Annotated in this window: 109 protein-coding genes and 1 pseudogene (2 of these 110 cut by a window edge); 41 read left to right on the top strand and 69 right to left on the bottom strand. The window is 73.8% G+C overall.

Features of this window, described 5'->3' with window-relative positions:
• From arfA to BLT72_RS05885, 5 genes are all read left to right on the top strand, one after another.
• Window positions 1-1457 carry the 3' portion of an arabinosylfuranosidase ArfA gene (arfA, locus tag BLT72_RS05905; protein WP_091411042.1) on the top strand. It extends 73 nt beyond the left edge of the window, so 1457 of the gene's 1530 nt are visible here — the last part of the coding sequence; its start codon lies off the left edge, out of view; the stop codon is at window positions 1455-1457.
• Window positions 1458-1644: 187 nt separating this feature from the next.
• Window positions 1645-3018, top strand: a complete 1374-nt coding sequence (locus BLT72_RS05900; protein ID WP_091411040.1) for an ABC transporter substrate-binding protein — start codon at window positions 1645-1647, stop codon at window positions 3016-3018.
• A complete protein-coding gene (locus BLT72_RS05895; RefSeq protein WP_091411038.1) occupies window positions 3018-3980 on the top strand; it encodes a carbohydrate ABC transporter permease in 963 nt (320 codons plus the stop codon). Before BLT72_RS05900 ends, BLT72_RS05895 begins: the two co-directional genes overlap by 1 nt.
• Window positions 3977-4882 (top strand): carbohydrate ABC transporter permease, encoded by a 906-nt coding sequence (locus BLT72_RS05890; protein ID WP_091411036.1) that lies wholly within the window; start codon window positions 3977-3979, stop codon window positions 4880-4882. Before BLT72_RS05895 ends, BLT72_RS05890 begins: the two co-directional genes overlap by 4 nt.
• A gap of 160 nt (window positions 4883-5042) precedes the next feature.
• On the top strand, window positions 5043-5987 hold the full coding sequence (locus tag BLT72_RS05885) for a glycoside hydrolase family 43 protein (RefSeq protein ID WP_091411033.1): 945 nt from the start codon (window positions 5043-5045) through the stop codon (window positions 5985-5987).
• A gap of 13 nt (window positions 5988-6000) precedes the next feature.
• On the opposite strand, the gene BLT72_RS05880 is transcribed toward BLT72_RS05885, so the two are convergent.
• Window positions 6001-6756, bottom strand: coding sequence for a metallophosphoesterase family protein (locus BLT72_RS05880; protein ID WP_091411031.1), 756 nt, complete (start codon window positions 6754-6756; stop codon window positions 6001-6003).
• 119 nt (window positions 6757-6875) lie between these two features.
• Here BLT72_RS05880 and BLT72_RS05875 point away from each other — a divergent pair, with 119 nt between their 5' ends.
• Entirely contained in the window at window positions 6876-7907 is a 1032-nt protein-coding gene (locus BLT72_RS05875) for a peptidoglycan DD-metalloendopeptidase family protein (protein WP_091411029.1), read from the top strand.
• Window positions 7908-7929: 22 nt separating this feature from the next.
• On the opposite strand, the gene BLT72_RS05870 is transcribed toward BLT72_RS05875, so the two are convergent.
• The gene (locus BLT72_RS05870; protein ID WP_091411027.1) at window positions 7930-8940 is read right to left on the bottom strand and encodes a tyrosine recombinase XerC; all 1011 of its coding nucleotides are present in this window, start codon (window positions 8938-8940) and stop codon (window positions 7930-7932) included.
• 105 nt (window positions 8941-9045) lie between these two features.
• Between BLT72_RS05870 and BLT72_RS05865 the strand changes: the two genes are divergently transcribed.
• Complete coding sequence (locus tag BLT72_RS05865; RefSeq protein ID WP_091411025.1) at window positions 9046-10098, top strand: lactonase family protein; 1053 nt, start codon at window positions 9046-9048, stop codon at window positions 10096-10098.
• 9 nt (window positions 10099-10107) lie between these two features.
• Window positions 10108-10710, top strand: a complete 603-nt coding sequence (gene def, locus BLT72_RS05860; RefSeq protein WP_091411022.1) for a peptide deformylase — start codon at window positions 10108-10110, stop codon at window positions 10708-10710.
• Here the strand turns inward: def and BLT72_RS05855 are convergent.
• Both BLT72_RS05855 and BLT72_RS05850 read right to left on the bottom strand, forming a co-directional pair.
• Entirely contained in the window at window positions 10647-11525 is an 879-nt protein-coding gene (locus BLT72_RS05855) for a TrmH family RNA methyltransferase (RefSeq protein ID WP_091411019.1), read from the bottom strand. The genes def and BLT72_RS05855 overlap by 64 nt on opposite strands.
• Window position 11526: 1 nt before the next feature.
• Complete coding sequence (locus BLT72_RS05850; protein WP_172826029.1) at window positions 11527-12012, bottom strand: precorrin-2 dehydrogenase/sirohydrochlorin ferrochelatase family protein; 486 nt, start codon at window positions 12010-12012, stop codon at window positions 11527-11529.
• A gap of 99 nt (window positions 12013-12111) precedes the next feature.
• Between BLT72_RS05850 and BLT72_RS05845 the strand changes: the two genes are divergently transcribed.
• From BLT72_RS05845 to BLT72_RS05835, 3 genes are read left to right on the top strand one after another with little or no spacing between them, the layout of a single operon-like run.
• Window positions 12112-12714, top strand: a complete 603-nt coding sequence (locus tag BLT72_RS05845) for a SatD family protein (protein WP_091411017.1) — start codon at window positions 12112-12114, stop codon at window positions 12712-12714.
• A complete protein-coding gene (locus BLT72_RS05840; protein ID WP_157720309.1) occupies window positions 12711-13268 on the top strand; it encodes a hypothetical protein in 558 nt (185 codons plus the stop codon). The genes BLT72_RS05845 and BLT72_RS05840 overlap by 4 nt, the downstream gene beginning before the upstream one ends.
• Window positions 13269-13294: 26 nt before the next feature.
• Window positions 13295-13840 carry a YbaK/EbsC family protein gene (locus tag BLT72_RS05835; RefSeq protein ID WP_091411015.1) on the top strand — a complete coding sequence of 182 codons (546 nt, stop codon included), beginning with the start codon at window positions 13295-13297 and terminating at the stop codon, window positions 13838-13840.
• On the opposite strand, the gene BLT72_RS05830 is transcribed toward BLT72_RS05835, so the two are convergent.
• The 4 genes from BLT72_RS05830 to BLT72_RS05815 all read right to left on the bottom strand — a co-directional run bounded on the left by BLT72_RS05830 (window position 13824) and on the right by BLT72_RS05815 (window position 17190).
• Window positions 13824-14588 carry a sulfite exporter TauE/SafE family protein gene (locus tag BLT72_RS05830; protein ID WP_091411013.1) on the bottom strand — a complete coding sequence of 255 codons (765 nt, stop codon included), beginning with the start codon at window positions 14586-14588 and terminating at the stop codon, window positions 13824-13826. The genes BLT72_RS05835 and BLT72_RS05830 overlap by 17 nt on opposite strands.
• Window positions 14589-15770, bottom strand: a complete 1182-nt coding sequence (locus tag BLT72_RS05825; RefSeq protein WP_425349225.1) for an SPFH domain-containing protein — start codon at window positions 15768-15770, stop codon at window positions 14589-14591.
• Window positions 15771-15825: 55 nt separating this feature from the next.
• The gene (locus BLT72_RS05820; protein ID WP_342587400.1) at window positions 15826-16296 is read right to left on the bottom strand and encodes an NfeD family protein; all 471 of its coding nucleotides are present in this window, start codon (window positions 16294-16296) and stop codon (window positions 15826-15828) included.
• A 111-nt stretch (window positions 16297-16407) separates the two neighbouring features.
• The gene (locus BLT72_RS05815) at window positions 16408-17190 is read right to left on the bottom strand and encodes an ABC transporter ATP-binding protein (RefSeq protein ID WP_091411009.1); all 783 of its coding nucleotides are present in this window, start codon (window positions 17188-17190) and stop codon (window positions 16408-16410) included.
• Between the two features lie 97 nt (window positions 17191-17287).
• On the opposite strand from BLT72_RS05815, the gene BLT72_RS05810 reads away from it, so the two are divergent.
• The gene (locus tag BLT72_RS05810) at window positions 17288-17998 is read left to right on the top strand and encodes a hypothetical protein (RefSeq protein WP_091411006.1); all 711 of its coding nucleotides are present in this window, start codon (window positions 17288-17290) and stop codon (window positions 17996-17998) included.
• Between the two features lie 65 nt (window positions 17999-18063).
• Complete coding sequence (locus BLT72_RS05805) at window positions 18064-19026, top strand: cyanophycinase (RefSeq protein WP_091411004.1); 963 nt, start codon at window positions 18064-18066, stop codon at window positions 19024-19026.
• Here the strand turns inward: BLT72_RS05805 and BLT72_RS05800 are convergent.
• Both BLT72_RS05800 and BLT72_RS05795 read right to left on the bottom strand, forming a co-directional pair.
• Entirely contained in the window at window positions 19014-19943 is a 930-nt protein-coding gene (locus BLT72_RS05800) for an SRPBCC domain-containing protein (protein ID WP_091411001.1), read from the bottom strand. The two genes, BLT72_RS05805 and BLT72_RS05800, sit on opposite strands and share 13 nt — an antisense overlap.
• Window positions 19943-20311, bottom strand: coding sequence for an ArsR/SmtB family transcription factor (locus BLT72_RS05795; protein WP_091410998.1), 369 nt, complete (start codon window positions 20309-20311; stop codon window positions 19943-19945). The genes BLT72_RS05800 and BLT72_RS05795 overlap by 1 nt, the downstream gene beginning before the upstream one ends.
• A gap of 119 nt (window positions 20312-20430) precedes the next feature.
• Between BLT72_RS05795 and cphA the strand changes: the two genes are divergently transcribed.
• Window positions 20431-23268: a cyanophycin synthetase gene (gene cphA, locus BLT72_RS05790; protein ID WP_091410996.1), complete on the top strand. Its 2838-nt coding sequence runs from the start codon at window positions 20431-20433 to the stop codon at window positions 23266-23268.
• Window positions 23269-23502: 234 nt separating this feature from the next.
• Here the strand turns inward: cphA and BLT72_RS05785 are convergent, their stop codons facing one another.
• From BLT72_RS05785 to BLT72_RS05770, 4 genes are read right to left on the bottom strand one after another with little or no spacing between them, the layout of a single operon-like run.
• A complete protein-coding gene (locus tag BLT72_RS05785; RefSeq protein ID WP_091410994.1) occupies window positions 23503-23778 on the bottom strand; it encodes a DUF4235 domain-containing protein in 276 nt (91 codons plus the stop codon).
• A gap of 31 nt (window positions 23779-23809) precedes the next feature.
• Window positions 23810-24136 carry a DUF3618 domain-containing protein gene (locus BLT72_RS05780; protein ID WP_091410992.1) on the bottom strand — a complete coding sequence of 109 codons (327 nt, stop codon included), beginning with the start codon at window positions 24134-24136 and terminating at the stop codon, window positions 23810-23812.
• A complete protein-coding gene (locus tag BLT72_RS05775; RefSeq protein ID WP_091410991.1) occupies window positions 24133-24597 on the bottom strand; it encodes a phage holin family protein in 465 nt (154 codons plus the stop codon). The genes BLT72_RS05780 and BLT72_RS05775 overlap by 4 nt, the downstream gene beginning before the upstream one ends.
• A gap of 32 nt (window positions 24598-24629) precedes the next feature.
• Entirely contained in the window at window positions 24630-25625 is a 996-nt protein-coding gene (locus tag BLT72_RS05770; RefSeq protein ID WP_091410989.1) for a YihY/virulence factor BrkB family protein, read from the bottom strand.
• Between the two features lie 205 nt (window positions 25626-25830).
• On the opposite strand from BLT72_RS05770, the gene BLT72_RS05765 reads away from it, so the two are divergent.
• Window positions 25831-26052: a hypothetical protein gene (locus BLT72_RS05765; protein WP_091410986.1), complete on the top strand. Its 222-nt coding sequence runs from the start codon at window positions 25831-25833 to the stop codon at window positions 26050-26052.
• A gap of 50 nt (window positions 26053-26102) precedes the next feature.
• Here the strand turns inward: BLT72_RS05765 and BLT72_RS05760 are convergent, their stop codons facing one another.
• The 3 genes from BLT72_RS05760 to fabG all read right to left on the bottom strand — a co-directional run bounded on the left by BLT72_RS05760 (window position 26103) and on the right by fabG (window position 29442).
• Complete coding sequence (locus BLT72_RS05760; protein WP_231930368.1) at window positions 26103-27851, bottom strand: Mur ligase family protein; 1749 nt, start codon at window positions 27849-27851, stop codon at window positions 26103-26105.
• Between the two features lie 7 nt (window positions 27852-27858).
• Window positions 27859-28629: an enoyl-ACP reductase FabI gene (fabI, locus tag BLT72_RS05755; RefSeq protein WP_091410984.1), complete on the bottom strand. Its 771-nt coding sequence runs from the start codon at window positions 28627-28629 to the stop codon at window positions 27859-27861.
• A 72-nt stretch (window positions 28630-28701) separates the two neighbouring features.
• Window positions 28702-29442, bottom strand: a complete 741-nt coding sequence (gene fabG, locus BLT72_RS05750) for a 3-oxoacyl-ACP reductase FabG (RefSeq protein WP_172826028.1) — start codon at window positions 29440-29442, stop codon at window positions 28702-28704.
• Window positions 29443-29497: 55 nt separating this feature from the next.
• Here fabG and BLT72_RS05745 point away from each other — a divergent pair, with 55 nt between their 5' ends.
• Window positions 29498-29944 (top strand): DUF3099 domain-containing protein, encoded by a 447-nt coding sequence (locus BLT72_RS05745; RefSeq protein WP_197677210.1) that lies wholly within the window; start codon window positions 29498-29500, stop codon window positions 29942-29944.
• Window positions 29937-30200, top strand: a complete 264-nt coding sequence (locus BLT72_RS05740; protein ID WP_342587390.1) for an acetone carboxylase — start codon at window positions 29937-29939, stop codon at window positions 30198-30200. The genes BLT72_RS05745 and BLT72_RS05740 overlap by 8 nt, the downstream gene beginning before the upstream one ends.
• Window positions 30201-30212: 12 nt before the next feature.
• On the opposite strand, the gene moaA is transcribed toward BLT72_RS05740, so the two are convergent.
• Window positions 30213-31265, bottom strand: coding sequence for a GTP 3',8-cyclase MoaA (gene moaA / locus BLT72_RS05735; RefSeq protein WP_091416816.1), 1053 nt, complete (start codon window positions 31263-31265; stop codon window positions 30213-30215).
• 369 nt (window positions 31266-31634) lie between these two features.
• Here moaA and BLT72_RS05730 point away from each other — a divergent pair, with 369 nt between their 5' ends.
• The gene (locus tag BLT72_RS05730) at window positions 31635-34214 is read left to right on the top strand and encodes a right-handed parallel beta-helix repeat-containing protein (protein WP_091410982.1); all 2580 of its coding nucleotides are present in this window, start codon (window positions 31635-31637) and stop codon (window positions 34212-34214) included.
• 212 nt (window positions 34215-34426) lie between these two features.
• On the opposite strand, the gene BLT72_RS22075 is transcribed toward BLT72_RS05730, so the two are convergent.
• Entirely contained in the window at window positions 34427-34660 is a 234-nt protein-coding gene (locus BLT72_RS22075) for a hypothetical protein (RefSeq protein ID WP_157720308.1), read from the bottom strand.
• A 50-nt stretch (window positions 34661-34710) separates the two neighbouring features.
• On the opposite strand from BLT72_RS22075, the gene BLT72_RS05725 reads away from it, so the two are divergent.
• On the top strand, window positions 34711-35403 hold the full coding sequence (locus tag BLT72_RS05725) for a response regulator (RefSeq protein WP_425349223.1): 693 nt from the start codon (window positions 34711-34713) through the stop codon (window positions 35401-35403).
• A 90-nt stretch (window positions 35404-35493) separates the two neighbouring features.
• Here the strand turns inward: BLT72_RS05725 and BLT72_RS05720 are convergent, their stop codons facing one another.
• Together BLT72_RS05720 and fdhD are read right to left on the bottom strand one after the other, a co-directional pair.
• Complete coding sequence (locus BLT72_RS05720) at window positions 35494-36045, bottom strand: DoxX family protein (protein WP_091410977.1); 552 nt, start codon at window positions 36043-36045, stop codon at window positions 35494-35496.
• Between the two features lie 52 nt (window positions 36046-36097).
• A complete protein-coding gene (gene fdhD, locus BLT72_RS05715) occupies window positions 36098-36934 on the bottom strand; it encodes a formate dehydrogenase accessory sulfurtransferase FdhD (protein ID WP_091410975.1) in 837 nt (278 codons plus the stop codon).
• 93 nt (window positions 36935-37027) lie between these two features.
• On the opposite strand from fdhD, the gene BLT72_RS05710 reads away from it, so the two are divergent.
• From BLT72_RS05710 to BLT72_RS05695, 4 genes are all read left to right on the top strand, one after another.
• The gene (locus BLT72_RS05710) at window positions 37028-37285 is read left to right on the top strand and encodes a DUF6457 domain-containing protein (protein WP_091410972.1); all 258 of its coding nucleotides are present in this window, start codon (window positions 37028-37030) and stop codon (window positions 37283-37285) included.
• A gap of 40 nt (window positions 37286-37325) precedes the next feature.
• Window positions 37326-38090, top strand: coding sequence for an SURF1 family cytochrome oxidase biogenesis protein (locus BLT72_RS05705; protein WP_091410970.1), 765 nt, complete (start codon window positions 37326-37328; stop codon window positions 38088-38090).
• A gap of 185 nt (window positions 38091-38275) precedes the next feature.
• A complete protein-coding gene (locus BLT72_RS05700) occupies window positions 38276-39055 on the top strand; it encodes an SDR family oxidoreductase (RefSeq protein ID WP_091410967.1) in 780 nt (259 codons plus the stop codon).
• Window positions 39052-39912: a putative RNA methyltransferase gene (locus BLT72_RS05695; protein WP_091410965.1), complete on the top strand. Its 861-nt coding sequence runs from the start codon at window positions 39052-39054 to the stop codon at window positions 39910-39912. The genes BLT72_RS05700 and BLT72_RS05695 overlap by 4 nt, the downstream gene beginning before the upstream one ends.
• Here the strand turns inward: BLT72_RS05695 and BLT72_RS05690 are convergent.
• From BLT72_RS05690 to BLT72_RS05625, 13 genes and pseudogenes are all read right to left on the bottom strand, one after another.
• Window positions 39896-40645 (bottom strand): enoyl-CoA hydratase/isomerase family protein, encoded by a 750-nt coding sequence (locus BLT72_RS05690; RefSeq protein WP_231930366.1) that lies wholly within the window; start codon window positions 40643-40645, stop codon window positions 39896-39898. The genes BLT72_RS05695 and BLT72_RS05690 overlap by 17 nt on opposite strands.
• 59 nt (window positions 40646-40704) lie before the next feature.
• Window positions 40705-41376 (bottom strand): helix-turn-helix domain-containing protein, encoded by a 672-nt coding sequence (locus tag BLT72_RS23005; RefSeq protein ID WP_231930365.1) that lies wholly within the window; start codon window positions 41374-41376, stop codon window positions 40705-40707.
• Between the two features lie 121 nt (window positions 41377-41497).
• Window positions 41498-43096, bottom strand: a complete 1599-nt coding sequence (locus tag BLT72_RS05675; protein ID WP_091410960.1) for an ABC-F family ATP-binding cassette domain-containing protein — start codon at window positions 43094-43096, stop codon at window positions 41498-41500.
• A 618-nt stretch (window positions 43097-43714) separates the two neighbouring features.
• On the bottom strand, window positions 43715-44149 hold the full coding sequence (locus tag BLT72_RS05670) for a metal-sulfur cluster assembly factor (protein ID WP_091410958.1): 435 nt from the start codon (window positions 44147-44149) through the stop codon (window positions 43715-43717).
• Window positions 44146-44634, bottom strand: coding sequence for a Fe-S cluster assembly sulfur transfer protein SufU (gene sufU / locus BLT72_RS05665; protein WP_091410955.1), 489 nt, complete (start codon window positions 44632-44634; stop codon window positions 44146-44148). Before sufU ends, BLT72_RS05670 begins: the two co-directional genes overlap by 4 nt.
• A complete protein-coding gene (locus tag BLT72_RS05660; protein WP_172826193.1) occupies window positions 44631-45896 on the bottom strand; it encodes a SufS family cysteine desulfurase in 1266 nt (421 codons plus the stop codon). Before BLT72_RS05660 ends, sufU begins: the two co-directional genes overlap by 4 nt.
• A gap of 118 nt (window positions 45897-46014) precedes the next feature.
• Window positions 46015-46803 (bottom strand): Fe-S cluster assembly ATPase SufC, encoded by a 789-nt coding sequence (gene sufC / locus BLT72_RS05655; protein WP_091410950.1) that lies wholly within the window; start codon window positions 46801-46803, stop codon window positions 46015-46017.
• A gap of 30 nt (window positions 46804-46833) precedes the next feature.
• The gene (locus tag BLT72_RS05650) at window positions 46834-47154 is read right to left on the bottom strand and encodes a non-heme iron oxygenase ferredoxin subunit (RefSeq protein WP_091410948.1); all 321 of its coding nucleotides are present in this window, start codon (window positions 47152-47154) and stop codon (window positions 46834-46836) included.
• Window positions 47151-48395 carry a Fe-S cluster assembly protein SufD gene (gene sufD, locus BLT72_RS05645; RefSeq protein WP_091410945.1) on the bottom strand — a complete coding sequence of 415 codons (1245 nt, stop codon included), beginning with the start codon at window positions 48393-48395 and terminating at the stop codon, window positions 47151-47153. Before sufD ends, BLT72_RS05650 begins: the two co-directional genes overlap by 4 nt.
• An 88-nt stretch (window positions 48396-48483) precedes the next feature.
• Window positions 48484-49945, bottom strand: a pseudogene (sufB, locus tag BLT72_RS05640) (Fe-S cluster assembly protein SufB).
• Window positions 49942-50697, bottom strand: coding sequence for a helix-turn-helix transcriptional regulator (locus BLT72_RS05635; protein ID WP_197677328.1), 756 nt, complete (start codon window positions 50695-50697; stop codon window positions 49942-49944). The pseudogene sufB and the gene BLT72_RS05635 overlap by 4 nt, the downstream one beginning before the upstream one ends.
• Before the next feature lie 157 nt (window positions 50698-50854).
• The gene (locus tag BLT72_RS05630) at window positions 50855-51928 is read right to left on the bottom strand and encodes an ATP-dependent DNA ligase (RefSeq protein WP_091410943.1); all 1074 of its coding nucleotides are present in this window, start codon (window positions 51926-51928) and stop codon (window positions 50855-50857) included.
• A gap of 155 nt (window positions 51929-52083) precedes the next feature.
• Window positions 52084-53592, bottom strand: a complete 1509-nt coding sequence (locus BLT72_RS05625; protein ID WP_231930364.1) for a DEAD/DEAH box helicase — start codon at window positions 53590-53592, stop codon at window positions 52084-52086.
• A 284-nt stretch (window positions 53593-53876) separates the two neighbouring features.
• Between BLT72_RS05625 and BLT72_RS05620 the strand changes: the two genes are divergently transcribed.
• The 4 genes from BLT72_RS05620 to BLT72_RS05605 are packed head-to-tail and all read left to right on the top strand — an operon-like array spanning window position 53877 to window position 56647.
• Window positions 53877-54614: an ABC transporter ATP-binding protein gene (locus BLT72_RS05620; protein ID WP_425349236.1), complete on the top strand. Its 738-nt coding sequence runs from the start codon at window positions 53877-53879 to the stop codon at window positions 54612-54614.
• On the top strand, window positions 54611-55372 hold the full coding sequence (locus BLT72_RS05615; RefSeq protein ID WP_091410941.1) for an ABC transporter permease: 762 nt from the start codon (window positions 54611-54613) through the stop codon (window positions 55370-55372). Before BLT72_RS05620 ends, BLT72_RS05615 begins: the two co-directional genes overlap by 4 nt.
• A complete protein-coding gene (locus tag BLT72_RS05610; RefSeq protein WP_425349222.1) occupies window positions 55369-56319 on the top strand; it encodes a COX15/CtaA family protein in 951 nt (316 codons plus the stop codon). Before BLT72_RS05615 ends, BLT72_RS05610 begins: the two co-directional genes overlap by 4 nt.
• A gap of 4 nt (window positions 56320-56323) precedes the next feature.
• A complete protein-coding gene (locus BLT72_RS05605; RefSeq protein WP_231930362.1) occupies window positions 56324-56647 on the top strand; it encodes a peptide methionine sulfoxide reductase in 324 nt (107 codons plus the stop codon).
• On the opposite strand, the gene BLT72_RS05600 is transcribed toward BLT72_RS05605, so the two are convergent.
• Window positions 56601-57953: a serine hydrolase domain-containing protein gene (locus BLT72_RS05600; RefSeq protein ID WP_091410936.1), complete on the bottom strand. Its 1353-nt coding sequence runs from the start codon at window positions 57951-57953 to the stop codon at window positions 56601-56603. The two genes, BLT72_RS05605 and BLT72_RS05600, sit on opposite strands and share 47 nt — an antisense overlap.
• 92 nt (window positions 57954-58045) lie before the next feature.
• Between BLT72_RS05600 and BLT72_RS05595 the strand changes: the two genes are divergently transcribed.
• Window positions 58046-58612: a histidine phosphatase family protein gene (locus tag BLT72_RS05595; RefSeq protein ID WP_197677209.1), complete on the top strand. Its 567-nt coding sequence runs from the start codon at window positions 58046-58048 to the stop codon at window positions 58610-58612.
• A gap of 33 nt (window positions 58613-58645) precedes the next feature.
• Here BLT72_RS05595 and BLT72_RS05590 read toward each other — a convergent pair whose 3' ends face one another.
• Window positions 58646-59737 carry a fatty acid desaturase family protein gene (locus BLT72_RS05590; protein ID WP_091410933.1) on the bottom strand — a complete coding sequence of 364 codons (1092 nt, stop codon included), beginning with the start codon at window positions 59735-59737 and terminating at the stop codon, window positions 58646-58648.
• Between the two features lie 520 nt (window positions 59738-60257).
• Here BLT72_RS05590 and BLT72_RS05585 point away from each other — a divergent pair.
• The gene (locus BLT72_RS05585) at window positions 60258-60773 is read left to right on the top strand and encodes a hypothetical protein (RefSeq protein ID WP_091410931.1); all 516 of its coding nucleotides are present in this window, start codon (window positions 60258-60260) and stop codon (window positions 60771-60773) included.
• A gap of 117 nt (window positions 60774-60890) precedes the next feature.
• Window positions 60891-62261 (top strand): flotillin family protein, encoded by a 1371-nt coding sequence (locus BLT72_RS05580; RefSeq protein WP_091410929.1) that lies wholly within the window; start codon window positions 60891-60893, stop codon window positions 62259-62261.
• A gap of 18 nt (window positions 62262-62279) precedes the next feature.
• Here the strand turns inward: BLT72_RS05580 and BLT72_RS05575 are convergent, their stop codons facing one another.
• Window positions 62280-63110, bottom strand: a complete 831-nt coding sequence (locus tag BLT72_RS05575) for an alpha/beta fold hydrolase (RefSeq protein WP_091410926.1) — start codon at window positions 63108-63110, stop codon at window positions 62280-62282.
• Window positions 63111-63266: 156 nt separating this feature from the next.
• Between BLT72_RS05575 and BLT72_RS05570 the strand changes: the two genes are divergently transcribed.
• Window positions 63267-63590: a DMT family transporter gene (locus BLT72_RS05570; RefSeq protein ID WP_091416797.1), complete on the top strand. Its 324-nt coding sequence runs from the start codon at window positions 63267-63269 to the stop codon at window positions 63588-63590.
• Between the two features lie 10 nt (window positions 63591-63600).
• Here the strand turns inward: BLT72_RS05570 and BLT72_RS05565 are convergent, their stop codons facing one another.
• The gene (locus BLT72_RS05565; protein ID WP_157720307.1) at window positions 63601-64941 is read right to left on the bottom strand and encodes a reverse transcriptase family protein; all 1341 of its coding nucleotides are present in this window, start codon (window positions 64939-64941) and stop codon (window positions 63601-63603) included.
• 311 nt (window positions 64942-65252) lie between these two features.
• Between BLT72_RS05565 and BLT72_RS05560 the strand changes: the two genes are divergently transcribed.
• The gene (locus tag BLT72_RS05560; protein WP_157720306.1) at window positions 65253-66545 is read left to right on the top strand and encodes a serpin family protein; all 1293 of its coding nucleotides are present in this window, start codon (window positions 65253-65255) and stop codon (window positions 66543-66545) included.
• On the top strand, window positions 66542-67546 hold the full coding sequence (locus BLT72_RS05555; RefSeq protein ID WP_091410919.1) for an epimerase: 1005 nt from the start codon (window positions 66542-66544) through the stop codon (window positions 67544-67546). Before BLT72_RS05560 ends, BLT72_RS05555 begins: the two co-directional genes overlap by 4 nt.
• Here the strand turns inward: BLT72_RS05555 and araA are convergent.
• From araA to BLT72_RS05530, 5 genes are all read right to left on the bottom strand, one after another.
• Window positions 67522-69021 (bottom strand): L-arabinose isomerase, encoded by a 1500-nt coding sequence (araA, locus tag BLT72_RS05550; RefSeq protein WP_091410917.1) that lies wholly within the window; start codon window positions 69019-69021, stop codon window positions 67522-67524. The genes BLT72_RS05555 and araA overlap by 25 nt on opposite strands.
• Before the next feature lie 49 nt (window positions 69022-69070).
• Entirely contained in the window at window positions 69071-69721 is a 651-nt protein-coding gene (locus BLT72_RS05545; RefSeq protein ID WP_197677325.1) for an L-ribulose-5-phosphate 4-epimerase, read from the bottom strand.
• 138 nt (window positions 69722-69859) lie between these two features.
• Window positions 69860-70915 (bottom strand): LacI family DNA-binding transcriptional regulator, encoded by a 1056-nt coding sequence (locus tag BLT72_RS05540; protein ID WP_091410911.1) that lies wholly within the window; start codon window positions 70913-70915, stop codon window positions 69860-69862.
• 41 nt (window positions 70916-70956) lie between these two features.
• Window positions 70957-71481, bottom strand: a complete 525-nt coding sequence (locus BLT72_RS05535; protein ID WP_091410908.1) for a 2'-5' RNA ligase family protein — start codon at window positions 71479-71481, stop codon at window positions 70957-70959.
• A gap of 22 nt (window positions 71482-71503) precedes the next feature.
• Window positions 71504-72487 (bottom strand): heme o synthase, encoded by a 984-nt coding sequence (locus BLT72_RS05530; RefSeq protein WP_231930361.1) that lies wholly within the window; start codon window positions 72485-72487, stop codon window positions 71504-71506.
• A gap of 259 nt (window positions 72488-72746) precedes the next feature.
• Here BLT72_RS05530 and tkt point away from each other — a divergent pair, with 259 nt between their 5' ends.
• The 3 genes from tkt to pgl all read left to right on the top strand — a co-directional run bounded on the left by tkt (window position 72747) and on the right by pgl (window position 76987).
• Window positions 72747-74945: a transketolase gene (tkt, locus tag BLT72_RS05525; protein WP_091410906.1), complete on the top strand. Its 2199-nt coding sequence runs from the start codon at window positions 72747-72749 to the stop codon at window positions 74943-74945.
• A gap of 47 nt (window positions 74946-74992) precedes the next feature.
• Window positions 74993-76156: a transaldolase gene (tal, locus tag BLT72_RS05520; RefSeq protein WP_091410904.1), complete on the top strand. Its 1164-nt coding sequence runs from the start codon at window positions 74993-74995 to the stop codon at window positions 76154-76156.
• A gap of 75 nt (window positions 76157-76231) precedes the next feature.
• Window positions 76232-76987: a 6-phosphogluconolactonase gene (gene pgl / locus BLT72_RS05515; protein WP_091410902.1), complete on the top strand. Its 756-nt coding sequence runs from the start codon at window positions 76232-76234 to the stop codon at window positions 76985-76987.
• Between the two features lie 90 nt (window positions 76988-77077).
• Here pgl and BLT72_RS05510 read toward each other — a convergent pair whose 3' ends face one another.
• The 11 genes from BLT72_RS05510 to uvrA form a co-directional block, all read right to left on the bottom strand.
• The gene (locus BLT72_RS05510) at window positions 77078-77437 is read right to left on the bottom strand and encodes an RNA polymerase-binding protein RbpA (protein WP_091410900.1); all 360 of its coding nucleotides are present in this window, start codon (window positions 77435-77437) and stop codon (window positions 77078-77080) included.
• 109 nt (window positions 77438-77546) lie between these two features.
• The gene (secG, locus tag BLT72_RS05505; RefSeq protein WP_197677324.1) at window positions 77547-77792 is read right to left on the bottom strand and encodes a preprotein translocase subunit SecG; all 246 of its coding nucleotides are present in this window, start codon (window positions 77790-77792) and stop codon (window positions 77547-77549) included.
• A 91-nt stretch (window positions 77793-77883) separates the two neighbouring features.
• Window positions 77884-78672, bottom strand: coding sequence for a triose-phosphate isomerase (tpiA, locus tag BLT72_RS05500; RefSeq protein ID WP_091416789.1), 789 nt, complete (start codon window positions 78670-78672; stop codon window positions 77884-77886).
• Between the two features lie 5 nt (window positions 78673-78677).
• On the bottom strand, window positions 78678-79886 hold the full coding sequence (locus tag BLT72_RS05495) for a phosphoglycerate kinase (RefSeq protein ID WP_091410897.1): 1209 nt from the start codon (window positions 79884-79886) through the stop codon (window positions 78678-78680).
• A gap of 103 nt (window positions 79887-79989) precedes the next feature.
• Window positions 79990-80994 carry a type I glyceraldehyde-3-phosphate dehydrogenase gene (gap, locus tag BLT72_RS05490; RefSeq protein WP_091410890.1) on the bottom strand — a complete coding sequence of 335 codons (1005 nt, stop codon included), beginning with the start codon at window positions 80992-80994 and terminating at the stop codon, window positions 79990-79992.
• A gap of 154 nt (window positions 80995-81148) precedes the next feature.
• A complete protein-coding gene (whiA, locus tag BLT72_RS05485; protein ID WP_091410887.1) occupies window positions 81149-82135 on the bottom strand; it encodes a DNA-binding protein WhiA in 987 nt (328 codons plus the stop codon).
• 72 nt (window positions 82136-82207) lie between these two features.
• Window positions 82208-83194: a gluconeogenesis factor YvcK family protein gene (locus BLT72_RS05480; RefSeq protein ID WP_091410885.1), complete on the bottom strand. Its 987-nt coding sequence runs from the start codon at window positions 83192-83194 to the stop codon at window positions 82208-82210.
• Window positions 83191-84057, bottom strand: a complete 867-nt coding sequence (gene rapZ, locus BLT72_RS05475) for an RNase adapter RapZ (protein WP_197677323.1) — start codon at window positions 84055-84057, stop codon at window positions 83191-83193. The genes BLT72_RS05480 and rapZ overlap by 4 nt, the downstream gene beginning before the upstream one ends.
• A 106-nt stretch (window positions 84058-84163) precedes the next feature.
• On the bottom strand, window positions 84164-86278 hold the full coding sequence (gene uvrC / locus BLT72_RS05470) for an excinuclease ABC subunit UvrC (protein WP_091410880.1): 2115 nt from the start codon (window positions 86276-86278) through the stop codon (window positions 84164-84166).
• 96 nt (window positions 86279-86374) lie between these two features.
• Window positions 86375-86905 carry a Rieske (2Fe-2S) protein gene (locus BLT72_RS05465; RefSeq protein ID WP_091410876.1) on the bottom strand — a complete coding sequence of 177 codons (531 nt, stop codon included), beginning with the start codon at window positions 86903-86905 and terminating at the stop codon, window positions 86375-86377.
• Between the two features lie 139 nt (window positions 86906-87044).
• Window positions 87045-90095 (bottom strand): excinuclease ABC subunit UvrA, encoded by a 3051-nt coding sequence (gene uvrA, locus BLT72_RS05460; protein ID WP_197677322.1) that lies wholly within the window; start codon window positions 90093-90095, stop codon window positions 87045-87047.
• 96 nt (window positions 90096-90191) lie between these two features.
• On the opposite strand from uvrA, the gene BLT72_RS05455 reads away from it, so the two are divergent.
• Window positions 90192-90932, top strand: a complete 741-nt coding sequence (locus BLT72_RS05455) for a maleylpyruvate isomerase family mycothiol-dependent enzyme (protein ID WP_091410871.1) — start codon at window positions 90192-90194, stop codon at window positions 90930-90932.
• A 51-nt stretch (window positions 90933-90983) separates the two neighbouring features.
• The gene (locus BLT72_RS05450; RefSeq protein ID WP_091410868.1) at window positions 90984-91643 is read left to right on the top strand and encodes an MBL fold metallo-hydrolase; all 660 of its coding nucleotides are present in this window, start codon (window positions 90984-90986) and stop codon (window positions 91641-91643) included.
• Window positions 91644-91721: 78 nt separating this feature from the next.
• Here the strand turns inward: BLT72_RS05450 and BLT72_RS05445 are convergent, their stop codons facing one another.
• Window positions 91722-92204: a winged helix-turn-helix transcriptional regulator gene (locus BLT72_RS05445; RefSeq protein ID WP_091410865.1), complete on the bottom strand. Its 483-nt coding sequence runs from the start codon at window positions 92202-92204 to the stop codon at window positions 91722-91724.
• A 111-nt stretch (window positions 92205-92315) separates the two neighbouring features.
• Here BLT72_RS05445 and BLT72_RS05440 point away from each other — a divergent pair, with 111 nt between their 5' ends.
• Window positions 92316-93500: an MFS transporter gene (locus tag BLT72_RS05440; protein WP_091410862.1), complete on the top strand. Its 1185-nt coding sequence runs from the start codon at window positions 92316-92318 to the stop codon at window positions 93498-93500.
• Window positions 93501-93509: 9 nt separating this feature from the next.
• Here the strand turns inward: BLT72_RS05440 and BLT72_RS05435 are convergent, their stop codons facing one another.
• From BLT72_RS05435 to BLT72_RS05405, 7 genes are all read right to left on the bottom strand, one after another.
• The gene (locus tag BLT72_RS05435; protein WP_091410860.1) at window positions 93510-94283 is read right to left on the bottom strand and encodes a helix-turn-helix transcriptional regulator; all 774 of its coding nucleotides are present in this window, start codon (window positions 94281-94283) and stop codon (window positions 93510-93512) included.
• A gap of 187 nt (window positions 94284-94470) precedes the next feature.
• A complete protein-coding gene (locus BLT72_RS05430; protein ID WP_091410858.1) occupies window positions 94471-95079 on the bottom strand; it encodes a response regulator transcription factor in 609 nt (202 codons plus the stop codon).
• Window positions 95076-96275, bottom strand: coding sequence for a sensor histidine kinase (locus BLT72_RS05425; RefSeq protein ID WP_091410856.1), 1200 nt, complete (start codon window positions 96273-96275; stop codon window positions 95076-95078). Before BLT72_RS05425 ends, BLT72_RS05430 begins: the two co-directional genes overlap by 4 nt.
• Window positions 96276-96327: 52 nt before the next feature.
• Entirely contained in the window at window positions 96328-97188 is an 861-nt protein-coding gene (locus BLT72_RS05420; RefSeq protein ID WP_091410854.1) for an ABC transporter permease, read from the bottom strand.
• A complete protein-coding gene (locus BLT72_RS05415) occupies window positions 97185-98207 on the bottom strand; it encodes an ABC transporter ATP-binding protein (protein WP_091410851.1) in 1023 nt (340 codons plus the stop codon). Before BLT72_RS05415 ends, BLT72_RS05420 begins: the two co-directional genes overlap by 4 nt.
• A gap of 146 nt (window positions 98208-98353) precedes the next feature.
• A complete protein-coding gene (locus tag BLT72_RS05410; protein WP_091410848.1) occupies window positions 98354-98719 on the bottom strand; it encodes a VOC family protein in 366 nt (121 codons plus the stop codon).
• A gap of 48 nt (window positions 98720-98767) precedes the next feature.
• Window positions 98768-99559: a helix-turn-helix domain-containing protein gene (locus BLT72_RS05405; protein WP_157720305.1), complete on the bottom strand. Its 792-nt coding sequence runs from the start codon at window positions 99557-99559 to the stop codon at window positions 98768-98770.
• Window positions 99560-99800: 241 nt separating this feature from the next.
• Between BLT72_RS05405 and lon the strand changes: the two genes are divergently transcribed.
• Window positions 99801-102155, top strand: coding sequence for an endopeptidase La (lon, locus tag BLT72_RS05400; protein WP_091410844.1), 2355 nt, complete (start codon window positions 99801-99803; stop codon window positions 102153-102155).
• Window positions 102156-102231: 76 nt separating this feature from the next.
• Here the strand turns inward: lon and BLT72_RS05395 are convergent, their stop codons facing one another.
• From BLT72_RS05395 to rpsA, 6 genes are all read right to left on the bottom strand, one after another.
• Window positions 102232-103281, bottom strand: a complete 1050-nt coding sequence (locus BLT72_RS05395; protein WP_091410841.1) for a TerC family protein — start codon at window positions 103279-103281, stop codon at window positions 102232-102234.
• Between the two features lie 206 nt (window positions 103282-103487).
• A complete protein-coding gene (uvrB, locus tag BLT72_RS05390) occupies window positions 103488-105584 on the bottom strand; it encodes an excinuclease ABC subunit UvrB (RefSeq protein WP_091410838.1) in 2097 nt (698 codons plus the stop codon).
• A 113-nt stretch (window positions 105585-105697) separates the two neighbouring features.
• On the bottom strand, window positions 105698-106708 hold the full coding sequence (locus BLT72_RS05385; protein WP_091410836.1) for a hypothetical protein: 1011 nt from the start codon (window positions 106706-106708) through the stop codon (window positions 105698-105700).
• Window positions 106705-108009 (bottom strand): zinc ribbon domain-containing protein, encoded by a 1305-nt coding sequence (locus BLT72_RS05380; RefSeq protein ID WP_091410834.1) that lies wholly within the window; start codon window positions 108007-108009, stop codon window positions 106705-106707. Before BLT72_RS05380 ends, BLT72_RS05385 begins: the two co-directional genes overlap by 4 nt.
• A gap of 99 nt (window positions 108010-108108) precedes the next feature.
• Window positions 108109-108708, bottom strand: a complete 600-nt coding sequence (coaE, locus tag BLT72_RS05375; protein ID WP_091410832.1) for a dephospho-CoA kinase — start codon at window positions 108706-108708, stop codon at window positions 108109-108111.
• 134 nt (window positions 108709-108842) lie between these two features.
• The gene (gene rpsA, locus BLT72_RS05370) at window positions 108843-110330 is read right to left on the bottom strand and encodes a 30S ribosomal protein S1 (protein WP_091410830.1); all 1488 of its coding nucleotides are present in this window, start codon (window positions 110328-110330) and stop codon (window positions 108843-108845) included.
• A 337-nt stretch (window positions 110331-110667) separates the two neighbouring features.
• Here rpsA and BLT72_RS05365 point away from each other — a divergent pair, with 337 nt between their 5' ends.
• On the top strand, window positions 110668-110988 hold the full coding sequence (locus BLT72_RS05365) for a hypothetical protein (protein WP_091410828.1): 321 nt from the start codon (window positions 110668-110670) through the stop codon (window positions 110986-110988).
• Window positions 110989-111000: 12 nt separating this feature from the next.
• Here BLT72_RS05365 and polA read toward each other — a convergent pair whose 3' ends face one another.
• On the bottom strand, window positions 111001-112260 hold the 3' portion of the coding sequence (gene polA / locus BLT72_RS05360) for a DNA polymerase I (protein ID WP_091410825.1). Its footprint extends 1503 nt past the window's final position; 1260 of the gene's 2763 nt are visible here — the last part of the coding sequence; its start codon lies off the right edge, out of view — the gene reads right to left on this strand; its stop codon occupies window positions 111001-111003.

Below are 112260 nucleotides of genomic sequence, written 5' to 3'. Positions count from 1 at the left end.
TCGTCGAGCACATGGGCCGGTGCGTCTACACCGGGATCTACGAGCCCGGCCACCCCTCCGCCGACGACCAGGGCCTCCGGACCGACGTCCTCGAGCTCACCCGGGAGATCGGCCCCACCGTCGTCCGCTACCCGGGCGGCAACTTCGTCTCCAACTACCGCTGGGAGGACGGGGTCGGGCCTCAGCAGGACCGCCCCCGCCGCCTCGACCTGGCCTGGCACTCGGTCGAGACCAACCAGTTCGGCCTGCACGAGTTCGACGACTGGGCCAAGAAGGCCGGCACCGAGGTGATGATGGCGGTCAACCTCGGCACCCGCGGGCTGCAGGAGGCCTGCGACCTGCTGGAGTACACCAACCACCCCGGCGGCACCTACTGGTCCGACCGTCGGATCGCCAACGGCGCGGCCGAGCCGTTCAACTACAAGCTCTGGTGCCTCGGCAACGAGATGGACGGGCCCTGGCAGGTCGGCCACAAGACGCCCGTCGAGTACGGCCGGCTGGCCAACGAGACCGGCAAGGCCATGCGGCTCATCGACTCCGAGATCGAGCTCGTCGCCTGCGGCTCCTCGAACTCGCGGATGCCGACCTTCGGTGCCTGGGAGGACACGGTCCTCGAGCTCTGCTACGACACCGTCGACTACGTCTCGTGCCACGCGTACTACGAGGAGCGCGACGACGACCCGCTCAGCTTCCTCGCCTCCGCGGTGAACATGGACTACTTCATCGACAGCGTCGTCGCGACGGCGGACGCCGTGAAGGCGCGCGGGCGGCACCAGAAGACGCTCAACCTCTCCTTCGACGAGTGGAACGTCTGGTACCAGAGCCGCTTCAACGGCGACGGCCCGAAGCCCCGCACCGCCGAGTGGCGGGCCAACCCGCGGCTGATCGAGGACGAGTACACCGTCACCGACGCCGTCGTGGTGGGCACGCTGCTCAACTCGCTGCTGCGGCACGGCGACCGGGTCACCATCGCCAACCAGGCCCAGCTGGTCAACGTGATCGGCCTGCTCCGCTCGGAGGAGGGCGGCGAGGCCTGGAAGCAGACCATCGCCCACCCCTTCGAGCAGGTCCGACGCCTGGCCACCGGTCAGATCATCCAGGTGGTGGCCACCAGCGACCGCTACGACTCCCCCGCCTACACCGACGTCCCCCTGGTGGACGCGGCGGCGACCTATGACGCGGAGTCGGGGCGCGCCGCGCTCTTCGTCGCCAACCGCAGCCTCACCGAGAACGCCGCGCTCGAGGTCGACCTGCGCGGGCTCGGCTCCACCCGGGTGCTGACCGCCACCACCCTGCACGCCGGGGCCGGCCAGGACCGGAACACCACCAACCTGGAGGACCACCAGGCGATCAACCCGGTGTCCTTCGACGACCACGTCGTCGACTCCGGGCAGCTGAAGGCGAACCTGCCGGCGCTGTCCTGGACCGTCTTCGAGCTCGACGCCCAGCGCGGCTGAGTCGTGACCATCGATCGTCCGCGTCCCACCCACCTGAGCGGGAGCCGCGTGTGATCATCCTCACAGCGGCCGATCCCGCCTCCCGCCCCACCACCGACCAGCACCACGGCCTACCGGTCCGCTCGACCCTCGACCAGGGCGAGCTCGGTCAGGCGAACACCCACCACCACCTCGAGAGGACCACGCAATGACAAAGACGTTCAGCGCTGCAGGAACCGGAGCGACCTCGTTCGCGGCGAGCGCGATCTCCCGCCGCGGCCTGCTCGGCGGTGCTCTCGGCACCGCGGCCGCCATCGGCCTCGCCGGCTGCAGCCCCGGCTCGGGCGCCGTGCCCGGCCAGCAGCAGTCCGTCGCGGGTGGCGGTGGCGCCGAGAAGTACGAGGGCCCCAACGTCGAGCTCGCCTACTGGAACGGCCTCACCGGAGGTGACGGCCCGATCATGCAGAAGCTGGTCGACGCCTTCAACAAGGAGCACCCGAACATCCAGGTCAAGCAGACCCGCATCATCTGGGCGGAGTACTTCCAGAAGCTCCCGGCCGCGGTGAGCAACGGCAAGGCGCCCGACGTCGGCATCATGCACAACGACGACCTGGCCACGAACGCCGCGCGCCAGGTGATCCAGCCCCTCGACGACGTGGCGACCGCCCTGAAGCTGTCCGAGGCGGACTTCGCCCCGATCGCCTGGACCGGCGGCCTGTACCAGGACAAGCGGTACGGCATCCCGCTCGACATCCACCCGGCCGGTTTCTTCTACAACAAGACCGTCATGGAGAAGGGCGGCCTCGACCCCGAGAAGCCGCCGACGACCGGTGACGAGCTGATGACCATGCTCGACGCCCTCAAGTCCAAGGGTATCGAGGGGATGTGGACCTCGGCGGTCAACGCCAACGACCTCCCCGGCCAGACGCTGCTCTACCAGTTCGGCGGCAAGATGGTGAACGACGACGGCGCGACCGTCGGCTGGGACGGCGAGGCCGGGGTCAAGGCGATCACCTGGCTGAAGGCGCTGATCGAGAACGGGCACAGCCCCAAGAACGCGGCGAACGACGGACCCAGCATCGGGTTCCAGGCCGACAAGGCCGCCTTCATGATCAACGGCCCGTGGATGACCACCCCGCTGACCGAGAACAAGAAGCTCAAGTGGGGGGCCGCCCCGGTCCCCAAGATCGGCGACGAGCTGGCCACCTGGGCGGGTTCGCACCAGTTCGTGCTGCCCCGTCAGATCAAGCCCGACAACAACAAGGCGATCGCCAGCCGGGTCTTCGTCAACTGGATCTCCCAGCAGTCGCTGGGTTGGGCCGACGCCGGCATGGTCCCGGCCCGCAACGAGGTGCGCGACTCCGCGGAGTTCAAGGCCAAGGGTGCGGTGAACGAGTTCGCCAAGGAGCTCGACTACATCAAGTTCCCGCCCCCGATCCCGGGCGTCGCCGACCAGCGCGTGGAGTGGAACACCGCCGTCAGCAAGGCCATCCTCGGCCAGCAGGACGTCGCGACCGCGCTGGCCGAGGGGGGTCAGAAGGCCAACAAGATCCTCGCGGCCAACCTCAAGAAGTACAGCTAATGAGCACGGCGACCGAGGTCAGCGCGGGCACCGCCCCGTCCGCGCTGGCCGGACCGTCCTCGGGGAACCGGAAGCTGCGGCTCTACCACCCCCTGACGCCGTACCTGCTGCTGCTGCCCTACGCGGTGCTGCTGCTGGCCTTCGTCCTCGGTCCGGCGGTGTTCGGCATCTGGATCAGCCTGCACGACTGGGACTTTATGCTGCCGTCCAAGCCGTTCATCGGGCTGCAGAACTACAAGGACCTGTTCGACTCGCAGTCGGTGATCTTCGAGCAGTTCTGGCACGGCATGCGGGCGACGGCCATCTTCGTCGTCGCCAGCGTGCCGTTCCTGGTGGTCATCCCGCTGCTGGTCGCCATGCTGCTCAACCGGAAGTTCCGCTTCCGCGGGCTCTTCCGGGCCATGATCTTCGCCCCGTTCGTGCTGGGCATCGCCGTGGTGGGCGTGCTGTTCAACTTCCTCCTCGACACCCAGTACGGCTTGATCAACTACATCATCGGCTTCGTCGGCATCGACCCGGTCGGGTGGACGGCGACCCAGCCGGCGGCCTGGATCGGCCTGGTGGGCATGACCGTCTGGTGGACGATGGGCTTCAACACCATCATCTACCTGGCGGGGCTGCAGGACATCCCGGCGGAGCAGTACGAGGCGGCCGAGCTCGACGGGGCCGGCAAGTTCGGGGCCTTCCGGAACATCACCCTGCCGGGGCTGCGGAACGTGCTCGTGTTCGTCGTCACCACCACGGTGCTGGCGAGCGCCAACATGTTCGGGCAGTCCTACCTGGTGACGAACGGTGGCCCGGGTGACAGCACCCGGACGGCCATCATGGTGATGACGCAGGAGGGTCTGCGGTCCTTCAAGATGGGGACGGCGTCCGCGATGAGCTACATGCTGGCCATCTTCTTGGGGATCATCTCCTTCATCATCTTCTATCTCATGCGGGAGAGGACGCCGAAGGCATGACCACCACGGAGATCCCGAGCGGCACCGCCACCGCCGGCACCACGACCACGGCCAACAAGCCGCGGAGCAAGACCTACCACCGCGACCGGAACGGCCCGGTGTTCTGGGTCGGGATGGTGATCCTGGCCCTGATCTTCATCGTGCCCATCCTGTGGATGTACCTGACCGCGTTCCGCACCCAGGCGGACACCCGGCAGGTGCCGCTGCAGCTCGTCCCCGAGGAGCTGACCCTCCAGGCCTTCCGGGTCATCTTCAGCGACGCCACCAACCCGGTGCTGCTGTGGGCGATCAACTCCTTCGTGTCGGCCCTCCTGCACTCCGTCATCGTGCTCGTGGTGGCGTCCATGGCGGCCTACGCGCTGGCGCGGATGCCGTTCCGGGGGCGGGGGGCGGTCTTCGCCACCATCATCGCCACCCTGTTCGTGCCGGGCTTCATCTTCCTCATGCCCAACTACCTGCTGATGAACAGCCTCGGCTGGCTCGACACGGTGCTCGCCCTGGCGGTACCGACGGCGGCGGGTGCGTTCAGCGTGTTCTTCCTGCGGCAATTCTTCCTCGCGCTCCCGAAGGAGCTGGAGGAGAGCGCGCTGATCGACGGCGCCAACACCCTGCAGATCCTGGTCAGGATCATCCTGCCGGTGTCGAAGTCGGCGCTGATCACCTTGGGGATGCTGTCGTTCCTCACCAACTGGAACGAGTTCGTCTGGCCCGTGTTCGTGCTGTTCTCCCCGGAGCGGCTGACCCTGCCGGCCGGGTTGTCGAGCTTGAACAGCGCGTTCGACACCAACTACCCGATCGTGATGGCGGGGGCCACCATCGCGTCGGTGCCGGTGCTGATCCTCTACATCTTCGTGCAGCGCTACATCATCGAAGGTGTCGCGAGCAGCGGCATCAAGGGCTGACCACCCCGCACTGGACCGCCGGCTCCCCCTGGGGACCGGCGGTCCTGTGCTTCCCGGGTGCCGGCCGACGGCGACCCGGCCATCATCCCGACGACGACGGAGACCCTGACATGCGCGCTCCCGGACCCCACCCCACCACCGTCGACGGCCGGTCGCCCCGGTGAGCAGGCGGCGGACCTACACCAACCCGGTCTGGCCGGAGTACTTCGCCGACCCCTTCGTCGTCCGGTGGGAGGACCGCTACGTCGCCTACGGCACCGGGCCGTGGGTCGACGGCCGGGCCTTCCGGGTGCTGACCTCGACCGACCTCGTCAGCTGGGCGTCGGTGGGCGGGGCCCTCACGCCGCTGCCGCCGGAGCAGGGCAGCGACTACTGGGCGCCGGAGGTCGTCGCGGCCGAGGGACGCTGGTGGATGTACTACTCGGTGGGCTTCGAGGACCGCGGCCACTCGCTGCGGGTGGCCACGGCCGGCTCGCCGCTCGGCCCGTTCGTCGACTGCGGCGTCGACCTCACCCCGGACGAGCTGTTCGCCATCGACCCGCACCCGTTCCGCGACGCCGACGGCCGCTGGTACCTGTACTACGCGCGCGACGTGCTCGACGCCGACCGGGTCGGCACCCACCTGGCCGTCGCGGAGATGACCGGCATGACCGCGCTGGCCGGCCCCGGCCGTTCCGTGCTGGCACCGACGGCCGACTGGCAGATCTTCGAGCGGCAGCGGTCGCTGCACGGCCAGGTCAGCGACTGGCACACGCTCGAGGGTCCGGTCGTCCGGCAGCACGGCGACCGGTACCACCTGCTCTACTCCGGGGGGTCCTACCTCGGCGAGGGGTACGGCGTCGCCTGGGCCTGGGCGGAGCACCCGCTGGGGCCCTGGACCGAGCCCGTGGGCGCCGCGCGGCTGCTGGCCACGGTGCCGGGGCACGTCCGCGGCCCCGGTCACAACAGCGTGGTCACCACCCCGGCCGGCACCGACGTGCTGGTCTACCACGCCTGGGACGAGGCGATGACGCGCCGCAGCCTGTGCATCGACCTGCTGCTCTGGGACGACGACGGCCCGCGCACCCCCGGACCGACCTGGACCGAGCAGCCCCGACCTCTCTGAGCAGCGGGGCGGCTCAGCCGGCCGGCCGGCCGTCGCGCGGGCCGAACGCCCGCAGCGCGTCCGCGTCGCTCGCCGTCGCGCGCAGGTACTCCGCCGCCCAGGCCGCCCGGTCGGGGTAGCCGGAGCCGGCCACGACGGCGGCCACGGCCGCCTCCACGTCGACCTCGGTGTGCCGCAGGGCGACCTGCCCGTCGCGCAGCAGCGCCCAGGCGCCGCCGGCGCGGCCGTAGGGCATGCCGATGCTGCCCGGGTTCACCACCAGCCGCCGGTCGACCAGCCGGACGAAGGGCATGTGGGTGTGCCCGCAGACGACGGTCCGCTCCTCCGGGGCCAGCCCGGCGAAGGCCTCCTCCCACCGCGCCAGCCGGGTGTCGACGAGGACGACCTCCTCGTCGTCGCGGGGTGTGCCGTGGCAGAACACGACCGGGCCGAAGCCGTCGACGTCCACCCGCGCTGGGTGCGGCAGCCCGGCGAGCAGGGCGACCTGGTCGGGGCGCAGCTGCCGGGCGGCCCAGACCGACTCGGGATGGGGCGACGTGCCCCCACGGGCGAGGTCGACCAGCTCGCGGTCGGCGTTCCCGCGGACCAGCAGCACGCGGGCGCCGAGCCCGGTCAGCCGGTCGAGGACCTCCACCGGCATCGGTCCGGCCGCGTGGTCGCCCGTGACCACCACGAGATCCGCGCCGCGCACGTCCGGCTCGGCGAGCACCGCGTCGAGGACCGGCAGCACGCCGTGCACGTCGGACAGGACCGCGACGCTCCCGGGCATGGTCCCGACCCTACGACCGTCCACAGGCCGGGCGCGCGGCCGGCCGCCGTCCACCGCCGCGGTCCTGCCCCGCACGGGACGGGTCGCGGTGCCGAGAGTGCCGTCATGGGAGAGACGTCATGAGGCCCACCGGGACCAGCCGCGCCGCCCGCGCCGCCCCGGCCCTGGTGGCGACCGCGCTGCTGGTCCTGGCGGCGCTGCTGGTCCGCGCCCAGCCGGCGACCGGCGCGCCGCGGGAGCCGGCCGTCCCCGGCGGCGGCTGGCCGCTGGCCGGGGTCCCCCGGGTCGTCCGTCCGTTCGTGGCCCCGGCCCACCGCTACGGCCCCGGCCACCGCGGGGTCGACCTGGCCGGCCGGGTGGGCACGCCGGTGCTCGCCGCGCTGCCCGGCCGGGTGGCCTTCGCCGGGCTCGTGGCGGGCCGGGGGGTGGTCAGCGTGGACACGGGCGGGCTGCGCACCACCTACGAGCCGGTCGCGGCGCAGGTGAGGGCCGGCGCCGTCGTCGGCGTCGGAGACCCGCTCGGCGTCCTGACGGCGGGCTCGCACTGCCGGGAGCCCTGCCTGCACTGGGGGCTGCGCAGCGGTCCGGACTACCTGGACCCGCTCCGCACGCTGCGCTCCGCCGACAGCGTCGCCCTCGTGCCGGCGGACCGGCGCGACCGCGTGGCCGCGGACGCGGCGGAGCGCGCCCGGCTGGCGGAGGCGGCGACGGCCGGGCTGGGCGCCGGCTGGGTGGCCGCCCCCGGTGGCCGGCACGGCTTCGCGCGGCCGGCGGGGGGCCCGGTCACCTCACCGTTCGGGCTGCGGCTGCACCCGGTGCTGCACGTGTGGAAGCTGCACGACGGCACCGACCTCGGCGCCGCCTGCGGGGCACCGGTCCGCGCGCCCGCCGACGGGCGGGTCGTCGCGGTCGGGCCGGCGGGCGGCTACGGCAACCGGCTGCTGCTGGAGCACGGCCGGGTCGACGGCGTCGTGGTGCGGACGGGGTACGCCCACGCCGCGGGCTACGTCGTGCGGCCGGGGCAGCAGGTGGTCCGCGGTCAGCTCCTCGGCCGCGTCGGCAGCACCGGCTACGCCACCGGGTGCCACCTCCACCTGCAGGTCTGGCTGGACGGACGGCTCGCCGACCCGAGCCGCTGGTTCACGCTGTGACCGTCGGCGTCGGGCGCCCCGGTCAGGCCCGGGGGTGGGCCCGGGCGAAGGCTTCGCGCAGCCTCTCGTCGGTGACGTGGGTGTAGATCTGGGTGGTGGCCAACGAGGCGTGGCCCAGCATCTCCTGGACGCTGCGGAGGTCGGCACCGCCCTCCAGCAGATGGGTGGCCATGGCGTGCCGCAAGCCGTGCGGCCCGAGGTCGGGGGCGCCCTCGACGCGCCCGAGGGCCGCGTGCACCACGCGGCGCACCACCCGGGGGTCCATCCGCCGGCCCCGCTCCCCCAGGAACACCGCCGGACCCGAGGTCGGGACGGCCAGGGCCGGTCGGCCGTCGGCCAGGTAGCGCTCGACGGCGCGGAGCGCGGGGAGCCCGACCGGCACGGAGCGCTCCTTGTCCCCCTTGCCGATGACCCGGACCAGCCGCCGCTCGGTGTCGACGTCGTCGAGGTCCAGCCCGCAGAGCTCGGCCACCCGGACGCCGGTGGCGTAGAGCACCTCGAGCAGGGCGAGGTCGCGCAGGACGACGGCGGGGTCGTGCGGGGTGGCGGGGCGGTCCGCGGCACCCGGGCCGGAGGCCCGCGGGTCGGGCTCCGGGTCGGGGCCGGGCCGCGCCGCGTCCAGCATCGCGGCCGCCTCGGTCTGGCCGAGGTGCGGGGGCAGGGAGCGCTCCTTGCGCGGGGACCGCAGGCCGGCCGCCGGGTTGGTCGCGACCCGGCCGGAGGTCTGCGCCCACGTGAAGAAGACCCGGACGGCCGCCGAGCGGCGCTGCAGGGTCGAGCGCGCCTGGCCGCGGGTCTGCTCGCGGGCCAGCCAGCTGCGCAGCGCCCGGATCGTGACGGCGTCCAGGGAGGTCAGGCCCAGCCGTTGCAGGTGGCGCAGCAGGCCGGTGACGTCGCCGGTGTAGGCGCGCACGGTGTGCACGGACAGCTCGCGCTGCAGGCGCAGGTGCCGGGCGTAGTCCTCCACCAGCGTCGCGAACTCCGCCGACAGCGGCTCCGCCGTCGCCGTCGCGGAGGAGCCGGCGGTGGTCATGCCCCAGCGTCACCCGACGCGGAGGCCCGGGCAAGCCGCCACTCCGCCCGACGGCTGCCGCCCCGGCCGCGGGCTCCCACCGCGGCGTTGTGGTATCCAGGGCGGATGCAGCCCGAGGTGGGGACCCCGCTCCCCGGTCAGGTCGTCATCGGCGGGTACACCGCGGACGGCGACGAGGACGCGGTCGGCCTGACGTCGTGGCGGCCCCGGCCCGACGGCGCCGGCCTGGCCGAGGTCGGGCGGCTGGCGCTGGCCGACCCCACCTACCTGGTCGCCCACCCCACCCGACCGTGGCTGTTCGTGGCCGGTGAGTCCGACCCGGGCCAGGTCAGCAGCGTCGCCCTGGGCGCCGACGGCAGCCTCACCCTGCTGTCCACCGTGCCGACCGGGGGCAGCGGGAGCTGCCACCTCGCCCTCGCCGCCGACGGTCGGCACGTCGTGGTGGCCGACTACGGCTCCGGCACGGTGTGCAGCGTCCCGGTCGGGGCGGACGGCCGGCTCGGCGAGCGGACCGGGTTCTGGCGCTTCGCGGGCTCCGGGCCCGACCCCGGACGGCAGGAGGCCCCGCACGCCCACCAGGTCGTCGTGGTCGGGGACGAGCTGCTGGTGGCCGACCTCGGCACCGACCGGGTGCACCGGTTGCGGCTGAGCGCGGACGGCGACCTGGCCGAGGCGGGTCCGGCCGTGCCCCTGCCCGCCGGGTCCGGCCCGCGCCACCTCGTCGTGGTCGAGGACCACCTGGTGGTCGCCGCCGAGCTGAGCGGCGAGCTCTGGCTCGGCCGCCGGGCGTCCGACGGCGGCTGGACGGAGCTGGACCGGGTGCCCTGCACGGCCCACCCCGCGGGCGGTGAGCTGTACCCGTCCGCGCTGCGGGCCGACGGCGACACCGTCGTCGTCGCGAACCGCGGGCCGGGCACCGTCGCGACCTTCGCGCTCGACCGGGTCGCCGGCACGCTCCGGCTGGTCGACGAGCGGTCCGGCGGGGGCCGCTGGCCCCGCGACCTCGTGGTCGGCGACGCCCTGCTCTGGGTCGCGAACCAGACCGACGACGTCGTCACCGTGCTGGCCCGGGACGCCGACCCCGGCGCCGAGCCGGTGCTGACCGTCCGCAGCCAGGCGCCCGCGTGCGTCGTGCTGGTGCCGGCGGCCGGGCGCTAGCCTGGGCGGGTGACCACTACCGACGTGACGACCGGCGGCACCGTGCTGCCGATCGCCCGGTGGGGTGAGCCCGTCATGCACGCGCGCACCCGGCCGGTGACCGAGTTCGACGACCGCCTCCAGGCCCTCGTGGCCGACATGTTCGCCACGATGTACGCCGCCGAAGGCGTCGGGCTGGCCGCCACCCAGGTCGGGGTGGACCTGGCGGTGTTCGTGTTCGACTGCCCCGACGACGACCACGTCCGGCACTCCGGCGTCATCTGCAACCCCGTGGTGGAGCTGCCCGAGGGCAAGGACCGCGTCCTGGAGGCGGCGGACGAGGGCTGCCTCTCCCTGCCGGGCGCCTACATCGAGCTGGCCCGCCCGGACCGCGCCGTCTGCCGCGGCCAGGACGCCGCCGGCAACCCGGTCGAGGTCACGGGCACCGGGCTGCTGTCCCGCTGCCTGCAGCACGAGACCGACCACCTGAACGGGACCGTGTTCGGGGACCGGCTCTCGGGTCGGCTGCGGAAGAAGCTGTACCGGCTGCACGAGGACCGCGCCGAGGACTACCCCGACGACTGGCCCGTGTCCCCGCGGGTCCGCGACGAGGACGAGGACGAGGACGACTGACGGGGCCCCTGCCCCAGCACGTAGCAGGCGATGGCCGCGGCCGCGGCGACGTTGAGCGAGTCGATGCCCGCGGCCATCGGGATGGTGACGCGCGTCGTGGACTGGCCGCTCCAGCGCTCGGACAGCCCGGCCCCTTCCGTGCCCAGCAGCACGGCCACCTTCCGCGGCGCCCGGGCCAGGTCGGCGGCCACGGTGGCCAGGTCGACCGCGTCGTCGGCCAGCGTCAGGGCCAGCGTGGTGAACCCCGCCCCGGCCAGCTGCGCCGGCGCCGCGTGCCAGTCGGGCAGCCGGGCCCACGGCAGCGAGAACACCGCCCCCATGCTCACCTTGATCGACCGCCGGTAGAGCGGGTCGGCCGCCCGGGGAGAGAGCAGGACGCCGTCCCAGCCCAGCCCGGCGGCGTTGCGGAGCAGGGCGCCGACGTTGGTGTGGTCGACGACGTCCTCGCAGACCACGAGCCGTTCGGCCCGCAGCAGGTCCGCGACGTCGTGACGCTGCTCGCGGTGCAGGGAGGCCAGCGCCCCGCGGTGCACGTGGAAGCCCGTCACCTCCTCCGCCAGCTGCTCGCTGACCACGTGCACCGGGACCTCCGGCCACCGGTCCAGCACGTCCTGCAGGCCCTCCAGCCAGCGTGGCGCCAGCAGGAACGACCGCGGCCGGTAGCCCGCCTCGACCGCGCGCCGGATGACCTTCTCCCCCTCGGCGATGAACAGGCCCTGCTCGGACTCCAGGGAGCGCCGCAGCGAGGTCTCGCGCAGCCGGACGTAGTCGGCCAGCCGGTCGTCGGCGGCGTGCTCGACCTGGACGAGGGGCACCTCAGGCCGCCCGGCGGCGCAGCCGGGCCAGCACCCCGACGAGGAGGTCGCGCACCCGGGCGGCCTCGCGGGGCCGGCGACCGGCGAGCACCGCGACCTGCACGCCGTCGACCTCGCCGGTGGCCGGGGTCCAGGCGGTGGCCTCGTCGGCCCGGTCGGCCCGGACGCAGAACACCCTGCGGTCCTCCGCCTCGGCCGACACCGCCCGGTTCGTCGGGGGGTCGTCGGTCGCCGCGAGCACGTACCAGGCGCCCTCCAGGTCGCCGGGGCGGAAGGCCCGCTGCTGCCACACCAGCTCGTCAGCGGCCGCCGCGCGGGCGATCCACGGGCTCACCCCGGGCGCCACCACGCACACGCGGGCGCCCGCCTCGATCAGCCGCGGCACCCGCCGGGTGGCGACGTGGCCGCCGCCGACGACGACGACGCGCCGACCGGTCAACCGCAGACCGGTCAGGTAGGGGGCCGCGGGGCCGCCGGCACTGTCCACAGACCCATGATGACCCACCGGCCCTGACGCCCGCGGCCGGTCCACCCGAGCAAGACCTCAGCCTTTCGCTTGGCGTGGGCAAGGCTCTAGACTTGATCCATGTTCGTGCTGACCGTCGACCAGATCGACTCGCGCCGGCACCGCGACCTCGTCGAGCCGACCCTCGCCCGGCTGGCCGCGCTCCCCGCGCGGCTGCCGTTCACCCGGACGGTCGGCGACGAGTTCCAGGGCGTGCTGGCGGACGGCAGGTCGGTGGTCGATGCCATCCTCATGCTCATGCGCACCAGGACCTGGCACGTCGGCCTCGGGATCGGGGCGGTCGAGGAACCGCTGCCGGGCGACCCGCGCTCGGCGCGCGGCCCCGCCTTCCTCGCCGCCCGCTCGGCGGTGGAGCAGGCCAAGCGCGAGCCGGGGCACGTGCACGTCGCCGCGCCGGCCGCGCCGGACGAGGGCGAGGACGTGGCCGTCGTGCTGCAGCTGCTCGCGGCCCTGCGCGAGCGCCGGACGGCGTCGGGGTGGGAGGCGGTGGACCTGATGGGCGTCGTCGGTCAGCAGGCCGACGTCGCCGACCAGCTCGGGGTGACCCGGCAGGCGGTGGGTCAGCGGCTGCAGGCGGCGGGCTGGAGCCTCGAGCAGCGGACGCTGCCGACGCTGGCCCGGCTGCTGGACCGGGCCGACTCCGCGGCGGGCGGGCGGTCGTGACCCTGCTGCCGGGCCTGGCCTGCCTGCTCTGGGTCCTGCTCACCGCCGCGAGCGTGCTCGCCTGGCCGGCGCCGCACGGCCGTCGTCCGCGGCTCGTCCGGACCCGCGCGCTGGTCGTGGTGCTGGGGGTCGAGGTGCTCGGCGCCGGGCTGGTCGCCCTGCTGGGCGCCTCCGGTTCCCCGCTCAGCACCCCGTGGTCGTGGTTCGCCGTCGTGCTCGGCTCCGCCGCGTCGCTGCTCGGCGGCGGGGTGGTGACCCGCTGCGTGCTGGCGCTGGCCGACGCGTCCTCCCGCCCGGAGGGACCGCGCGTCCAGCGGACGGTCCTGCGGGGCGGGACCTGGATCGGCGCCCTGGAGCGGCTGGCCGTGACGGCGACCCTGGTCGCCGGCTGGCCGGAGGGGCTCGCGGCGGTCGTCGCGGTCAAGGCCTTCGCGCGCTACCCCGAGCTGAGGGCGAGCCCGACCACCGGGGCCGTCGAGCGCTTCATCATCGGCACCTTCACGAGCCTCGGCTGGGCCGCCGTCTGCGCCGGCACGGTGCTGGTCCTCACCTAGGTCGCGGTGGTGCCTAGGCTGAGCCGGTGGACAGCCCCGCCCTCGGCACCCTCGACTGGCAGCCGGCCCTCGACCGGCCCGACCTCCTGGCGGCCCCGGTGACCGCCGCCCTCGCCGGGAGCGGGACCGGCTGGTTCGCGGCCCCCATCGACCCCGCCCTCGCCGACACCGCCGCGTTCTGCGCCACCTACGGCGTCCCCCTCGAGGCGTCGGCGAACTGCGTGGTGGTCGCCGGCCGGCGCGGCGAGACGACGACCCTGGCGGCCTGCCTGGTGCTGGCCACCGACCGGGCCGACGTGAACAAGACGGTGCGCCGGCACCTCGACGTGCGCAAGATCTCGTTCGCGCCGATGACGGAGGCGGTGTCGCGGACCGGGATGGAGCACGGCGGCATCACCCCCGTCGGCCTGCCGTCCGACTGGCCGGTGCTGGTGGACCGGGGCGTCGTCGACGCCGGCTGGGTCGTGGTGGGCAGCGGCACCCGGGGCGGCAAGCTGGCCGTGCGGGGGGCGGACCTCGCTCGGCTGCCGGGGGCCGCGGTGCTGTCCCTCGCCGTCAGCGCAGCAGGTTGACGATCGCCGCCAGGCCCACGACGACGATGACGACGCGGTAGACCTTCGGCGGCAGCCGCCGCCCCACCCGGGCCCCGACCTGGGCGCCGAGGACGGAGCCGACAGCCAGCAGCGCGACGACCACCCAGTCGACCTCGGAGATGAGCACGAAGACGACCCCGGCGACGCCGTTGGCGATCCCGGTCAGGACGTTCTTGAGCGCGTTGACCCGGGCCAGCGTCTCGGTCAGCGCCACCCCCATCACGGCGATCACCAGCACTCCCTGGGCGGCGCCGAAGTAGCCGCCGTAGGCCCCGGTGACCACGATCGCGGGCCACAGCCAGGCCGGGCCGGACGTGTCAGCCTGCTGGCCGTGCCGCTCGCGGTAGGCGGCCACCCGGCGAGACAGCGCGGGCCCGACGATGACCAGCAGGACTCCGAGACCGATCAGCACGGGCACGATCGCGTCGAACGCTGCCGAGGGCAGGCGGAGCAGCAGGAGGGCGCCCACCACCGCCCCGAGGAGGGAGGCCGCCCCGTAGCGGAGGATGCGCGCCCGCTGGCCCGCCAGCTCGGCCCGCCCGGCCAGGGCGCCCGCGAACGACCCGGGGGCCAGGCCGATGCAGTTCGAGACGTTGGCCAGCACCGGTGGGATGCCGAGGGCCAGCAACGTCGGGAACGTGATCAGGGTGCCGCTGCCCACGACGGTGTTGATGAGCCCGGCCGCCGCCCCGGCCAGGGCGATCAGCAGCAGCTGCCACCACTCCACCTAGCGGGACTCGGGCTCCGGGGTCGCCTGCGTGCTGCCGTTGCTCACCGGCGGCTCGAAGCCGGACGCCGCCGCCTCGAGGGCGGCGGGTGAGGTCGACAGCGCGGGCTTGGACAGCACCGACCCCCGTTCCAGCTGCTGGGCGGCGGCGATCGCCTCCTGCATGGTCCGCTCGGAGGCCTCGGCCTCGGCCGCGTTCTGCTTGGTGATCTCGTCCTGGACGTCGATCTTCGGCGGCGCCGTGAAGTCGCCCTTGGCGCTGGCGGGGATGCCGGAGGTGATCTCGCCGACGGCGCTGCCCAGCCCCTTGAGGGCGTCGTTCAGCTCGCTCGGGACGATCCAGACCTTGTTCGCGTCGCCCTTGGCCAGGTTCGGCAGCATCTGCATGTACTGGTAGGCGAGCAGGGCCTGGTCCGGCTGGCCGGCGTGGATGGCCCCGAAGACGGTGCTGATGGCCTGCGCCTCGCCCTCGGCCCGGAGCATCTGGGCCTGCCGGTCGGCCTGGGCCCGCAGCACCAGGGCCTCCCGGTCACCCTGCGCCCGCAGGATCGCGGACTCCTTCTCACCGCCGGCGGCGAGGATCTGCGACTGCCGCTGACCCTCGGCGATGAGGATCGAGGCCCGCTTGTCGCGCTCGGCGCGGGCGCCCTTCTCCATGGCGTCGCGGATGGTGGCGGGCGGCTCGATCGCCCGGAGCTCGACGCGGTTGACCTTGATCCCCCACTTGCCGGTGGCCTCGTCGAGGACGAGCCGCAGCTTCTGGTTGATCTCCTCGCGGCTGGTCAGGGTCTGCTCGAGGTCCAGGCCGCCGATGATGTTGCGCAGCGTCGTCATGGTGAGCTGCTCGATCGCCTTGATGTAGTCCTGCGCCTCGTAGGCCGCCCGGACCGGGTCGATGACCTGGAAGTAGATGACGGAGTCGATGCTCACCATGAGGTTGTCCTCGGTGATCACGCCCTGCGGCGGGAACGGCACGACGGTCTCGCGCATGTCGAGGTTGATCCGCACCTTGTCCAGCACCGGCACCAGCAGGTGCGGGCCCGGTTCCAGCGTCCGCTTGAACTTCCCCAGCCGCTCGACGACGCCCACCCGCTGCTGGCGGATGACCTTGATCGAGCTCGCGAGGATGAAGATCGCCGCCAGCGCGAAGACGAGGCTGACGATCAGGGTCGTGGGGTCCACGGGTCGATCCTCCTAGCCCACCCGCGGTCGGGTGGGGCTCCAGTCTGCCCCGCGGTCAGGGCAGGGCGTCGTGCTTGGGGTAGACGACGGCGATGGCCCCGTCGATCTCGTAGACCTCCACCTCCGAGCCCGCGTCGATCACGAGGTCCGAGGCGTACGGCCGGGCCGACCAGCTCTGGCCGTCCACCTTGATCTCCCCGCCGGAGCGGTCGATCTGGGAGACGGCGACGCCGGTGCTGCCCACCATCTTGGCGGTCGAGGAGCGGTAGCCCGGCATGCTGCGGACCCGCTCGATCAGCGTCGGCCGCAGCAGGGCGAGCATCCCGACGCTCACGCCGGTGGCCACCAGGACCTGCAACCACCACAGGTCCGGGACCGCCAGGGCGACGCCGGCGCCGGCCAGCGCGCCCACGGCCAGCATGATCAGCACGAGGTCGAGCGAGACGACCTCGGCCACGGCCAGCAGGAACGCGAGGCTCAGCCAGATCGCCCAGGCGTGGTCACCCAGCCAGTCGGTCAAGTTCACCTCCACGGCGAGCCCCCCGCGGCCAGGACGACCGGGGGTGGAGGGCCTGCTCCCATGGTGCCAGACGGCCGGAGGGCGGGCGGGGAGGCGAGGTCGGCCGCGCAGGGCGTCTCAGACCGCACGGGCGGCCCAGCGTCCGTCGGTCTCGGTGAGGGCGAGCGGGAGGTCGAAGGTCGCCGTCAGGTTCTCGGCGGTGAGGGTCTCGCGCAGGGGCCCGGCGGCGACGACGCGGCCACCCTTGAGCAGCAGCGCGTGGGTGATCCCGGCGGGGATCTCCTCGACGTGGTGGGTGACCAGCACCGAGGCCGGCGCGTGCGGGTCCAGCGCCAGGTCGCCCAGCGTGCGGACCAGCGACTCGCGACCCGTCAGGTCCAGGCCGGCGGCCGGCTCGTCGAGCAGGAGCAGCTCGGGGTCGGTCATCAGGGCGCGGGCGATCTGGACCCGCTTCCGCTCACCCTCGCTGAGGGTGCCGAAGGTGCGGTCGGCCAGCTGGTCGATGTGCAGGGAGGCGAGCAGCTCGTCGGCCCGCTCGTGGTCGAGGGCGTCGTACGCCTCCCGCCACCGGCCGACGACGGCGTAGGAGGCCGACACGACGACGTCGTGCACCCGCTCACCGCGTGGCAGGCGCTCGGCCAGCGCGGCCGAGGTCAGCCCGATCCGCGGCCGCAGCTCGAAGACGTCGACGGTGCCCAGCACCTCGCCGAGCAGCCCGGCGACCCCCGTGGAGGGGTGGATCTGGGCCGCCAGCACCTGGAGCAACGTCGTCTTGCCCGCCCCGTTGGGCCCGATGACCACCCAGCGGTCGCTCTCGTCCACGGTCCAGTCGACGTCGTCGAGCAGTGTCGCGCCCCCGCGGACGATGCTGACGCCGGCGAGGTCCACGACTGCTGACATGCGCACCAACCTAGCGGGCGCGGCGGCGGCGACCGCCCGGACGTCCGTCCCCGGCGGCAGGGACGCGGGTGGGAGGGCCCGCACGTACGGTGGTGCGGTGCAGTCGCTCCCCTCGCTGCGGCTGACGGCCCACCTGAACGCCGTCCTCCGCTTCCAGGTCGGCGTCGCCGAGGCGGCGGCGGCCGTCGTGGCCGGTGACGTCGCCCACCACGTCGTCGACCCCGAGGACCTGCTGGGGCTCGACCCGCTGGCCGCCACACCCCTGGCCGCCGCCCTGGGCGTCATCGCGACCCGCGAGCCCGAGATGTGGCTGCTGGCCCTGCCCGAGCCCGGGGCGCTCACGCCGCTGCGGGGGCCGACGCCGTTGAACCTGGCGGCCGTCGAGGTCGGCGAGGCCGTGGTCGCCGCCGGCGGCGGGCTGGCCCTGGTGCCCCACGCGGTCGGCCGCGGGGTGCAGTGGCGGGCGCACCGCGCCGAGCGGCCGTTCGCCCCACCCAGCTCCTACGACGCGGAGCGGGCCCTCGGCGAGACCGTGCTCAGCGCGGCCGCGACCCTCACCCGGCTCGGTGTCGCCGCGGGCAGCCGGCCGAAGGACGGGGGCGCGGTGCTGGCACCGGGCTACAGCCCCCGGCAGCGGGTCGCGGCCGACCGCGCGGCCCGGTTGCTGGTGGCCTGCGACACCGCCCTGGTCGACGACGGCGCGGCGATCAGCGCGCACGAGGCGGAGGTCCGGGCCCGGGAGCTGCGGCGGCTGCGCCGGGCCGCCGCCGACGCCCTCTGCGCCGCGGCCAGCTGGATGCAGCGGTGACGCGGCCGCGCTGACGCCCGCGGGCCGCGGCGGCGGCGCCGTCGACCCCTCGTAACCTGTGAGGCATGCCGGACCCCTCCTCCCCTCCCCTCGGCACCCTGTTCGCGATCGGCGGTGCCGAGGCCAAGCTGCGGCGCCGGGAGGTGCTGCGCGCCTTCGTCGAGGCCGCCGGCGGCGCCGGGGCCCGGATCGCCGTCGTGCCCACCGCCTCCTCGCTCGGACCCGAGGTGGTGGAGGTCTACCGGGCCGTGTTCGCCACCCTGGGCGCCGCCGAGGTGGTCGCCCTCCGGCCCGAGAGCCGGGCCGAGGCGCAGGACCCGGCGCTGGCGGCCCGGCTCGCCGACATGACGGCGGTCTTCATGACCGGCGGCAACCAGCTCAAGCTCAGCGCGTTCATCACCGGCACGGCGTTCGGCGACGCGGTCGTCGCCACCCACCGGCGGGGCGCCGTGGTCGGCGGCACGTCGGCCGGTGCCAGCATCCTCGCCGAGCACATGATCGCCTTCGGCGGCTCCGGCTCCACCCCGCGGCAGCGGATGAGCCAGCTCTCGGTCGGCCTCGGGCTCCTCGCCGGCACGGTCATCGACCAGCACTTCGCGCAGCGCAACCGCTACGGGCGCCTGCTGAGCCTGGTCGCGCAGTCGCCGTCGCTGCTGGGCATGGGCGTCGACGAGGACACCGCCGCGGTGGTCAGCGGCGGCACCCGGCTGGAGGTGGTGGGCCGGGGGGCGGTCACCCTGGTCGACGGCCGGCACCTGGTCTCCAACGCCTGGACCGCCCAGCCGACCGCCCCGCTGCTGGTGTCCGGTGCCGCGCTGCACGTGCTCCCGGCGGGCAGCAGCTTCGACCTCGCCACCCGCACCCTGATCGGCCACCACACGGCCGTGGCCGACGTCGAGGTGCAGGAGACCCGCGCCGCCGAGGACGACCTGCGCCGGCTGGCCTCGGAGATCGCGGCCGAGGGCATCTCCCCGACGAGCTACGCGCGCCACCTGCGCCGGGGGCGACGCGGCGCTCAGTCGGGGTAGCCGGCGAAGTCGGCCAGCACGATCTCGCGGTCCTCGGGGTCGGCGACGGGCACCGCGGTGGCCGCCGCCCAGGCGGCTGCCGCCTCGTCCGGACGGCGGAGGGCGACCAGCGCCCGCGCGCACGCCTCGTGCGCGTAGGCCAGGTCGAAGTCGTCGAGCCCGTGGCGCTCGCAGACCGCCAGCGCGCGGCGCGCTGAGGCGAGGGCCGCCGTCGGGCGGGCAGCGGCCAGCAGCGCCTTCGCGACCAGGTAGCAGGCCCGGGCCTCGTTCGCGGGCTCGGCTCCCCGCGCCCGCTGCCAGTGGTAGGCGGCGGCGTAGGCTCGGCGGAGCACCTCCTCCTGCTCGTCGGGCGTGAGCGCACCCCGCTCGAGGAGCTCCCAGGCGTCGTTGTTCGCCTCCACCGCCTGAGCCCGGTGCCAGTCCCCGTCAGCGGGGACGTCGGGCGCCGGGGGCCTGGCCGCGGCCCGCGGCAGCGGCCGTCCGGTCTCGAGCACCGACTTGAGCGAGGCGAGCACCCACACCCAGCCGTCCCGGGTCTCGGCCCAGGTGCGGGGGCTGCGGGCCAGGTCGCCGTGCCGCACCCGCACCAGGGTCAGCCCGGGGCCGGCCGCCTCGACGGTCCACTCGACGCGGCTGGGCGGCTCCGCACCGAGCGCCGCGTCGTAGAGGACGCGCCAGGTCTGCACCAGCCGGCCCGGCGTGCCGTCGCCCGGCGGCACCAGCTCCTCGACCATGCCCTCGACGGCCGGGCTGCCGTCGGGCAGCACCGTCCGGTAGCCCCGGCCGGCGGCGGGCGGGGAGACGAATGCCGTGCCGTGGAACCAGCGACGGGTCCAGTCGGAGTCGACGAGGGCCGTCCACACCTGCGAGGCGTCGGCGGCGATGTAGATCTGGTGCAGGTGGGCGGTGATGGCCATCAGGACTCCGGCGGGTGAGCGGGACGGGGGTCGGCGACGTGGGTGACCTGCTGCTCGAGCTCGACCAGCGCCGAGGCGTAGGGCGTGGCGTACTTGTCGATCCAGCGGTGGGCGATCCGGGCGATCGGGACCGGGTTGAGGAAGTGCCGACGCGTCCGCCCGACCCGCACGCTGGTGACCAGCCCCGCCCCCTCGAGGACGCCGAGGTGCTTGCTCACCCCGAACCGGGTCATCTCGGGGAACAGCGCGCACAGCGCGGTCCCCGACTGGCCGTCGTCGGCGAAGAGGGCGTCCAGCAGCCCGCGGCGGGTCGGGTCGGCGAGGGCGCGGAACACGTCGCCGTCGTCGGTCGCGCGCCCCTCGTCCATGCCCCGACGATAGGTGACCTGACGGTCACCTGTCCAGGACGGGAGGGCGGGTCGACGTCGCGACCGGGCTCCGGCGGGTGCGAGGATCAGCGCAGCCGACCCTCGTGAGGAGCTGACCCGTGACGTCTGAGCCCGGAACCACCGGCCCGTCCCCGCGTCCGGACCTGCGCATCCTGTCCAGCCGCGTCTACCGCGGTCCCAACGTCTGGCACTACGAGCCGGCGATCCAGCTGGTGGTGGACCTCGGCGTGCTGGAGGACCTGCCCACCAACCTGCTGCCCGGGTTCGCCGACGGGCTGGTGGAGCGGCTCCCGGGTCTCGCGTCGCACAGCTGCAGCCGCGGACGGCGCGGCGGGTTCGTCGAGCGGCTGCACGAGGGCACCTGGGTCGGCCACGTCGCCGAGCACGTCGCGCTCCAGCTGCAGCAGGCCGTCGGGCACGACATGCGGCGCGGCAAGACCCGGCAGGTGCGGGGGGAGCGCGGCCGCTACAACGTCATCTACGCCTACGCCGACGAGAACGTCGGCGTGGCGGCGGGTGAGCTCGCGGTCCAGCTGGTCAACGACCTGGTGCAGCACGACCCGGAGTTCGACTTCGAGGCCGAGCTCGAGCGCTTCATCGTCCGCGGCGAGCGCACCGCGTTCGGCCCGTCGACCCAGGCCATCGTCGACGAGGCGGTCAGCCGGGACATCCCGTGGCTGCGGCTGAACACCTCCTCGCTGGTGCAGCTGGGCCAGGGCGTCCACCAGCAGCGGATCCGCGCCACCATGACGTCGAAGACCTCCTCGATCGCGGTCGACATCGCGGGCAACAAGGAGCTGACGCTCACGCTGCTGGGCTCGGCGGGGCTGCCCGTGCCCCGCTCGGAGTCGGTGCGCACCGTCGAGGAGGCCGTCCGGCTGGCCGAGCGGACCGGCTACCCGGTCGTGCTCAAGCCACTCGACGGCAACCACGGCCGTGGCGTGATGCTGGACCTGCAGGACGCCGACGACGTGCGGCGGGCGTTCGGCACGGCCAAGGAGGAGTCGCGCGGCGGCTGGGTGATCGTCGAGAGCTTCATCACCGGACGGGACTACCGGTGCCTGGTGATCGGCGGGAAGATCGCGGCCATCGCCGAGCGGGTGCCAGCCCACGTCGTCGGGGACGGCTCGGCGACGGTCGCCGAGCTGGTCGAGCGGACGAACGCCGACCCGCGGCGCGGCGTCGGCCACGAGAAGGTGCTGACCCGGATCAAGGTCGACCAGGCGGCGGTGGAGCTGGTGGCGGAGCAGGGGTTCGCCCTGGACGACGTCCCGCCGGAGGGCACCGCGGTCAAGCTCACCCTGACCGGCAACATGTCGACGGGCGGCATCTCCATCGACCGGACCTTCGAGGCGCACCCGGAGAACATCGAGATCGCGGAGGAGGCGGCGCGCGTCGTCGGCCTCGACCTCGCCGGCATCGACTTCATCGCGCCCGACATCACCCAGCCGGTGCGCGAGACCGGCGGGGCGATCTGCGAGGTCAACGCGGCGCCGGGGTTCCGGATGCACACCCATCCCACGGTCGGCGACCCCCAGTACGTGGCCAAGCCCGTCGTGGACATGCTCTTCCCGCCGGGCACGCCCAGCCGGATCCCGATCGTCGCCGTCACCGGCACGAACGGCAAGACGACGACCTCGCGGATGATCGCCCACATCTTCAAGGGGATCGGCAAGAAGGTCGGGATGACCTCGACCGACGGGGTCGTGGTGGACGAGCGGCTGATCATCCGCGCCGACGCCTCGGGGCCGCGCTCCGCCAAGATGGTGCTGCAGAACCCGCGCGTCGACTTCGCGGTGTTCGAGGTGGCCCGGGGCGGCATCCTCCGCGAGGGCCTGGGCTACGAGCGCAACGACGTCGGCGTGGTGCTGAACGTGCAGCCCGACCACCTGGGCCTGCGCGGCATCGACACGGTCGAGCAGCTCGCCGACGTCAAGGCCGTCGTCGTCGAGGCCGTCCCCCGCAGCGGCTTCGCCGTGCTGAACGCCGACGACCCGCTGGTCCGGGCCATGCGCCGGCGCTGCTCGGGCCGCGTCGTCTGGTTCACCATGGCCGAACCCGGCAGCGAGATCCGGGAGTCGGTCGACGACCACTGCCGCCGCGGCGGCCGGGCCGTGGTGCTGGAGCACAGCGACCTCGGGGACATGATCGTGGTCAAGGAGGGCCGGCGTGCCATGCAGCTGGCCTGGACCCACCTGCTGCCCTCGACCTTCGGGGGCCGCGCCACGATGAACGTGCAGAACGCCATGGCCGCCGCTGCGGCGGCGTTCGCCGCCGGCGCCTCGCTGCACGACATCCGCCAGGGCCTGCGCTCGTTCTCGACCAACTACTACCTCTCCCCGGGCCGGCTGAACGAGGTGCCGGTCGAGGGCCGCACGGTGATCGTCGACTACTGCCACAACGCCCCCGGCATGACGATGCTCGGGGACTTCGTGGACAAGACCGGCGACCAGCTGGCCAGCACCAGCGACCTGGGCAACGTCCAGCGGATCGGGGTGATCTCCACCGCCGGCGACCGCCGCGACGAGGACATGCGCGAGCTCGGCGCGATCGCCGCCCGGCACTTCGACGTCGTCGTCGTCCGGGAGGACGCGCAGCTGCGCGGCCGGGTCCGCGGCGAGGTGGCCGGGCTGGTGGCCGAGGGCGTCCGGCGGGAGATGGAGGCCGGCGCCCGCTGCCGTCAGCTGGAGACGGTGCTGGACGAGATCGAGGCGACCCGGCACGCCATCGCCCGCTCCAACCCCGGCGACCTCATCGTCATCTGCGTCGACCAGCACGCGGTGGTGATGGCCGAGCTGGAGTCCTACGGCCGCCAGGCCCAGCCCGGCGCCCGCAGCGACGGCGAGCCCGCCTCCGGCGTCGCCCGCGTCGGCGACCCGGACTTCTCCCCCGCCGCCGCCCCCACCGAGCCGGAGGGCGGGCCCAGCCGGCCCTGAGGACGGCGCTGCACGGGGACGGCGCGGCCGGGAGGATGGGCACCGGGGCAGACCCCGGTCCCCCACTTCACACCCCGTCGGTGCACAACACACCCCGTGCAGCGGGTGTGAAGCCCGTGCACGGGGTGTGAAGTGGGGGACCTACCGGGGCCGCGGCAGGACGACGAAGCCGGCGGGCCGGAGCGCGAGCCGCGCGCGAGCGGAGCGAGCGCAGACAGCTCAACTCAGCTCAGCTCAGCTGCCGGGCCAGGACCCCGTCACCTTCTCGAAGCCCAGGGCACCGCCGCGGTCGATGGCGGCCTTGACGACGGCGAAGATGGCGCCCTGGATCGCGGCGGCGAGCAGCACCTTGCCGAAGGTGTACTCCGACTGCAGGGCGTCGGGCGCGTCGTCCTCGTGCGCGACCCGCTTCCAGATCTGCTTGAAGATCGCGCTGGCGACGGAGCCCGCGGCGAGGCTGGCGAGCAGGCCCACCGGGCGGTAGGCGAGCTTGGCGGTCTTGTTGGCCATCAGGTGGTCCTCCGATGCTCGGGCAGGGTGGTCAGGAACGGATCTTACGGATGACCAGGACGACCATCAGCACGACCGGTGCCACCGCGATGGCGATCTGGGCCGGCCGCGGCAGGCCCTGGTAGCGGTCCGTCACCTGGCGGGAGCCGGCGACCAGCTTCTCCCGGCCCTCCTCGGCGCGCGCCTGGGCGGCGACCTTGACGTCCTCGACCTTGTCCTGCGCGCGGGCCTTGACGTCGACCTTGTCGGCCAGGGCGTCGACGTTGCCGGCGAGCCGGGCGCGGGTCGCGGCGATGTCGGCCTCGATCTCCTCGGGGGTGGCGTCGGGGCCGGGGCCGGCTGGGGTGGTCTCGCTCATCGCTTCACGCTCTCCTTGATCTCCTGCACGTCGGCCTTGACGCTCTCGACGGCGCGGGTGGGCACCGGCGGAGCGGCCTCCTGGACCTTCTTCTTGCCGACCAGGGCGGCGACGGCCGCGACGACCAGGACGACGACGCCGACGACCAGGGCGGCGAGCCAGCCCGGCAGCGCGGTGGCCAGCCCGAGGACGGCGGCGGCCAGCAGGACGCCGACCGCGTACAGGGCCAGCACGCCGGCGGCGCCGAAGGCTCCGACGCCGATGCCGGCCTTCTTGGCCTTGGTGGTGACCTCGGCCTGGGCCAGCCGCATCTCGTCGCGGACCAGCCGGCTGAGGTCGGCGGACAGCGAGCTCACGAGCTCGCCGACGGACTGCTGGTCCGGGGCGGACCCGGGCGGCGGGCCACCGACGGCGGTGGCCCCGGCGCCGGTGGGGGTCGGGTCAGGGGATGGCGTGGACATGGGTGTGCTCCTCGTACGGGGGTGGTGGGCGGTCAGCGGGACTTGCCCGCGCCCGCCTGGTCGGCGTCGCCGGGCACGCTGTCGGCCTTGACGGCGTCGCGCTGCCCCATCGGCTGGGCCGGACCCTTGGTCGTGTCGGCCGCGGTCTGCTGCTCGGACTCGGCGTTGATCTCGGCCCCGAGCAGGATCGCGTAGGACGTGATGAACAGCCACAGCAGCAGGATCACGATGCCGGCCAGGGCGCCGTAGGTCTTGGCGTAGCTGGAGAAGTTGGAGACGTAGAGCGAGAAGCCGACCGAGGCCAGCAGCCAGAGCACCGTGGCGATGCCCGCGCCCACCGACACCCACCGCAGCTTGGGGGCGTCACGGTCGGGAGCCACGCGGTACAGCACGGCGAGCGCCGCGGTGATGACGACGACGATGAGGAGCCAGCGGACCACCTGGATGCCGAGGGTGGCGAGGGTGCTGGTGCCCAGGAAGTTCAGCACGGCGGGCAGCACGGCGACGAGGGCGACCACGATCAGCAGGAAGACGATCGCGCCCAGCGTGAGGGCGAGGGCGATCGCGCGCTTCTTGACGAAGCCGCGGGTCTCCTCCTCGTCGTAGGCCGTGTTGATGGCCGTCATCATGTTGCCGACACCGCCCGAGGCGCTGAACAGCGCCAGCGCTATCGCGATGACCGCACCCCAGCCGGCGCCGCTGCCCGCAGCCAGCGTGATCTGGTCGGTGATGGTCTTGCGGATGTCCTCCGGCAGGGCTGCACCGAGGTTGTTGACCTGCTCGGCGATGGTGGCCGGGTCGGCGAACAGCCCGTACAGCAGGACGGCGGCGATCAGCGCCGGGAAGATCGCGAGGAAGGCGTAGTAGGCCATGCCGGCCGCGAGCAGTGGGACGTTGTCGGCCTTGGCCTCGGCCCAGCCGCGCTTGGCGATCTGGACCCAGCCCTTGGCGGGCACCTGGCTGGGCTTCTCGGCCGTCCCGCCGGGTACCCCTCGGGCTTCGGCAGAGGTCTGGGGGGGTGGTGTCATCGTCAGCTTCCTGGGGGTGGAGGGGAGATCGCGGCCCGCGCCGGGCGCAGAGTCGTGTACAGCGTAAACCACCGGGCCTGAGGTGAATCCGACCTGCACGCGCCAGCGGAATCGTGCTCGTCAGGGCCAGGTATCCGCGCCAGGCCCTGGTCAAACCCCGGCCCCCGCCCCCGGCCCGCTCCGCGGGTCACGAGAGGATCAACGCATGGACATCTTCGAGCGCATCCGATTCGCCCGCGACGAGGCCCTCAAGGCCGAGCGCACCGAGCGCCAGCGGCTGGCCGAGGCCGACAACGCCGACCTGCAGCGGGCCGCGTCGGTCCGGCTCGCCACCCGGCAGGCCGTCCGCGAGGCCCTCGACGACGTGCTGGACGAGAAGTCGGACCCCGAGGCCGAGCTCGACGGCCCCGCCGCCGGGGCCCAGTAGGCGGCAGCACACCGCGGAACCCGCACACCCGCAGCGCCCCCGGGACCGGCTCAGGCCGGGTCCGGGGGCGTCGGCGTCTCCGCGGCCGCCCGCACCTTGGCCCGCAGGGTGGCCGGGTCGTCCCGGCTCGCGCCCTGCTCCACCAGCCACCGGTCGACGGCCTCCCGGTCCTGGTGGGTCATCAGGGCCACCACGTCGCCGTCGCCGGCCTGGTGAGTCAGCGAGACCAGGCACGTCAGCTCGTCGGCGTGCTCGCGCAGGGCTGCGACGCCGGCGTGCGCGGCCCCCTCGGCGATGAGCCGGCCCATCTCCTCCGGCGGCCGTCCGCGGTAGTACTCGCTCTTGCGCGCCACCTCCACCACGTCGGCTCCGAGGGCGGCGATCTCGCCCAGCCGGACCAGCACGTCGTCGCCCCGGTCGCCGGCCGTCCCGACGCCGAGTAGCAGCCGCGCCCCGGGCCGCCGCACCCCGGCCATGATCTCCAGCAGCGCCTCCAGCCCGGCCTCGTTGTGGGCGAGGTCCACGACCACGGTGACCGACCCGCCGTCGGCGCGGGGCACCGTCCACAGGTTCATCCGGCCCGGGTTGTCCTCGCCGGGCCGGAACGAGGTGAGCCCGTCGGCCACCTGCTCGGGGCTGAAGCCCAGCGCGAGCGTGGCGGAGGCGACCGCGAGGGCGTTCTCGACGTTGACCCGGCTGAGGCCCGCCAGGGTCATCGGCACGTCGGCCACCTGGACGACGGCCAGCGGGTCCGCGCCGGCCCGCAGGACCGCGACCCAGCCGTCGAGCACGGTGCTGACCCGGCCGCCGGCGTCCAGCACCGCCCGCCCGGACGGGGAGTCGGGGTCGCGGGTGAAGGCCCAGATGCCGGCGCGGGTGCCCGACCGCATGGCGAAGGTCCGGGGGTCGTCCGCGTTCAGCACGCACCAGCCGCCGGGCCGGGTGATCTTGGTGATCACCGCCTTCACCTCGGCCAGCTGGTCCAGGGTGTCGATCCCGTCGACCCCGAGGTGGTCGCTGCTGATGTTGGTGACCACCGAGACGTCGTTCCAGGCCACCCCCACCCCCCGCCTGAGGATCCCTCCGCGCGCGGTCTCGGTGACCGCGAGCTGGACGCCCGGGTGGCGGAGCACCTGACCGGCCCCGCTGGGGCCCGAGAAGTCGCCGGCCTCCACCAGCACACCGTCGAGGTAGACGCCGTCCGTGCTCGACCAGCCCACCGACCAGCCGGCGCGCTGGGCGACGTGCCCGATCATCCGCGACGTGGTGGTCTTGCCGTTGGTCCCGGTGACCGCGACGACCGGCACCTGCGGCTTCAGCAGCGAGGGTCCACGTCCGCGCGGGGCGCTCCGCACCCGAGCACCGGCCTCGACCAGGACCGGCTCGAGCGCACCGGCCGGGGTCCCGGCAGCGAGGGCGTCCAGCACCGCGGCCACCGCCGTCCCGAGCGCCTCCGCCCGGCCCGAGCTGCGCCACGGGTACGCGACGACCAGCTGCTCGGTGACCGTGCCCGGCCGCGAGCGGACGGCGAGGCGGGCGACGCCGGCCTCGGCGGCCAGCCGGCGGACCAGCCGGGCCGCCCAGCGGGCGACGGCGCGCTGCCGGAAGGCCGAGGCGGCCGGTCCCGGCCGGGCCCCCGGCAGCCCGAGGGCCGCCGCCACGTCCCGGGCCTGCTCCTCCGGCAGACCCAGCAGGTGGCTGACGTCGAGGGTCAGCTTGGCGGCCGGGCGGGGGAAGTAGAGGTTCGGGCCGACCAGCAGCCGGACCTCGACCAGGGCGGACGACGGCTCGGGCGGCACGGGCGGGTCAGGCGCCGGTGGAGTGCAGGCCGCCGTCGACGTGCACCATCTCGCCCGTCGTCTTCGGGAACCAGTCACTCAGCAGGGCGACGACCGCGCGGGCCGTCGGCTCCATGTCCTTGGGGTCCCAGCCGAGGGGCGCGCGCTGGCCCCAGACCTCGTTGAAGGTGTCGGCGCCACCGATCGCCCGCTTGGCCAGCGTCTCCAGCGGGCCGGCCGCCACGAGGTTCACCCGCACGCCCTCGGGGCCGAGGTAGCGGGCGAGGTAGCGGCTGGTGCTCTCCAGCGCCGACTTGGAGACGCCCATCCAGTCGTAGACGGGCCAGGAGACCTGTGCGTCGAACGTCATCCCGACCACAGACGCGGACGGCGCGAGCAGCGGCTTGCAGGCCATGGTCAGCGAGGCGAGCGAGTAGGCCGAGACCTGCAGGGCGGTGGCGACGTCGGACCAGGGGGTGGAGAGGAACTTCCCGCCGAGCGCGGTCGCGGGGTTGGCGAACGCCAGCGAGTGGACGAGACCGTCGAGGGAGCCCACGTGCTCGCCCAGCTTCTCGGCCAGACCGGCCAGGTGCTCCTCGTCCGTCACGTCGACCTCGAGCAGCGGCGGCACCGGGTCGAGCTTCTTGATCACCCGGCCGGTCAGGCTCATCGCCCGCCCGAAGTTGGAGACGACCACCGTGGCGCCCTCCGCCTGCGCGATCCGCGCGACGTGGAAGCCGATCGAGGTGTCGAGGGTGACGCCGGCCACCAGGATGTTCTTGCCTTCGAGGATTCCCACGTGCTGCTGCTCCTGCTTCTGGTGTCTGACGGTCCGGGGTCGGGTCGGGTCGGGTCGGGTCCGGGCGGTCCGTCAGTGTCCCATGCCGAGGCCGCCGTCGACCGGGAGGAGCGCGCCGGTGACGTAGCCGGCGGCGTCCGAGGCCAGGAACTCAACGGCCGCGGCCACGTCGTCGACCGCGCCCAGCCGGCCGAGCGGGATCTGCGCCGTGTACTTCTCGACGGCCGCCTCCCCCAGCTCGGCCGTCATGTCGGTCTCGACGAAGCCCGGGGCCAGCACGTTCGCCGTCACGCCGCGCGAACCCAGCTCGCGGGCCAGGGACCGCGCCATCCCGACCAGGCCGGCCTTGGAGGCGGCGTAGTTCACCTGGCCGGCCGACCCCAGCTGGCCGACGACGGAGGAGATGAACACCATCCGGCCGAAGCGGGCGCGGATCATCGGGCGGGCGGCGCGCCGGGCCACCCGGAAGGCTCCGGTCAGGTTGGTGGCCAGCACGGCGTCCCAGTCCTCGTCGCTCATCCGCATCAGCAGGGTGTCGCGGGTGATGCCGGCGTTGGCGACCAGCACCTCGACGGAGCCCAGCGCGGACTCGACCTCGGCGAACGCCGCCTCCACCTGCTCGGGGACCGTGACGTCGGCCCGCACCCCGAGCACGCCGGCCGGGACGTCGCCGCTGCGGTAGGTGGCCGCCACCCGGTGGCCCGAGGCCAGCATGCGCTCCGCGATGCCGCGGCCGATGCCCTTGCTGCCGCCGGTGACGAGCACGGTGCGGGGGGTGGCGGCGGGCACGGCAGCGGCGGCGGTGGAGGTCACGGCCACACGGTAGCGAGCCGGCGACGGCCGTGGTGACCAGGCGTACGCTGACGCGGTGGCCGACCCCGCGCAGGACGCCGACCCGGGCCGCCGTCCCCCGGGCCGCCCGGTCCACCCCGCCGGTGCCGCCCCGCGCGGCCGGCCGGCGGCCGCCACCCTGATCACCGACGCACGGACGCCGTCGAGCCAGGAGATGTCGCGGCGGGTGCGGCGCTACGCGATCACCATGGGCTTCCGGACGGCGTGCTTCCTCAGCATGCTCGTCGTCCACGGCTGGCCGCGGTGGGTGCTGCTGGGCTGTGCCGTCTTCCTGCCCTACGTCGCCGTCGTGCTCGCGAACCAGTCCGACCAGCGCACGCGGACGGGCCGCGTGGAGCGCGGTGCACCCGCCGACGCCCCGCAGCTGACGACCGGGGAGCACCCCGAGGTGGTCGCGGGGGACGTGGTGGAGGGGTCGGTCGAGGACGACGACCTGGACGAGCGGGAGGGGCGCGTTGCCTGAGCAGGGAGCTGAGCCGGGAGCGGTGCTGCGCGGGGTGGACCCGCTGCCGACCGGGCCGGACGGGCTGGTCTGCTCGGCCAAGGGCTGCCGGGCCCCGGCCGGGTTCGACCTGCAGTGGAACAACCCGAAGATCCACACGCCGGACCGGCGGAAGCACTGGTTGGCCTGCGCGGACCACCGCGACCAGCTGCGCAGCTTCCTGGCCAGCCGGGGATTCCTGCGCGACGTCCAGCCCCTGGAGGTCGACGGCGCCTGAGGCGTCGCCCGGTCAGCCGCCGATGGCCGACATCGGACGGTCCGGCTGCAGGAACGTCGGGTCGTCGATGCCGTGCCCGGCCTGCTTGCCCTGCACCGCGACCAGCCAGCGGTCGGCGATCTCGGCGTCCGTGGCCCCGCCCCGCAGGGCACCCCGGAGGTCGGACTCGGTGCGCGAGAACAGGCACGTCCGGATCTGGCCGTCGGCGGTCAGCCGCACGCGGTCGCAGCTGCCGCAGAACGGCTTGGAGACGGCCGCGATGATCCCCACCGCGTGCTCGGTGCCCTCGACGCGGAACAGCTCCGCGGGGGCGCTGCCCCGGGCGAGAGCGTCGGCCGGGTCCTCGACCAGGGGCAGGTGCGGCTGGATCCGGGCCCGGATCTCGGCCGCGGTGATCATGGTCGACCGCTCCCACGCGTGCTGCGCGTCCAGGGGCATCTGCTCGATGAAGCGGAGCTGCACCCCCTCGGCCATCGCCCACCGCAGCAGCGGGACGGCCTCGTGGTCGTTGACGCCGCGCATCAGCACGGTGTTGATCTTGACGGGGTCGAGCCCGGCCTCGCGGGCGGCGCGGATCCCGGCCAGCACGTCGTCGAGCCGGCGACGCCGGGTGAGGCTGGCGAAGGTGTCGGACTGCAGGGTGTCGAGGGAGACGTTGATCCGGTTGAGGCCGGCCGCCGCCAGCGCGCCCGCCCGTCGGGCCAGCCCGATGCCGTTGGTGGTGAGCGCGACCACCGGCCGCGGGTCCAGCGCGGCGAGCTCGGCCACCAGGTGCTCGAGGTCCTTGCGGAGCAGCGGTTCACCGCCGGTCAGCCGGAGCGTCGTGATCCCCAGCCGCTCGACGCCGATCCGCGCCAGCCGGACCACCTCGTCGTCGTCGAGGACCTCGTCGTGCGGCATCCAGTCCAGGCCCTCGGCGGGCATGCAGTAGGTGCAGCGCAGGTTGCAGCGGTCGGTGAGGGAGATCCGCAGGTCGGTGGACACCCGGCCGTAGCGGTCCCGCAGCGCTCCGGCGCCGGGACCGGGGGTCGGCGAGGCGCCGGTCGCGGACCGCACGCGGGGCATCGCCAGGTCGGTGGTCACGGTCCCGAGTCTAGGCCCGTGGCGCCGGTGGTGGGCCGGGCACTTCTGCCGGGGCCCCGTCCCCGGCCGCGGCCGGGTCCCGACCGGCCCGGGACGGAGGTCCCTCCGGTCCCGACGGCCCGGGCCCGAGGACCCGGACCGCTCGGGACCTCAGGGCCGTCGGGGTGCGTGCTTTCTCCTCTGCACCGCGACGGCCCCGCTGGACAGGATGGACTCATCAGCTTCTGCCGCGGGGGGCAGGAGCGGTCCCTCCCCCTGGCGCCCCTGGCGCTTCTCCCGCCCCACCCGCCGACGACGGCCCTCCTCATCCCGCGTGCTGCCTGCGCCCTCATCCCCCCTGGAGCCTGCGCCATGAGCTCGACCACCTCCCGTCCCACCCCCGAGCGGCCGACGGCCGCCGGCTCGACCACCGCGTTCCGCCGGACGGCCAAGATCATCCTGTCCGCCGCGCTGGCCCTCGCCGCCGGCGCGACGCCGCTGCTGCTCCCCGGCACCGCCGCCGCCGACACCCCGCTGGTCGTCGACGGCTTCGACCGCTCCGTGAGCTCCGGCTGGGGCCGGGCCGACACGGGCGGCAGCTGGGCCGACCTGGTCGGCGGCAGCTCCACCTCCGTCACCGGCAGCGAGGGCAGGGTCACCAACATCCTGGGCGGCCGGAGCTTCCGGGCCTACCAGAAGGCCGTGGCGGCCGAGGACGCCGAGGTGCGCGCCGACTTCACCGTGCCGGCCGCGAAGGACTTCATCTACACGATCGAGGCGCGCAAGCAGGCCGACCTGTCCGCCTACCTCGCCCGCGGCCGCATCGACTCCGCGGGCAAGCTGCACATGGACGTCATGCGCTCCCAGGGCAGCACCTTGACCATGCTCAAGGAGATGACGCTGGAGACCCCCGTCGTGGTGGGGCAGAAGCTCACGCTGAAGCTGTCCACCACCGGCGAGGCGCCCGTCATCGTCAAGGGCAAGGTCTTCGTCGCCGGCCAGAACGAGCCGGGCTGGCAGGTGACCTTCCTCGACTCCGCCGCCGCCGCGCTGAAGACGCCGGGGTACGCCGGCCTCCAGGCCTACAACGGCGGGTCCAACGCGGCGATCAACCTGGCGACCCAGACGTTCGCCGTCACCGACACCACGCCCGCGCCGGTCGAGGAGCCCAGCAACCCGACCTCGCCGACGCCGGGTGACCCCAGCGCGAGCCCGACCCCGGGCGCCCCGACCATCGCCCCGCCCCCGGCGCCGCCGGCCAAGCTGGCCACCAAGCACGGCGCCGACCCGGTCGGCAGCGCCCAGTACCCGGTGCCCACCAACGCGCTCTTCGTCTCGGCCGCAGCCGGCAACGACGCCAACGCCGGCACCCAGGACAAGCCGTTCAAGACGCTCAACAAGGCCCTCACCAAGAACTGGTCCGGCCAGACGATCGTGCTGCGCGCCGGCACCTACCACGAGTCCGTGCTCGTCGCCCCCGGCCACGCCGCCACCATCCAGCCCTACCCCGGCGAGAAGGTGTGGTTCGACGGCACCCGAGCCGTCACGGGCTTCACCCGCAGCACCACGGGCTACGTCGCCGGCGGCTGGACGACCGAGCTCGACTCCAGCCCCACCTACACCAAGGGCGAGCCCGACGGCACGGCCACCGGCTGGCAGTGGATCGACCCGCAGTACCCGATGGCCGCGCACCCCGACATGGTGTGGGTCGGCGACGTCGAGCAGACCCAGGTGGGCAGCCGGGACGCCCTGGTGCCCGGCACCTTCTTCGTCGACGGCGCCACCGACCAGCTCTACCTGGGTGCCGACCCCGGGACCGAGGAGGTGCGGGCCTCTGACCTGCAGGTGGCGTTCTCCCTGCGGGCGCCCGGCACCGTCCTGCGCGGGTTCGGCGTCCAGCGCTACGCCGACTCGGTCTGGCAGCAGGGCGTGATCAGCAGCTACTGGGAGCGGATGACCCTGGACAACATGACCGTCCTCGACAGCGCCACCGGTGGCGTCGGGTTCTTCAAGCCGGGCTCGGTGATCAAGAACACCACGATCGACGGCTCCGGCCAGATCGCCCTGCACGCCAACCAGGCCGACAACCTGGTGCTGGAGAACCTGTCGGTCACCGACAGCAACGACGAGCGGTTCAACCCGGCGCCGAGCTCGGGCGGCATCAAGATCACGCAGACCCGGGGCGTCAAGCTGCGCGGCAGCGAGCTGCTGCGGACCTACGGCAGCCAGTTCTGGACCGACCAGTCCACCTACGACATCACCGTCGCGGGCAACGAGATCCTCGACGGCTCCCGGTACGGCGTCGTCCTCGAGATCTCCTCGACGGCGACCGTGGCCGACAACATCATCGCCGGCAACGCCTTCGACGGGGTCCTCGTCGCCAACACCGACAAGGTGCACATCTGGAACAACACCCTCGTGGGCAACCGGAAGGCGATCGCCTTCGCTCAGGACTCGCGGCGGATCGAGCAGCTGAAGGTCTCGGGGCACGACCCCCGCCGCCCGCAGCCCGACCTGAGCATGCCCTGGGTGATCGGGAACAGCACGATCGGCAACAACGTGATGGCCGCCGGCAGGAACGCCAGCGCCGTGATCTCCGTGGACGTCTACGAGCTGATCAGCAACGCCAGCGACCTGAACATCGCCACCAACGGCAACGTCTACTCCCAGACCGCCCTGGGCGTCCCGAACTCCCTGGCCACCTGGGCCCGGAAGGGCAGCCAGCCCTACCAGTTCATCATGCTGGACGACTTCCGCGACAACACCGGCCAGGAGCGCTCCAGCGCGAGCCTGGTGCTGCCGACGCCCGTCGACTCGGCCTACCGCCCCCTGCCCGCGGTGGCCGCCAAGCTGAGCGCGGTGGCCCAGCCGCTCCCGTCGGAGGTCGCCGACCGGATCGGGCGCACCACCGGCGACAAGGCCCTGGGAGCCTGGAGCCGCCCGACGGCCTGACCCCTCGCGAGCACCCACCCGCAGCTCCGGCGCCGACTCCCCTCGGCGCCGGAGCTCGTGCGCGCTGCGGGGGCGGCGTCGCCGCGAGGTGACGATCGCGCAGCGGTTGCCCGGGGCCGTTGGCGCAGCCCGGGACGGGGGCATATCGTGACCTCAGGATGAGCTCCCCCGATTTCTCTCGAGAGGTCGGCCTGCTCGCTGGCGGGGGACAGTCAGCTGCGCCGCTCCTGCCGGCCACCACCGTGGTCGAGCAGCGGGTGCGGCGCGCCACCAGGGTGGCCCCGCACGACGGTCACCGCTCGTCCCACCCCACCACAGCCGGCCCGGAGCCCGGCTCCTCCCACCCGTCGGTCCACGCCCACCCGGGCGTGGACCCGCAGAGCACCACCCGGCTCGGTGGTCAGGACGTCGTCCGCCGCTGCGCCGTGCACCTCGGGGGACGTCACGACCACAACCCAACCGAAGGTGGCCTCCGACCGCTATGACCCACTCCACTGTGACCACGAGCCCGCCCGCCGACGCCGGCACCAAGACCATCCGGGTGTTCCTGATGGACGACCACGAGCTGGTCCGACGTGGCCTGGTCGACCTGCTGAAGTCCGAGCCGGACATCACCGTCGTCGGCGAGGCCGGGACGGCGGCGGACGCGCTGCGGCGCATCCCCGGCGCCCGGCCCGACGTCGCGCTGCTCGACGGCCGCCTGCCCGACGGCAGCGGCATCGACGTCTGCCGCGAGGTGCGGTCCAGCAACCCCGACATCCGCTGCGTCATCCTGACGTCGTTCGACGACGACGAGGCGTTGTTCTCCGCGATCATGGCCGGGGCGTCGGGCTACCTGCTCAAGGAGGTCGGCGGCTCCAACCTCGTGGCCGGCATCCGCCAGGTCGCGGCGGGCCACTCGCTGATCGACCCCGCCGTGACGCAGAAGCTGCTGGACCGGCTGCGCAACCCGGTCAAGGAGTCGTCCAAGCTCGACCAGCTGACGCCCCGGGAGCGCGAGATCCTGGACCTGATCACCGACGGCTTCACCAACCGGCAGATCGGCGACACCCTGTTCCTGGCCGAGAAGACGGTCAAGAACTACGTCTCCATCCTGCTGACCAAGCTGGGCATGCAACGACGCACCCAGGCCGCCGTCTACGGGTCCCAGCTGCGCAACGGCCGCGGGCCGGCCGTCTCGGGCAGCTGAGCCCCCACCGGACCTGAGCCGTGCCCGCCCCTGAGCCCTTGCCCGCCCCCTGAGCCCGTCGAAGGGCGGGCCCGGGGAGCGGCGCGGGACTCAGGCGTCGGTGGCGTGCGGGTCGCCGGTGTCCTCGGCGTCGGTGTCGTCGCCGCGGGCCGCGAGGACCTTGGCACGCTCGCTGATGAGGTAGGCGGCCGACGCCGCCGCGGCCACGAGCGCGAACGCCCGCATCCACGGCTTGTTGAGGGCGTCGCCGGTGAGCGCGTCGAGCGAGTAGCGGCCGGGACCGCCGGCGGCGACGGCCGCCCCGACGAGACCGAGGGTGGCGGGCAGCTCGTAGCCCCCACCCGTGTTGAAGAACCCGGTGTGGGTCGTGCTGGCCACCGTCATGTTGCCGGCGACCGCGGCACCGGCCGGACCACTGGCCAGGCCGAGCGCGAGCAGCGCGCCGCCGCCCGCCTCGGCCAGGCCCGCCGCGATGGCGTTCCGCTCCCCCGGCACGAAGCCGACGGACTCGAACCAGCCGCCCGTGCCCTTGATGCCGTAGCCCCCGAAGGAGCCGAACAGCTTCTGGGCGCCGTGCGCGACGCAGACCGCACCCACCCCGACCCTGACCAGTAGCAGACCGAAGTCGCTTCCCTTGCTCATCTGTTCACCTTCCGCCGGAGGAACTCGTGGTCCGACGTTACCGGTTGCGTCTTCAACCAACGGGTGCGGGGGTGAGCACGCGCTCCGGGTGGGAGTAGACGTTCATCCGCTCCCCTCGGACGAAGCCGACCAGGGTGAGGCCCGACTCCGTGGCGAGCTCGGCGGCGAGCGAGCTGGGCGCCGACACCGCGATCATCATGGGGAGGCCGGCGAGCACGGCCTTCTGGGTCAGCTCGAAGGACGCGCGACCGGAGACCACCAGCACGAGGTCCGACAGGGGCAGCCGGCCCTGCCGCAGCGCCCAGCCCACCACCTTGTCGACGGCGTTGTGCCGCCCGACGTCCTCGCGCGCGCAGACGATGGTGCCCTCGGTCGTCATCAACCCGGCGGCGTGCAGGCCGCCCGTCTTGTCGAACGCCTTCTGGTGCTCGCGCAGCCGGTCGGGGGCCGCCGAGATGAGCGCGGTCGGCAACCGGAACCCCTCGCCGAGCGGGTGACCGGTCTGCTTCACCACCTGGTCGATGCTGGTGGTGCCGCACACCCCGCAGGCACTGGTGGTGGTCACCCGCCGCCGCTGCTCGGGGGCAGGCGGCCGCGCGGTCGACGCCAGCGCCACGTCGAGGACGTTGTAGGTGTTCGCGCCGTCGGGGCCGACGCCGTCGCAGTAGCGGGCGCCGAGGAGGTCGGCGGCGGAGGCGATGACGCCCTCGCTGTGCAGCAGCCCGTGGACCAGGTCGACGTCGTCGCCCGGGGTGCGCATGGTGACCTGGAAGGCCTCGCCGTCGAGCCGGATCTCCAGCGGCTCCTCGACGGCGAGCGTGTCGGTGCGGCGCACGGCCGTGTCGGGTCCGAGCTTGAGCACCGGGTGCAGGCGGGTGACGCGTCCCATGCCATCATCCTGGCACCGGGTACCTGACGGTCGCGACCGCCGGGCCCGCCGGACGTCGCCGAGGACGTCGCGCGGCGGCGGAGGAGGTCGGCCATGGAGCTGACGGAGTGGCTGGAGGCGGTCGCCCAGCGACTGGACCTGCCCGGTGGGGCGTTGACGGAGACGGAGGTCTCGGTGCTGCTGGACCTGGCCCGGGACGCCGCGCACGAGGTCGAGCGGGTGGCGGCCCCGCTGACCACGTTCCTCGCCGGCGTGGCCGTCGGCCGGGGCCTCCCGCTGGAGGACGCGGCCCGAACGCTGACCAACCTGCTGGCCGAACCCGGCCCGCAGGCCCAGGACAGCCCGGGCTGAGCCAGGGCAGTCGCGCCCGGGCGGCGCGTACCCTGGCGCCGTGCGTCGTCTGTGGGTCCGCTGGACCCTGCTCGTGGTGTTCGTGGCCGTGCTGGGCTCGGTCTTCGTCAACCTCGGGGAGTGGCAGCTGGACCGGCTGGACCAGCGCCAGCAGCGCAACCGCGACACCCTGGCCAACGAGGCCGACCCGGTCGTGCCCTTCGCGCAGGTGTTCACCCGTCCGATCGCCGAGCCCGACCAGTGGCAGCGCGTCGAGGCCCGCGGCACCTTCGACGCCGACCACCAGTACGTGCTGCGCTACCGCAGCAACGGCGGCGCCAACGGCTACGAGGTGGTCACGCCGTTGCGCACCCCGGCCGGGACGGTGCTGGTGGACCGCGGCTTCGTCCGGCTCGCGAAGGGCGAGCCGATCCCGACGGCCGCTCCGGTCCCGCCCGCCGGCGAGGTCACCGTGGTGGGCCACGTCCGCCGCGACGAGCGGGGCCGGGGCGCGGCCACCCGTCCCGTCGACGGCCAGATGCGGCTGATCAGCTCAACCGCGATCGCCAAGACGCTGCCCTACCCCGTCGTCAACGGCTACATCGGGCTGCTCACCGTCGACCCGCCCCAGACCGGCGACTTCGAGCCCGTCCTGCTGCCGGAGATCTCCGACGGCCCGCACTTCTGGTACGCCGTGCAGTGGTTCATGTTCACCGCCATCGGCCTGGCCGGCGTGGTCGTCTTCATCCGCGGCGACCTCCGCGCCCGTCGCGAGGAGCGGCGTGTCGTGGGTCCTCGCTCCGCTCGGACGCGGATCGGGCTGTAACCCCTGTCGCCCGATCCGTGTGCCCGGACGGGTGGACTGCCCTCCGACCGAGACGGCGGCATGGCCTGCCGGCGTCGACCCGACCAGCACCCGCTCGGCGCGCCGCGGACGACGGCGTCCGGGGATCGCAGCGCAGTTCGGGTCCGAGCGGACCGAGGACAAGACGATGCGCCTACGCTCATCCCATGGACCTCGGCCTGACCGGACGCACCTTCGTCGTCACCGCCGCGAGCAGCGGCCTGGGTCGGGCCAGCGCCGCCGCGCTCGTCGCGGAGGGCGCCCGGGTGGTCGTCGTCGCCCGCCGCGGCGAGGTGCTCGCCGAGGTGGTGGCCGCGCTGGACGCGACCCGGTCCGGGGACGGACCTGCGGCCGTCGCGCTCACTGCCGACGTCGCCGACCCCGCGACCGGCCCGCGCGCCGCCGCTGTGGCCCTGGAGACCTTCGGCCGGCTCGACGGGGCCCTGGTCAGCGTCGGGGGGCCGGCCGCCGGCAGCGTCCGCAGCACCACCGCCGAGCAGTGGCGGGAGGCGTTCGGCAGCGTCTTCCTGGCCGCGCTCGGCGTCACCGAGGCGGTGCTGCAGGCCGGCACGGCTCCCGACCTCGCCGTCGGCTGGGTCCTCTCCACGTCGGTGAAGTCGCCGGTCGGCGGCCTCGCCGCGTCGAACGGGCTGCGTCCCGGCCTCGGCATGCTGGTCAAGCAGCTGGCCGACGAGGTGGGGCCGGACGGCACCCGCGTCGTCGGCCTGATGCCGGGCCGGGTGGACACCGAGCGGGTGCAGCACCTCGACGGCCTCGCCGAGGACCCGGCGGCTGCCCGGCGGGCGGCCGAGGCGGGGATCCCGCTGCGGCGCTACGGGCAGCCGGAGGAGTTCGGCCGGGTCGCCGCCTTCGTCCTCTCCCCCGCCGCCTCCTACCTCACCGGCTGCGTCATCCCCGTCGAGGGCGGGGCCCTGCGCACGCTGTGAGCGTCGCCGAGGTCCTCGACCTGCTCCGCTGCCCGGTCTGCCGGCAGCCCTTCACCCTCGACGGCGGCGGGGTGCGCTGTGCCGCAGGCCACCGGTTCGACCTGGCCCGGCAGGGCTACCTCAACCTGCTGGGGGCTCGGCCCCCGCAGCACGCGGACAGCCCCGCCATGGTCGCGGCCCGCGAGCGCTTCCTGGGCGGCGGCGCCTACGCCCCGGTGGCGGCAGCGCTCGTCGACGCCGCGGCCTCGGCGCTGACGTCCGTCCGGGCCCAGCGGCCGGGCGCCCCCACCCTGCTCGAGGTCGGCGCCGGCACCGGCTACTACACGGACGCGCTGCTCACGGGGCTGGGCGGCCGTGCCGTCGCGGTGGACATCTCCGCCGCCGCGGCGCGCCGGGCGGCGCGGACCCACCCGCAGCTGGGCGTGGTCGTGGCCGACGCCTGGGCCGACCTGCCGCTCGCCGACAGCGCGCTGGACGTGGTGACCAGCGTCTTCGCCCCCCGCAACGCGGCGGAGTTCGCGCGGGTGCTGCGCCCCGACGGTGTTCTGGTGGTGGTGACCCCGCGGCCTGACCACCTGCAGGAGGTCCGGCAGGCGCTGGGGCTGCTGGAGGTGGCACCGGCGAAGCAGGCGCGGCTGGCGGCCAGGCTGGCGGACCACTTCACGGCCGCCGTCGAGGTCGACGTCCGGTTCGAGGCGGCCTGGGAGCGGCCGGTCGTGCTGGACCTGGTGGCGATGGGACCGAACGCCTTCCACGTCGACGCCGGCGAGCTGGCGTCCCGCGTCGAGGACCTCCCCGACCCGGTGCGCACCACGGTGGCGGTCGCCGTCTCGACCTGGGTCAGGCGCCCCGGCTGACCCGGCCGGCGGCCGCCCGCAGCAGGGGGACCTGTGCGGCCCGCTCGGCGACCCGCTGCTCCGCCGCCGTCCGCTCGACCGCTCCGGCCACCAGCCGCTTGGTGGCCCTCAGGACGGGAGCGGGCAGGGCCAGCAGCCCGGCGGCCAGCGCGTCGACGGCCACGTCCAGGCCCTCCGCGCCGGCGACCCGGCTGACCAGCCCCCAGGCCAGGGCCTCGGCGGCGGCCACGGGCCGGCCGAGCAGGCAGAGCTCGAGGGTGCGGCTGTAGCCGACCAGCTCGACCAGCGCCGCGGTGCCGCCGAGGTCGGGGACCAGGCCCAGCCGCGACTCCGCCACGACCAGCTGGGCGTCCGCGGCGACCACCCGGAGGTCGGCCGCCAGCGCCAGCTGGAGGCCGGCGCCCAGGGCCCGACCCTGCACGACCGCGACGACGACGGCCGGCAGGTCCCGCCACGGGGTGAACGCCTGCTGGAAGGTCGCGATGGCGTCCGCGAGCTCGGCGTCCGAGCCGGGCAGCAGAGCGTCCACCGATCCCTCGGCGATGCCGCCCGGCCGGAGCTGGCGCAGGTCGAGTCCCGCGCTGAAGTCGGGACCGGTCGACCGCAGCAGCACCACCCGCACCTCGGCGGGCAGCAGCCCGGGCACGCGGGCCAGGGACGCCCAGGTGGCGAAGGTCTGCGCGTTGCGCACCTCGGGCCGGTCGAGCCAGACGGAGGCGACCGGACCGTCCACGACCAGCGTGACGCCACCGGGCAGCGGGCGGCCGCCGTCGGCGTCGGGCCCCGACCCGCTCAGCGCTTGCCCCCGCCCTTCCCGCCGCCCTTCCTGTCCTTGCCCGTGCCGTCCTTGCCCTTGCCCTTGCCGTTCTTGCCCTTGCCGTCCCGGGCGCTGCTCTTGTCGTCCTTGCCCTGGCCGCCCTTGCCCTTGCTGTCCTTGCCCTTGCTGTCCTTGCCCTTGCTGTCCTTGCCCTTGCTGTCCTTGCCCTTGCTGTCCTTGCCCTTGCTGTCCTTGCCCTTGCTGTCCTTGCCCTTGCTGTCCTTGCTCGGGCCGTCCTTGCTCGGGCCGTCCTTGCTCGGGCCGTCCTTGCTCGGGCCGTCCTTGCTCGGGGACTTGGCGTCCTCCGCCCTCGTCCGTGCTGCGCTCTTCCCGCCGCCGGCCGGCTGGTCGGCGGCGGTCGCGACCGCGGCGGGGACCGGCGCCGCGACAGCACGCTCCCGAGCGGGCTCCTGGGCCGGGGTCGGGGACCCCCCGCGCGCCGCCGGACCGCGGGTGGCGCCCCCGCGACCTCGGAGGTCGACGCCGGACTCCTTCACCAGGCCGTGCACGAAGCCGAACGACCGGCCCGCGTCCTCCGCGATCGCTCGGATGCTCTCCCCCGCCGCGTAGCGCCGGCCCAGCCGGGCGGCGAGCTCGGCCCGCTGCGTCCCGGTGATCCGCGATCCTCGTGCCAGTGCCTCGCCCACGATGCCTCCTGTGCTGAGGTCGCGGTCGCGCGACGTCGGCACCATGATCGTCGGCTGGTGATCATGGGGCAAGCACCGGGCCCGTCGGGTGATCATGAGCGCCCGCCGCGGCGGACCATGATCAGGCCAGCGACACCAGTTCCGCGTACTGGGGGTTCCACAGGTCCTCGACGCCGTCGGGCAGCAGCAGCACCCGGTCGGGGTCGAGCGCGTCGACGGCGCCCTCGTCGTGGGTCACGAGGACGACGGCACCGGCGTAGCTCTTGATCGCCGCCAGCACCTCGGCCCGGGACGCCGGGTCGAGGTTGTTCGTGGGCTCGTCGAGCAGCAGGACGTTGGCGCTGGAGACGACCAGCGCCGCGAGGGCGAGCCGGGTCTTCTCCCCGCCGGAGAGCACTGACGCCGGCTTGTCCACGTCGTCGCCGCTGAACAGGAACGAGCCCAGCACCTTGCGGACGTCGGTGTCGTTCAGCTCCGGGGCGGCGTTCTTCATGTTCTCCAGCACCGAGCGCGAGGTGTCGAGCGTCTCGTGCTCCTGCGCGTAGTAGCCCAGCCGCAGACCGTGGCCCGCCTTCACCGCCCCGGTGTCGGAGGACTCCACGCCGGCCAGGATGCGCAGCAGGGTCGTCTTGCCGGCCCCGTTGAGGCCCAGGATGACGACCTGGCTGCCCTTGTCGATGGCGAGGTCGACGCCGGTGAAGATCTCCAGCGACCCGTAGCTCTTCGACAGGCTCTCCGCCGTCAGCGGGGTCTTGCCGCAGGAGGCCGGCTCCGGGAAGCGGATCTTGGCGACCTTGTCCTGCGCCCGGACGGCGTCGAGCCCGGCCATCAGCTTCTCGGCCCGCTTCGCCATGTTCTGGGCGGCGACGGCCTTGGTGGCCTTGGCCCGCATCTTGTCGGCCTGCGCCATCAGGTGGCCGGCCTGCTTCTCCGCGTTCTGCCGCTCGCGGCGTCGACGCTTCTCGTCGGTCTCGCGCTGCTGCAGGTACCGCTTCCAGTTCATCGCGTAGATGTCCAGCTCGGAGCGGTTCGCGTCGAGGTGGAAGACCTTGTTGACCGTCTGCTCCAGCAGCCCCACGTCGTGGCTGATCACCAGGAGCCCGCCCGAGTGGCCCTGCAGGAACGTCCGCAGCCACAGGATCGAGTCGGCGTCGAGGTGGTTGGTGGGCTCGTCGAGCAGCATCGTCTCGGCCCCGGAGAACAGGATCCGGGCCAGCTCGACCCGGCGGCGCTGCCCACCGGAGAGCGTGTGCAGCGGCTGGTGCAGGACGCGGTCGGGCAGTCCGAGGTTGCTGGCGATGCGGGCGGCCTCGGCCTCGGCCGCGTAGCCGCCGGCCGCGGCCAGCTCGGCCTCGGCCCGGGCGTAGGCCGCCATCGCCTTGTCCCGGACCTCGTCGGAGTCGTCACCCATGGCCAGCCCCGCGCGGTCCAGCCGCGCGAGCACGGCGTCGAGCCCCCGCGCGGCGAGGATCCGGTCCTTCGCCAGCACGTCGAGGTCACCGGTCCGGGGGTCCTGCGGCAGGTAGCCGACCTGGCCGCCGAGGGAGACCGAGCCGGCGGCCGGGGCCGCCTCACCGGACAGGATCTTGGTCAGCGTCGTCTTGCCGGCGCCGTTGCGCCCGACGAGGCCGATCTTGTCGCCGGGCGCGACCTGGAAGCTGACACCCTCCAGCAGCAGGCGCGCTCCCGCGCGCACCTCAAGATCCTTCGCGACCAACATGGTGTTCCCGTGACTCTCTTCGTGCTTCGGCTTGGCTCTAGGTGGCTGGGTCCGGCGGCGCCGTGCGGTTCGAGGGGCCGGCTAGGACAACCTGCCCCTCGGCCGAGGCCGACCGCGCAACACCAGCGGTGCTCGGGACTCAAGCATCTTAGGTTGTCTACGCCGGCCCCTCGAACCTCACGACCCCGCCTCGCAGCACCTCAACGCGCTGCCGGGCCGAGAAAGTCCGTCCCCACCCTGCTGGCCACGAACGCTGCTCGATGACCCGGGCTTGCCCAGGTCCCGCATTCCCTGCCCCGACCGCCTGTTCTCGGGCTCACCCGGAGTGCCACCCGGGCACGGACGCCACCACGAAGACCGCGACCAAGGGAGGATCAGCGACCCGTCCGCCCAGCCGGGACCGGGCGCAACGCTGAGGGCGCTGAGGCCGCGGCCGGAGCAGGGAGCTCGGGTCGGCGGGGCCTGGTGAGGGCTGGTCGAACCTGAGATGCGTGAAGCCCGATCAGGGCCGGGCTGAGCGGGCGCAGGAAGACGAGGGGCAGGTTTCGCCCAGCCCTCACCAGGCCCCGCCCGACCCCAGCGGAACCAAGCCCGACAAACCCGCGGCAGAAAGCCCGACTAGACGTTGAAGCCCAGGGCCCGCAGCTGCTCGCGGCCGTCGTCGCTGATCTTCTCCAGCCCCCACGGGGGCATCCAGACCCAGTTGATGACGAAGCCGTTGACCAGGCCCTCGAGCGCCGAGGCCGTCTGGTCCTCGATCACGTCAGTCAGCGGGCAGGCCGCCGAGGTGAGGGTCATGTCGATGGTCAGGTTGCCGTCGTCCTCGAGGGTGAGGCCGTAGATCAGCCCCAGGTCGACGACGTTGATGCCGAGCTCGGGGTCGACGACGTCCTTGAGGGCCTCCTCGAGGTCCTCCACACTGGGTCGCGCGCTCCAGGCGGCGTCGGCGGCGGGCAGCTGGTCGGTCACCAGGTCCGACGGCCGCGGGGCGACCTCGGTCGTGCCGGTCTCGGTGCTCGTCGGGGTGTCGGTCCCCAGGTGCGTGTCGGTCATCGTGCGGCTCCCTGATCGTCGGTGGTGCGGCTGTGACCCTCGAAGGCGTGGTCGGCCTGCGCGCGCAGGGCGGCGTCCTTGAACGCCGACCAGCCCAGCAGCGCGCACTTCACGCGCGCCGGGAACTTCGAGACGCCGGCGAAGGCGATCCCGTCCTCCAGCCGGTCCTCGTCGGGCTCCAGCGCGCCCTTGCTCTGCATGAGCGTGAGGAACTCCTCGTGCAGCTCCAACCCGTGGCTCACGGGCTTGCCGATGACGAGATCGCTCATCACCGACGTCGAGGCCTGGGAGATCGAGCAGCCCAGCCCCTCGTACGAGACGTCGCCGACGGTGTCCCCGTCGAGGTGGACGCGGAGCGTCACCTCGTCCCCGCAGCTGGGGTTGACGTGGTGCACCTCGGCCTCGTACGGGTCGCGCAGTCCGCTGTGGTGCTTGGCCCGGTAGTGGTCGAGGATGATCTCCTGGTACAGGTCGTCGACCTTCACCGTGCACGTCCTGGTCCTGGGGCGGCCGAGCCGCGGGCGAAGAACTTCACGGTGTAGTCCAACCCGTCGACCAGCGCGTCTATTTCCGCGCGGGTCGTGTACAGGTAGAACGAGGCGCGGGTCGAGGACTGGACCCCGAAGCGCTCGTGCAGCGGTCGGGCGCAGTGGTGGCCGCCGCGGACGGCGATGCCCCGGGAGTCCAGCAGCTGGCTGACGTCGTGCGGGTGGATGTCGCCCAGCGTGAAGGAGATCGCCCCGCCCCGGTCGACGGGCTCGGCGGGACCGACGACCCGGAGACCCGGCACTCCGGCCAGGCCCTGCAGTGCGTAGGCGGTGATGTCCTGCTCGTGGGCGGCGATCTGGTCCAGGCCGAGGTCGCTGAGGTAGCTGGCCGCCGTGGCCAGGCCGACCGCCTGGGCGATCGGCGGCGTGCCGGCCTCGAAGCGGTGCGGCGGCGGGGCGAACGTCGAGCCGCTCATCTTGACGACCTCGATCATCTCCCCGCCACCGAGGAACGGCGGCAGCTCGGCGAGCAGGTCGTAGCGGCCCCAGAGGACGCCGATGCCGGTCGGACCGACCATCTTGTGGCCGGTGAACACCAGCAGGTCGGCGCCCAGCGCCTGGACGTCCACGGGCATCTGCGGGACCGACTGCGACGCGTCGACGACCACGACCGCCCCGACGGCGTGCGCCGCGGCGGCGATCTGCGCGACCGGGTTGACGGTGCCCAGCACGTTGGAGACGTGCACGACCGACACGATCTTGGTCCGCTCGTTGAGCAGCCCGTCCCGCACCGCACCCTCGAGGTCGAGGCGGCCGTCCTCGGTCACGTCGTACCAGCGCAGCACGGCGCCGGTCCGCTCGGCGAGCAGCTGCCACGGCACGATGTTGGAGTGGTGCTCCATCACCGAGATCACGATCTCGTCGCCGGGCCGCAAACGCGCCCCGAGCGTGTGCGCGCAGAGGTTCAGCGCCTCCGACGCGTTCTTGGTGAAGACGATCTCCTCGGAGCGCGCCGCGCCGACGAAGTTCGCCAGCGTCGCGCGGGCCCCCTCGAACGCCTCCGTCGCCTCGCCGCCGAGCAGGTGCATGGCCCGGGCGACGTTGGCGTTGTGGTTGAGGTAGTGGTCCTCGATCGCCTCGACGACCACCCGCGGCTTCTGCGAGGTGTTGGCGCTGTCCAGGTAGACCAGCGGCCAGTCCCCGGCCGTCCGCTCGAGGATGGGGAAGTCGGCGCGGATGGCCTCCACGGCGAACGGGATCGGCTCGTCGCCCAGCGCCCCCAGCGGCGCCTCGTCGACGGGCACCGTCGGTGCGTACTCGGGCAGCCGGTCGGCTGCCTCGACCTCGGTGGTCATGAGGCCTCGCCCCGGGCGCGGGTCACGCGGACTGCTCCGCTCCGGCCGTCGCCGCCGCGGCAGCCTTGACGTAGCGGTCGTAGCCCTCGACCTCGAGCCGCTCGGCCAGCTCCTGGCCGCCCTGCTCGGCCACCCGGCCCGCGACGAAGACGTGCACGAAGTCGGGCTTGATGTAGCGGAGGATCCGCGTGTAGTGGGTGATCAGCAGCACGCCGCGGTCACCCTGGGAGGAGAAGCGGTTGACGCCCTCCGAGACGATGCGCAGCGCGTCGATGTCGAGGCCGGAGTCGGTCTCGTCGAGGATCGCGAACTTCGGGTTGAGCAGCTCCAGCTGGACGATCTCGTGGCGCTTCTTCTCCCCGCCCGAGAAGCCCTCGTTGACGCTGCGGTTGGCGAACTCGCGGTCCATCTGGACCTTGTCCATCGCGGTGCCGACCTCCTTGACCCAGGTGCGCAGCTTCGGCGCCTGGCCGTCGACCGCGGTCTTGGCGGTGCGGAGGAAGTTGGACACCGAGACGCCCGGCACCTCGACGGGGTACTGCATGGCCAGGAACAGCCCGGCCCGCGCCCGCTCGTCGACGCTCATCTCCAGCAGGTTCTCCCCGTCGAGGGTGACGCTACCGGAGCTGATCGTGTACTTCGGGTGCCCGGCGATCGAGTAGGCGAGGGTGGACTTGCCGGAGCCGTTCGGCCCCATGATCGCGTGCGTCTCACCGGACCGGATGGTGAGGTCGACCCCCTTGAGGATCTCCTTCACCCCGGACTCGGTGTCGACGGTGACGTGCAGGTCGCGGATCTCGAGCGTGGCCATGTCAGTGTCTCCTGGAGTGCTGTTCTGAGTTCAGTTCGTGGGGCTGGTGACGTCCACCAGCAGGTCGTCGCCCTCGACCCGGACGGGGTAGACGGCGACCTTCTCGGTGGCCGGCAGCCCGGTCGGCTTGCCGGTGCGGAGGTCGAAGCGGGACCCGTGCAGGTAGCACTCGATCTCGCCGTCCTCGACGTCGCCCTCGCTGAGCGGGACGGCGGCGTGGCTGCACAGGTCGGCGATGGCGTAGTACTCGTCACCGCTGCGGACGAGCGCCACGTCCTCGCCGTCGACCTCGACGGCCAGGGCGCGGTCGGCCTTGATCTCGGCCAGGGCGCAGGCGCGGACGAAGCTCATGCCGCACCGCCGGTGCTGCCGGTGCCCAGCGGGATCCCGACGTTGACGGCCAGCTCGGCCTCGACGGCCGCGAGCAGCTGCGCCTCGACCTCGGGCACCCCGACCTTGCGGATGATGTCGGCGAAGAAGCCGTGCACCACCAGCCGACGGGCCTCGGCCTCGTCGATGCCCCGGCTGCGCAGGTAGAACAGCTGCTCGTCGTCGAAGCGGCCGGTCGTCGACGCGTGCCCGGCGCCGGCGATCTCGCCGGTCTCGATCTCGAGGTTGGGCACCGAGTCGGCCCGGCAGCCGTCGGTGAGGACGAGGTTGCGGTTCGACTCGTACGTCTCGATGCCCTCGGCGACCTTGCGGATCAGCACGTCACCGATCCACACGGTGTGCGCGCCGCGGCCCTGCAGCGCACCGCGGTAGTCGACGTCGGACCGGGTGCGGGGGGCGTTGTGGTCGACGAAGAGCCGGTGCTCGAGGTGCTGGCCGGCGTCGGCGAAGTAGAGGCCGAACATCTCCGACTGGGCGCCGGGGCCGGCGTAGGAGACGTTGCTGTGCAGTCGGACGAGGTCACCGCCGAAGCTCACGACGACGTGCTTGTAGCTGGCGTCGCGGCCCACGCTCGCCTCGTGCTGGCCGGCGTGGACGGCGTCGTCGGCCCAGTCCTGGATGCTGACGACGGTGAGCTGGGCGCCGTCGCCGACGACCACCTCGACGTTGCCGGTGTGCACGCCCGAGCCCGCGTGCCGCAGCACGACGGTCGCCTTGCTGAAGGCGCCCGCCTCGATGACGGTGTGGGCGTTGGAGCGGCGCCCGGCGCCCTGGCCGGTCATCGTGACCGTCAGCGGCGCCGTCGCCTCGTGCTCGGCGGGGATCCGCAGGTGCAGCCCGTCCGGCGTGCCGGCCGACGCGGTGGCCGCGGGGCCGTCGGTCGGGGTGAGCACGCTCCCCCGCACACCCTCGCCCGGGGCCAGCGTGCCGGCCTCGACGCCCTCGGGCACCGACACGGCGACGTCGAGCGCCCCGTCCTCGGTGGGCAGGGCCTCGAACAGGCTCTGCACCCGCTTGAGCGGGGTGAACCGCCACACCTCCTCGCGCCCGGTGGGGCGGGGGTGGTCGGCGACGTCGAAGGAGCCGACCGGGTGCAGGTGGCTGGCCACCTTGTCGGTCGTCTCGACGGCACCGGCCACGGCGTCCGCCGACAGGGCGGCGGACTCGGCGGCCGTGGTCGGGTCGGTGTCAACAATCGTCACGGAAGACGTTCTCTCTCTGTTCTCGGTGTCCTTCGGAGCGTGCCCCGGGCCGGCCGGAGGCAGGCCCAGGGCGCGGGATGGGTCGGCGTCAGCCGACCGCACCCTCCATCTGCAGCTCGATCAGCCGGTTGAGCTCCAGCGCGTACTCCATCGGCAGCTCCCGGGCGATCGGCTCCACGAACCCGCGGACGATCATGGCCATCGCCTCGTCCTCGCCCATCCCCCGGCTCATCAGGTAGAAGAGCTGGTCGTCGCTCACCTTGGAGACAGTCGCCTCGTGGGCCATCGACACGTCGTCCTCGCGGACGTCGACGTAGGGGTAGGTGTCGGAGCGGCTGATCTGGTCGACCAGCAGCGCGTCGCACTTGACCACCGAGGCGGAGTGCGAGGCACCCTCCTGGACCTGCACGAGGCCGCGGTAGGAGGTCCGGCCACCGCCCCGGGCCACGGACTTGGAGATGATCGAGCTCGACGTGTGCGGCGCGCAGTGCACCATCTTCGAACCCGCATCCTGGTGCTGGCCCTCACCGGCGAAGGCGATGGACAGCGTCTCGCCCTTGGCGTGCTCGCCCATCAGGTAGACGGCCGGGTACTTCATGGTGACCTTGGAGCCGATGTTGCCGTCGATCCACTCCATGGTGGCGCCGGCCCTCGCAGGTCGCGCGCTTGGTCACCAGGTTGTACACGTTGTTCGACCAGTTCTGGATGGTCGTGTAGCGGCAGCGCGCACCCTTCTTGACCACGATCTCCACGACGGCGGAGTGCAGGGAGTCGCTCGAGTAGATCGGCGCCGTGCAGCCCTCGACGTAGTGCACGTACGCGTCCTCGTCCACGATGATCAAGGTCCGCTCGAACTGGCCCATGTTCTCGGTGTTGATCCGGAAGTAGGCCTGCAGCGGGATCTCGACGTGCACGCCCTTCGGCACGTAGATGAACGAGCCACCCGACCAGACGGCCGAGTTCAGGGCGGAGAACTTGTTGTCCCCGACGGGGATCACCGTGGCGAAGTACTCGCGGAACAGGTCCGGGTACTCCTTGAGCGCGGTGTCGGTGTCGAGGAAGATGACGCCCTGCTTCTCCAGCTCCTCGTTGATCTTGTGGTAGACGACCTCGGACTCGTACTGGGCCGCGACGCCGGACACCAGACGGGCCTTCTCGGCCTCCGGGATGCCCAGCTTGTCGTAGGTGTTCTTGATGTCGGCCGGCAGGTCGTCCCAGGTGGTGGCCTGCTTCTCCGTCGACCGCACGAAGTACTTGATGTTGTCGAAGTCGATGCCGTCGAGGTCGGCACCCCAGGTGGGCATCGGCTTGCGCTCGAACAGGCGCAGGCCCTTCATCCGGAGGTCGAGCATCCACTGCGGCTCGCTCTTGAGCGCGGAGATGTTGGCGACGACCTCGGGGGTCAGGCCACGCTTCGCGGTCGAGCCGGCGACGTCGGAGTCGGACCACCCGAAGCGGTACCGGCCGAGCGCCTCGAGGTGCTGGTCCTGGGTCTGGCCCGTGCCGACGGGCCCCGCGGTGGTGGTGGTGGGCTCTTGGGTCTGCGTCATGGTGCGGGCCTCTCCTCAGGGGTGGTCATGTCGAGGTCGTGCGCGAGCTGCGGTTCTGGCGGTGCGGTGGGACTGGCGGGGGTGGAGGTCGAGCCGGGGCTCGCGGGGATGTGGGTCGTGCAGACCCCGTCCCCGTGCGCGAGGGTGGCGAGCCGCTGGACGTGGACGCCCAGCACCCGGGAGAACATCTCGGTCTCCACCTCGCACAGCTGCGGGAAGCGCTCGGCCACGTGGGCGACCGGGCAGTGGTGCTGGCAGATCTGCTCGCCGAGGGCGGAGGGCCGCACGGAGGCGACGTAGCCGTCCGCGGTCAGCGCTCCGGCGAGGGCCAGCGCGGGCGACACCGACGGGTCGGCGGCGTCCACGACCGCGCGGTAGCGCGCCTCCGCCGGGGCCGCCCGGCGCGCGGCGAAGGTCCTCACGGCGTCAGAACCCGCCTCGTCGGCCAGGAATTCCAGGGCGGCGATGGCGATGTCGTCGTAGGCGGAGGGGAAGTCCGCCCGGCCGGCGTCGGTGAGCGCGAAGACCTTGGCGGGGCGGCCCCGACCCCGGGAGCCGTACACGCGCTGCTCCCGCGCGCTCAGCACCCCGCGCTCGAGCAGGCCGTCCAGGTGTCGGCGGACAGCGGCGGTGGTCAGCCCCAGCCGGTCAGCAAGCGCGGCCGCGGTCGACGGGCCGTGCTCCAGGATGGACTGCGCCACCCGGTGCCGGGTGGAGGCGTCGGCCTCGGCCCCGGCGCGGGGGGCCTCCAGCCGGGAGTCCTCGGGCGTGCGAGAGCCAGGAGCGCGCGTGGCGACGTCCTGGAGGTTTTTCACAACACCAGTGTGCTCTTATTCGTCGGGCCCGTTCAAGCAAGGCCCGCCTTACCGCGGCCCGGGCGCCGTGAGCCTGCTCACGCCCTCGCGGTCGTCACTGGCGGTGGCTGCCCGCCAGGATGTCGGCGAGGTCGTAGGTGACCGGCTCCTCGAGCTGCTCGTAGGTGCACGACCGGGGCTCGCGGTCGGGCCGCCAGCGGTTGAACTGCGCGGTGTGCCGGAAGCGGGTCCCCTCCATGTGCTCGTAGCGGACCTCGACGACGAGGTCGGGCGCGAGCGGGGTGAAGGACAGGTCCTTGCCGTTGTTCCAACGGCTGGCCTCGGAGTTCCGGGGCGTCCGGGTGCCCTCCTCCTGCTTGGCCCAGGCCCAGGGGTGGTCGTCGAAGGTCGTGACGAGCGGCTGCAGCTCGGCGAACAGCTCCTTGCGCCGGGCCGCCGGGAACGCCCCGATGACCCCGACGTTGGCCAGGGTCCCCTCGTCGTCGTAGAGGCCCAGCAGCAGCGAGCCGATGCTGTCCGGGCCGCTCTTGTGCACCCGGTACCCGGCGACGACGCAGTCCGCGGTCCGCTGGTGCTTGATCTTGAACATGGTCCGCTTGTCCGGTGCGTAGCTGCCGGCCAGCGGCTTGGCGACCACGCCGTCGAGGCCGGCACCCTCGAACTGGGAGAACCAGTCGGCCGCCAGGGCGGCGTCGCGGGTGGCGGGGGTCAGGTGGACCGGCGCCCCGACGTCGGCCAGCGCCTCCTCCAGCGCCGCCCGGCGCACCTCGAACGGCTCGCCGGTGTAGTCGACGTCGCCGAGCGCCAGCAGGTCGAAGGCGACGAACCGCGCCGGCGTCTCCTGCGCGAGCTTGGTGATCCGGCTGAGGGCCGGGTGGATGCGCTGCTGCAGGACCTCGAACTCCAACCGGTCGCCCACCGCGACCACGATCTCGCCGTCCAGCACGCAGCGCTCGGGCAGGTGCTCCCGCACCGCGGCCACCACCTCGGGGAAGTAGCGGGTCAGCGGCTTCTCGTTGCGGGAGCCGATCTCCACCTCGTCGCCGTCGCGGAAGACGATGGAGCGGAAGCCGTCCCACTTGGGCTCGTAGGAGAGCGCTCCGGTGGGGATGGTCGGCACCGACTTCGCCAGCATCGGCTTGACCGGGGGCATCACGGGCAGCTGCATGCCGCTCATCATGGCCGATCGGCGGCGACCTCCCCCGAGGAGGAGCCGATCCGCTGCCGCGCCCGGCCCGCCCGGGCGCACCGGGCGTCCCACCGGGAACGCGACGACGCCCGCGTCGGGGTGGACACGGGCGTCGTCGTCAGACGTGCTGCGGATCAGCCGCGGCGGGAGCTCCGGCTGAAGCTCGCGGCGCTGTGCGAGCCGGACGAGGACAGCCCGGGGCTGGAGGTGGTGTAGGTGGACGGCCCGCTGGACCCGCCGCGGGCACCGCGACCCTGCCCACCGGAACGACCCTGGCCGCCGGAGCGACCGGAGCCGCCACCCGACCGACCGGCCGGGGCACCGCCCTGGCTGGGACCGCGACGACCGCGGCCGCCACCGCCGTTGCCGCCACCGCTGCGGGGGGCGGAACCGGAGGTCCGGCGACCGCCGCCCTGCGGCGCGGGCGTGTGCGCCGGGACGAGACCGCCGGGGACGAGCACGCGCTCGCCCGGGGCCAACGACTGCAGGACCGGGTGGTCGACGCCGGAGACGCGGGTGGTGGTCGGCTTGATGCCGGCCGCCCGGGTCAGGGCGCGGACGCCGGAGACCTGCTCGTCGGTCATCAGCGTGACGACGGTGCCGTCCTGACCGGCGCGGGCCGTCCGTCCGGAGCGGTGCGTGTAGGCCTTGTGCTCGACCGGCGGGTCGGCGTGCACGACCAGGGCCACGTCGTCGACGTGGATGCCCCGGGCGGCGATGTCGGTGGCCACCATCGTGCTGGCCGCGCCCGAGTGGAAGGCGTCCATGTTGCGGGTGCGGGCGTTCTGGCTCAGGTTGCCGTGCAGCTCCACCGCGGGGATGCCCCGGGCGTTGAGCTGCTTGGCCAGGGCCTTGGCGCCGTGCTTGGTCCGGGTGAACACCATGGTGCGGCCCGGCGCGCTGGTCAGGTCGGCCAGCACGGGGATCCGCTGGTCGCGGGCGACGTGCAGCACGTGGTGCTCCATCGTCGACACCGGCGACTGCGCCGAGTCGGCCTCGTGGGTGGCCGGGTCGTGCAGGAACTTCCGGACCAGACCGGTGATCGCGCCGTCGAGCGTCGCCGAGAACAGCATCCGCTGCCCGTTGGGCGGCGTCTGGCCGAGCAGGCGGGTGACGGCGGGCAGGAAGCCGAGGTCGGCCATGTGGTCCGCCTCGTCGAGGATCGTGACCTCGACGGAGCCGAGCGAGCAGGCACGCTGCTTGATCAGGTCCTCGAGCCGGCCCGGGCAGGCCAGCACGATGTCCACGCCGTTGCGCAGCGCGGTGACCTGCGGTCCCTGGCTGACCCCGCCGAAGACGGTCATCGTGGTGAGCCCGGCGGTCGCGGCGAGCGGCTTGAGCGCCGCCTCGATCTGGCCGACCAGCTCACGGGTGGGGGCCAGGATCAGCGCCCGCGGGGTCTTCGGGGTCCGCCGGTTCTTCGACGCCGTGAGGCGGGCGACGAGGGGCAGCAGGAAGGCGTAGGTCTTGCCGGAGCCGGTGCGGCCGCGGCCCAGGACGTCGCGGCCGGCGAGGGAGTCGCCCAGCGTGGCGGCCTGGATGGGGGTGGGGGTCTCGATACCGAGACCAGCGAGGACCTCGACCAGCTCGGCGGGGACGCCGAGGTCGGAGAAGGCAGGGACGATCGTCGTGTCGACAGACAAGAGGGAGATCACATTTCTTTGGCGTCTCACCAGAACAGGGTCGTGCCCACAGGCCCAGGGGCCCGAGCACGGTGCAGCAGTGCACAGCAGCGAGTGAGGAGCAGGTTGCTCGACGTCACCGGTGCTTCGCGGCGAGACTCAGCGAGGCACTTCGGGCTACTCTACCGCACCCGTCCGGCAGACCGGGCCCCGACCGGCACCGAGAGCCCCCGGACGCGCCCGCCGGGTGTGGCGATGAGCACGACCGGTGAGGCACGACGGGCACCTAGACTGCACCGGTGGACCTGACCGACCCGGACGCCGACCTGCCGGTGCCGCTGCCACTGCGGGTGCAGGCGCTGTCGGTCGGCTTCGCCGGTCGCGCCGTGCTCGACGGGCTGGACGTGACGGCGCGCCGCGGCGAGATCACCGCCGTGCTCGGTCCCAACGGGGCGGGCAAGACCACCCTCGTCCGCTGCTGCACGGGCCTGGTGCGGCCGGACGGCGGCCGCATCTCCGTGCTCGGCGGCCCGCCCGGGGACCGGCGCAGCAGCGCGCGCGTCGGGCTGATGCCGCAGAGCACCGGCGCCTGGTCCGGCATCCGGGCCGGCGAGCTGCTCCGCTACCTCGCCGGGCTCTACGCCACCCCCCAGGACCTCGGCCTGCTCGTGGCCGAGCTCCGGCTGGAACCGCTGCTGCGCACCCCCTACCGGCGGCTGTCCGGCGGCCAGCAGCAGGCGGTCAACCTGGCGGCGGCCCTGGTCGGGCGGCCCGAGCTGGTGTTCCTGGACGAGCCGACCGCCGGCATGGACCCGCACGCCCGGCGGGCCACCTGGTCGCTGCTGGAGCGGCTGCGCTCCGCCGGGGTGACGGTCGTGCTCACCACCCACGCCATGGAGGAGGCGGCGGCGCTGGCCGACCAGGTCTTCATCCTCGACCGCGGCCGGGTGGCCGTTGCCGGCACGGTGGCCGAGCTGACCCGGGACGGCCAGAGCCTCGAGGACGTGTTCCTCGCCCACACGTCCCTGCCGGCCGGCGCATGAGCGCCCTGGACCTCTCCCCCGCGGCCGGGGCGGCGCCCGCCCGGCAGCGCGTCGTCCGGCACGGGCTGACCGAGGCACGGCTGCTGGTCCGCAACGGCGAGCAGCTGCTGCTCGCCCTCGTCATCCCGCTGGGCATCCTCGTCGCCGGCCGGGTGCTGGGTGGACAGCTCGGCGCGCTGGAGACGCTGGCCCCGTCGGTGCTGGCCCTGGCCGTCTGGTCGACGGCCTTCACCTCCGTCGCCATCGCCACCGGCTTCGAGCGGCGCTACGGCGTGCTGGAACGGCTCGCCACCACCCCGCTGGGCCGGACGGGCCTGCTGGCCGGCAAGGCGCTGTCCGTCGTGCTGGTGGTCGCGGGCCAGCTCGTCGTGCTCAGCACCGCGGCCCTCCTGCTGGGCTGGCGGCCGGCGTTCAGCGCCGCGTCCGCGCTGGCGGCCGCGCTGCTGGTGGTGCTGGCCGCCGCCGCCTTCGTCAGCCTGGCCCTGCTGCTGGCCGGCCGGCTGCGGGCCGAAGCCACGCTCGGCCTGGCCAACCTGGTGCACGTCGTCCTGCTGGTGGGGGGCGGCCTGGTGCTGCCGCTGAGCCGCTACCCCGCCGCCTTGCGCCCCGTCCTGGAGCTGCTGCCCACCGCCGCACTCGGCGAGGGTCTGCGGGCGGCCGCCACCGGGGTGGTCCTCGGCTGGCCCCCCCTCGTCTGCCTCGTCTGGTTGCTGCTCGGCGGCCTCGCCGCCCGGAAGGTGTTTCGATGGACAGCGTGAGCACCACCCCCGTCCGGGCGGGGGGCAGCTCGGCCGGCGACCCGGCCCCCGGACCCGGACCGGTCGACGCCCTGGCCCGCGTCGTCACCAGCCCGCGGGCCCTCCGCCGCTGGGCCGTCGCGTCGCTCGCGGCCAACGTCGTGATCGTCGTGACCGGCGCCCTCGTGCGGCTGACCGCGTCCGGGATGGGCTGCCCGACCTGGCCGCGCTGCACCGAGGACTCCTACGTCACCCACCCGTCGCTGGGCATCCACGGGGCCATCGAGTTCGGCAACCGGCTGCTGACGTTCGCCCTGGTCCTCGTCGCCGTCCTCACCTGGGTCAGCGCGATGCTGCACCGCGACGGCGGCCGACGCCGCCGCGACCTGCGCTGGATCGCCGCGGGCCTGGCCCTCGGCATCCCCGCCCAGGCGGTCATCGGCGGGGTCTCGGTCTGGACCCACCTCAACCCCTTCGTCGTCGCGCTGCACCTGCTGGTGTCGATGGTGCTGATCGGGCTCAGCACGTGGCTGGTCCGCCGCACCCGCGGGCTCCGGCAGCAGCCGGCCGGGCGCGCCGGGGTGCTGGCCGCGCGCGCGACCCTGGTGCTGACGGCGCTGACCGTCTGGCTCGGCACCGTGGTCACGGGCAGCGGGCCGCACGCCGGCGACCTCGACGCCGTCCGCACCGGCTACGACGGGGCCTTCGTCACGCACGCGCACGCGATCGCCGTCTACGCCACGGTGGCCGCGGTGGCGGTGGCGGTCTGGACCCTGCGCAGCCGCGCCGCCCTGCTCGTGCTCGGGGTCGTGGTGCTGCAGGCGGTCATCGGGATCGTCCAGTACAACCTCGGGCTGCCGGTGGGCCTGGTCCTGCTGCACCTGCTCGGCGCCTCCCTGGCCGTCGCCGCCACCACCAACCTGTTCCTGACGGTGCGCACGCCCGACCCCGCGCCGCCGACCCGCTAGCGCCGTGGCCCCCGGGACCGACGACCTCGGGGCCCTGGTGGACCGGGTGCCGGAGGGCTGGACGGCGGTGACGTACCGGGGCCGGCCCTACGGCCTCCGCCGCACCAGCCGGGCCGACGGCCGCAGCGTCGCCCTCTACGCCGAGGAGCTCGGCGGGCTGGACGTGGTGAGCACCAACGTCTACCGGACCGTCGCCGGCGACGTGCTCCGGCCCTGCGAGATGCCCGCCGCCACCGTGCTCGCCTTCCTCGCGGGCTGGCGGCCGGCCCGGCCGCCGTCGGTCAGCCCGGCCGGTGCCAGCCCCGCTCGTCCACCCCGCCGGGGATGACCTCCGCCGGCGCGTAGGGCTGCCGGGTCAGCACGAAGGTGGCCAGGTCCAGGTGGGTCACCCGGCCGTCCGCGGCCCGCACCACCTGCAGCCGTTCGCCGGCGTAGTAGTGGTCCTGCCCGGTCCAGCCACCGCCCGGCGCCGGGCGGAACCGCGACCTCCGACCGCCACCGCCGGCCGGGGTCAGGCGCAGCCGGTCCACCCCCTCGACGCTCAGGGTGAGGGCTGCGGTCCCCCAGTACCAGGTGCCGGTCAGCTCCAGCAGGTCCGCGGGCACGGGGGCCGGCGCCCAGACCCGGGGCAGGGCGGGCTCGTGGTCGGCCAGGCTCAGCAGCAGCTCCTGGGTGAGCTGGCCGATCGGCAGCCCGGACGTCACGGCGGCCAGCGCGACCGCCCCGTCCCCGCTGGAGGGCTCCACCAGCAGGCCGGCCAGGAAGCCGGGCATCGAGCCGCCGTGCCCGACGAGCCGTCGGCCGTCGACCCGCACCAGCTGCAGACCGAGCCCCCAGCCGGTGGTCCAGGCCGACCCGTCGTCGACCGTCGCGGGCTGCTGCATCTCCTCGAGGGTGTCGGGGTGCAGCACGTCGCCGGTGTCCCCCGCCAGGAACGAGCCCCAGCGGGCCAGGTCCCCCACCGTCGACCACAGCTCGCCCGCCGGGGCCATCGCGCCGGTCGCCGCCGACGGCTCGGCGAGCAGCACGTCGGCGTGCGGGTGCACGGCCCAGCCCTCGACGGCCGCCCCGACCGGGGTCGGCCCCGTCCGGCGCAGGCCCAGCGGGTCGAGCAGCCGCTCCTGCAGCACCTGCGCCCACGGCGCCCCGCGCCGCCGGGCGACCACCTCGCCGAGCAGCGCGAACCCGACGTTCGAGTAGTGCAGCCGGGCGCCGGCCTCCAGCCGGGGCGCCTCGCCCGCGAGGGCCGACAGCAGACCGGCCGCGTCGCCGCCCTCCACCCGCTCCCACCAGGCGCCGGGCCGCTCCGAGGTGAGGCCGCCGGCGTGGGTCAGCAGCTGGAGCAGGGTCGCGGTCCCGGCGACGCCCGGGACGTGGCGCTCCAGCGGGTCGGTCAGGGCCAGCGCGCCCTCGTCCCGCAGCTGCAGGATCAGGACCGCGGTGAACGTCTTGGTGATGGAGCCGATCCGGTAGGCCGCGTCGACGTCGGCCCCGCCGGCCCCGCGGCCCGCCGACCAGGCCAGGCTCCCGTCCCGCACCACGCCGGCGACGACGGAGGGCGCGCGCCCGTCGGCCTGGGCGACGGCGAGCCGGTGCAGCAGGGCCCGCTCAGTGCTGGGCAGCAGAACGCTCATCCGGGCACGGTAGCGGCCGCCGCCGCCCGCCCCGTGGAGGGGCGCAGGCTCGGGCCTGCCACGGCCGTACCGCGGCCGTGCCACGATGAGGCGTGGCCGGTCCCTGCTACCTGATCACCCACCCGGAGGTCGCCGTCGACCCCGGCACGGAGGTGACGGCCTGGTCGCTCTCGAGCGCCGGGCGGGCCCGGGCCGAGCGGCTGGCCGCCCTGCCCTGGGTGGCCGGGCTGGACCGCCTGGTCAGCAGCGCCGAGCGCAAGGCCTGCGAGACGGCGGAGGTGCTCGCCGCCGTCCACGGGCTCGCCTGGACCGTCGACGCCGAGCTGGGCGAGAACGACCGGAGCGCCACGGGCTTCCTGCCCCCGGAGGAGTTCGAGCGGGTGGCCGACGCCTTCTTCGCCCGACCGGAGCAGAGCGTCCGCGGCTGGGAGACGGCCCGGCACGCCCAGCGACGGGTCGTCGGGGCGGTCCGCCGGCACACGGCGACCCGGGACGAGGCCGTCGGCTTCGTCGCCCACGGCGCCGTCGGCACCCTGCTCTGGTGCGACCTCGAGCGGGTGCCCGTCGACCGCCGGCACGACCAGCCGGGCCAGGGCAGCTGGTACCCCTTCGACCCGGTGCGCTGGACGGCGGGGCACGGGTGGGTCCGGATCAGCTGACCCGGTCGGACCCCGGAGATCCGGGTGGGCCGCTCAGACCCGGTAGGCCTGGGTCAGCGGGCAGCTGAACGTCTCCGCCCGGCCCTCGAGGCCGACCTCGTTGAGGTAGCCCAGCACGTGCCGGTACGCCTCGACCAGCGTCGTCTCGGTGTAGACGATGCCGTGCTCGCGGCAGTGGGCCCGGACGAGGACCGCCGCCCGCCGCAGGTTCGGCCGGGCCATCCCCGGGAACAGGTGGTGCTCCACCTGGTGGGCCAGGCCGCCCATCAGGAAGTGGACGAACGGACCGCCCGCGATGTTGCGGGACATCAGCACCTGGCGGCGGAGGAAGTCGACCTTCACCCCGCGGTCGAGGATCGGCATGGCCACGTGGTTCGGGGTGAACGCGCCGCCCAGCAGGAAGCCGAACACGCCGACCTGGACGCCGATGAAGGCGAGCGCCATCCCCGGCGGCAGCAGCAGGAACACCGCGACGGGGTAGCCGACGAGCCGGACGCCGACGAAGAGGATCTCGACCCAGCGGTGCCGGACGGGGCTCGGGTCCAGCAGGTGGCGGACCGACGAGACGTGCAGGCTCAGGCCCTCGAGGGCCAGCAGCGGCAGGTAGAACCAGCCCTGCCGGCGGGCCAGCCACTCCCCCAGCGGACCCCGGGCCGCGGCGGCCTCGGCGCTGAAGGCGACCACCCCGCTGACGATGTCGGGGTCCTTGTCCAGCTGGTTGGGGGCGGCGTGGTGCCGGGTGTGCTTGCGCATCCACCAGCCGTAGCTGATGCCCACCAGCAGGCCCGACAGCACCCGGCCGGTCCAGTCGTTCCAGCGGGCGGAGCGGAAGATCTGCCGGTGCGAGGCCTCGTGGCCGAGGAAGCCCAGCTGGGCCATCACGATCCCGAGCGCGCCGGCGAGCAGCAGCTGCAGCCAGGTGTCGCCCAGCAGCACCATGCCGGCGACCAGCGAGCCGAGCGCCACCGCGGCCGCAGCGAGGCAGGTCCAGTAGAAGCCGTAGGTCCGGCCCATCAGGCCGGCCGCCTGGACCCGGCGGGTGAGCTCGGTGAAGTCGCTGACGTACCGGGAGGCGGCGCGGTCTCGCGACCGGGGCCCGGCGTTGGCAGCGGGAAGGGTGGTCATGGCAGCAGTCCCCGGTCTTCGGCAGGAGGCTGCACACGGCTGAACAGCTCGTGGTCCCACCTACCCACGGAGTCCGCGAGCGACGCAGCGCCGGGGGTCCGACCGGGGTCCGGCCGGGGTGGACCGGCCTCGTGCGCCTGGCCGTACCCTGAGGAGGACAGGCGAGAGGTCCGTGCTCGCCTGCTCGGGGGTTCAGGTGATCACGGACCTCTCAGGACCAAGACAACCACCTCCGGGGCGCTTCCGCACCCGTTCTGATGTCCTCTTGAGGACATGTCCGATAGTGGACAATGCGGTGGAGCCTCTGGGCACCCGGCTCTGCCGGTGACACGATCGGAGCCGTACGGCGACCGACGATCGGGGGATCCCTGCCGCCGCACCCGCTGACTGAGCCCGCGTCGAGCCCTGTGCTCCGCGGGCTCAGTTGCCTCCTCCACCGGCCCCGGTATCAGCAGCAGGGCCGGAGGCTCCTGGGAGGAGAACCGGGTCACCGTCCCGGTCGTCGTCCTCAGGAGAGCCCGTGCACCGCCACCTCGCCCGCGCCGCCGCCGCCGTCGCGGCCTGCCTCGCCACCACCGCCGCCCTGGCCCCCGCCGCCCGGGCCGACACCCGGACCTTCACCGACAAGGGCGCCCACCTCACCACCGTCGAGGTGGCCCACACGAAGTCGAAGGTGAGGGTGGTGGCCGACGTGGGGCCCTTCGGCGTCGGTGACCACGTCACCTTCTGGCTGGACACCGACGCCGGCAACAGCGGCCCCGAGTACAAGGCCGAGGTCCACCCCAACAGCGACGGCCTCCAGCTGCTGCGGGTCGGGAGCTTCTCCAGCACCGGGAAGCCCGTCGACTGCGACGGTTTCCGGGCGACCTCCGACGTGTGGGGCCCGCAGGAGGTCACCATCACCGTCCCGCGGAGCTGCATCGGGAAGCCGGCCGCGGTGCGGGTGGCCGTGCGGGCCGCCTACGAGGTCACGGGACCGGACGTCATCGACTGGGGGCCGGGGACGAAGAAGTTCTTCGGCTGGGTGGCCCGCTGACGCACGGTCCTCGCCCCGCCCCGTCGTCGACCGGCCGGGTCGACCGGCCGGATCGACCGGCCGGAGAACCGGCGGTCTACTACCGTGGGCCGCCCCTCCCCCTCCGAACGGAGCGCCATGCTCGAGCTCACGGCCACGCTCGTCGTCATCATCGCCATCGCCGTCGTCGTCCTGATCCTGCTGGTCGTGCTGATGCGCAGCTACCGGACCGCACGGCCGGACGAGGCGCTGATCATCACCGGCCGCAGCGCGAGCAAGCCGTCGAAGGTCGTCGTGGGCGCGCGCTCGGTGGTGTACCCGTTCGTCAACAAGGCCTACACCCTGAGCCTGGCGTCCCGCTCGGTGCAGGTGACGGTCGAGGGCATCTCGAAGAACGGCATCAAGCTCCTCCTGCAGGGCGTCGCGCAGGTGAAGGTGGGCGGCGACGAGGAGAACGTCCGGCTCGCGGCCCAGCGGTTCCTGCAGCAGCAGGACCAGATCGAGCGCTACACCCAGGACATCCTGGCCGGCTCGCTGCGCTCGGTGGTCGGCACGCTGACCGTCGAGCAGATCATCCACGAGCGCGCCGCCCTGGCGAAGTCCGTGCAGGACGTCGCGCTGGAGTCGCTGAACAACCAGGGCCTGATCGTCGACACCCTGCAGATCTCCAGCGTCGAGGACGACACCAACTACCTGCGCAACCTGGGCCGGCCGGAGAGCGCCCAGGTGGAGAAGGCCGCCGCGATCGCCGAGGCCAACGCCCGGCAGGAGGCCGCGGAGAAGCAGGCCGTCTCGGACGAGGGCATCGCCATCGCCCAGCAACGGCTGGCCATCCGGCGCGCCGAGCTCAAGGAGGCGACCGACGCCCGGCAGGCGGCCGCCGACGCGGCGGGCCCGCTGGCCCAGGCCGAGCAGCGGCAGGCCATCATCCAGCGCGAGGAGCAGGTCGCGGTCCGGCAGGCGGAGCTCAAGGAGCGCCAGCTGGACACCGAGGTCCGCCGCCCCGCCGACGCCGCCAAGTACCAGGCCGAGCAGGAGGCCGCGTCGCTGCTCGCCCGCCGTCGCGCCGAGGCCGAGGCCCGGCGGGCCGACGGTCTGGCCGAGGCCGAGTCGCTGGAGGCCGCCGGCCGGGCCGAGGCGGCCGCCGTGCAGGCCAAGGCCGAGGCCTACCAGCAGTTCAACGACGCCGCCGTCATCGACCGGCTCGTCGACGTGCTGCCCAAGATCGCCCGTGAGCTGGCCGCGCCCTACGCCAACATCAAGGACCTGACGGTGATCTCCAACGACGGCGCCGGCCAGCTGTCCCGCAACATCGCCGGCAACGTGAACGACACCGTGACGATGCTCGAGAAGATGACCGGCGTCGACCTGCGCCAGCTGGTCGACCGGGTCTCCGCCGGCGGACGGACCCCGACGGCGGCGACCGCGCCGTCGTCCCCCGCGGCGTTCGCCCCGGTCGCGGTGGCCGTCGACGGGCAGCACGCGGAGCCGGTGGGCCCGATCGGCTGACCGGCCACGGCGACCGGCTCAGCGCAGCTGCGGCGTGAGCCAGGCGAGGGCCACCGGCAGGGCGTCGAGCACCGAGACGTGCCCGTCCCGGGGCCGCAGCCAGAGCTCGGCCCGGGGACAGGCCGCGAGCAGCCGGTGGGCGTGGTCGACCGGGATCATCCGGTCCGCACCGCCGTGCACGAGCAGCACCGGCACCTCGACCTGGCCGGGGCGGAAGCCCCACGGCGTCACCAGCGCGACGTCGTCGTCGACCAGGCCGTCCGGCCACGCCTCCCCCGCGGCGCCGGCGTCGGCGCCCAGGGTCGCCCAGCGGCCCTCGAGGGCCGCCCAGTCGGTCGCCGTGAAGACGGCGGGATCGAAGTCCTCCCGCCCCACCAGCGCCACCCGGGCGGCGCGGCCCTCGACCGCGGCCCGCAGCGCGTCGTCGGAGGCCATCCCGGCGAACCAGGCGTCCGTGCCGTCGTACGGGGCCGGCGAGGCGAGGCAGACCGCCGCCGTCACCCGGTCCGGCAGCAGGGCGGCGCAGGCCAGGCTGTGCGGTCCGCCGCCGGAGCTGCCGACGACACCGGCGTGCTCGACCCGCAGGGCGTCGAGGACGGCCGTGACGTCGGCGGCCGCGGCGGCGACGTCCCGCCCCGGCCGCCCGGTCGACCCGCCGTAGCCCGGACGGGCGTAGGAGACCAGCCGCAGCCCCGCCGCCGCGCAGGCCTCCACCAGCGGGGGCACGAGGGCACCGCTGTGCGGCGAACCGTGCTGCCACAGCACCACCGGCGCCCCGTCCGGCCCGCCGGCGTCCCGGACCCGCAGCCGGTACCCGTCCGGCCCGTCCACCTCGTGCTCAGTGCTCATGCCCGGACCCTAGGGGCCCCGGCCCCGACACGACCAGCAGCCGCCGGCGACGGCGCGACGTCGCCCCCGGCTAGGCTCCGGGGACGGCGTCGGCACGCCGCCGGACGCGACGAGGCAGGCCGGGACCGCGACGGACCGGTCCGGGAGGTGGGCGTCATGGCGTGGGTCGTGCTCGTGGTGGCCGGGGTGCTGGAGGCGGTGTGGGCCACGGCGCTCGGCCGGTCGGAGGGCTTCAGCCGGCTGGGGCCCAGCCTCGTCTTCGCCGTCAGCCTGCTGGCCAGCATGGCCGGCCTGGCGTTCGCGCTGCGGGACCTGCCGACCGGGACGGCCTACGCCGTCTGGGTGGGCATCGGTGCCGCGTGCACCGTCGCCTGGGCCATGCTCACCGGCGCCGAGTCGGTGACCCTGGTCAAGGTGCTGCTGATCCTCGGTCTGGTCGGCTGCGTCATCGGGCTGAAGCTGGTCGGCGACGGCCACTGACCGACGGCGCTCAGCGCGGCGGCCAGACGACGGCCTCCAGCTGGCGGCGCAGCCGCGCCCCGCGGACGGGGTTGACCGAGGTCACCCAGCCGACCCGGCCCTCCAGGTGGGCGCGGAAGTCGGGGACCCCGTCCCGGTTCGCCGCCTGCGGGCCGCGGCGGACGGCGTCGTGGAGCACGGCCCGGAGCCGGTCCTCGTCCTCGCGCGGGATGCCGAGACCGGCGTTCACCACCAGCCCGGTGACCTGCTGCCGGGCCGAGGAGCGCTGCACCCGGGTCTTCGTCGGGTTGACCGCAAAACCCTCCTCGGCGACGACGGTCGTCACCGACCGGACCAGCCGGGCGGCGGGCAGGTCACGCGGGCCCGAGAAGGTCAGGTCGTCGGCGTAGCGGCTGTAGGTGGCCCCGAGGGCCGCGGCGTACCCGGACAGCCGGTGGTCGAGGGTGAAGCAGGCGAGGTTGGCGAGCGCGGGCGAGCTGGCCGCGCCCTGCGGGAGGTGCGCGGCGCGCAGCCGCGCCCGGAGCAGGTGGCGGCCGCTCACGTCGCCGCCCGGGGGCATCGCGGTGAGCACGTGGACGGGCGTGCGGTGCGTGGTCAGCCCGGTGAGCAGGGTGACCACGCCCTCGGGGTAGCCGAGCAGCGTCCAGAGCCCCGCCACCCGGGCGGCGGTCACGGCCGCGAAGAAGTGCCGCAGGTCCAGCCCCAGCACGAGGTCGGCGCCGACGTGCCGCCGTGCGTGGCTGAGCACGCTGCGGCCGCGCACGAAGCCGTGTGCCGCCGGGTGCGCCGGCACCCAGACCAGCACCTCGTCGAGCAGCCGGCGCAGGACGTGCCGCAGCAGCGGCGTCGGCGCCTCCAGCAGCCGCGGGACCGTGCCCGGCCGCGCCACCCACCGGTAGCGGTAGAGGTGGTGGGGGCCGGCGGGCGTCCGGCGCTGCCGGCCCTGGACGTCGGCCAGCCAGCTCAGCTGCTCGTCCGGGACCTGCAGGAGCCGGGCCAGCGCCGGGCCGTCGTCGACCTCGGGCACCGGCCACCGGCGCCGGCCCATGGCCGCGGGCGTCGTGGGGAGCACCCGGACCCGGACGGGCGTCCCCCGGCGGGCGGCCCGGTGCAGGGCCGTCGTGAGCACCGCCGAGCCGGCGAGCAGGCCCGCCAGCTCGTGCGGCCGGCCGAGCGGCGCCGTCCGGTAGGTCGCCACGGCGCTGCCCGCGAGCGCCGACACCCAGCGGTGCCGCCGGCCGAGGGTCACCCAGGCGGACCGCCGGAGCGCGGCCTCGGTCCAGTCCGGCGCCGCCAGGAAGCTCCAGGCCAGCGCGCGGGCCACGTGCGCCGTCGGGTCCCGACGCTTCACCGGCACCGCGGCGGCCGCGGCGTCGTCGGGGCGTGAGGTGGTGCCGGGCGACCGGTCGGGCGGGTGCGGGTGCCGAGCTGCGCGGAGCGCAGACGCGCACCTGCGGTCCTGCGGCAGGGTCGACGTGCTGTCACCGGAGGGTTCCTCGGGCGCCGGTCCGCGGACGGACCGTGTCTCGCCGGTGGCACCACCTCACGGGCACATGGTGGCCCAACCCCCGCCCGGCCGCCACCTCCTCGCAGGTCACGGTCGGGCGTCGGTCGGCGTCGCGCCCTGGCCCGGCGGCTCCGCCCGCACCTAGCCTTCAGGCCGTGACCCCCGAGACCACGGATGCGCTGGTGCCGCGGCGCACGCTGCTGGGGCTCCTGGGTCTCGGTGCGCTGGCCACCGTCACCGGCTGCGGGGGCGACGCCGGCCTGGTCACCGCCGACGTCGCACGCCGCCCCGGCGACCCGGCCCGGGTGCCGGCCGTCGTCGACGCGGTCAGCGCCTTCGGGACGGACCTGCTCGGGGTGGTGGGCGCCGACGACGGCAACGTCGTCTGCTCGCCGTGGTCGGTGCTGGTCGCCCTGGCGATGGTCCGCAACGGCGCCACCGGGGTGACGGCCCGGGAGATGGACGAGGCTCTGCACCTGCCCGACCTGGCCGGGCTGAACGCCGGCCTCGGCACCCTCGACCAGGAGCTCGCCACGCGCGCGGGCCGTCGGCGGGACGGGGACGGGGAGGAGGCCAGCGTGGTGCTGGACGCGGCCAACCGGGTGTGGGGCCGGCAGGGCTCCACCTGGGAGCCGGCGTTCCTCGCGGCGCTGGCCGCCTGGTACGGCACCGGCGTCGGTGCGACCGACCTCGGCGGCGACCCCGAGGGGGCCCGGCGCAGCGTCAACGCCTGGGTGGCCGAGCAGACCCACGACCGGATCACCGAGCTCATGCCGCGAGGCTCCCTCCAGCCCGAGACCCGGATGGTGCTGGCCAACGCCCTGTACGTCCGCGCCCCCTGGCACGAGCGCTTCGGCCCCGCCGAGCCCCTGGACTTCACCGGCCCGGGCGGCACCGGGACGGTGCCGTCGATGCAGGTGACGCTGCCCGGGCAGGGTCTGGCGGGCGACGGCTGGGCGGCGGCCCGGGTGCCCCTCGCCGGGCAGGAGCTGGCGCTGACGGTGGTGCGGCCCGACGGGGGGCTGGCCGACCTCCGCGCGCGGCTGCGCGACGGCGGGCTGACCCGGCTGCTGCGCACCGCGCCGGACCGGGGCGTCGCCCTGCGGATGCCGCCCGTCCGGCTCCGCACGGAGCTGGACCTGGTCGGGGTGCTGGAAGGTCTCGGGATGCGCCGCGCGTTCGCGACGGGCCTGGCCGAATTCGACGGCATGACCCGCTCCGAGCGGCTGCACGTCGGGGCGGTCCGGCACCAGGGCTGGCTGGCCCTGGACGAGGACGGCCTCGAGGCGGCCGCGGCCACCGGGGTCGCGATGGACGCCGTGAGCGCTCCGTCCATCGAGCTGGAGCTGACCCTCGACCGGCCCTTCCTCGCCTGCCTGCACGACGTCGCCACCGCGCTGCCGCTGCTGCTCGTCCAGGTCGGCGACCCGGCCGCGCGGGCCGCATGAGCGGGCGCCGGGCCGTCCTCGCGGGGGCGTCGGGGTTCCTCGGCCCCCTGGTGGGCGCCGACCTGGCCGAGCGCGGGTACACCGTGGCCGTGGTCGGCCGGCACGGGCCCGACGCGCGGTGGGACCAGCCCGATCGCCTCGCCGCGCTGGTCGACGGCGCCGAGCTGCTGGTCAACCTCGCCGGCCGGAGCGTCGGCTGCCGCTACACGGCCCGGAACCGCGCCGCGATCTACGACTCCCGGGTCGACACCACCGCCGCCCTGCACCGCGCCGTCCGCGACGCCGCGGCCCCACCCCGGCTCTGGCTCAACGCCAGCACGGCGACGATCTACCGGCACGCGACGGACCGGCCGCAGACCGAGGTCGACGGGGAGCTCGGCGAGGGGTTCTCCGTCGACGTCGCCCGGAACTGGGAGCGGGTGCTCCTCGCGGGCGACCTGCCGGGCACCCGGCGGGTGGCGCTGCGGATGGCCATCGTGCTGGGCGACGGCCCGGCGCTGACGATGCTGGCCCGCGCGGCCCGCACCGGCTTCGGCGGACCCCAGCTGGACGGCCCGTGGTTCCCGCACCGCCGCTACCGCGGGATCGGCCCGGACCCCACCGGTCCGGCGCCCCCGCACGGTCGCACCCACGGGGAGCAGCGGTTCAGCTGGATCCACGTCGAGGACCTGCTCGCGGCCCTGCGCTTCCTCGAGGACCACGACGAGCTGGCGGGTCCGGTCAACCTGGCCGCCCCCGTCGCGGGGACGAACCGGTCCCTGATGGCGGCGCTGCGGCGGGCGGTGCGGATGCCCGTCGGCGTGCCGGTGCCCCGCTGGCTGCTGGAGCCGGGGATGTGGCTGCTGCGCCAGGAGTCCGAGCTGCTGCTGAAGAGCCGCTGGGTGGTCCCGGCCGCGCTCCTCGGGGCGGGGTTCCGCTTCGCCTGGACCGACCTGGACGCCGCGGTGGGCGCCCTGGTCGGTCCCGGCTCAGTTGCTCAGAAGCCCATCCCGAGCCGGTAGGCGGCCTGGTTCCAGCGGATCTCGTTGCCGAAGTCGCGGCTGGTGGTGGCTCCGTCGATGACCAGCAGCTCCACCCCGACCATCCGCGCGAAGTCGGTCAGCTCCTCGGTGCCGACGGACTGCGACAGCACCGTGTGGTGCGGCCCGCCCGCCATCAGCCAGGCCTCGGCCGAGGTGGACAGGGACGGCTTGGGCTCCCAGACGGCGCGGGCCACGGGCAGCTTGGGCAGCGGCTCGTCGGGGTCGACGACGTCGACCTCGTTGAGCACCAGCCGGAAGCGGTCGCCGAGGTCGCAGATGCCGACCACCGCGGCCGGGCCGGTCGTCGCGTCGAACACCAGGCGGACCGGGTCCTCACGGCCACCGATGCCCAGCGGGTGTATCTCGATGCGCGGCCGGCCCGCCGCGATGGTGGGGCAGACCTCGAGCATGTGGGCGCCGAGGATCTTCGGGGTGCCCGGGCCGAGGTGGTAGGTGTAGTCCTCCATGAAGGAGGTGCCCTGCGGCAGCCCCGCCCCCATCGCCTTGATCGTGTGCAGCATGACCGAGGTCTTCCAGTCGCCCTCACCGCCGAAGCCGTAGCCGTCGGCCATCAGCCGCTGGACGGCCAGCCCGGGCAGCTGGCGCAGCCCGCCCAGGTCCTCGAAGTTCGTCGTGAAGGCGCCGAAACCGCCGGCGGTCAGGAACGAGCGCAGGCCGGCCTCGATCCGGGCGCCGTAGCGCAGGGAGTCGTGCCGCTCGCCGCCCACGACCAGCTCCGGGGCCAGGTCGTAGAGGTCCGCGTACTGCGCGACGAGGTCGTCGACGGCGGACTCGGGAGCCCCGTCGACGGCCTCGACCAGGTCGTTGACGCCGTAGGTGTTGACCGAGACGCCGAACCTCAGCTGGGCCTCCACCTTGTCGCCCTCGGTGACGGCGACGTCACGCATGTTGTCGCCGAAACGGGCCAGCTTGAGCGAGCGGATGGCGGCGTGGCCGACGGCGGCGCGCTGCCAGGCCGCGACGCGGGCCCGGACGGCCGGGTCGGAGACGTGGCCGACGACGGTCTTGCGGGCGACCCCGAGCCGGGTCTGGATGTAGCCGAACTCCCGGTCGCCGTGGGCGGCCTGGTTGAGGTTCATGAAGTCCATGTCGATCTCGGACCACGGCAGCGACACGTTCGCCTGCGTGTGCAGGTGCAGGAAGGGCGTGCGCAGCGCGTCCATCCCCGTGATCCACATCTTCGCGGGCGAGAAGGTGTGCATCCAGGCGATGACCCCGACGACGTCCGGGTCGGCGTTCGCGGCCAGCACCGTGGCGTGGATCGAGCCGGAGTCGGTGAGCACGGGCCGCCACTCGACCGGCAGGCCGAGGTCACCGCCCTCGTTGAGCTGCTCGACGATCTGCTGCGACTGCTGCTCGACCTGGGCGACGGTCTCGGGGCCGTAGAGGCCCTGGCTGCCGGTCAGGAACCAGACACGGGGTGCGGAGGTCATGGTCGTCGGTGATCCTTCGGTCGGGGTGGTGGGAGAGGACGGCCGGCGCTCAGCGCTGGCCGTAGGCGTTCTGGTAGCGGTCGTAGAGCCGGTCGACGTCGGCCTGCGCGATCGGCAACGGCTCGCCGAGCTGACGGGCGATGTGGACCGTCCGGGCCACCTCCTCGCACAGCACCGCGGCCTTGACCGCGGCCTTGGCGGTCCGGCCCACGGTGAACGGGCCGTGGTTCTGCATGAGGACGGCCCGCGAGCGGTGGTGCTGCAGGGTCTCGACGATGCCCTGGCCGATGGAGTCGTCGCCGATCAGGGCGAAGGGGCCGATCGGGATCTCGCCGCCGAACTCGTCGGCCATCATCGTCAGCACGCACGGGATCGGTTCCCCGCGCGAGGCCCAGGCCGTCGCGTAGGTGGAGTGGGTGTGCACCACGCCGCCCACCTCGGGCAGGTGCGCGTAGACGTAGGCGTGCGCCGCGGTGTCGGACGACGGGGCCCGCTCCCCCTCGACCAGCCGGCCCTCGAGGTCGCAGACGACCATCGTCTCCGGCGTCAGGTCGTCGTAGCTCACCCCGGAGGGCTTGATGACCAGCAGGTCGCGACCGGGGACCCGGGCCGACACGTTGCCGGCGGTCCAGACGACGAGCTCGTTGCGGGGCAGCTCCGCGTGCAGCGCCGCCACCTCGCGCCGCACCTCGTCGAGCACGGCGCCGATCTCACGGGTGAGGCTCATGCGCGGGTCCGGTCCTGATCGAGCATCGTCGGTCATCCTCTCGTCGCGGCGCCGCGAGGGATCGGCGGCGGTCGGCGCTGATGTTAACGTTCACACCACGCGAGGGTCAACCTACCGCGCCCCGGCACCGGGCGGTCGGCGGGGTGGTGGGGCGGTGCTGGAGCGGACCTGCAGGGCGGGCTGGACCAGCGTCGCGGGCGGGGCCGGCTGCCCCGCCATCCGGCCCACGAGCGTGCGCACGGCCGCCAGTCCCAGCTCCGCGAAGTCCTGGCGGACCGTGGTCAGCGGGGGCAGCGCGAACGCGGCCGTCTCGATGTCGTCGAAGCCGGCCACGGAGACGTCGTCCGGCACCCGGCGGCCCTGCTCGACCAGCGCGCGGACCAGTCCCAGGGCCATCTGGTCGTTGGAGGCGAAGACCGCCGTCGCCGACGGGTCGAGGGCGCGGACGGCCGCGTAGCCGCTGGCCGCCGTCCAGTCCCCGCGCACGAGGTCCGGCGCCGCCAGCCCCAGGGCGTCGAGCTCCTCGCGCCAGCCGCCCTCCCGCTCGATGGCGTCCAGCCAGCCGACGGGGCCGGCGACGTGGGCGATCCGCTCGTGACCCAGCCCGGCCAGGTGCCGGACCACCAGGCGGGCCCCCTGCCGCTGGTCGACGGCCACGGCCAGCGCCCGGCTGCCGGCCTCCACCCGCGGGGCGACGATGACCATCGGCACGTCGACCGCGACGGCGGACGCCACCTGCACGGCCTCCTCGACGGGGGCGATGACGACGATGCCGTCGACGCCCTGGTCGAGGAAGTGGTCGAGGGCCGACCGCACCGACGCCGGGTCGTAGACGCTGAGGCTGGCCACGCTCACCCACAGGCCGGCGGCGCGGGAGGCCTGCTCGACGGCGACGAGCGTGGACACCGGACCGCTGCGGCTGGAGGTGGCGGTGAGCAGCCCGACGGTGCTGCTGCGCCGGGTGGCGAGCGCGCGGGCGGCGGAGTTGCGGCGGTAGCCCAGCTCGCGGATCGCGGTCTCGACCCGGGCGCGGGTCTCGGGGCGCACGCTCGGGTGGTCGTTGAGGACCCGCGAGACGGTCTGGTGGGAGACCCCGGCCAGCCGGGCCACGTCCAGCATGCCGGGCGCCCGGCCGGCGGCACCCGCAGCGGGGTCGTCGGGGGACATGCCGCGCAGCCTAGCCCCCGGCCCGGTCCGGGCCGGCGCGCTCAGCGGCCGGTCAGCTCCCAGGTGGTCCGCTGCTCGCTGTCCCAGCGACGGCAGCGTCGGCTGGCCCCGGCCAGCTCGGGCAGGTCGCCCAGCGCCTGCACCACCGCGGAGAGCTGCGCGACGGGGACCCGGCGGGCCAGCGTGAGGTGGGGCGTCCAGCGGCCGGGACCGAAGTGGCCCGCCGGGTCGGCCCCGCAGAGGGTGGCCACGGCACCCTGCAGGTCCAGCAGGGCCCGGTCGACCACGACCTGGCGGGCGAGCACCACGCTCCCCCGCCGCGGCCCGAAGACGAGCAGGCCGCCGACCCGCAGCGACAGGTCCAGCCCGGCGAGCAGCCCGGGCAGCGCGGCGTCGGCCCCGGGGTCGAGGTGGTGGGCCGCGACGAGCGTGACGTGCGGGCGGTGGCTGGGGATCGGGGTCGGTCGCTGCTCGGTGGGCAGCCCGGCCTCGGCCAGCTGCGCCCAGAGCGCGCGGACGGCGCGGTCGGTGCCGTCGTCGAGGGTGAGCTCGACGGACTGGGTCACCCGGGCGCTCGACGTGGAGAGGTCAGCGCAGCAGCGGGTCGACCGCGGCGGCGACGAACACGAGGGCGAGGTAGGAGTTGCTCCAGTGGAACAGCCGCATGGGTCGCAGCGCGGCGTCGGTCAGCCCGCGGCGCGCCCGGAGCAGCAGCTGGAGGGACTCCCAGAGCAGGGCCACGCCGGTGACCGCGGCGACGGTCGGGTACAGCCACCCGGTGCCGGCCACCGGCCACAGCGCGAGCGACACGGCCACCGTGACCACGGAGTAGGCGAGGATGCGGGCCGCGACGGCGGGTGCCGGGGCGACCACCGGCAGCATCGGCACCTTGGCGGCCGCGTAGTCCTCGCGGTAGCGGAAGGCCAGCGCCCAGGTGTGCGGCGGCGTCCAGAAGAAGACGATGGCGAACAGCACGAACGGCGCCAAGGCGACCGAGCCGGTGACCGCGGTCCAGCCGATCAACGGGGGGAAGCAGCCGGCGATCCCGCCCCAGACGATGTTCTGGGAGGTCCGCCGCTTGAGCAGCAGCGTGTAGACGACGACGTAGAAGGCGTTGGCCGCCAGCGCCAGCCCGGCGGACAGCCAGTTGACGAAGAAGCCGAGGTACAGGGTGGCGGCGACCCCCAGCACCGCGCCGAACACGGCGGCGGCGCCCGGCCCGACGGCGTGCCGGGGCAGCGGGCGGCGGCGGGTCCGGCGCATCTGCTCGTCGATGTCGCGGTCCAGCACGCAGTTGACGACGTTGGCGCTGGCTGCGGCCAGGCAGCCGCCGAGCATGGTGTTGAGGACCAGCAGCAGCGGCGGGACCCCGCCGGCGGCCAGGAACATGGCCGGCACGGTGGTGACGAGCAGCAGCTCGATGATGCGGGGCTTGGTGAGGCCGACGTAGGCGCCGAGCACGTCGCGCAGGCTGGCCGTCCGGCCGTCGTGGCCCCCGTCCGCGGGTCGGGCGGCGAGGTCGGTCGCGCTGCGGTCCTCGGCCGCGGCCCGGCCCACGTCGATGCTCGTCACTCGCCCTCTTCACTCGCAGTCGGCTCCGGCTCCCCGTCCGGGACGCACCCGGCTGAGTCTACGGCGCGCCCCCGGGAACTCCAGCCCGCCGGCGCTCCCCGCGGGCCCGGCCACGGCGCCGGCGCGGTCCGGGTGGTGAAGGTCACGCGCCGTCCGGGCGCCGGGGGACCCGTACCGCCGCCGGGGCGTCCCCGATAAGGTCGAGAACGATCAGGCCGACGGAGAAGCCGTCAGCGCAGCTCGGAAGGACCACACCCCTGTGACCGACACCTCCGCCTCCACCGCCGTCGTCCCCGAAGGCTGGACCGATCTGGACTCCAAGGCCGTCGACACGGTCCGCCTGCTCGCCGCCGACGCCGTGCAGAAGGTCGGGAACGGTCACCCCGGGACGGCGATGAGCCTGGCCCCGGTCGCCTACCTGCTGTTCCAGAAGGAGATGCGGCACAACCCCGCCGAGGCCCACTGGCCCGGGCGCGACCGCTTCGTCCTCTCCTGCGGCCACTCCAGCCTGACGCTCTACATCCAGCTCTACCTGGGCGGCTTCGGCCTCGAGCTCGACGACCTCAAGGCGCTGCGCACCTGGGGCTCCCGCACTCCGGGGCACCCGGAGTACGGCCACACCACCGGGGTCGAGATCACCACCGGCCCGCTGGGCCAGGGCATCGCCAACGCCGTCGGGATGGCCATGGCCGCCCGCCGCGAGCGGGGCCTGCTGGACCCGGACGCCGCGCCCGGCACCTCGCCGTTCGACCACCACATCTACGTCCTGGCCTCCGACGGCGACATCGAGGAGGGCATCAGCTCCGAGGCGTCGTCGCTGGCCGGCACGCAGCGGCTCGACAACCTGACGCTGATCTACGACAACAACCGGATCTCCATCGAGGACGACACGAACATCGCCCTCACCGAGGACGTCGCCGCCCGCTACGAGGCCTACGGCTGGCACGTCCAGACGATCGACTGGACCAACGGCGAGACGCAGTACGAGGAGAACCTCAAGACGCTGTCGGACGCGCTGGAGACCGCCCGGGGCGTGACCGACCGGCCCAGCTTCATCAGCCTGCGGACGATCATCGGCTGGCCGGCCCCGAAGAAGCAGGGCACCGGCAAGGCCCACGGCTCGGCGCTCGGCGACGACGAGATCAAGGCCACCAAGGAGCTGCTCGGGTTCGACCCGGAGCAGACCTTCGAGGTCTCCGACGAGGTGATCGCGCACACCCGCGGGCTGCGGGACCGCGGCGCGCAGGCGCAGGCCGTGTGGGAGGAGTCCTTCCAGGGGTGGGCCGAGGCCAACCCCGACGCCAAGGCCCTCTACGACCGCTTCGTCGCCGACGAGCTGAGCCCGGGCTGGGAGGACGCGCTGCCCAGCTGGGACGCCGACCCCAAGGGCATCGCCACCCGCGCCGCCTCCGGGAAGGTGCTCACCGCGCTGGCCCCGGTCATGCCCGAGCTGTGGGGCGGGTCGGCCGACCTCGCCGAGTCGAACAACACGACGCCCGAGGGCGAGCCGAGCTTCCTGCCCACCGACCGCCAGACCAAGGCGTTCTCGGGCGGCCCGTACGGCCGGGTGCTGCACTTCGGCATCCGGGAGCACGCCATGGGCGCCATCATGAACGGCATCAAGGTGCACGGCGGGACGCGTCCCTACGGCGGCACCTTCCTCACCTTCTCCGACTACATGCGGGGCGCCGTCCGGCTGTCGGCCCTGATGCGGGTGCCGGTCACCTACGTCTGGACCCACGACTCCATCGGCCTCGGCGAGGACGGCCCGACGCACCAGCCGGTCGAGCACGTCGCCGCGCTCCGGGCGATCCCGGGCCTGGACGTGGTCCGGCCCGCCGACGCCAACGAGACCTCCGCGGCCTGGGCGCAGATCCTCAGGAACGGGGACCGGCCCGCGGGTCTCATCCTCAGCCGGCAGAACCTGCCGATCGTGCCGCGCGGCACCGACGGGTACGCCGACACCTCCGGGGTGGCGAAGGGCGCGTACGTGCTCCTCGACGCCGAGGGCGGCACCCCGGACGTGGTGCTGATCGGCACCGGGTCCGAGGTCCAGTACGCCGTGGCCGCCCGCGCGACGCTGGCGGCCGAGGGCATCGCGGCCCGCGTGGTGTCCATGCCGTGCCGCGAGTGGTTCGACGAGCAGGACCGGGACTACCGCGACAGCGTGATCCCGCCGACCGTCAAGGCCCGGGTGAGCGTCGAGGCCGGGGTGGCCCTGGGCTGGCGCGACATCGTCGGCGACGCCGGCCGGGTCGTCAGCATCGACCACTACGGCGCCAGCGCCTCGGGCGCCAAGCTGTTCGAGGAGTTCGGCTTCAGCGGGGACACCGTCGCCGCCGCCGCCCGGGAGAGCCTCGAGGCTGCGAAGTCCGACGCCGCCCCCACCCACGCCGCCGCGAGCGGTCCGAAGACGACCGGCGACCAGGAGCCCGACGCCGGCGCCGATGTCAGCTGAGCCCACCCGGCCCAGCCCCGCACCAACTCTCCTCCGAGGAGGACCCCATGAGTGACCGACTGAAGCAGCTCGCCGACGCGGGCGTGTCCATCTGGCTCGACGACCTGTCGCGCGAGCGGCTCAAGACCGGAAACCTGGCCGACCTGGCCGCGACGTCGTCGGTGGTGGGCGTCACCACCAACCCGACGATCTTCGCCTCGGCCCTGGCCAAGGGCGAGCAGTACGACGAGCAGATGCGCGAGCTCGCCGCCGTCGACTCCAGCGTCGAGGACGCCATCAAGGCGCTGACCACCGACGACGTCCGGCACGCCTGCGACGTGTTCAGCGACGTCTACGCGTCGTCGAAGGGCTACGACGGCCGCGTCTCCATCGAGGTGGAGCCGGGGCTGGCCAAGGACACCGACGGCACGGTCGCCGAGGCCGCGGACCTGTTCAAGATCGTGGACCGGCCGAACGTCCTGATCAAGATCCCGGCCACCGTCGAAGGACTCCCGGCGATCACCCGCTCGATCGCCGAGGGCATCAGCGTCAACGTCACGCTGATCTTCGCGCTCGAGCGCTACCGGGGCGTCATCGACGCCTACTTCTCGGGCCTGGAGCAGGCTGCGGCCAACGGCCACGACCTCGGCCAGATCCACTCCGTGGCCTCGTTCTTCGTCTCCCGGGTGGACAGCGAGGTCGACAAGCGTCTCGACGCCGTCGGCACCGACGAGGCGAAGGCGCTGAAGAGCCAGGCGGCGCTGGCCAACGCGCGGCTCGCCTATGCCCTGTACGAGGAGCAGTTCTCCTCCGAGCGCTGGACGGCGCTGGAGGCCCAGGGGGCCAACCGGCAGCGGCCGCTCTGGGCCTCGACCGGCGTCAAGGACCCGGACCTGCCCGACACCCTCTACGTCAGCGAGCTCGTCGTCGCGGGCACCGTCAACACCATGCCCGAGAAGACGATGCAGGCCTTCGCCGACCACGGCGAGCTGCAGGGCGACAAGGTGAGCGGGACCGGGCCCGACGCGCAGCAGGTCATCGACCGGCTGACCGCCGTGGGCGTCGACTTCGACGACGTCGTCGCCGTCCTCGAGCGCGAGGGCCTCGAGAAGTTCGACAAGTCCTGGAGCGAGCTGGTCGAGACGGTGCAGACGGCGCTCCGCGACGCCGACCAGGGCAAGTCCAGCCCCGGCCAGTCGGCCGACCCGGACGTCACGCACGACTCGCAGTAGGACCAGGCGGGCCGTCACCGGGGCACTCCCCGGTGGCGGCCCGCACCCCTGTCCCCACCCCTCCCGGAGGTCCGCATGACCCAGCCCGACGTCCCCGCCCCGGAGATCCTGCTGCACGCCGACGCGGACGCCGTGGCCGAGGCGCTGGCCGCCCGGCTGCTGGCGCGGATCACCGAGCTCCAGGGCGGCGGTCGCGTCCCCCAGGTCTGCCTGACCGGGGGCCGGATCGCCACCAGGGCCTACGGTCGGCTGGCCGCGGAGGGCCGCTCGTCGGCGGTCGACTGGGGCCGTGTCGAGCTGTGGTGGGGGGACGAGCGGTTCGTGCCCGCCGGGGACGACGACCGCAACGACGCCCCCGTGCTGGAGCTGCTGCGGCCCCTCGGGCTCGCCGCCGAGCGCGTCCACCCGATGCCGGCCCCCGACGGCGGCGCCGGCCTCGACGACGCCGCGGCGGGTTACGCGTCGGAGCTGGGCGGCACCCGCTTCGACGTCTGCCTGCTGGGCCTGGGACCCGACGGCCACGTGGCGTCGCTGTTCCCCGAGCACCCGTCGTCGCACGCCGAGGGGCGGGTCGTCGCCGTCCGCAACGCACCGAAGCCCCCGCCCGACCGGATCAGCCTGACGCTGGAGGTCATCAACGCCTCGGCGGAGGTCTGGTTCCTCGTGAGCGGCGAGGACAAGGCCGACGCGACCGCCTTGGCCCTGCAGGGGGCCGGGCCGGTGCAGGTGCCCGGCGCGGGCGCGCACGGGCGCTCCCGCACCCTCTGGCTGCTGGACCACGCCGCCGCCGGGCGGCTGCCCCCGGACCTCGCGCAGCGCGGGCGCTTCTGAGCCCGCGCTCCCTCCGCTCTGGGCGCACGGCCCCTGAGCTCGCCGACCGGGCCTTCGACGAGCTCAGGCCGCAGAGGTCGAGCTCAGGCGTCAGTAGATGACGTCGCCGCGCGCGCGGCGGTCCCGGAGCGCCTGCAGCGCCTCGCTCAGGATGTCGGCCGCCTCGGCGTCGCTGCGCCGCTCCTTGACGTACGCGAGGTGCGTCTTGTAGGGCTCGATCTTGGTGGGCGGCGGCGGGTTCAGGGAGTCCCGGTTCGCGGTCAGCCCGCAGCGCGGGCAGTCCCACGTCTCCGGCACCGTGGCCTCCACGGCGAACGCCGGACGCGTCTCGTGCCCCCGCGCGCAGAAGTAGGAGATGTAGAGCCGAGGAGCGGTGTCGCCCCGCTCGGCCTCCCCCATCGGTCCCGCCCCGACCCGGCTCCCCCGGATGGCGCTGCCACCACCAGCCACGTCAACCCCCTCGCTGTCCTGCTGCTCCCTGTGAGCCCTGCCCCGGCTGCCACGTCGCCGGGTCGTGCTGTCGTGCCGTCGGACGCGGCAGCCCCCCGCCGCGCCGGCGTCAGCCGCTGATCTTGTAGAGCAGGCCCAGGGCCACGATGGCCGCGAGCCAGACGACCGCGATGATGATGGTCAACCGGTCGAGGTTCCGCTCCGCCACCGACGAGCCGCCCATCGACGACGAGATGCCGCCGCCGAACAGGTCGGAGAGGCCACCGCCACGACCCTTGTGCATGAGCACGAACAGGGCGAGGACGACGCTGGTGACCACCAGCACGATCGAGAAGATCATGATCGGCACGGTCATCATGGGGACGGAAAACACGGTTGTAGCCTAACTCACAGAGCGGGAAGTGGACCCGGGCGCGGCGACGCCGGACCTCGCGGACGGGGAGCGCTCAGACGGCGGGCAGGTCGTAGAAGCGCGCGATGGCCGCGAACTCGTCGACCTGCAGGCTGGCCCCGCCGACCAGGCAGCCGTCGACGTCGGGCTGGGCCATGATGGCGGCCACACTGCCCGACTTCACCGAACCGCCGTAGAGCACGCGGACCGACTCGGCGGCCTCGGGGGTGTGCAGCTCGCCGATCAGCGTCCGGATCGCGCCGCAGACCTCCTGGGCGTCCGCCGGGGTGGCCACCTCGCCGGTGCCGATCGCCCAGACGGGCTCGTAGGCGATGACCAGCCCGGCCACCTGCTCGGGCGACACGTCGGTCAGCGCGGCGCGCACCTGGGCCAGGCAGTGGGGCACCTGCTCCCCCTCCTGCCGGACGTCGAGCCCCTCGCCCACGCAGACGATCGGGGTCACACCGCCGCTGAGGGCGCGCAGGGTCTTGGCGTTGACCAGGGCGTCGCTCTCGTGGTGATACTCACGACGCTCGGAGTGCCCGACGGTCACGTAGCCGCAGTTGAGCTTCGCGAGCATCTCCACCGACACCTCGCCGGTGTAGGCGCCCTTGACGTGGGCCGAGACGTCCTGGGCGCCGTAGCCGATCTTCAGCCGGTCGCCCTCGACGAGGGTCTGCACGGTGCGCAGGTCGGTGAACGGCGGCAGCACGACCACCTCGGAGCGCTCCGGGTCCCAGCGCTTGTCGCTGAGCGTCCAGGCCAGCTTCTGGACCAGTCCCGTCGCCTCGACGTGGGTGAGGTTCATCTTCCAGTTGCCGGCCATCAGGGGCTTGCGGGTCATGGGGTTCACGCCTTCCTGGCGTCGGTGGTGTCGAGCACGGCGAGCCCCGGCAGGGTCTTGCCCTCCAGGTACTCCAGGCTGGCGCCGCCGCCGGTGGAGATGTGGCCGAACGCGTCGTCGGCGAAGCCGAGGTCGCGCACGGCGGCCGCGGAGTCCCCACCGCCGACCACGGACAGCCCGTGCACCTCGGTCAGCGCCTGGGCGACGGCCCGGGTGCCACCGGCGAAGGCCTCCCACTCGGCAACGCCCATGGGCCCGTTCCAGAACACGGTCCTGGCCTGCGCGATGACGGCGGCGAAGGCCCGCGACGACTCCGGCCCGATGTCCAGGCCCAGCTGGTCGGCGGGGATGGCGTCGGCGGCGACGACGGTGGGCGGGGCGTCGGCCTTGAAGTCCGGCGCCACGACGATGTCGGTCGGCAGCAGGATCTGCTTGCCGGTGGCCGCGGCCTCGTCGAGGTAGCCCTTGACGACGTCGAGCTGGTCGGTCTCCAGCAGGGACTTGCCCACCTCGTGGCCCTGGGCGGCCAGGAAGGTGAACACCATGCCGCCGCCGACCACGAGGGTGTCCGCGGTCTTGAGCAGGTTGGCGATCACGGCGAGCTTGTCGGACACCTTGGCCCCGCCGAGCACCACGACGTAGGGCCGCTGGGGCTCCTCGGTCAGCCGCTGCAGCACGGTGACCTCGGCCTCGACGAGCCCGCCGGCGGCGCTGGGCAGCCGGGACGCGAGGTCGTAGACCGACGCCTGCTTCCGGTGCACCACCCCGAAGCCGTCGGAGACGAAGACGTCGCCGAGCTCGGCGTAGCGGTCGGCGAGCGCGCCGCGGACGGCCTCGTCCTTGGACTCCTCGCCCGGCTCGTAGCGGACGTTCTCCAGCATCGCGACCTCGCCGTCGGCCAGCGCGGCCACGGTGGTCCGGGCGGACTCGCCGACGACGTCGGTGGCCAGCCGGACCTCGGAGCCGAGCAGCTCGCCCAGCCGGGCCGCGGCGGGCGCCAGGGAGTACTTCGGGTTCACCTCGCCCTTGGGCCGGCCGAGGTGGGCCAGCACCACGACCTTGGCCCCGGCGTCCCGCAGCGTCGTCAGGGTCGGCACCGAAGCACGGATCCGGCCGTCGTCGGTGATCGTGGTCCCGTCCAGCGGGACGTTGAGGTCGCAGCGGACGAGCACGCGCTGGCCGCGCAGGTCACCGAGGTCGGCGATGGACTTCATGAGGATCTCCTGGATGGTCCTGGGACGGGCGGGCGTGCCCTGAGCCCGTCGAGGGGTGCCCTCGACAGGCTCAGGGGACGGAGGTCGTGCGCGGGTCAGCGGCTCAGAGCGAGCTGCCGACCAGCTTCACCAGGTCGACGAGGCGGTTGGAGTAGCCCCACTCGTTGTCGTACCAGCCGACGACCTTCACCTGGTTCCCGATGACCTTGGTCAGGCCGGAGTCGAAGATGCAGGAGTGCGGGTCGGTCACGATGTCGGAGGAGACGATCGGGTCCTCGGTGTAGAGCAGGTAGCCCTTGAGGTAGCTCTCGGCCGCGGCCTTGACGGCGGCGTTGACCTCCTCGACGGAGGTCTCGCGGCCGGCCTCGAAGGTCAGGTCGGTGGCGGAGCCGGTCGGCACCGGGACGCGCAGCGCGTAGCCGTCCAGCTTGCCCTTGAGCTCGGGCAGCACGAGGCCGATCGCCTTGGCGGCACCGGTGGAGGTCGGGACGATGTTGATGGCAGCACCGCGGGCGCGACGGAGGTCGGCGTGCGGGCCGTCCTGCAGGTTCTGGTCCTGGGTGTAGGCGTGGATGGTGGTCATCAGGCCCTTGACGATGCCGAACTCGTCGTTGAGGACCTTGGCCATCGGCGCCAGGCAGTTGGTGGTGCACGAGGCGTTCGAGATGATGTGGTGCGCGGCCGGGTCGTAGTCCCCGTCGTTGACGCCCATGACGACGGTGAAGTCGTCGTTCTTGGCCGGCGCGGAGATGATGACCTTCTTGGCGCCGCCGTCGAGGTGGGCCTTGGCCTTGGTGCCGTCGGTGAAGAAGCCGGTGGACTCGATGACCACGTCGGCGCCGATCTCGCCCCACGGCAGCGCGGACGGGTCCTTCTCGGCGTAGGACTTGATGACCTTGTCGCCCACCTGGATGCCGCCGTCGACGACCGAGACCGGCTGGCCGAGGCGACCGAGGATCGAGTCGTACTTGAGCAGGTGCGCCTGGGTGTCGTCGGAGCCGAGGTCGTTGAAGGCCACCACCTCGACGTCGGCACCGGAGGCCTGGACGGCCCGGAAGAAGTTGCGGCCGATGCGGCCGAAGCCGTTGATACCCACACGAACGGTCATGAATGCGTTCTCCTCGAGGATGAGACGAGCCCCGCGATCGGAGCACTTGCCACCCTAACGGGCCGGCCGGAGCGCGGACACGACCGGAGACCAACTGGTCTGATACCAGCGCCGGAGTGGTGTTACCTGGTCGTAACGGCGGTCGGGCGGGAGCTCACTCGACGTCCTCGAGCATGTCCGCGCTGAGGTTCGCCTCGGTGGAGGGGATGCCCAGCTCGACGGCGCGCTTGTCCGCGGTGGCGAGCAGCCGGCGGATCCGGCCGGCCACGGCGTCCTTGGTGAGCTGCGGTTGGTGCAGCTGACCCAGCTCCTCCAGGCTCGCCTGCTTGTTCTGCACGCGCAGCAGCCCGGCGGCCTTGAGGTGGTCGGGCACGTCGTCGCCGAGGATCTCCAGGGCGCGCTCGACGCGGGCTCCGGCGGCGACGGCCGCTCGGGCCGAGCGGCGCAGGTTCGCGTCGTCGAAGTTCGCGAGCCGGTTGGCCGAGGCCCGCACCTCGCGGCGCATCCGCCGCTCCTCCCACGCCATCAGCGACTCGTGGGCACCCAGCCGGGTGAGCAGCGCGCCGATGGCGTCGCCGTCGCGGATGACCACCCGGTCGACGGCCCGCACCTCCCGCGCCTTGGCGGAGATGCCCAGCCGGCGAGCGGCGCCGACCAGGGCCAGGGCGGCCTCCGGGCCGGGGCAGGTCACCTCGAGGGCCATCGAGCGGCCGGGCTCGGTGAGCGAGCCGTGCGCCAGGAAGGCCCCGCGCCAGGCGGCGACGCAGTCGCACAGCCCACCGCTGACCACCTGCGCGGGCAGCCCGCGGGCGGGGCGGCCCCGGGAGTCGACCAGGCCGGTCTGCCGGGCGAGGGCGTCGCCGTCCTTGACCACCCGGACCACGTAGCGGGTGCCGCGCCGGATGCCGGAGCCGTTGACGACGACCATCTCGCTCGGGTGGCCGAAGACCTCGCTGATGTCGGTCCGCAGCCGGCGGGCTGCGGCGCCGGTGTCCAGCTCCGCCTCGATCACGATGCGGCCGCTGACGATGTGGAGCCCCCCGGCGAATCTCAACGTCGCTGCGACCTCGGACTTGCGGCAGCAGGGCTTGGTGACCTTGATGGTCGCCAGCTCCGCCTTCACCTGCGCGGTCATAGCCATTGGGTCATCTTGCCACGGCCCCGCCGGTCCCCCGGTCAGCCGCGGGCCCACCGGGACGGGCCGCGGACGCCGTCAGACCCCCATGATCTCCGCGTAGGCCGAGGCCAGCCGGAGGGTGTCGTGCCGCGGTGAGCCGTCGCGGGCGGCGAGGTCGGCGACCACCAGGTCGGCGCCCAGCGAGCGGGCCCACCGGCCCAGGTGCGGGTCGTCCGCGGCGAAGCTGGCGTCGGCCAGCACCACGTCCAGCCGGAGGTTCGGCGCGTGCTCGGCGAGCAGCTCGATGTGCTTGGCCGGGGAGAACCCGGCGGTCTCCCCCGCCGGTTCCAGGTTGAGCGTCAGGATGCGCCGGGCGGCCGTCTGCTCGACGGCCCGCGCCAGCTCCGGCACCAGCAGGTGCGGGATCACCGACGTGAACCACGAGCCGGGGCCCAGCACCGCCCAGTCGGCAGCGCGGACCGAGGCGACCGACTCGGGGCAGGCGGGCGGGTCCGCCGGCTCCAGGTGGACGGCGCACACCTCGGCGGTCGTCCTGGCCACCGCCGCCTGACCCCGGATGCTCGAGACCTCGTCCGGCCGCGCCGGGTCGAGCCCGATCACGTCGGCGACGATCTGCAGCGGCACGGCGGCCATCGGCAGCACCCGGCCCTTGGCGCCGAGCAGCCCGGCCACCATGTCGAGACCGGCCACGGGGTCGCCCAGCCGTTCCCAGAGGCCGGCGATCAGCAGGTTCCCGATGGCGTGGTCCCGCAGCGGACCGGAGCTCGCGAAGCGGTACTGCAGCACGTCGGCCCAGGTCCGCCCGGAGGGGTCGTCCCCGCAGAGCGCCGCCAGCGCCATCCGCAGGTCACCCGGCGGGAGGCAGTTCAGCTCGGCCCGCAGCCGGCCCGAGGAGCCGCCGTCGTCGGCCACCGTGACCACCGCCGTCAGCCGGTCCGTGACCCGCCGCAGCGCGCTCAGCGAGGCCGAGAGCCCGTGCCCGCCGCCGAACGCCACGACGGCGGGCAGCGTCGACCCGGGAGGACCCGGCCGCCCGGCCGTCGGCGCGGGGACGAGGCTCATTCGCGGCCCAGGTCCCGGTGCAGGACGGTGGTGGGGCGGCCGGCGGCCCGCAGCCGGCGGGCGAACTCCTCGGCCATCGAGGTGCTGCGGTGCTTGCCGCCGGTGCAGCCGATGGCGATGGTCGCGAACCGCTTGCCCTCGCGCACGTAGCCGACCGCGACGACGTCGAGGAGCTCCTGCAGGTGCTCCAGGAACGGCGTCGCCCCCTCCTGGCCCAGCACGTAGTCGCTGACCGGGCGGCTGAGCCCGGTCTGCGGCCGCAGCTCCGGCACCCAGTGCGGGTTGGGCAGGAAGCGGACGTCGACGACCATGTCGGCGTCGACCGGCACGCCGTTCTTGAAGCCGAACGAGAGGAGGGTGACCCGGAGCTGGTCCTGCTCGTCGCCGCCGTAGGCGCTGCGCACGCGCGAGCCCAGCTGGTGCACGTTGAGCGACGAGGTGTCGATCACCAGGTCGGCCGCGGCGCGCAGGGTGGCCAGCAGGTCGCGCTCGCGGGTGATGCCGTCGAGCAGCCGGCCGTCGCCCTGCAGCGGGTGCGGGCGGCGCACCGACTCCTGGCGGCGGACGATGATGTCGTCGGCCGCCTCGAGGAAGAGGATCTCCGGCAGCGTTCCGCCGCCGCTGAGGTCGGCGAACATCGTCGGCAGCTGGTCGAAGAAGGAGCGGGTGCGGACGTCGAGGACGACGGCGAGCCGGGCGATGCCGTTCTGCCGGGCCTGGTTGCAGACCTCCGGCAGCACGTTCGGCGGCAGGTTGTCGACGACGTACCAGCCGAGGTCCTCGAGGTTGTCGGCGGCGGTGGACCGTCCGGCGCCGGACATGCCGGTGACGACGACCAGCCGGAGCGGCGCGGGGCCGGCCACCGGGGTCGCCCCCGCGGCCCCGGACGCCGTGCGCTCCACGGCCACCGCAGGCTCGTCGCCCACCTCGGTCACCGCGGGCGGGTCGGTGGTGTCGCTGGTCACCGGCCTAGTATCCCGGTTCCGCGTCGGGCCGACCGGCCCCGGCACGCCCGTCGGACGGGCCGACGGCGGCCGGCTCGGGGCCGGCGGCGGGCGCCGGCCGGACCAGCGGCTCGTCGGTGATGACCTCACCGGTCGCGGTGTTGATCGCCTCCCGCTGCGGCGAGGCGGCCAGCGCGTCCTTGATGTTCTGCGCCATCTTCGGCCCGAACCCGGGCACCAGCGCGATCTCCTCGACCGACGCCAGGCGCAGCTTCTTGAGCGAGCCGAAGTGGGCCATGAGCGCCTTGCGCCGGACCTCCCCGAGCCCCGGCACCTGGTCGAGCAGCGACTCCACCATCGACTTGCTCCGCCGCGTGCGGTGGTGGGTGATGGCGAAGCGGTGCGCCTCGTCGCGGAGCCGCTGCAGCAGGTACAGGCCCTCGCTGGTGCGCGGCAGGATCACCGGCTCCTCGAGGTCGGGCAGCCAGACCTCCTCCAGCCGCTTGGCCAGCCCGCAGAGGGCGACGTCGGAGATGCCCAGCTCGTCCAGCGCCTGGGCGGCGGCCGCCACCTGCGGCGGCCCGCCGTCGACGACGACCAGCGACGGCGCGTAGGCGAACCGGCGCGGCGCCCCCGTGGTCGGGTCGACGAGCAGCGGGCCCTCGTCACCGCCCGCCGCCTGGGCGGTGGCCATGGCGGCACGGTCGTCGAGGAGCCGCCGGAAGCGTCGGGTGATGACCTCGTGCATGGACGCCACGTCGTTCTGGCCGTCCACCCCCCGGATGACGAAGCGCCGGTACTCGCTCTTGCGCGGCAGCCCGTCCTCGAAGACCACCATGGAGGCCACCACCTCGGTGCCCTGCAGGTTGGAGATGTCGAAGCACTCCATGCGCAGCGGCACGCCCGGCAGCTCCAGCGCCTCCTGGATCTCCTCGAGGGCCCGGTTGCGGGTCGAGAGGTCGCCGGCCCGGGTGGTCTTGTGCCGGATCAGCGCCTGCTGGGCGTTCCGGGCGACCGTCTCCATGAGCTGCTTCTTGTCCCCGCGCTGGGGGACGCGGATGGACACGTTCGAGCCGCGGCGCTCGGCGAGCAGCTGGGTCAGCGGTTCGAGGGACGGCGGCAGGGCCGGCACCAGGATCTCCCGCGGGACGGCGTCCCGGTCGGTCGAGGAGGAGTCGGACTCGGCGTACAGCTGGAGCAGGAACTGCTCCACCAGCTCGCCGGTGTCGCCCTCGTCGAAGCGGTCGGCGACCCAGCCCCGTTCGCCGCGGACGCGGCCGCCGCGGACGTGGAAGATCTGCACCGCGACCTCGAGCGGGTCCTCGGCCAGCGCGACGACGTCGGCGTCGGTGCCGTCGGCGAAGACGACGGCGTTCTGCTCCATCGCCCGCTGCAGGGCCCCGATGTCGTCCCGGATCCGGGCGGCGCGCTCGAACTCCAGCTCGGCGCTGGCCTGCTGCATCTCCCGCTCCAGCCGCTTGAGCATGGGCGCGGCCTGGCCGGCCATGAACTGGCAGAAGTCCTCGACGATCTCGCGGTGCTCCTCCGGGCTGACCCGGTCGACGCAGGGGGCGGAGCACTTGCCGATGTAGCCGAGCAGGCAGGGCCGGCCCAGCTGCCGGTGGTTCTTGAAGACCCCGGGCCGGCAGGAACGCATCGGGAACACCCGCAGCACCAGGTCGACCGTCTCGCGGATCGCCCAGGCGTGGGAGTACGGCCCGAAGTAGCGGGTGCCCTTCTTCTTCGGCCCGCGACCCACCGTCACGCGCGGGTACTCCTCGCTCAACGTGACGGCCATCCAGGGGTAGGACTTGTCGTCGCGGTACTTCACGTTGAACCGCGGGTCGTACTCCTTGATCCAGGAGTACTCGAGCTGCAGCGCCTCGACCTCGGTCTGGACGACCGTCCAGTCCACCCGGTTGGCCGTCAGCACCATCGACTGGGTGCGGCTGTGCAGCGAGCTCAGGTCGGCGAAGTAGGAGTTCAGCCGCTGGCGCAGGCTCTTCGCCTTGCCGACGTAGATGACCCGGCCCTCGGCGTCGGAGAAGCGGTAGACACCGGGCTGCTCGGGGATCGAACCGGGGGCGGGCCGGTAGGCCTGGGGGTGGCGGGCGGTGCGGGACGAGACGGGTGGAGCCACGTCCTCCACTCTAGGTGGGGGCGCCGACAACGCCGGCCGGCCGGCGGGTGGACCGCGGACGCCCGTCCCCCGGAGCCCGGGCGTCCGCGGGGTCCGTCAGGCCTCGACGACCACGTTGTCGCCGGAGACCGTGGCCGTGGCCTCCGCGAGCGGCTTGGTCGCCGGCGCCTTCACGACCGAGCCGTCCTTGATGGAGAACTGGCTCCCGTGGCACTTGCACATGATGGTCTCGCCCTGGACCTCCGCCACCGGGCAGCCCATGTGGGTGCAGATGCTGCTGAACGCCTTGAACTCGCCCTCGGTGGGCTGGGTGACCACGTACTTGGCGTCCTTGAGGATCACGCCGCTGCCCACCGGCACGTCCGCGGTGGCGATGCTGGCCCCGGCGGGGGCCGCCGCCGAGGACGACGCCGACGCCGACGGGGCGGCCGAGCTGGGGGCCGAGGACGACGCGGCCGAGGCGGAGGGGGCCGCGCTGGTGGCGGCGGGGGCGGCCACCTCGCCGTCGGCCGAGCAGGCGCCGAGGACGCCGATGCCACCGCCCGCCAGGGCCGCCAGGCCCGCGGCCCGGAGGACGGTGCGTCGGGTCGTGCCGTGCTCGAAGGGGTTGGGGTCGCGCTCGGGCATCAGGGCCTCCTGGGGCGTCGGGACGGACGGGCGGCCCCGGCACGCTCCGGCGGAGCGCGACGACGGCCGTCGTGGGTCCTAACGAGACGGAGCCCCGGAAGGTTCGACGATCGCTGGAAAGATCAACCGAGCCGGGGGCTCAGCTGGCCTTGCGGGCGGGCACCCGCGCCGCGGCGGCGCGCTTGACCGGGGTCCCGCCCGACGCCTTGGCTGCGGCCTTGGCCGCCGCCTCCGCCTTCTTGGCCGCGGACTTCACCGCCCGCTCCTCCGCCGCCGCGGCCCGGATGGCCTTCTTCGTCACCGGTCGGACCGGGGCCGGCGGCGGCTTGGGCGGGCCCACCGGGACCGCACGGCCCTCCAGCAGCGGGCGCAGGTACTCCCCCGTGTAGGACTCGGGGCTGGCCACGATCTGCTCCGGCGTGCCCTCGGCGATCACGGTGCCGCCGCGCGACCCGCCCTCGGGACCCATGTCGACCAGCCAGTCCGCCGTCTTGATGACGTCCAGGTTGTGCTCGATCACCACCACGGTGTTGCCCGCGTCGACCAGCCGGCCGAGCACCAGCAGGAGCCGGCGGATGTCCTCGAAGTGCAGGCCGGTGGTCGGTTCGTCCAGCACGTAGAGCGTGCGCCCGGTGGAGCGCTTCTGCAGCTCGCTGGCCAGCTTGACCCGCTGGGCCTCACCGCCCGACAGGGTGGTGGCCGGCTGCCCGAGCCGCACGTAGCCGAGGCCGACGTCGACCAGCGTCCTCAGGTGCCGGGCGATCGGCGGCAGCGCGGCGAAGAACTCGAGCCCCTCCTCGATGCTCAGGTCGAGCACCTCGGCGATCGACTTGCCCTTGTAGTGCACCTCGAGGGTCTCCCGGTTGTACCGGGCGCCGTGGCAGACCTCGCAGGGGACGTAGACGTCCGGCAGGAAGTTCATCTCGATCTTGATCGTGCCGTCGCCGGTGCAGTTCTCGCAGCGGCCGCCCTTGACGTTGAACGAGAAGCGGCCCTGCTGGTAGCCGCGGACCTTGGCCTCCGGCGTCTCGGAGAACAGCCGTCGCACGTGGTCGAAGACGCCGGTGTAGGTGGCCGGGTTGGAGCGCGGGGTGCGGCCGATCGGCGACTGGTCGACGTGGATGATCTTGTCGATCTCGTCGGCGCCGGTGATGGAGCGGTGGCGGCCCGGCACGTCGCGGGCGTTGTAGATCCGCTTCGCCAGCGCGGTGTAGAGGATGTCGTTGACGAGGGTGGACTTCCCGGAGCCGGAGACGCCGGTCACCGCGATCAGCTGGCCCAGGGGGAACGACACGGTGACGTTGCGCAGGTTGTGCTCGACGGCGTTGTGCACGGTGATCTCACGGCCGCGGGTGCGGGGTCGCCGGACCACCGGCAGCGCGATCTCCCGCCGCCCGGACAGGTACTGCCCGGTCAACGAGGTGGGGTGCTCGAGCAGCTCCTGGACGGTGCCCGAGTGCACGACGTGGCCCCCGTGCTCGCCCGCGCCCGGGCCGATGTCGACGGCCCAGTCGGCCACCTTGATGGTGTCCTCGTCGTGCTCCACGACGATCAGGGTGTTGCCCATGTCCCGGAGCCGGATGAGGGTGTCGATGAGCCGCCGGTTGTCCCGCTGGTGCAGGCCGATGCTCGGCTCGTCGAGGACGTAGAGCACGCCCACCAGGCCCGAGCCGATCTGGGTGGCCAGCCGGATCCGCTGCGCCTCGCCGCCGGAGAGGCTGCCGGTGGGCCGGCTGAGCGACAGGTAGTCCAGGCCGACGTCGAGCAGGAAGCGGAGCCGCTCGTTGATCTCCTTGAGCACCCGCTCGGCGATCTGCCGCTCCCGGTCGCTCAGCTCCAGCGCCAGCAGGAAGGCGGCCGCCTCGTCGATGGACATCGAGGAGATGTCGGCGATGTTCCGGCCGCCGAGGGTGACGGCCAGCGACGTCGGCTTGAGCCGGGCGCCCTTGCAGGCCGTGCACGGCACCTCGCGCATGTAACCGGCGAACCGCTCCCGCGACGTGTCCGTCTCGGCCTCGGCGTGCCGCCGCTCGATGTAGGAGATGACGCCCTCGTAGGTGGCGTTGTACGAGCGCTCGCGGCCGTACCGGTTCTTGTAGCGGACGTGCACCTGGCCCGGGACGCCGTGCAGCAGGACCTTGCGGGCCGCCGCCGGCAGCCGGTGCCACGGGACGTCGGTCCGGAAGCCGGTGCTCTGGGCCAGCGACTCGATGAGCCGGATGAAGTAGTCGGCGACGTGCGCCGACGCCCACGGGGCGATGGCCCCCTCGGCCAGGGTCTTCTCGTCGTCGGGGACCACCAGCTCGGGGTCGACCTCCATCCGGGTGCCGATGCCGGAGCACTCCGGGCAGGCGCCCCAGGGGCCGTTGAACGAGAACTGGCGGGGCTCGAGCTCCTCGATCGCGATGTCGTGGTCGTTCGGGCAGGCCATCTTCTCGGAGTAGCGGCGCTCCCGGCCCGGGTCCTTCGCGTCGAGGTCGACGAAGTCGATGGCGACGACACCCTGGGCGAGCCCCAGCGCCGTCTCGACCGAGTCGGTCAGCCGCTGCTTGGAGCTGGGCTTGACCACGAGGCGGTCGACGATCACGTCGATGGAGTGCTTCTTCTGCTTGTCGAGCACGGGCGGCTCGGTCAGCTGGACGACCTCGCCGTCCACCCGGACGCGGGCGAAGCCGTCCGTGGCCAGCTGGCGGAACACCTCGACGTACTCGCCCTTGCGGCCGCGGACGACGGGGGCCAGCACCTGGAAGCGCGTGCCCTCCGGCAGGGCCATCAGCCGGTCGACGATCTGCTGCGGCGACTGCCGGCTGATCGGCTCCCCGCAGACCGGGCAGTGCGGCCGCCCGGCGCGCGCGAACAGCAGCCGGAGGTAGTCGTAGACCTCGGTGATCGTGCCGACCGTGGAGCGCGGGTTCCGCGACGTCGACTTCTGGTCGATCGAGACCGCCGGCGACAGCCCCTCGATGAAGTCGACGTCCGGCTTGTCCATCTGCCCCAGGAACTGCCGGGCGTAGGCCGAGAGGGACTCCACGTAGCGCCGCTGGCCCTCCGCGAAGATCGTGTCGAAGGCCAGGCTGGACTTCCCGGAGCCCGACAGCCCCGTGAACACGATGAGCGCGTCCCGGGGCAGGTCGAGAGAGATGTTGCGCAGGTTGTGCTCGCGGGCTCCCCGCACGACAAGTCGATCCATCACGATCAACCATCGTAGGTGGGGTCTCCGACAGTTCTGGCCCGGCGCCGTCGCCCACCCGGGACCGCCCCTCCGGAGGACGGCTAGCGTGAGCGCATGTCCCCCGAGGCCCAGGCTCCCGACCCCGACGCGCAGCGGGGGCAGCAGGAGCGGCTGCGCGAGCTGCTGCGCCGTGGCACGGCGGCGCTGCTCGGCGCGACCATCGCCGTCACCGACGCGGAGTGGCGGGCGCCCAGCCGGCTGCCGGGCTGGAGCCGCGGTCACCTCGCCACCCACCTCGCCCGGCAGGCCGACGGCCTCCGCCGGCTCACGGGGGGCGCGCTGGGCGGCCACCCGCAGGCGATGTACCCCTCGCCCGGCCAGCGCGAGACGGAGATCGAGACCGGCGCCGCGCGCACCGGGCTGGAGCTGCAGATCGACCTCGACACCTCGGCCGGGCTGCTCGAGCAGGCCTTCGAGTCGGTGCAGGACGGGGGCGCGTGGGACCACGTGGTCGAGCTGCGGGGCGGGCTGCGGGTGCCGGCCCGGTTGCTGCCGCTGGCCCGGCTGCTCGAGGTGGTGGTGCACCACGTCGACCTCGACGTCGGCCAGGAGGTGGGCGACGTCGACGACGCCACCGCCGACTGGCTGCTGGAGTGGTGCGGCTTCCGGCTCCGGGAGCGCGACGAGTTCCCCCGGCTGGAGCTCCTCTCCCCCACCACCCGGATCGCCGTCGGCAGCTCCGGCGCCCCGCGGGCGGTCTCCGGCCGCAGCGCCGCCCTGCTGGGCTGGCTGACCGGCCGCACGGACGGCGCGGACCTCGACGGCGCCGACGGCCTCCGGCTGCCGGCCTTCTGAGGAGCGTCCGACCCCACCTCAGCCCACCCCACCCCCCGACGGAGGACCACGATGCCCGGACCGAACCACGTCGAGCCCGGCGGAGCGCCGCTCGTGCTGCCGCTGGCCCCCGGCCTGACCCTGACCAAGCTGAGCGTCGGCCCGATGGACAACAACGCCTACCTGCTGCAGACCCCCGCGGGCGCGCTGCTCGTCGACGCCGCCGCGGAGCCCGAGCGGCTGCTGGCCGTGACCGGTCCCGAGCTGGCCACCGTCGTCACCACCCACCGGCACGGCGACCACTGGCAGGCGCTCGCCGCCGTGGCCGAGGCGACCGGGGCGGAGCTCGTCTGCGGCCGCCCTGACGTCGACGCCATCGCCACCGGCGCCTGGGTCGAGGGCCTGGTCGGCGTCTGGGACGGCGACACCGTCGTCGTCGGCGGGGAGCAGCTGGAGGTGATCGGGCTGGTCGGGCACACGCCCGGCTCCATCGCCCTGGCCTGGACCGGCCCCGACGGCACCACGCACCTCTTCACCGGGGACAGCCTCTTCCCGGGCGGACCCGGGAAGACCGCCGGCCCCGAGGACTTCGCGAGCCTCCTCGCCGACCTGGAGGGCAAGGTGTTCGACCGCTACGGCGACGCCACCGTCGTGCACCCCGGCCACGGCGACGACACCACCCTGGGAGCGGAGCGACCCCACCTCGGCGCCTGGCGCGCGCGGGGCTGGTAGCGCGCCGGCTCCCGCGGCGTGCACCGGTCGACCAGTGCTGGACAACCTCAGGGGGACGCGCTCGTCGGGTGCGACTTCTCAGCACCCGGTGGGGTCCGACGCGGTCGCACGGCGCACCAGCTGGACGGCGTCGCGTCCCAGCACCGCGCCGTCGGCGCCGACGAAGGCGAGGCGCACCGGCTGGCCGGTGGTCCGGTCGACGGTGGCCCCGACCGGTGGCAGGCCGGTCGGGCGGTGCGCGTCCCCCCACTCGAGCATCGCCGTGAGCACCGGCACCAGGTCCCGGCCGGCGGGCGTCAGCACGTACTCGTCACGCTCCCGCTCGCCCGGCGCGCGGTAGCGGCGCCGTTCCAGCACACCGTGCTCGACGAGGCTGCTGAGCCGGGCGGACAGCACGTCCGGGGCGACGCCGAGCCGGCTCCGGAACTCCGCGAAGCGGGTCACCCCCAGCAACGCCTCCCGCACGACCAGCAGGCACCACTTCTGCCCGACCACCTCGAGGCTGCGGGCGATCGAGCACCGGACCAGCGCGGCCCCGGGGTCGCTCGGCGGGGTCTCCATGAACCCGATCGTACCCCGTCTGGATAGGGTTTTCCTACCCAGGTGCTACGGTGTGCGCCACCGAGGTGCAGCGTCGCGTCGCGGCGGGACCGCACGCACCGAGGAGGACCGATGTCCACGCTCAGCCCCACCGCCAGCTTCTGGACCGCGGCCGGCGTCGCGGGTCTCGCCCTGTGGGCCAGCGGTGCGCCGACCGTCGTCTACCCGCTCTACGCCCAGGCCTGGCACCTGGCCCCCGCCACCACGACGCTGATCTTCGCGGTCTACCCGCTGGTGCTCATCCCCGTCCTGCTGCTGTTCGGCAACCTCTCCGACGTCCTCGGCCGGCGGCTGGTGATCCTGCTGGGCCTCGGCGTGCTGGCCCTGGGCTCGCTCACCTTCGCGCTGGCCGGTGACCTGGGCTGGGTGCTGGTCGCCCGCGCGCTGATGGGCGTCGGCGTGGGCCTGTCGCTGAGCCCGGCCACGGCAGCGGTCGCCGAGCTCGAACCGTCGGGCCGGCCCGGCCGGGCGAGCGCCGTCACGACCGCGGCCACGGCGACCGGCCTGGCCCTGGCCACCCTGGTCGGCGGGGCGCTCGTCGAGCACGCGCCCTCCCCCCGGCACCTCACCTTCGGGGTGCTGCTGCTGGTCACCCTGGTCACCGCCGGGGCGGCCTGGTTCCTGCCGGGGCCGGTGACCCCGGCCACCGAGCGCTGGCGGCCCCGTCGGCCGCACGTGCCGGCCGGGGCGCGCCGGCTGTTCAGCGCGGGGACGCTGGCCGTCTCCGGGGCCTACGCCCTGGGTGCGGTCTACCTCGCGCTGGGCGCCCAGATCGCCCGCGACCTCGTCGGCTCCACCGACGCGCTGGTCAGCGGGGCGATCATCTCGGTCTCCGCCGTGGTGATCGGCGTCGTGGCACTGCTCGCCCGCAACCTCGCCCCGCGGCGGGCGCTGGTGCTGGGACCACCCGCGGCGCTGCTGGGTCTCGGACTGCTGCTGGTGGCCGCGAACCTGCACACGGTGGCCCTGTTCCTCGCCTCGTCCGTGGTCGTCGGGGCCGGCTACAGCCTGCTGTTCTCGGGCGGGCTCGGCCTGGTCACCGCGAGCGCCCCCGGCCACCACCGGGCCGGCGTGCTGTCCGCGGCCTACACCGTGGGCTACCTCGTGCAGGCCGTCGCGGCCCTGGGGCTCGGGCTGCTCGCCACCGGTGAGGGGCTGCTCCGGGCGCTGGAGATCGGCACCCCGGCCGTCGGCGCGCTGGCGGTGGGCGCCGCGGTCCTCGCCGTCGGCCGCCGTCCGGGCCTGCGCCGCGCCTGACCCGACCGGTCAGGGCATCAGCACGTCCTGCCAGTCCTCCCCGCCGACGCCGTCCAGCAGCCCGCGGGCGCGGGCCTCGCGGATCGCCGACACCCGGTCGTGGGCGTCCAGGCGGGCGTACAGGTCCCGCAGGTGCTTGCCCACGGTGCTCTCGCTGATCCCGAGCCGGGACGCGATGGCCCCGGCGGTCAGGCCGCCCTGCATGAGCTGGAGGATCTGGTGCTGCCGGCTGGTCAGCCGCACGGTCGGGTCCGGCGCGTGCAGGAAGCGCCCGTGCGAGGCGACGACCGCCGGCTGCAGGCGGGCCAGCCCGTCCAGCTCGTCGTCGTCCACCGGACGGTCCACCCGCCCGACGACGTAGCCGCACACCGTCTCGCCCAGGACCGCCACGGCCAGGTAGGCCGCGAACCGCAGCAGCTCACCTCCGGGCGCGCGGAGCGGCAGGCTCTCCCAGCCGAGCTCGCGCACCAGGTCGTCCACCCGGAAGGGCGGGACGACGCCGACCCGGCGGCAGTAGGTGGTGAGGGGGCCGCTCTCCCAGACGGCGGCCAGCTCGGCCTCGAAGGCCGCGCTCCAGTCCGGGGCCTCGGGCCAGCAGCGGGCGCCCGCCGCGCGGGTGCCCGCGACGGCGAAGACCACCACCGGTGCCCCCGTGACGGCGGCCAGCACCGGCAGGGTCGTCCCGGTCGCGGTGCGCAGGGTCGGCACGTCGGCGAGGGCCACGGCGAGCCGGAGACCCACCTGCCCCACGCCGGCAGCGACGTCCGCTGTGAGCCCGGTCACAGGGGCAGTCTAGGGCTGACCACCCCGCCTTGTACCCGTTGCGGAGGATCCGCGTCAATGGGCACTTGAGACACCTGCGCCGCTCCGGCGCCGGCCACATGCTGGGGGCGCGACGTCGCCCGACCAACGGGACGCTCACCAGGTCGGGACGGGGAGGCGTCGCACCAACGTCCGGGCCGCGCCGTGGCTAGATCCAGCCCCGCTCGCGCGCCCGGTGCACGGCCTCGTGGCGGTTGGCGGCTCCCAGCTTGCTGACCGCCGAGGAGAGGTAGTTGCGCACCGTGCCGGGTGAGAGCGCGGCCCGCGCGGCGATCTCGTCGACGGGGCTGCCCTCGGCGGCCAGGCCGAGGACGTCGGCCTCCCGCGGGGTCAGCGGCGAGTCGCCCGCGCCGATCGCCTCGGCGGCGAGCTGCGGGTCGACGTAGCGCCCGCCGGACGCCACCGTCGCGATCACCGACACCAGCACGGACCCGGCCACCGTCTTCGGCAGGAAGCCGCGGACCCCGGCCGACAGCGCGCTCTTCAGGTACCCCGGCCGGCCGTGGGAGGTGAGGATGACGCTGGCGCACCCGGGCACCAGGGTGCGCAGCTCCTCGGCGACGGCGATGCCGTCCAGCCCCGGCATCTGCAGGTCGAGCAGCGCGACGTCGGGCCGCTGCCGCCGGGCCAGCGCGAGCGCCTCGGGGCCGGAGGCGGCGACGGCCACGACGTCGAGGGTGGGCTCGAGCGCCAGCAGCGCCGCCAGTGCGTCGCGGAGCAGCGTCTCGTCGTCGGCGAGCAGCACCCGGGTGGTCACGCGGGCACCTCCGCGCGGTGCGCGCGGGCCGCGGGCAGCCGGGCCTCGACGGTGAAGCGCCCGCCCGCGTGGTGCCGCACCAGCTCGCCGTCGACGGCGGCCAGCCGTTCCGCCATCCCCGCGAGACCGGTCCCCCGGCCTCCCGGCCCCGACGGCGCAGCGGAGACCGGCGCGCCGTCGTTGGTCACCACGAGCCGGACGGGGTCCTCGGCGGCGAGGGTGATGACGCACTCCCCCGCCCGGCTGTGCCGGATGACGTTGGTGACGGCTTCCCGCAGCGTCCACGCCAGGGCGGCGGCGGCGTCGGGAGCCAGCCGCTCCGCCCCGGCGGCGTGCACCACGCAGCGGATGCCCGCCGAGTCGAGCAGGGCCCGGGCCCCGGCCAGCTCCTCGGCGAGGTCGACCCGCCGGACGCCGCGGACGACCTGGCGGACCTCACCCCCGGCCTGCTCGGCGAGCGCGCGGACCGCGGCGATCTCGTCCGCGGCCTGCTCGGGCCGGTCCCGGCGGAGCAGCTCGCCGGCCAGGGCGCTCTTGACCGCGACCGCGGCCAGCGTGCGGCCGAACAGGTCGTGCAGGTCGCGGGAGATGCGCAGCCGCTCCTCGGCGACCGCCAGCTGGGCGGCCCGGTGCCGGGCCTCGACCAGCTCGCGGACCACCCGGACCATCCAGCCGGACGACCAGAACGTGTAGACCAGGCCCAGCAGGAGCAGCGCGCAGGCGACGACCAGGGGCACGGCGCTCCCCGCGGGGACCCCGCCCAGCCCGACGAGGGCGAGCCCGGACGCCACCGCGCCGACCAGTGCGGCGGCCACCAGCACCCGGTGCCGCAGGGCGCAGGCGATGCTGCCGAGGCTCGTCCCGACGACGACGACCGCCAGCGGCAGCGGCAGGTCACCCAGCGTGGCGTCGGCGGTGGCGGCGGCCAGCCCGAGGGACAGCACCGCCCACCCGACCAGCCCGGCCGTGGGCAGGGCGCCGAGCCGGAAGCTGGGCCGCTGGCGGCCGGTCATGGACCAGCGGCAGACGAGGGAGTTCGCGGCGGTGTGCAGGACGGCCACGACAGCCAGGGCCGGTCGGTCGACGAAGGCCGTCACCAGCAGGAGCGGCTCGCAGAGCAGCAGCACGTAGAGCGAGCTCCGGATGTAGAGCTCGAGCCGGCGCGTGTCCGTGCCGAGGCTGCTGGTGCTGCTCACACCACGATCCTGCCAGCCGCGGGCGCAGACGCCGGCCCGCCGACCGGTCGGTTCACCGGCGGGGCTCCCAGCGGAACTGCCGTCGCAGCAGGGCCACCCCGACCGCCACCCAGCCGAGGAGCACGGCCCCGTCGACCAGCACCGCCCGGACGAGGGCACCACCGGCGACCGTCTCCGCCGTCACCCGCACGTCCGTGAACGCCAGCGCCACGAGGTCGACGACGGGGAACATCGGCGTCAGCTGGGCCAGCACCTGCAGGGCGCCGGGCAGCAGCCCGAGCGGCAGGGACAGCCCCGAGAACAGCAGGGCCACCAGGATCAGCGGCATCGTCGACAGCTGCGCCGACTCCACCGAGCGGGTGAAGACCGTCGACACGAGCGCCAGGACGCTCCAGACGGCCCCGCCGAGCAGCACCGCCGGGACCAGCAACCCGAGGCGGGGCGGTGCGCCCAGCCCCGTCAGCACGCCGGCCGCCACCAGGCCGAGCACCACCTGCCCGACCAGCAGCACGAGCAGTGGCAGCGCCATCCCGACCAGCACCGTGGCCGGGCGGGCCGGGGACGTGTGCAGCCGCTTGAGGGTGTGCTGCTCGCGGCGGGCGACCACGGAGGTGACCAGGGTGTAGTAGACGACGAACAGCAGGGCCGAGCCGGTGACGAGGCTCGTCACCGCCGCCGGCCCGGTGACCCCGCTGGGCAGGGCGGCGAAGAGGACGACGAAGAACAGCGGCATCGTCAGTGCCGTGAACAGGGCCGTGCGGTTGCGGAGCAGCAGGGTCGCCTCGGCCCGGGCCAGGGCGAGCGCCCGGCGGGTCTCGGTCCGCAGCGGCGACGTCGGCGCCGGCCCGGCCGGCCGCGCGGGGCCGGCGGGTGCCTGCCCGGCGGGTGCAGGGCCGGACGGTGTGGGGGTCATCGGGGAGCTCCCGGCGGGGGCGGGGTCGCCGCGGGACCCCGGGCGACGTCGAGGAAGGCCTGCTCGAGGGTGCCGGGCAGCACGGTGAGGTCGGCGAGCTCGCTGCGGCCCTCGGACCAGCGGAGGAGTGCCGCGAGCGCGGCCGGCGCGTCGAAGGTCTCCAGCCGGGCCCGACGGCGGCCGCCCTGCTGGTCCAGGCCCACGGCCGCACCGAGCACGGGCCGCAGGGTGTCGAGCTGCGCCGGGTCGTCGACGGCGAACGAGATGCGGGTCGGTTGGCGCGCCACGACGTCGTGCAGCGTCCCCGCGGTGGCCACGGCACCCTCGTGCAGGATGGCGATCCGGTCCGCCAGCTCCTCGGCCTCCTCCAGGTGGTGGGTGGTGAGCAGCACGGTGGTGCCGGCGTCCAGCAGCCCGCGGACCAGGTCCCACGTGGTGCGCCGGCTCTGCGGGTCCAGGCCGGTGGTCGGCTCGTCGAGGAACAGCACCTCGGGCCGACCCATCAGGGCGAGCGCGAGGTCCAGCCGACGGCGCTCTCCCCCGGAGAGGCTCTCGATGGCGGCGCCCGCCCGGTGCTCGAGCACCACCAGCCGCAGCACCTCGGCCACGCTGCGCGGCCGGTCCAGCGTCCGGTGCCAGAGGGTGGCCATCTCCGTCACGGTGAGCGCGCCGGGAAAGCCGCCCTCCTGCAGCATGATGCCGATCCGGGGCCGGACCCGGGCCCGGTCGGCGTACGGGTCCAGCCCGAGGACGCGGACGGTCCCCGAGGAGGGCGGCGCGAGCCCCTCGACCACCTCCAGCGTCGACGTCTTGCCGGCCCCGTTGGTGCCCAGCAGGGCCAGCAGCTCGCCGCGGCGGACGTCGAGGTCGACGCCGCGGACGGCCTCGAAGCCCTCGTCGGCACCGCGGCGACGCCCCGGGCCGCGGTAGCGCCGGCGCAGCCCGCGGACCTCGACGGCGAGGTCGTCCTCGGGAGGTGGGCCGGTCCGGGAGGTGGCGGACGGGGCAGCAGCGGTCATGTCCCCACCGTCCCCCGGGCCGACCCGACCCGCTAGTGCGCGCCGTCACCGCCGCGCGTGACGGCCTCCCGGCCCGGCGGTGACGTGTGTCATGCGCCGTCACCGGCGGCGCGTGCCGACCACCGAGGGTCGAGTCCCGCGCGCCTTCAGGGCTCCTGGTAGATCCCCAGGACGTTGCCGCCGGGGTCCCGGAACCACGCGATCTTCTCGGCTCCGTCCGGGTCGAAGGGGCGCACGATCACCCCGCCGGAGTCCTCGATCCGCGCGGAGGCGGCGACGACGTCGTCGACCATGATCGAGATGACGATGCCGGGCTCGGCCATCGGCGGTCGTCCCGTCACCCACATGCCGCTCACGACGCGGCCCTCGCGGCCGTCGTCGAACGCGACGGTCCCGTCGTCGTGCTGTCGCAGGCGCCAGCCGAAGCTGTCGCGGTAGAACGCCGACGACCGTGGGACGTCGTCGGCCGGGATCTCGAGGTAGCAGATCCAGCCGTGCGTGGGAGAAGTCATGAGGTGAGCCTGCCGGCGCCGGCGTGGCGAGTCTTGGAGAAAGGTGGATCAGCACGGCAGGTGGTTCGGTGCGTCGACGGACCGCGGGCGGTACTGCGACGGTGTGAGGCCGGTGATCGCCTTGAAGTCGTGGATCAGGTGGGACTGGTCGTGGTAGCCCTGATCGGCAGCGATCCGCGACCAGTCGACCCTGCCGTCGGGTGGCAGCGAGTGCAGCACCCGCTGCAGCCGCCGGAGTCGGGCGTAGGTCTTGGGAGTGAGGCCGGTCGCGGCCCGGAAGCGGCGGATGAACGGCTTGGCCGTCGTCCCGAAGCGCTCGACGACGACACCGACCGGGGCCCCCGCGTCGAGCGACCGCAGGGCCAGGTCGAGGGCCCGGTCGCGGGTGAGCTCGCCCACCGCGTGCGACAGGAGGATCTCCTCGGCGAGGTCGAGCATGCGGTCCGGCGTCAGGCCCGCCATCCGTTCCCGGACGAGCTCTCCCTCCCGGCCCCAGACCTCACCGAGGGACGGGTAGCCGCCGGTGGCCGCGTGCAGGGGGAACGGGACGAAGGGTGCGGCGCCACCGGGAGCGAAGTTGACCGCGACCATGCCGCGCTGGGGCGCGGTCGACACCACCTGGGCGTGCTGCTGCGCGCCGGTGAGGCAGGCACCGTCGACCCACTGCGGGCCCCCGACGTCGGCACGGGTGAAGCCCGCCTCCCGCAGCATGACCACGAGCGAGATCCCGCCGCCGGGGACCATCCGCTCCTGCAGCGTGGCGGGGGTGTCCTCGACGTACTCGACGGAGTCGACGAACGGACGGAGGGCCGCGGCTCGCGGCGGGCGCCACAGGTGCACATCACCTCCAGGCCGGCATCCGCGGTCGACGTCAGGTTCCCGGCCGGTCACCGGTCCGCCGCCCCCAGGTCTACCTCGCCGCGGGGCTGCCGTCCACAGCCCCGGTGGAGCGGGGGCGGCAGGAGGTCGCGGCTGGTGCCCCTGTTCGCCCACGGCGGACGGCGGAAGAAAGACCTCCGCCCCCAGCCTTGAGTCGATGTCGCTCAATGCAGGAGCGGCCCCATTCCTGGAGGTAAGCCTCATGTCCACCACCCGGCTCCCCGTTCTGTTCCTGACCGACCTCGTCGTCCTGCCCGGCATGGTGGTGCCGATCGAGCTCGACGACGCCGCCAAGGCGGCCGTCGACGCCGCCAGCTCCCACAGCGACGGCCACCTGCTCGTCGCCCCCCGGCTCGAGGACCGCTACGCCTCCTACGGCGTCGAGGCCTCGATCGTCCAGATCGGCCGGCTCGCCAACGGCGAGGCCGCGGCCGTCATCCGCGCCGAGCAGCGCGTCCGCATCGGGTCCGGTGTCTCCGGCCCCGGCACCGCGCTCTGGGTGGAGGCCGAGGAGCTCGGCACCACCGGCCACGACAGCGAGGAGGTGACGAAGCTCGCCGCCGAGTACAAGGCGCTGGTCGTCGCCACCCTGCAGCGGCGCGACGCCTGGCAGGTCATCGACACCGTCAACAAGGTCACCGACCCCTCCGCCCTGGCCGACCTCGCCGGCTACGCGTCGTGGCTGACCGACGCCCAGAAGCGCCAGCTCCTGGAGACCCCCGACGTCGCCGAGCGCCTGCGCGTGCTCGTCGCCTGGGCGAAGGACCACCTGGCCGAGACCGAGGTCAACGACAAGATCGCCGACGACGTGCGCGAGGGCATGGAGAAGAGCCAGCGGGAGTTCCTGCTCCGCCAGCAGCTCGCGGCCATCCGCAAGGAGCTCGGCGAGGACGAGCCCGACGGCGCCCAGGACTACCGGACCCGCGTCGAGGAGGCCGCGCTGCCGGACGACGTCCGCAAGGCGGCCCTGCGCGAGGTCGCGAAGCTGGAGCGGGCCAGCGACCAGAGCCCCGAGACGGGCTACCTGCGCACCTGGCTCGACAGCGTCCTCGAGCTGCCCTGGGGCACCCGCACCACCGACACGACCGACGTCGGCGCCGCCCGCGAGGTCCTGGACGCCGACCACCACGGGCTGGAGGACGTCAAGGACCGCATCGTCGAGTACCTGGCCGTCCGCTCCCGCCGCGCCGAGCGGCACCTGGAGGTCGTGGGCGGTCGCGGGTCGGGCGCCGTGATGGCCCTCGTCGGCCCGCCCGGGGTGGGCAAGACCTCCCTCGGCGAGTCGGTCGCCAAGGCCCTCGGCCGGAAGTTCGTCCGCGTCGCCCTCGGTGGCGTCCGTGACGAGGCGGAGATCCGGGGTCACCGGCGCACCTACGTGGGTGCGCTGCCGGGCCGGATCGTCCGGGCCATCAGCGAGGCCGGCTCCATGAACCCGGTCATCCTGCTCGACGAGATCGACAAGGTGGGCGCCGACTACCGCGGCGACCCCGCGGCCGCGCTGCTCGAGGTCCTCGACCCGGCGCAGAACCACACGTTCCGCGACCACTACCTGGAGGTCGACCTCGACCTGTCGGACGTGGTCTTCCTGGCGACCGCCAACGTCGTCGAGACGATCCCGCAGGCCCTGCTGGACCGGATGGAGCTCGTCCAGCTGGACGGCTACACCGAGGACGACAAGATCGCCATCGCCCGCCAGTACCTGCTGCCCCGCCAGCTCGGCCTCGCCGCGCTGACCACGGACGAGGTGCGCGTGGACGACGACGCCCTGCGCGAGATCGCCGCCGACTACACCCGCGAACCGGGGGTCCGGCAGCTCGAGCGGCTGCTGGCCAAGGCGCTCCGCAAGGCGGCGACGCGGCTGGCCCGGGCCGACGCCCCGGAGCAGCTGGTCATCGACACCTCGACGCTGCGCGAGTACCTCGGCCGGCCCCGGTTCACCCCCGACGCCCATGAGCGGACCTCCGTGCCGGGCGTGGCCACCGGCCTGGCCGTGACCGGCCTCGGTGGCGACGTGCTGTTCATCGAGGCGAGCGCGGTCCCGGCCGTCGAGGGATCGGGGAGCGGGTCGGGCGGGCTGACCCTCACCGGGCAGCTGGGTGACGTGATGAAGGAGTCGGCGCAGATCGCGCTCTCCTACGTCCGGGCCCACGCCCCCGAGCTGGGGATCACCGACACGGCCGTGCTGTACGGGCCGATCCACGTGCACGTGCCGGCGGGTGCGGTGCCGAAGGACGGGCCCTCGGCGGGGGTCACCATGGTGACCGCCCTGACCTCGATGGCCGTCGGCCGTCCGGTCCGCGGGGAGGTCGGGATGACCGGCGAGGTCACGCTGAACGGCCGGGTGCTGCCGATCGGCGGGCTCAAGCAGAAGCTGCTCGCCGCCCAGCGCGCCGGGCTCACGACGGTCTTCGTGCCGAAGCGCAACGAGCCCGACCTGGACGACGTCCCGGCGGACGTGCTGGAGGCGATCGACGTGCGGCCGATGTCGGACGTCGCCGCCCTGGTCCGCCAAGCCATCGAGCCGGCTGCCGCTCAGGCGGGATCGCTCGCGGCCTGAGGCCGGCGCACGCAGCAGCGGCCGGGTCCACCCTGGGTGGGCCCGGCCGCTGCGCGTCCGTGGTGGTGCCTCCGGGTCAGGAGGCGGCCGGCGGGGTCCCCCGGTCGGCGATGCCCGCGGGACGCTGGCCGGCGTCCCCCTCGGTCAGCGGATCGGTGTCGTCGCCCGCCTCGTTCCGCGACTTCACCAGGCTGGCCACGGTCGTGACGGCGAGGGTGCCGACGATGACCAGCAGCGAGAACCAGATCGGGATCTCCCCGCCCCAGGGGGCCCAGTCGGCCCAGTGGTACTCGTGCAGGGCGTGCAGCACGAGCTTGACGCCGATGAAGGCGAGGATGACCGAGAGCCCCAGCGACAGGTACACGAGCTTCTTCAGCAGGCCGCCGATGAGGAAGTAGAGCTGGCGCAGGCCCATGAGGGCGAAGACGTTGGCGGTGAACACCAGGTACGGCTCCTGGGTGAGGCCGTAGATCGCCGGGATGGAGTCCAGCGCGAACAGCAGGTCGGTGCTGCCGAGGGCGACGATCACGAAGAACATCGGCGTGATGAACCGCTTGCCCTGCTCCTTGACCGTGAGCTTGGTGCCGCGGAAGTCCTCCGTCGCGTTGAACCGGCGCCGCACGAGGCGCAGCAGCGCGTTGTCGGGGGCCTCCTCGTCGTCGTCGTGCTTGCGGTAGTCGAGGAAGAGCTTGACCGCGGTGTAGACGAGGAACGCGCCGAAGATGAAGAACACCCAGGCGAACCGCTCGATCGCCGCGGCGCCGACGGCGATGAAGATGCCGCGGAAGATCAGGGCGAGGATGATGCCGACCAGGAGAGCGAACTGCTGCAGCTCGCGCGGGACCTTCAGCTTGCTCATGATGATGAGGAAGATGAAGAGGTTGTCGACCGAGAGGCTGTACTCGGTGATCCAGCCGGCGAAGAACTCGCCGGCGTACTGACCGCCCGAGACGAACCAGACCCCCAGGCCGAAGAGCACCGCGAGGCCGACGAACACGCCGATGGCGAGCGAGGCCTCCTTGGTGGAGGGCTCGTGCGGCCGCCGGCCGATGACGAACACGTCGACCGCGAGGATCGCGACCATCACCACCACGGTGATGGCCCAGGCATAGGGGTGGACTTCCATCGGGGTACCTTCCGAGACGGGTCAGCAGACGTCGAGGTCTCGGAGGTCTCTTCCGCCAACCGAGGTTGACCGGGGCACCGGGGCGCACAGGTCGGGCATCGGCCCGCCCAACGCACGTCCGTGATGACGATGCCGACGCGAGGGAATACTCCCCTCCGCAGGCCAGTATGGCAGCCCGGTTGGGGGGCTCTCGACCACGTCCTGCCCTAGCGGCTGGCCTCCACCATCTGCCGCAGCTCCTTCTTCAGCTCGGAGACCTCGTCGCGCAGCCGGGCGGCGACCTCGAACTGCAGGTCGGCCGCGGCCCCGTGCATCTGGGTGGTCAGCTCCTGCACCAGGTCGGCCAGCTCGCCCGCCGGCATGCCGCCGAGCTTCCGGCCGTGGTCGGCGCCGGCCTTGGGCCCGAGGGCCGGCACCGGCGACTTGCCCTTGCCCTGCGGCCGGCCGCTGAGCAGCTGCTCGGTGTCGGCGTCCTCCCGGGCCAGCATGTCGGTGATGTCGGCGATCTTCTTCTGCAGCGGCTTGGGGTCGATGCCGTGCTCGAGGTTGTAGGCGATCTGGATGTCGCGTCGCCGGTTGGTCTCGTCGATGGCCTGGGCCATCGAGTCGGTGATGGAGTCGGCGTACATGTGCACCTGGCCCGACACGTTGCGGGCCGCGCGGCCGATCGTCTGGATCAGGCTCTTGGCGCTGCGGAGGAAGCCCTCCTTGTCGGCGTCGAGGATGGCGACGAGCGACACCTCGGGCAGGTCGAGTCCCTCACGGAGCAGGTTGATGCCGACCAGGACGTCGTACTCGCCCATCCGCAGCTCGCGCAGCAGCGCCACCCGTTGCAGGGTGTCGACCTCGGAGTGCAGGTACCGGGTGCGGATGCCGTTCTCGAGCAGGTAGTCGGTGAGGTCCTCCGACATCTTCTTGGTCAGCGTGGTGACCAGCACCCGCTCGCCGCGCTCGACCCGGAGCCGGATCTCACCCATCAGGTCGTCGATCTGGCCCTGCGTGGGCTTGACGATGACCTCGGGGTCGACCAGCCCGGTCGGGCGGATGATCTGCTGGACGAAGCCGTCGCCCTTGGCCAGCTCGTAGTTGCCGGGCGTGGCCGACAGGTACACCGTCTGGCCGATCCGCTCGACGAACTCCTCGAAGCGCAGCGGCCGGTTGTCCATCGCGCTGGGCAGCCGGAAACCGTGGTCGACCAGCGTCCGCTTGCGGGACATGTCGCCCTCGTACATGCCGCCGATCTGCGGGATGGTGACGTGCGACTCGTCCACGACGAGCAGGAAGTCCTCGGGGAAGTAGTCGAGCAGGCAGTACGGAGCCGTGCCCCGGCCCCGGCCGTCGATGTGGCTGGAGTAGTTCTCGATGCCGGAGCAGGTGCCGATCTGCCGCATCATCTCGATGTCGTAGCTCGTGCGCATCCGCAGCCGCTGGGCCTCGAGCAGCTTGTGCTGCGACTCGAGCTCGGCCAGCCGCTCCCCCAGCTCGTGCTCGATGCGGCCGATCGCCTTCTCCATGCGCTCCGGGCCGGCCACGTAGTGGCTGGCCGGGAACAGGTAGATGTGCTGGTCCTCGGTCACGACCTCACCGGTGAGCGGGTGCAGCGTGCTGAGCTTCTCGATCTCGTCGCCGAAGAACTCCACCCGGACGGCCAGCTCCTCGTACATCGGGAACACCTCGAGGGTGTCGCCGCGGACCCGGAAGGTGCCTCGGGTGCCGGCGAGGTCGTTGCGCGCGTACTGGATGCCGACCAGCTGGCGGAGCAGGGTGTCCCGCTCGATCTCCTGGCCCACCTCCAGCGCGACCATCCGGTCCACGTACTCCTGCGGGGTGCCGAGGCCGTAGATGGCCGAGACGGTCGCGACGACGACGACGTCGCGGCGGGTCAGCAGCGAGTTGGTGGCCGAGTGCCGGAGCCGCTCGACCTCCTCGTTGAGGGAGGAGTCCTTCTCGATGTAGGTGTCCGTCTGCGGGACGTAGGCCTCGGGCTGGTAGTAGTCGTAGTAGGAGACGAAGTACTCGACGGCGTTCTTCGGGAAGAAGTGCCGCAGCTCGTTCGCGAACTGGGCCGCCAGCGTCTTGTTCGGCTGCATGACCAGGATCGGCCGTTGCACCCGCTCGGCCAGCCAGGCGATGGTGGCCGTCTTGCCAGTCCCGGTGGCGCCGAGCAGGACGACGTCCTGCTCGCCGGCGTTGATCCGGCGCTCGAGCTCGGCGATCGCCGCCGGCTGGTCCCCCGCCGGCTCGAAGTCGCTCTCGACGTGCAGGGGCGCCACGACACGTTGCAGGTCTTCCAAGGGACGCATGCGGGAAGCCTACGTCTGGCCACCGACAGTTCCCGCGGCCCCGGACCCGCCCCGGGCGGATGCGGGCGAGGGCGCCCCGGACGGGACGGGGACGCCCTCGCGGAGGCCGTCGGTCAGCCGGCGACCTGCGTCTCGAGCATGGAGGTCGCCATGGCCGAGAAGTCCGTGTTGACCTCGTCGGCGTCCGAGTCCTCGGTGAAGTAGACGGTGGCGAGCACCGTCACGCCGTCGCTCTTGCGCACCGACACCACGGAGTAGACGAGCACCTCGCTGGAGCCCTGGCCACCGGACACGGTGACCTGCGCCAGGCAGGTGGCGCCGCTCACCTTCGTGGAGCCGAGGTCAACCTTCTTCGGCTCCGCGAGCTCGGCGTCGCCTGCGCCCTCGGCCACCTGCTTGTGCCAGGCGGTGCAGAGCTGGCCCGGGTTGGTCCCGGTCTCCAGCTCGACCGCCTGGCCCAGGAACATCTCCGAGCCGTTCGAGAGCTGGGCCAGCCCCTTGGCCTTCTTCGTGACGTCCCAGCCGTCGGCGGGCACGAGCACGATGTCGTTGCCGAGGTCGACGGCGTCGCCGCCGGGCTGCCCGCCGGAGGACGGGGTCGGGTCGGGCTCGGGGCTGCTGGAGGCGCTGGGCCCGGGGCTGCGGGACGCCCTCGGCTCCGGGCTGGGTTCTGCCGTCGGCTCGTCCGGGGGCGCGGTGGGGGCACCGGGGCTGATGGTGGTCGTCGGCTGGTCGCCGTCGTCACCCCCGAACACGAGGGCGATGCCACCGATCAGCACCAGCAGGGCCAGCGCCCCGCCGACCAGGCCCAGGATCAGCCCGGTGCTCTTCCTCCTCGGCGGCCTGGGTCCACCCGCCCCCGCCCCGTAGCCCGGCGGGGGCTGCTGGGGGTAGCCCGGGCCGCCGTACCCGGGCGGCGGCCGCTGGCCGTACCCGGGCTGCTGCCCGTAGCCCGGCTGGCCCCCGTAACCCGGCTGGCCCCCGTAACCCGGCTGGCCCGGCCCGAACCCGGGCTGACCGCCGTAGCCCGGCGGCCCCGGCGGGTAGCCCGGCGGTGGACCCGACGGCCCCTGGGGCGGCGGCCCGCCCTGTCCCTGGCCCCAGGGGCCTGGCTGCTGCGTCATGCCCGCCCCTCCTCGTCCTCGACGCGGGCACGGACCTCGGTCGTGTCCCCGGTCGGCGGTGGCGGTCCTGCCAATGGGGTGCGGGAGACGGACCCGTCCGGACCGACGCCGCCGGCGGCGCCACCGGCTCCCGTCAGGGCCGGCTCGCTGGCGCCGGTGCGCTCGGGCTTGGCCTGGACGCGGACCGCGGTGCCGCAGGCGGTGCAGAAGGCGGCGTGCTCCTGCAACGGCATCTCGCACCGCGCGCAGAACGCGAGCTCGCCGGTTTCGCCGACGCCCCGCTCGCGGGCCGACCGCTCGAGAGCGGCCTCCATCAACCCGACGTGCAGCACGGTCCGCAGCCGCAGGATCAAGACACCGAGGATCAGCAGGCCCCAGAGCACGCCCAGCAGCACGCCGAGCGTGGGGCTGCCGGCGAACGAGAACAGGTAGGTGCCGGCCTGGTAGGCGATGTTGGCCAGCACGGCCAGGACCACGGCGCGGACGTAGCGGGGGGTGAAGCCGTCGTAGCCACGGCCGAGACCGGAGAACTCCGCGCAGGCCAGCCCGGTCGCCGAGCCCATCACGAGCGGCTTGACGAAGCCCTCGAGGAAGACCAGCGACGCCCACAGGCCCGCGTTCTGGTCCTGCAGGCCGCCGGTCAGCAGGTCCCAGTGCCGGACCAGGGTGTCGAAGCAGGCGTACGCGACGCCGCTCACCACCCCGAAGGTGAGACCGTCCATCAGGTCGTCGAACCGTGGGCGGCTGGCCAGCATCACCGGCCCGACCTGCCGGATGAGCTCGCCCACCACCGGCACCAGCAGGGCGACCAGCACGAAGGTGCCCAGCCGCGGGGCGGCGCCGACCGTGCCGTCCAGGCCGGTCGGGGCCAACGGCACCGGCCCGCGCAGGAAGGTCCAGAGCACGGTGAACACCAGGGCCAGCCCGCCGGTGAGCAGGAAGGCCAGGGCCGTCACCGGGAGGGGCTCGTCCTCCCACAGGTTCACGTCGTAGAGGTAGACGACGTAGACGACGGGGATGGCGAACGCGGCGACCAGCACCGCGATGGGCATCGCCCCGAAGAGGGCGGCCACCAGCGCGACCGCCAGGGCCACGGTGAGCGCCAGCCGGTAGGTCTGCGGGCGCTGCCCGGCCCCGCGCGGCATGATCGAGGAGATCAGGGCGAACGAGGCGACGGGCTCGTCGGGCTTGACGGCGAAGGAGTGCCGGCGGCCGCTGTCACCGGACCGCTCGTCCAGCCCGCAGACGTGGCAGAAGTGCGCGACGTCGGGGAGCGCGGCCCCGCAGCGTGGGCATCCCACTGTGTTTCGTCCCCTCTCGACGGGCCGGCCAGAGCCGGCGCCTGGGTGCACGGAGCGGGGCCGTGGTGTCCCCGCCCGGCCAGCGCCGACAGGAGTATGTCAGCCGGCCGCGCCACCCGCCGCGAGCTCGGACCAGAGCGTGTCGACCTGGCGGCGGAGGTCCGCGGGGCTGCCCTCGTTGTCGATCACCCAGTCGGCGGCGGCGAGCCGCTCGGCCCGGCTCGCCTGCGCCTCGACCCGGGCCCGGGCCTCCTCCGCGGTCAGCCCGTTCCGCTCCCGGAGCCGGCGGAGCTGGGTGTCGGGCTCGAGGTCGACCACCACGCAGAGGTCGAAGTCGTCGGCCTGCCCCGTCTCCACGAGCAGCGGGATGACGTGCACGACGACCGCGTCGGCGTCGGCCGCCGCCTCCAGCTGGGCCGCGCGGGCCCGGACCCGCGGGTGGATGATCCGCTCCAGGTCGCGCCGGGCCTCCGCGTCGGCGAAGACGCGCCGGCCGAGAGCCGCCCGGTCCAGCCGCTCACCGTCCAGCACCTCCGGTCCGAAGCGGTGCACCACGGCGTCGAGCCCGGGGGTCCCCGGCTCGACCACCTCGCGGGCCAGCGCGTCGGCGTCGACCAGCACCGCCCCCCGCCGCGCCAGCTCCGCGGCGACCGTGCTCTTCCCCGAGGCGATCCCGCCCGTCAGACCCACCCGCAGCATGGTGCCCAGCCTAGGCAGCGCCACCGGCCCCGACCGGGAACGGCACGAGGCCCTCCCACCGGACGGTGGGAGGGCCTCGTGGTCGAGCTCAGCGGGGCGACCGGCTCAGCGCCGGGTCAGCCGCGGGTGGTGCCTCAGGAGGCGCCGCCCGTCAGCTTCTCGCGCAGGGCCTGCAGGGCCTCGTCGGAGGCCAGCGAGCCCTCCGGCACGACGGCTCCGCTGGGCGCCTCGGCGGGCGCCGGAGCACCGGCGGCACCGGTCGTGGAGGAGTAGCTGGCCGGGACGGCCGCGGCCACCTCGGAGTTCTCCGCGTCCTCGACCTGCTTCTTGTGCGCCTCCCAGCGGGCGTGCGCCTCGGCGTACTGCTGCTCCCAGGCTGCGCGCTGGTCGTCGAAGCCCTCGAGCCACTCGCCCGTCTCGGAGTCGAAGCCCTCCGGGTACAGGTAGTTGCCCTGGTCGTCGTAGGACGCCGCCATGCCGTAGAGCGTGGGGTCGAACTCCTCGGAGTTGATGTCCACACCCTCGTTGGCCTGCTTCAGCGACAGCGAGATGCGGCGACGCTCCAGGTCGATGTCGATGATCTTGACCAGGACGTCGTCGTTGACCGTGACGACCTGCTCGGGGATCTCGACGTGGCGCTCGGCCAGCTCGGAGACGTGCACCAGACCCTCGATGCCCTCCTCGACCCGCACGAACGCACCGAACGGGACCAGCTTCGTGACCTTGCCGGGCACGATCTGGCCGATCTGGTGGGTCCGGGCGAAGGCCTGCCACGGGTCCTCCTGCGTCGCCTTCAGCGACAGGGACACGCGCTCGCGGTCCATGTCGACGTCCAGCACCTCGACGGTGACCTCCTGGCCGACCTCGACGACCTCGGAGGGGTGGTCGATGTGCTTCCAGGACAGCTCCGAGACGTGCACGAGGCCGTCGACGCCACCGAGGTCCACGAAGGCACCGAAGTTGACGATCGAGGACACGACACCCTTGCGGATCTGGCCCTTCTGCAGCTGGGTGAGGAAGTTCTGGCGGACCTCGGACTGCGTCTGCTCCAGCCAGGCACGACGGGACAGGACCACGTTGTTGCGGTTCTTGTCCAGCTCGATGATCTTGGCCTCGAGCTCCATGCCCACGTAGGGCTGCAGGTCGCGGACGCGCCGCATCTCCACCAGCGACGCGGGCAGGAAGCCGCGCAGGCCGATGTCGATGATGAGGCCACCCTTGACGACCTCGATGACGTGGCCGGTGACGACCCCGTCCTCTTCCTTGATCTTCTCGATCGTGCCCCAGGCGCGCTCGTACTGAGCCCGCTTCTTGGACAGGATCAGCCGGCCCTCCTTGTCCTCCTTCTGCTGGACGAGGGCCTCGATCACGTCACCGACGCTGACGACCTCGAACGGGTCGACGTCGTGCTTGATGGAGAGCTCTTTGGAGGGGATGACCCCCTCGGTCTTGTAGCCGATGTCCAGCAGGACCTCGTCACGGTCGACCTTGACGACGGTGCCGGTGACGATGTCACCGTCGTTGAAGTACTTGATGGTCGCGTCGATCGCGGCCAGGAAAGCCTCGGCCGAGTCGAAGTCGTCGACTGCGACCTGCGGGGGTGCCTCGAGGGAGGACGTCATGTAGTAGGGCTCCGATAGTGGAAGGTGTGGGTGTTCCGGTGTGCTGCAGCCGCTCACCGCGGAGAGACCTGCTGCCCGACCTTCTGCTGCACAAACCCACACGTGGTGACTTGGACCCAGACCCGACCGACAACCGACTTCAACCCCGGCACGCGCGACCTGCTCCGTCCGAGGTCGCGCAGGCCACAGCGACATCTCAGGATACGTTCGGGCTGAGGCAGGGTCAAACGCCGGGAGCCCGTCCCCCCGCGTGCCCGGTGCGGACCGCGCGGCCGCACCTACCCTCGCGGTGGACGTCGTCGGCGTCCGCCGAGACCGAACCGCAGGAGGAGACACCGTGACCGGCTTCCGAGGGACCGACGACGCCGGACGGGTGGCCGACCCGCTGACCCCCGAGAGCCTGCGACCGCTGCTGTGGGAGGCGCCGACGTCGGTGCTGCTGGAACGGGTCGCCGACCCCGCGGTGCCGCGGGCGGAGGCCACCCGGGTGCCGGGCGGCCGGTGGGCCGTGGAGGTGCGCTCCGGCGACGGCGAGCGGCTCGTCGCGACCGTCCCGAACACCGACGCGGCCTTCGACGCGCTCCGCTCCTGGGCCGCCGACGACGGCTGGTACCGGGAGGCCTTCAGCTGGTCGCCGGTGGGCCCGACGGCGACCTAGCGGCCACCGGGCTCAGTGGGCCGCCTCGTGCCACGAGCGGCCCACGCCGACGGAGACGTCGAGCGGCACCGTCATCTCGACCGCCTGGCCCATCTTGTCCCGGACCAGCTGCTCCAGCGCCTGCCGCTCCCCCGTCGCGACCTCGAAGACCAGCTCGTCGTGCACCTGGAGCAGCATCCGGCTGCGCATCCCGGCGTCGCCCAGCGCCCGCTCCACGTCGAGCATGGCGACCTTGATGATGTCGGCGGCCGAGCCCTGGATGGGCGCGTTGAGCGCCATCCGCTCGGCCATCTCCCGGCGCTGCCGGTTGTCGCTCATCAGGTCGGGCAGGTAGCGGCGGCGGCCGAGGATCGTCTCGGTGTACTCGGTCTTGCGGGCGTCCGCGACGAGGGAGTGCAGGTAGTCCCGCACGCCGCCGAACCGCTCGAAGTACTCCTCCATCAAGGCCTTCGCCTCGGAGGTGTCGATGGTGAGCTGCTGGCTGAGGCCGAAGGCGCTCAGCCCGTAGGCCAGGCCGTAGTTCATCGCCTTGATCTTGGCCCGCTCGGCCGGCGTGACCGCGTCCGGCTCGACGCCGAAGACCCGGGAGGCCGTCACGGTGTGGAAGTCCATCCCCGAGCGGAACGCCTCGATGAGGCTGGCGTCCTCGCTGGCGTGCGCCATGATCCGCATCTCGATCTGGGAGTAGTCCGCCGACATCAGCGACTCGTACCCGGGGCCCACGACGAAGGCCTCGCGGATCCGCCGGCCCTCCTCGGTGCGGATGGGGATGTTCTGCAGGTTGGGGTCGGTGCTGGACAGCCGGCCCGTCGCCGCGATGGTCTGCACGTAGGTGGTGTGGATGCGGCCGTCCTCGGCCACCGACTTGAGCAGGCCCTCCACGGTCTGCTTGAGCCGGATGGCGTCGCGGTGCACCAGCAGGTGCGCCAGGAACGGGTGCTCGGTCTTGGCGTAGAGGGCCTGCAGGGCGTCGGCGTCGGTGGTGTAGCCCGTCCGGGTGCGGCGGGTCTTCGGCATCCCCAGCTCCTCGAACAGCACCACCTGCAGCTGCTTCGGGGAGCCGAGGTTGATCTGCTTGCCGAGCACCTCGTAGGCGTCGGCCGCCGCCTGGGTGACCTTGGCCCCGAAGTCGGACTCCAGCGCCTGCAGGTGGTCGAGGTCGACAGCCACCCCCGTCTGCTCCATCCGGGCGAGCGTCCGCAGCAGCGGCAGCTCGACCCCGTTGAGCAGGCTGGTGCCGTTGCGCTGGGCGATCTCGGCGTCGAGCGCGTC

Origin of the sequence: Friedmanniella luteola, assembly GCF_900105065.1 — a bacterium.
Taxonomy (GTDB): domain Bacteria; phylum Actinomycetota; class Actinomycetes; order Propionibacteriales; family Propionibacteriaceae; genus Microlunatus; species Microlunatus luteolus.
This window is presented reverse-complemented; position numbering and strand designations above follow the sequence as displayed.

Excerpts from the sequence above, each read along its gene's own strand:
- BLT72_RS05900 (WP_091411040.1), top strand. The coding sequence starts at position 1,645 with ATGACAAAGACGTTCAGCGCTGCAGGAACCGGAGCGACCTCGTTCGCG.
- BLT72_RS05895 (WP_091411038.1), top strand. The coding sequence starts at position 3,018 with ATGAGCACGGCGACCGAGGTCAGCGCGGGCACCGCCCCGTCCGCGCTG.
- BLT72_RS05890 (WP_091411036.1), top strand. The coding sequence starts at position 3,977 with ATGACCACCACGGAGATCCCGAGCGGCACCGCCACCGCCGGCACCACG.
- BLT72_RS05880 (WP_091411031.1), bottom strand. The coding sequence starts at position 6,756 with ATGCCCGGGAGCGTCGCGGTCCTGTCCGACGTGCACGGCGTGCTGCCG.
- BLT72_RS05875 (WP_091411029.1), top strand. The coding sequence starts at position 6,876 with ATGAGGCCCACCGGGACCAGCCGCGCCGCCCGCGCCGCCCCGGCCCTG.
- BLT72_RS05870 (WP_091411027.1), bottom strand. The coding sequence starts at position 8,940 with ATGACCACCGCCGGCTCCTCCGCGACGGCGACGGCGGAGCCGCTGTCG.
- BLT72_RS05865 (WP_091411025.1), top strand. The coding sequence starts at position 9,046 with ATGCAGCCCGAGGTGGGGACCCCGCTCCCCGGTCAGGTCGTCATCGGC.
- BLT72_RS05845 (WP_091411017.1), top strand. The coding sequence starts at position 12,112 with ATGTTCGTGCTGACCGTCGACCAGATCGACTCGCGCCGGCACCGCGAC.
- BLT72_RS05815 (WP_091411009.1), bottom strand. The coding sequence starts at position 17,190 with ATGTCAGCAGTCGTGGACCTCGCCGGCGTCAGCATCGTCCGCGGGGGC.
- BLT72_RS05805 (WP_091411004.1), top strand. The coding sequence starts at position 18,064 with ATGCCGGACCCCTCCTCCCCTCCCCTCGGCACCCTGTTCGCGATCGGC.
- BLT72_RS05800 (WP_091411001.1), bottom strand. The coding sequence starts at position 19,943 with ATGGCCATCACCGCCCACCTGCACCAGATCTACATCGCCGCCGACGCC.
- BLT72_RS05795 (WP_091410998.1), bottom strand. The coding sequence starts at position 20,311 with ATGGACGAGGGGCGCGCGACCGACGACGGCGACGTGTTCCGCGCCCTC.
- BLT72_RS05785 (WP_091410994.1), bottom strand. The coding sequence starts at position 23,778 with ATGGCCAACAAGACCGCCAAGCTCGCCTACCGCCCGGTGGGCCTGCTC.
- BLT72_RS05780 (WP_091410992.1), bottom strand. The coding sequence starts at position 24,136 with ATGAGCGAGACCACCCCAGCCGGCCCCGGCCCCGACGCCACCCCCGAG.
- BLT72_RS05775 (WP_091410991.1), bottom strand. The coding sequence starts at position 24,597 with ATGTCCACGCCATCCCCTGACCCGACCCCCACCGGCGCCGGGGCCACC.
- BLT72_RS05770 (WP_091410989.1), bottom strand. The coding sequence starts at position 25,625 with ATGACACCACCCCCCCAGACCTCTGCCGAAGCCCGAGGGGTACCCGGC.
- BLT72_RS05765 (WP_091410986.1), top strand. The coding sequence starts at position 25,831 with ATGGACATCTTCGAGCGCATCCGATTCGCCCGCGACGAGGCCCTCAAG.
- moaA (WP_091416816.1), bottom strand. The coding sequence starts at position 31,265 with ATGCCCCGCGTGCGGTCCGCGACCGGCGCCTCGCCGACCCCCGGTCCC.
- BLT72_RS05730 (WP_091410982.1), top strand. The coding sequence starts at position 31,635 with ATGAGCTCGACCACCTCCCGTCCCACCCCCGAGCGGCCGACGGCCGCC.
- BLT72_RS05720 (WP_091410977.1), bottom strand. The coding sequence starts at position 36,045 with ATGAGCAAGGGAAGCGACTTCGGTCTGCTACTGGTCAGGGTCGGGGTG.
- fdhD (WP_091410975.1), bottom strand. The coding sequence starts at position 36,934 with ATGGGACGCGTCACCCGCCTGCACCCGGTGCTCAAGCTCGGACCCGAC.
- BLT72_RS05710 (WP_091410972.1), top strand. The coding sequence starts at position 37,028 with ATGGAGCTGACGGAGTGGCTGGAGGCGGTCGCCCAGCGACTGGACCTG.
- BLT72_RS05700 (WP_091410967.1), top strand. The coding sequence starts at position 38,276 with ATGGACCTCGGCCTGACCGGACGCACCTTCGTCGTCACCGCCGCGAGC.
- BLT72_RS05675 (WP_091410960.1), bottom strand. The coding sequence starts at position 43,096 with ATGTTGGTCGCGAAGGATCTTGAGGTGCGCGCGGGAGCGCGCCTGCTG.
- BLT72_RS05670 (WP_091410958.1), bottom strand. The coding sequence starts at position 44,149 with ATGACCGACACGCACCTGGGGACCGACACCCCGACGAGCACCGAGACC.
- sufC (WP_091410950.1), bottom strand. The coding sequence starts at position 46,803 with ATGGCCACGCTCGAGATCCGCGACCTGCACGTCACCGTCGACACCGAG.
- BLT72_RS05650 (WP_091410948.1), bottom strand. The coding sequence starts at position 47,154 with ATGAGCTTCGTCCGCGCCTGCGCCCTGGCCGAGATCAAGGCCGACCGC.
- BLT72_RS05630 (WP_091410943.1), bottom strand. The coding sequence starts at position 51,928 with ATGCAGCTGCCCGTGATGCCCCCGGTCAAGCCGATGCTGGCGAAGTCG.
- BLT72_RS05615 (WP_091410941.1), top strand. The coding sequence starts at position 54,611 with ATGAGCGCCCTGGACCTCTCCCCCGCGGCCGGGGCGGCGCCCGCCCGG.
- BLT72_RS05600 (WP_091410936.1), bottom strand. The coding sequence starts at position 57,953 with ATGAGCGTTCTGCTGCCCAGCACTGAGCGGGCCCTGCTGCACCGGCTC.
- BLT72_RS05590 (WP_091410933.1), bottom strand. The coding sequence starts at position 59,737 with ATGACCACCCTTCCCGCTGCCAACGCCGGGCCCCGGTCGCGAGACCGC.
- BLT72_RS05580 (WP_091410929.1), top strand. The coding sequence starts at position 60,891 with ATGCTCGAGCTCACGGCCACGCTCGTCGTCATCATCGCCATCGCCGTC.
- BLT72_RS05575 (WP_091410926.1), bottom strand. The coding sequence starts at position 63,110 with ATGAGCACTGAGCACGAGGTGGACGGGCCGGACGGGTACCGGCTGCGG.
- BLT72_RS05570 (WP_091416797.1), top strand. The coding sequence starts at position 63,267 with ATGGCGTGGGTCGTGCTCGTGGTGGCCGGGGTGCTGGAGGCGGTGTGG.
- BLT72_RS05555 (WP_091410919.1), top strand. The coding sequence starts at position 66,542 with ATGAGCGGGCGCCGGGCCGTCCTCGCGGGGGCGTCGGGGTTCCTCGGC.
- araA (WP_091410917.1), bottom strand. The coding sequence starts at position 69,021 with ATGACCTCCGCACCCCGTGTCTGGTTCCTGACCGGCAGCCAGGGCCTC.
- BLT72_RS05540 (WP_091410911.1), bottom strand. The coding sequence starts at position 70,915 with ATGTCCCCCGACGACCCCGCTGCGGGTGCCGCCGGCCGGGCGCCCGGC.
- tal (WP_091410904.1), top strand. The coding sequence starts at position 74,993 with ATGAGTGACCGACTGAAGCAGCTCGCCGACGCGGGCGTGTCCATCTGG.
- pgl (WP_091410902.1), top strand. The coding sequence starts at position 76,232 with ATGACCCAGCCCGACGTCCCCGCCCCGGAGATCCTGCTGCACGCCGAC.
- secG (WP_197677324.1), bottom strand. The coding sequence starts at position 77,792 with ATGACCGTGCCGATCATGATCTTCTCGATCGTGCTGGTGGTCACCAGC.
- tpiA (WP_091416789.1), bottom strand. The coding sequence starts at position 78,672 with ATGACCCGCAAGCCCCTGATGGCCGGCAACTGGAAGATGAACCTCACC.
- BLT72_RS05495 (WP_091410897.1), bottom strand. The coding sequence starts at position 79,886 with ATGAAGTCCATCGCCGACCTCGGTGACCTGCGCGGCCAGCGCGTGCTC.
- gap (WP_091410890.1), bottom strand. The coding sequence starts at position 80,994 with ATGACCGTTCGTGTGGGTATCAACGGCTTCGGCCGCATCGGCCGCAAC.
- whiA (WP_091410887.1), bottom strand. The coding sequence starts at position 82,135 with ATGGCTATGACCGCGCAGGTGAAGGCGGAGCTGGCGACCATCAAGGTC.
- BLT72_RS05480 (WP_091410885.1), bottom strand. The coding sequence starts at position 83,194 with ATGAGCCTCGTCCCCGCGCCGACGGCCGGGCGGCCGGGTCCTCCCGGG.
- BLT72_RS05465 (WP_091410876.1), bottom strand. The coding sequence starts at position 86,905 with ATGCCCGAGCGCGACCCCAACCCCTTCGAGCACGGCACGACCCGACGC.
- uvrA (WP_197677322.1), bottom strand. The coding sequence starts at position 90,095 with ATGGATCGACTTGTCGTGCGGGGAGCCCGCGAGCACAACCTGCGCAAC.
- BLT72_RS05455 (WP_091410871.1), top strand. The coding sequence starts at position 90,192 with ATGTCCCCCGAGGCCCAGGCTCCCGACCCCGACGCGCAGCGGGGGCAG.
- BLT72_RS05450 (WP_091410868.1), top strand. The coding sequence starts at position 90,984 with ATGCCCGGACCGAACCACGTCGAGCCCGGCGGAGCGCCGCTCGTGCTG.
- BLT72_RS05445 (WP_091410865.1), bottom strand. The coding sequence starts at position 92,204 with ATGGAGACCCCGCCGAGCGACCCCGGGGCCGCGCTGGTCCGGTGCTCG.
- BLT72_RS05440 (WP_091410862.1), top strand. The coding sequence starts at position 92,316 with ATGTCCACGCTCAGCCCCACCGCCAGCTTCTGGACCGCGGCCGGCGTC.
- BLT72_RS05420 (WP_091410854.1), bottom strand. The coding sequence starts at position 97,188 with ATGACCCCCACACCGTCCGGCCCTGCACCCGCCGGGCAGGCACCCGCC.
- BLT72_RS05415 (WP_091410851.1), bottom strand. The coding sequence starts at position 98,207 with ATGACCGCTGCTGCCCCGTCCGCCACCTCCCGGACCGGCCCACCTCCC.
- BLT72_RS05410 (WP_091410848.1), bottom strand. The coding sequence starts at position 98,719 with ATGACTTCTCCCACGCACGGCTGGATCTGCTACCTCGAGATCCCGGCC.
- lon (WP_091410844.1), top strand. The coding sequence starts at position 99,801 with ATGTCCACCACCCGGCTCCCCGTTCTGTTCCTGACCGACCTCGTCGTC.
- BLT72_RS05395 (WP_091410841.1), bottom strand. The coding sequence starts at position 103,281 with ATGGAAGTCCACCCCTATGCCTGGGCCATCACCGTGGTGGTGATGGTC.
- uvrB (WP_091410838.1), bottom strand. The coding sequence starts at position 105,584 with ATGCGTCCCTTGGAAGACCTGCAACGTGTCGTGGCGCCCCTGCACGTC.
- BLT72_RS05385 (WP_091410836.1), bottom strand. The coding sequence starts at position 106,708 with ATGACGCAGCAGCCAGGCCCCTGGGGCCAGGGACAGGGCGGGCCGCCG.
- coaE (WP_091410832.1), bottom strand. The coding sequence starts at position 108,708 with ATGCTGCGGGTGGGTCTGACGGGCGGGATCGCCTCGGGGAAGAGCACG.
- rpsA (WP_091410830.1), bottom strand. The coding sequence starts at position 110,330 with ATGACGTCCTCCCTCGAGGCACCCCCGCAGGTCGCAGTCGACGACTTC.